Below are 115,343 nucleotides of genomic sequence, written 5' to 3'. Positions count from 1 at the left end.
GTTGCCGATATGCTTGGAATCTCCCAATCCTATATTTCGCGATTGGAAAAAAGGATTATTAAAAGGCTAAGAAAAGAATTTAATAAAATGGTGTAAAAAATAAAGCGAGTATAAAGCTTTTGAAATCGTACTTTCTTGTACTTGGATGAAGAGTGTTTTTGATTTTTTTGAAAATACCGCATGCATATTTTTTCCTCCCGCGGAAATACTGTTTTTTGTACAGCACTCCTGTGAGGAGGGAAGAATTTTGTCTCGTAATAAGGTTGAAATCTGCGGTGTGGATACATCGAAATTACCGGTTTTGAAAAATGAAGAAATGAGAAAACTCTTTAAAGAATTGCAAGGTGGCGAGCTTTCAGCAAGAGAAAAACTGGTAAATGGGAATCTTCGACTCGTTTTAAGCGTTATTCAACGCTTTAACAATCGGGGAGAATATGTAGATGATCTATTTCAGGTAGGCTGTATAGGGTTGATGAAATCGATAGATAATTTTGATTTGGGCCAGAATGTAAAGTTTTCAACGTATGCTGTACCAATGATTATTGGAGAAATTAGAAGGTATCTTCGTGATAATAATCCAATACGTGTTTCCCGCTCTTTAAGAGACATTGCTTATAAAGCATTGCAGGTTAAGGAAAAGTTGATAAGCCAGACTCTCCGTGAACCCACAGCTGAAGAAATCGCCAAAGTGTTAGGGTTGCCGCACGAAGAAATTGTTTTCGCGTTAGATGCAATACAAGATCCAGTATCACTTTTCGAACCGATTTATAATGATGGCGGGGACCCGATTTATGTACTCGACCAGTTAAGTGATGAGAAGAATAAAGATAGTACCTGGATTGATGAGATAGCCATAAACGAAGGGATGAGACGGTTGAATGACCGTGAGAAAATGATCCTTCGTAAGCGTTTTTTCCAAGGAAAGACCCAAATGGAGGTAGCCGATGAAATCGGTATTTCACAAGCCCAGGTCTCACGATTGGAAAAAGCGGCAATCAAGCAAATGAATAAAAATATTCAACAGTAAAGCTGAGTACGAGTAAAAGTTGATTGAAGCGGGTAAGAAGAATTTCTTGCCCGCCAATTGGCAAATTACCGTAGCGGCTTTTTTAGTATGTTTAAGGCCATTGAAAGAGTACCTTTATTTCCTGTTTCTTTCATTCTTACGTGAATCATGTCATATACATGAAAGTAGGTTTTTATCTGGAGAAAGATATCATGAGGAGCTGAATGGCGTGACGAGGATTTCCGATTTTCAAATTAAAGATATTGTCAATATAGCTGATGGGAAGAAATTAGGGAATATGACGGATTTAGAAATCAATACGGGGACGGGAAAGATTGAAGCAATCATTGTTTCGAACAGTACTAGATTAATGGGTTTTTTCGGAAGGGAGCAAGATATCGTAATTCCTTGGCAAAAAATTAAAAAAATCGGGGCGGATGTCATCCTTGTTGAACATCAGACGGTATTTCAAACAGAACTGAAAGATGAACGGTTATAAAAGGTACTAGAAGCAAATATATGATACACTAAACTAAAAATAAAGAGGTATGAAGCATGAAAGAACCATTTGTTTTAGTTGATGACCAATATTTGCTTGTTGATAGCTGGAGACAACATAATCTCCAGCTTGTGGCGGGCTTTTCCACGAAAAATGGGGGTGTCAGTTCAGGCTCTTATAAAACATTGAATACCGGATTCCATGTTGGGGATAAGGTGGAAGATGTACAGGAGAATCGCAGAATTCTGGCAGACAAGCTCTCTTTTCCTCTGAATCATTGGGTCGGGGCCGAGCAAACTCATGAAACGAATATCCAGCAAGTGACGACTCTAGATTGTGGGAAAGGCGCTACTGATTATCCTTCAGGATTTAAAGCAACAGATGGGTTTTATACAAAGGATAAAAATGCCCTGTTAACCCTTTGTTATGCAGATTGTGTCCCTTTATACTTTATGGCTCCTGCACATGGAATCGTAGGGGTGGCACATGCTGGATGGAAGGGAACGGTTCATGGTATTGCTCAGAAAATGGTAGAGGCTTGGAAGGGCGAAGGGGTTGAGCCGTCAGAAATTTTTGCAATAATCGGACCCTCCATTTGTCCGAAGTGCTATGTTGTAGATGATAAAGTCATAGATTTAGTGCGAAATTTGCTGGAAGAAAATGACGAGAAGCCCTATAATTTAATTAGTGAAGGACAATATCAACTAGATCTTAAGCAGCTTAATGCAATGATCATGCTGAAATCCGGGATTCTGAAGGACCAGGTTGCTGTGACTTCATTTTGTACAAGCTGTCATGAGGATTTATTTTTTTCACATCGTCGTGATAACGGGAAAACTGGTAGGTTGATGAGCTTTATTGGTTGGAAGGAGGATCTTGAGAAGCAATGAAAGTAGCAGAAAATCTAAAAAACATCGAAGAAAAGATAAATGAAGCCTGTAAGAATAGTGGCAGGCATCGTGAAGATATTAAATTAATCGGCGTTACAAAATATGTTTCCATCGAGAGAGCAAAAGAGGCATTGGAAGCGGGTGTCATTGATTTAGGTGAAAACCGCGATCAAGGCTTATTAGATAAATATGAAGTGTTGAAGGATGTTCCGAACTGGCACTATATCGGCTCCATGCAGACACGTAAAGTTAAGAATGTCATTGACAAAATTACTTATATTCATTCACTAGATCGCATATCTTTGGCGGAAGAGATACAAAAACGTACAAAAGAGCCGATAAACTGTTTAGTGCAAGTTAACGTTTCAGGTGAAGAGTCTAAACATGGGGTGGATCCAGAAGCAACACTTGATTTCATTAAAGAACTAGCCAACTTTGATAAGGTGAAGGTTGCGGGATTGATGACAATGGCACCATTTACAGATGACGAGCAAGTACTCCGAGGTTGCTTCCGTAAATTAAAAAACCTCCAATTGGAAATACAAAAAGCGGAATGGCCTCATGCTCCATGCAAGGAACTGTCCATGGGTATGTCGAATGATTTTATGATTGCCATCGAAGAAGGGTCTACCATGATTCGAATTGGTACTGCACTAGTTGGCGAAGAATTATAAGGAGGTACGTAAAATGTCATTCGTATCAAAATTCAAATCCTATTTCGCGCTGGATGATGAGTATGAATATAAGGAAGAAGTGGTGGAAGAAGAAGAGATGGAACGTAAAGCCGCAAAACCTGCTAAACAGCAGCCACAATCTGCTGCTACAGGAAATAACCCAAATCAAAATGTAGTAAGTTTGCAAAGCGTGCAAAAATCTTCTAAAGTAGTATTATTGGAGCCTCGTGCTTATGCAGAAGCTCAGGATGTCGCTGACCATTTGAAAAACCGTCGTGCAGTCGTTGTGAATCTTCAACGAATTCCACATGATCAAGGAAAGCGGATTATCGACTTTTTAAGCGGAACTGTTTATGCAATCAGTGGGGATATTCAAAAAATTGGTACAGATATATTCTTGTGTACTCCGGATAACGTCGATGTTTCCGGTAATATTACCGGTCTTGAAGTCGATAAGGAGTATGAAGAAGCGAGGTGGTAATGGTAAATGGTTCTATTGCTTAAAGGTTTATATTATTTAGTTGAAATTTATTCAATGGCGTTAATTGTTTACATATTAATGTCGTGGTTCCCTAACGCACGAGAAACATCAATCGGACAATTCCTGGTAAAAATTTGCGAACCCTATTTAGAACCGTTCAGAAAATTCATCCCGCCACTTGGCATGATTGACATTTCACCACTTATAGCCTTGTTGGTTCTTAATTTCGCGAAGAATTATGGGATTTATTACTTGCAAACCCTATTCGTATGATTTGTAGTTCAAATTCGGTCATGCAATAATGGTTCTGCTTGAACCTACACAGCTGGGTGGATTCTTGGCTGTGTAGTAGTAACGAAGGTGTATGGTTATTATCTTACAACCATTCATCCAAATGTAAGGAGCATGTATTCAAACATGAGTATTTATCAACATTTCAGGCCGGAGGAAAAGGAATTCATCGACCAGGCAATGAATTGGATTGACCAGGTTAGAGATTCTTACGCTCCTAAACTTTCTGATTTTCTGGATCCGCGTCAGCAGGAAATCCTAAATTCCCTAATGGGAAGCAACCAGGATGTGTTGCTGAGGTTTAATGGCGGAAGTGAATTCGTTGAACGTAGACGAGCCCTCATTTACCCTGATTACTACTCTCCTGAACCATCTGATTTCAATATCTCCTTATTCGATATCTCCTATCCAAAAAAATTTGTTACACTTGAGCATCGGCAAATACTTGGAACCTTGATGTCACTGGGGGTAAAACGAGAAAAATTTGGTGATATTATAGTGACAGAGGAGCAAATCCAATTAATCGCAGCGGGGGAAATGGATTCATATCTCACAGGAAATCTAGATAAAATAGGCAGTGCTTCCGTAACGATAAAAAGGATTCCGATTGAGGATATCCTTATGGTGAAGGAAAGCTGGGAAGAGCATGTCACTACTGTTAGTTCTTTAAGGCTTGATAGCATACTTTCTGCCGTTTTGAACATTTCCCGACAAAAAGCCCAGACATTGATTTCTTCAGGGAAAACTAAGGTGAATTTCAAGCAAACGGAAAATGTTTCAGAAGAATGCCGTGAAGGAGATACTCTTTCCATAAGAGGTTTTGGCCGCTGTAAAATCACTTCAATAGATGGGAAAACCAAAAAGGATAAGTGGAGAATCTCATTAGGTAGGCAAAAATAAATCAGTAGCTAGCAGGATTCATATATTATTTGTCGAATATAGAGTTTTAATGTAAAAGAGTAGAAATTGTTCTGGAGGTGCCGTAATGCCCTTAACCCCGATAGATATACATAACAAAGAATTCAGTAAAGTATTTCGAGGGTATGATGAAGATGAGGTCAACGAATTCCTTGACCAAGTCATTAAAGACTATGAATTGATTCTAAGAGAAAAGAAAGAAATGGAAGAGAAACTGAACGAAACATTTGATCGTTTAGGCCATTTCACGACTATTGAGGGCACGCTTAATAAGTCCATCATTGTCGCGCAGGAAGCGGCAGAGGAATTAAAGCGAAATGCCCAAAAAGAAGCCAAATTGATTATCAAGGAAGCAGAGAAGAATGCCGACCGGATTGTCAACGAATCGCTTGTGAAAGCAAGAAAAATAGCGATGGATATAGAAGATTTGAAAAAGCAATCGAAGGTATTCCGAACACGTTTTAAAATGCTTGTCGGAGCACAGCTTGATTTGTTGGATAATGATGACTGGGATCATCTACTTGAATATGAAGTGGATGCATCTGAAATAGAGTTAAATGACAGTATAAAAGAAGAAAATTAAACGTTTCCTTGACTTCAAGCACTTTTTTCGCATATAATTTTTTAACAATACTATTATGATGACATTAGACGATGACAGGGACAGTAAATTCCTCATATTCTTATTTGCAGCGAGCCGGGGATGGTGTAAGCCCGGTATGGGAGAAGGAATGGAACATCACCCTTGAGTTCTGAATTGAACCTGCGTATGCAGTAAGTAAACGATGCGTTTCATTCACGTTACGAATGCTCGAGAGGAAAGGGTTCAACGTTTATTGACTCTTTCTAACCAGGGTGGTACCGCGGGAAGCAAAGCTTTCTCGTCCCTTTTTCAGGGATGAGAAGGCTTTTTATTTTGCCTGGATAACGGGTCATCGAATCTTAATGAAGTCATGTAGATGGATGGAGGAATTTTATTATGGAATATAAAGATACTTTATTAATGCCTAAAACAGAATTTCCAATGCGGGGAAACCTACCGAAACGTGAGCCTGAAATTCAGGATAAGTGGAAAGAAATGGACATCTATAAAAAAGTGCAAGAACATACAGAAGGACGTCCTTTGTTCATCTTGCATGATGGCCCTCCATATGCAAATGGTGATATCCATATGGGTCACGCGTTGAATAAAGTTTTAAAGGATTTCATTGTCCGATTTAAATCCATGAGCGGGTATCATGCACCATACGTACCAGGTTGGGATACACACGGACTACCAATTGAAACGGCTTTGACTAAAAAAGGCGTGAATCGTAAAGAAATGAGCGTTGCCGAATTCAGAAAGCTATGTGAAGAATATGCATACGTACAAATCAACAATCAACGTGAGCAGTTCAAACGGATCGGGGTTCGCGGCGATTGGGATAATCCTTATATCACATTAAAACCTGAATATGAAGCACAGCAAATCAAGGTTTTCGGTGAAATGGCGAAAAAAGGCTATATCTATAAAGGGAAAAAACCTGTTTACTGGTCCCCTTCAAGTGAGTCAGCTCTTGCTGAAGCTGAGATCGAATACCAAGATAAACGTTCTGCCTCCATTTATGTTGCTTTTGAAGTGACAGATGGTAAAGGTGTCATTGATGAAGGTGTAAAAATCATCATTTGGACGACAACTCCTTGGACGATTCCAGCCAACCTTGGAATCTCGCTACATCCACAATTAAACTATGTGGTCGTGGCCGTTGATAATGAAAAATATTTAGTGGCAGAAGCCCTATTGGATTCTGTTAAAGAAACGCTTGGATGGGAAAACCCGACTATCGTGAAAACGGTAAAAGGTAGTGAGCTGGATCGTGCTGTTGCGAAACATCCGTTATATGATCGTGAATCACTAGTGATGTTAGGGGAGCATGTAACTACTGAAGCGGGAACTGGTTGTGTTCATACTGCTCCAGGTCACGGGGAAGATGACTTTATCATCGGTCAGAAATATGGCTTGGATGTACTTTGCCCGGTAGATGAAAAAGGTGTCATGACGGAAGAAGCAGGAGAATTTGCTGGATTATTCTATGATAAAGCAAATAAAGCCATTTCCGAAAAATTAACTGAAGTGGGAGCATTATTGAATCTGACGTTCATCACACATTCCTTCCCACATGACTGGCGGACGAAGAAACCGACGATCTTCCGTGCAACTGCACAGTGGTTCGCTTCCATCAAGGACTTCCGCGAGGACCTACTAAAGGCGGTTGAAGAGACGAAATGGGTGCCGGCATGGGGTGAAACACGCCTATTCAATATGGTCCGTGACCGAGGAGATTGGTGTATCTCCCGTCAACGTGCATGGGGCGTTCCAATTCCTGTATTTTATGCAGAAAATGGCGAGCCAATCATCACTGATGAAACAATCAACCATATTTCAGAATTATTCCGTGAGCACGGTTCAAATATCTGGTTTGAACAAGATGCAAAAGATCTTTTACCAGAAGGCTTTACACATGAGGGAAGCCCTAACGGTATCTTCACGAAAGAAACGGATATCATGGATGTGTGGTTCGACTCAGGTTCTTCCCATCAAGCGGTTCTTGAGGAGAGAGAAGATCTTCAACGTCCTGCAGACCTATATCTTGAAGGTTCCGACCAATACCGCGGCTGGTTCAATTCATCGCTATCAACGGGTGTAGCCGTTACAGGTAAAGCGCCATATAAAGGCGTACTTAGCCACGGTTTCGCACTAGACGGTGAAGGCCGTAAGATGAGTAAATCCATTGGTAACGTGGTCCTTCCATCTAAAGTCATGAACCAGCTAGGTGCTGATATTTTACGTCTATGGGTCGCTTCTGTCGATTACCAATCTGACGTACGTGTTTCAGATCCAATCTTAAAACAAGTTTCTGAAGTATATCGTAAAATCCGTAATACGTTCCGCTTCCTATTAGGTAACTTGGATGGCTTTAATCCAGAAACGGATAAAGTGGCGGTAGAAGATTTGCGTGAAGTCGATCAATATATGTTGGTTAGATTGAATAAGCTGATCACTCAATCAAAACAAGGCTATGAAAATTATGAATTTGCTACTATTTATAATATGGTCAACAATTTCTGTACGCAGGATTTAAGTTCATTCTATCTTGATTATGCGAAAGACATTCTGTATTGTGAAGCACCAAACGGTAAAGATCGTTTAGCTATCCAAACGGTTCTTTATGAGTCATTAATCAGCTTAACGAAATTAGTGTCACCGATTCTTTCTCATACAGCGGATGAAGTATGGACGTTCATTCCGGGTGTAACGGAAGAGAGTGTGCAGTTGACATTGATGCCTGAAGAAATTTCAGTGGATAATGCACAAGCAATCGAGGAAAAATGGACGGCATTCATGCATGTTCGTGATAATGTCCTGAAAGCATTGGAAGAAGCACGTAACCAAAAAGTAATCGGGAAATCTTTGAACGCGAAAGTGACCGTGTATGTAAATGAAGAGACAAAGAACCTTCTTGATAGCATCGAAGAGAGCTTTGAACAGCTATTCATCGTTTCCGAATTTGATATCGCTGGCGATGTGGCCAGTGCTCCATCAGAAGCTGTGAAACTTGAGGAAATGGCGATCCTGGTAACAAAAGCAGATGGCGAAACGTGTGAACGTTGTTGGAATGTTTCAAAAGATGTAGGTCAAGTCGAAGAACATCCGACACTTTGCCCACGTTGTGCAACTGTCGTGAAAGAGCATTATACAATTCAGTAATCTTAGGAGGGGGCTGTCTAATAAGTCCCTAAAATAAGACAGGTGGAGAAAAAAGAAACGTTTTCTCCACCTGTTTTTCTATTTTTATAATGTTTCATTGAATATTTTCATAAAAAAGGGGTTGTCCAAAAATCCTATAAAATAAAGTCAGAAATTCAGACTCAATTCAAACTAAAGATAGAATAACAATTAAAGAAAAAACTTGCCAGCGGCAACTAATGCTCCTACTTGAGCAGCTACTTTTAAGAAATCGACAAAAAAACCATTCCAACCTACTCCTTTTTTTACTGATTTTTCTATTGCATCTAACTGTTTTTGAATCAATTCTAACTTATATAATATGGTCTCTTTTTGAATTGTTAGAGATATAATTTCTTTATCTTTTTCATCTATTCTTTTTTCTAATTTAACTATATTTTTATTTAATTCTTCTAAATTACTCATGATCTTTCACTTCTCTTAAACCCCACAAGGCTAAGAGAGATATCGCAAAATAAACTCCTACGCCTGTACTTAGAGGCTGCTTTGATAAAATAAATCCTGCTGCCATTGTTCCGTATAAAAATGTTGCAAACATCAAAGCTACCTTATGAATAAAAGATTTTTCCCATAATAATCCTAATAAATGAAACAGTAAACTTAATAAAAAAACACTTATCCATTGATTTTGATTACCGACTTTTTGAAACGTATAGAACAGTTCTGGACGGTCTTGAAATAATCTTTCATTTAGGAAAAGAACTATTGACCACCAAGCTGTAATTACGATTAAAAAAAAATCGATATAACGTTTATTGTTGTGCATAAAACTCCTCTTTTCAAATATTTTCTCCTTATAATTTATGTATTAATGACGAAGCTTGTCACACCTTTTTTAAAACTCTATGTTATATTCTGATGAGAAGTATAAAAGGTAAATCTATAAACTATTGTTTTAGTTTATAGGAGCTAAAAGGAAAAAAAGGTCAGATTTAATTAATGGCCTTGTATGTAAAGAAAGGGCTGTCTCATAAGTGCTATTTCTAGTAAATAACTAAAGAGGTAGAAATATCATAAAATCAATATTTCTGCCTCTCTCTATTTATTCAATTTCGACTTAATTCCGCCTTTTGGGACAGTCCCTTCTTTAAAATGGACAGAAGTCGAAATCCGCATTCGGCATGGATAAGGACGAGGGGAATTTACTGGAGCCACGGAAAAGTTGGCCTTTTACTTTTCGTATTAGTCATTATTTCTAGTTTATGCTACAATTCAAAAGTGAAGATTTGATTAGTTTGGGGGAAAAATTGTGTTTTATTACCTAATTGCCCTTTTGGTCATAGCTTTCGATCAGCTGACAAAATGGATGATTGTGAAAAAAATGGAGTACGGAGAAAGCATTGAAATTATTGAAAACCTTCTATATATTACCTCGCATCGTAACCGTGGGGCAGCATGGGGAATTCTACAAGGTCAAATGTGGTTTTTCTACATCATCACCATCGCTGTCATTATTGGAGTTGTCTACTATATACAGAAAATGGCGAAAACAAGCCGTTTACTTGGAGTTTCCCTAGGGCTTATGCTCGGTGGGGCGATAGGAAACTTCATTGACCGTATAGTTCGCCATGAAGTAGTCGACTTTGTCCATACCTATATTTTCAGCTATAGTTTCCCGGTATTTAATATTGCCGATGCCGCGCTTTCAATCGGTGTCGTGCTGCTCGTGATTCATATGTTTTTGGAAGAAAAAAATGCTAAGGAGAAAGATAATGGATAAAAAGCTATACAGCATCGATGAAACACTAAAAGGTACAAGGATTGACAAGGCTCTGTCGACTTTAAATGAGGAATGGTCACGCACTCAAGTCGCGCAATGGATCAAAGATGATCATGTTTTGGTAAATGGGACCGCCATTAAATCAAATTATAAATGTAGCATAGGAGACGAAATCGAAGTCATGATTCCAGAACTTGTGGAATTGGATGCAGTCGCCGAAGAAATGAATCTGGATATCTATTACGAAGATGAAGACGTGCTAGTTGTCAATAAACCGAGTGGAATGGTAGTTCACCCAGCACCGGGACATGTAACGGGTACTCTTGTTAATGGATTGATGGCCCACTGTAAGGACCTTTCTGGGATCAATGGCGTTATGCGACCGGGAATCGTCCATCGTATCGATAAGGATACATCAGGTTTATTGATGGTTGCAAAAAATGACATGGCCCACGAAAAACTTGTTCAGCAATTAGTCGATAAAACGGTAACCCGCAAGTATCAAGCGGTGGTCCATGGTGTGATTCCCCATGATTTCGGAACAGTTGATGCTCCGATAGGCCGGGATAAAAAAGATCGCCAAAGCATGACGGTGACGGATTCCAATTCTAAAACCGCGGTTACCCATTTCCGCGTGGTTGAACGTTTCACTGCCTTTACATTAGTGGAGTGTCAACTTGAAACAGGAAGGACCCACCAAATTCGTGTCCATATGAAATATATTGGCTTCCCCCTTGCAGGAGATCCTAAGTATGGTCCTAAAAAGACGTTGAAATTAGATGGACAAGCGCTTCACGCAGGTCTTCTTGGTTTCATTCATCCACGGACGAATGAGTATATGGAATTTGAAGCGCCAGCCCCTGAAGAATTCACGGAGCTTATCGAACAATTACGCAGAAGTAGTAATTGACAAGACAAGCTTTATGTGATAGTATGATACTAACTTAATGAGAACCTTTAACACAGTCCAGAGAGACTGAGAAGGAAACGGATAGTAAAAGGGTGGTTTGTACCCTTTTGCTGCAAAAATCCCCACACCTTCTTGGTGTGGGGATTTTTTGTTGAAGGAGAGCTCACAGTTCAAAAGAAATTGAGGCGGTCCACATGAATGAGAAAGCAATAGTGCTCGATGAAAAGGCCATCAGCAGGGCCTTGACTAGAATTGCCCATGAGATTATTGAAAAAAATAAAGGAATTGAGGATTGTATCTTAGTCGGGATTCGTACTCGGGGTATCTTCTTGGCTGACCGACTTGCCAAGCGAATCGGTCAAATTGAAAGTAAAGAAATTCAGTTAGGTGAATTAGATATAACGCTTTATCGTGATGATTTATCGACGAAGACGAACGATGGCGAACCTGTTGTAAAAGGATCCGATATTCCGGTTCCGATTACGGATAAGAAAATTATCTTAGTGGATGATGTTCTCTTCACAGGAAGAACCGTTAGGGCGGCAATGGACGCATTGGTGGATATGGGAAGACCTTCGCAAATTCAATTGGCTGTCTTAGTGGATAGAGGTCATAGGGAACTTCCGATTCGTGCGGATTACGTCGGGAAGAATATTCCCACATCTCAATCCGAGAAGGTTACGGTCACTTTGACGGAAGTGGACGATCTCGATCAGGTCACCATATTAGAGAAATGAAAAACGATAATAAAATATTGCCCTTTTAAAACGGTCCAGAGAGGCCGGCAAAGGGAGTGAATCGGGACGGGACCTCTAATCCTATATTGGATAGATTATGCCCTCCCGCGAAACCCTCTTTGTTTATACTGCAAAGAGGGTTTCTTTGTATCTTAGAAGCAATGTTCATAGGGGGAAAAGGAAAATGGAAGACGGAAGAAAAGACATCATCCTCGATGTAGAAGACGTACCAAGATTTGGCCAATGGATTACATTAAGTATCCAGCACCTGTTTGCGATGTTTGGCTCCACTGTGTTAGTGCCATTCCTAGTCGGTCTAAGCCCAGCAGTTGCATTGGTTTCCAGTGGCTTAGGAACATTATCATACTTATTTATTACGAGAGGTCGAATACCTGCTTTTCTTGGTTCATCGTTCGCTTTTATAGCTCCAATTATTGCGGCCAAGTCACTTGGTGGGCCGGAAGCAGCAATGATCGGTTGTTTTGCAGCAGGCTTCATATATGGAATAGTGGCATTGGTCATCCATAAAGTCGGGTTACGCTGGCTGATGGTTATATTGCCTCCGGTCGTTGTCGGGCCCGTTATCATAGTAATTGGCCTGAGTCTTGCCGGAACAGCGGTAGACATGGCTATGTACGATCCACAACATAATTACAGCGTAACCTATATCATCATAGCGCTCATCACTTTAGCCGCTACGATAGTCTGTAACATTTTCTTTAAAGGATTCCTAAACTTAATTCCTATATTGATGGGAATTATAGTCGGTTACGTCTGCTCGGCATTAGCGGGAATTATCGATTATAGACCGATTGAATCAGCAAAATGGTGGGAAATGCCGGAATTCATGATACCCGGCATAACCTATACGCCAACTTTTTCTTGGGAAGTCATCGCCATCATGGTACCAGTCGCCATTGTCACCCTTTCTGAACATATCGGGCACCAGATGGTATTAAGTAAAGTGGTCGGCAGAAACTTTTTGGAAAAGCCGGGTTTGCACCGATCCATCCTGGGTGACGGGGCAGGCATCATGATTGGTTCCCTAATCGGGGGACCACCACTTACGTCATATGGTGAGAATATCGGGGTGTTGACGATGACGAAGGCATTTAGTGTCTACATCATCGGTGGTGCAGCGTTGACAGCTATGATCTTCGGCTTCAATGGGAAAATTTCAGCGGTAATCGGTTCAATACCCACGGCCGTCATGGGCGGAATTTCAATCCTTCTCTTTGGTATCATCGCTTCAAGCGGGTTAAGAATGTTGATAGATAATCAAGTGAATTTTGATAAAAAACGTAATCTGATGATTGCGTCGGTCATCTTAGTAATAGGGATTGGCGGTGCATTCGTACAACTCTCGGAAAATGTTTCTCTATCCGGAATGGCGCTCTCAGCGATAGTCGGGATTGTTCTTAACCTAGTCTTACCGGACAGAGAAAAAGTGACCGGAGACATTTTTGTAAAATAAAAGAATAATAGATTCTAAGTCACCTTTTAAAAGAAGTCCAGAGAGACTTAAAAGGGTGTTGCTATAAAGACGGAGGGGAAAGCCAGGGTAGGTTTTTACCCAAGCCCTCTAAAGTCTTTATGACTTACACCCTGTCCTTAAATGGCGGGGTTTTTTTTACCCCCCGAATCACAAAAAAAGTTGTGAAGGGAGCAGGTATGATGAAAAGGTTATTGAGGATGAATGAGTTATCTATAGCTGAAATTGAAACAATTTTACATGAGGCAGAAGGATTTGCCACCGGAACGAACTGGATGCCCCTGCAGCAGACCATGGTCGCCAACCTTTTCTTTGAACCAAGTACACGAACGAAATCAAGCTTCGAAATGGCAGAAAGAAAATTAGGTCTTGAGGTCATTCCTTTTGAGCCGGGAACATCATCCGTATTAAAAGGAGAAACCTTATATGACACTGTCAAAACCTTCGAATCGATAGGAGTCAATGCCCTAATCATCCGTCATGAACAAGACAACTACTTTGATGAATTGAAAGACAAACTACATATCCCCATTATCAATGCCGGGGATGGTTGTGGAAATCACCCGACACAGTCGTTGCTTGATATATTGACCATAAAACAGGAGTTTAATAGTTTTAAAGGTCTGAAAATTGCGATTATTGGAGATGTGAGGCACAGTCGCGTGGCGAAATCAAATGCAGAGGCGCTGACTCGTCTCGGTGCAGAAGTTATATATTCAGGTCCCCCTGAATGGTTCGACAGAAACAGCAGTTTCGCAAAATACGAAGACATCAATCAAGCATTCTCTACTTCTGATGTGGTCATGTTATTAAGAATTCAGCATGAAAGGCATAACGATAAATACGATGTGGATAAGGGAGATTATCTGGAAAGGTTCGGATTGACCAAAGCACGTGAAAGAGCGATGAAGCCAAGTGCCATCATCCTGCATCCTGCACCTATTAACCGCGGGGTGGAAATTGATAGTGATTTAGTTGAATGCAGTCGCTCAAGAATTTTTAAACAAATGCAAAATGGCGTTTTCATCAGGATGGCCGTGCTTAAAAATGTACTTGAAAAAAATAAAGGAGGAATGACTCATGAAAACTGTCATCAAAAATGGAGTATTGCTAGATAATCAAAATCAATCCAAGAAAGCAGATATAGAAATAGAGGGAAGGTTCATCACGAAAATAGGGGAGAACCTGCCGACGGAAGGTAGTGAAGTAATAGATGCTGATGGGCTGCTTGTTACAGCAGGATTCATAGATCTCCATGTACATTTACGTGAGCCGGGGGGAGAACATAAAGAAACCATTGAAACGGGAACCTTGGCGGCGGCCAGAGGTGGCTTTACGACGGTAGCGGCCATGCCCAATACAAGACCTGTACCAGACACTATGGAGCACCTTGAGGCGTTGAATAAAAAAATTGAAGAAACGGCACATGTTCGCGTGTTACCCTATGCTTCGATCACGATTAGAGAAGCTGGCAAGGAGCTGACTGATTTTTCAGCACTTAAGAAGACAGGGGCATTCGCTTTTACAGATGACGGTGTTGGCATTCAAGATGCAGGGATGATGCTTGAGGCGATGAAGCGGGCAGCCGCCAATGATATGGCTGTGGTCGCCCATTGCGAAGATAATACCTTAATCAATAAAGGCTCCGTTCATGAGGGCAGATTTTCCAAAGAAAATGGGATTAATGGAATTCCTTCAGTATGCGAAGCTGTACAGATTGCTCGTGACATCTTGCTTGCGGAAGCGGCAGGCTGCCATTACCACGTTTGCCATATCTCAACGAAAGAATCGGTGAGAACCGTAAGAGATGCCAAACGTGCCGGTATCCAAGTCACTGCGGAAGTGACACCGCATCATCTATTACTCTCAGAAGATGATATTCCAGGGCTTGATACGAATTATAAAATGAACCCTCCATTAAGGGGACGCGAAGATCGCGATGCTTTGATTGAAGGCCTGCTAGACGGAACCATTGATTTCATCGCAACAGACCATGCCCCACATTCGGCCGAGGAAAAGGCACAAATGATGGAACTTGCTCCGTTTGGAATTGTGGGTCTAGAAACGGCCTTCCCACTGCTTTATACGGAATTGGTCCAAAAAGAAGTGATCACCTTGAAACAGTTGCTCGATTTCCTGACCGTCAAACCAGCCGAAAGCTTCTCGCTTCCATACGGCCAGCTAAAAGAAGGCGGATTGGCAGATATCACGTTACTCGACTTGGATGCAGTACAGGCAATCAATAAAGATGAGTTCTTTTCAAAAGGGAAAAATACACCCTTCAATGAAAAGAAATGCTATGGCTGGCCGGTTATGACTTTTGCAGAAGGAAAGGTAGTTTGGGAGAAAGGACGTGTTCAGCAATGAAAAGACAGCTTATTTTAGAAGACGGTACAGTTTTCATTGGAGAAGCATTCGGGGGAGAGGTGGAGAAAATCGGGGAAGTCGTTTTTAACACGGGGATGACAGGTTATCAAGAAATTTTATCCGATCCATCTTACTGCGGTCAAATTGTAACTTTGACCTATCCACTAATTGGGAACTATGGTATCAACCGGGATGATTTTGAATCAATTAATCCAGCCATTGCCGGATTCGTCGTGAAGGAAACTGCAGACTTTCCTTCTAACTGGCGCAATCGATTATCACTTGATGACTATTTGAAAATGAAGAATATACCTGGAATTTCTGGAATCGATACGAGAAAGCTGACAAGGATCATCAGAAAAACCGGTGCTCTTAAAGGGGCACTCTGCAATTTGAATAAAAGGGTCGACGAGGTTGTAACCCAGCTTAAAGCAACGGTCCTCCCGACCAATCAAGTAAAACAGGTATCTACTAAAACGGCTTATTCAAGTCCAGGTAGGGGACCACGAGTGGTACTAGTCGACTACGGAATGAAGCATGGTATTTTACGAGAGTTGACGAATCGTGGATGTGATGTCGTGGTCGTTCCTTATAATGTCACGGCAGAGGAAGTCATGCACTATCATCCGGATGGGGTGATGCTGTCCAATGGACCAGGAGACCCCAAAAGTGTTCGGAAAACGTTAGAAATGATTCGTATAATCCAACAAGAAGTCCCACTATTCGGTATATGCCTTGGACATCAGCTATTCGCGCTTGCAAACGGAGCAGATACAGACAAACTAAAATTCGGTCATCGCGGATCCAATCATCCAGTAAAGGATCTTCGTACGGGAAAAGTATCCATTACTTCCCAAAATCACGGTTACACAGTCGAAATGAATTCAATCGAAAATACCGATCTTACCGTGACACATACTGCCTTGAATGATGATACCATCGAAGGTTTACGCCATAAACATTACCCGGCCTTTACGGTCCAGTACCATCCGGAGGCATCACCAGGACCGGAAGACGCCAATTATCTTTTCGATGAATTTTTACGGAACATTGAAGTTGCCACTACGAAGGGGGAAGAAAAATGCCTAAACGCCGGGATATAAAAAGCATCCTAGTTATTGGTTCAGGTCCAATCGTCATCGGTCAGGCCGCTGAATTTGATTATGCCGGGACACAAGCATGCATCGCATTAAAAGAAGAGGGCTACCGAGTAATTCTAATCAACTCCAATCCTGCGACAATCATGACCGACAGTGAAATGGCGGATGCGGTTTATATAGAACCCATCACGCTGGAATTTGTCAGCAAAATCATCCGTAAAGAGCGTCCTGATGCCTTGCTTCCGACTTTGGGGGGGCAAACGGGATTGAATATGGCTGTTGAACTGGCTAACTCCGGAGTCTTGGATGAATGCGACGTCCAAATCCTGGGTACGAAACTTTCAGCCATCCAACAAGCGGAGGACCGAGAGTTGTTCAGGACATTAATGAATGAACTTGATGAGCCGGTTCCTGATAGCGACATTATTCATAATTTGGAAGAGGCTTATGCATTCGTGGAACGAGTGGGCTATCCAGTCATCGTGCGCCCCGCTTTCACACTAGGTGGAACAGGAGGCGGAATTTGTGAGGACGAGGAACAGTTGATCGAGATTGTTGAAGGCGGCTTGAAAAGCAGCCCGGTCCATCAGTGCCTGCTTGAGAAGAGCATTGCCGGTTTTAAGGAAGTGGAATATGAAGTAATGCGAGATTCCAATGACAATGCAATTGTCGTTTGTAATATGGAGAATTTTGATCCGGTCGGTGTACATACAGGTGATTCAATTGTTGCGGCACCAAGCCAAACGCTAAGTGACCGAGAGTACCAAATGCTTAGGAATACTTCGTTGAAAATCATCCGTGCCTTGAAAATTGAAGGTGGGTGTAATGTCCAGCTGGCTCTGGATCCGCATAGCTACCGTTACTATGTCATAGAAGTAAACCCAAGGGTCAGCCGTTCGTCTGCACTTGCTTCAAAAGCGACAGGCTACCCAATCGCCAAACTTGCGGCTAAAATTGCGGTAGGTTTAACACTTGACGAAATGATGAACCCGGTCACAGGAAAAACATATGCCAGTTTCGAACCGGCGCTAGATTATGTGGTCACGAAAATCCCACGCTGGCCATTCGATAAATTTGAAAGTGCCAATCGCAGGCTCGGCACGCAAATGAAGGCAACCGGAGAAGTCATGGCCATTGGCCGAACATTCGAGGAATCGATACTTAAAGCTGTTCGTTCCCTTGAAGCCGGTCTATATCACCTCGAGTTGAGTGAGAATTTCACTGATGAAATAATTGAAAAAAGAATCCGGAAAGCGGGAGATGAACGGTTATTCTATATCGGTGAGGCATTAAGAAGAGGAAAAACGATTGAAACCATTCACGAATGGAGCCGAATCGATTTATTCTTCCTTCATAAACTGAAGAAAATCATCGACTTTGAACAAGAGTTACGTACTCATATTTATGACACGGAAGTTTTGCAAAGGGCTAAAGAGCTTGGCTTTTCCGACAAAACCATTGCGGAAATCTGGGAAGTCTCTGAAATCAATGTTTATGAATACCGGAAACAAAATGGAATCATACCGGTCTATAAAATGGTGGATACGTGTGCCGCAGAATTCGAATCGGAAACACCGTATTTTTACGGAACATATGAAGAGGAAAACGAGTCGGTGGTTACGGCTAAGAAGAGCGTCATCGTGCTTGGGTCAGGTCCGATCCGTATTGGTCAAGGTGTGGAATTCGACTATGCGACCGTGCATTCCGTCTGGGCCATCAAAGAAGCGGGCTATGAAGCAATCATCATCAATAATAATCCGGAAACGGTATCAACGGATTTCAGTATATCCGATAAACTTTACTTCGAGCCATTGACGCTTGAAGATGTGATGCATGTCATTGATTTGGAGAAACCTGAAGGGGTCATCGTCCAATTTGGTGGCCAGACCGCCATCAATCTTGCAAAAGGACTGGTTGAACGAGGCGTGAAAATCCTCGGTACTTCTCTAGAAGACCTGGATCGTGCGGAAAATCGAAATAAGTTCGAATATGCCCTCCAAGAAATGGGCATTCCGCAGCCGAAAGGGAAAACGGCCACGTCCGTTGAAGAAGCGATTATTATAGCTGAGGATATCGGGTATCCCGTTTTAGTAAGGCCTTCCTATGTACTCGGAGGAAGAGCGATGGAAATTGTCTATAAACAAGAAGAATTATTGTATTACATGAAAAATGCGGTAAAAATCAATCCGGAACACCCGGTACTGATTGATCGGTATCTAACGGGTAAAGAAGTGGAGGTCGACGGAATTTCCGATGGCAAGACCGTGGTCATACCTGGAATCATGGAACACATCGAACGGGCGGGCGTTCACTCGGGCGATTCGATTGCCGTCTATCCGCCTCAAAGCCTAACGGAAAAACAAAAGCAAGTGATCATAGATTACACGACCAGATTGGCAAAAGGCTTGAATATCATCGGTCTGCTAAATATCCAATACGTTATCAGTAATGACGAAGTGTATGTCATTGAAGTGAATCCACGATCAAGCCGTACAGTTCCATTCTTAAGCAAAATTACGAATGTGCCGATGGCGAATTTGGCCACTAAGGTGATCTTAGGGCAATCGCTTGAAACTCAAGGATACCAGCCTGGAATAGTTCCCGAAAAAAGGGGGGTTTATGTAAAAGTGCCTGTCTTCTCATTTGCTAAACTAAGAGGAGTGGATATCTCACTCGGGCCAGAGATGAAGTCGACGGGTGAAGTAATGGGGAAAGACAGCACGCTAGAAAAGGCCTTATACAAGGGACTTGTTGCCTGTGGTTTCACAATCCAAAGTCACGGAACGGTCTTGCTAACGATAGCGGATAAAGATAAGCAGGAAGCACTTCAGTTGGCTAGACGCTTTCATAACATCGGCTTCAAGCTAATTGCCACAAGTGGAACGGCAACAATGCTAGGAGGTTCCGGCATTCCAACGGATGTCGTAGGAAAAATCGGTGAAGAGGGCAGAAACCTTTTGGATGTCATCCGTCACGGGGAAGCTCAGTTTGTCATCAACACATTGACGAAAGGAAAGCAGCCGGAACGGGATGGGTTCAGGATCCGACGTGAATCGGTTGAAAATGGAGTTACCTGCTTGACATCATTGGATACAGCAGAAGCCATTTTAAGAGTGATCGAATCCATGACATTCTCAACGGAAGCCATGGGAAAGGCGAAAAAAAGTCGTGAGGTGAGCTATACATGATCAAGAAGGAAACAATGAAGGTGTTGGCACATAAAGAACTGGCTCCATTGATATTTGAGCTGACCTTACAAGGTGAGTTAGTTTCTGAAATGAAGCAACCGGGCCAATTTGTCCAAATTAAAACGACGGAAGGTACCGAGCCGTTGCTAAGACGCCCGATTTCGATTTCTTCTTATAACCATACTGAAAATCAGTTCACGATGATTTATCGGGCTGAAGGGAAAGGAACCATGTTATTGTCTCAGCGTAAGGAGACGGAAGGAGTCGATATTCTCGGTCCACTTGGTAATGGCTTTCCGGTTCATGAAGCGAAAGCGGGAGAGACCGCATTGCTGGTCGGTGGCGGAATAGGTGTCCCGCCCCTGTTCCAACTCTCGAAAATGCTGGGTATGAGAGGAGTCAGGGTCATTCATGTACTTGGTTTCCAAACGAAGGCTGCCGTTTTTTACGAAGAAGAGTTTAGGGGATTAGGAGATACATATATTGCAACGATGGATGGATCATACGGGACAAAAGGATTCGTTACGACGGTCATCGAGAAGCTGGGTGCCAAATTTGAAACGGTCTTTTCCTGCGGGCCAACACCGATGTTGAAGGCGTTGGAAGCGGGGTATGGCGACAAGAAGCTTTATCTATCGCTAGAGGAAAGGATGGGTTGTGGCATCGGTGCTTGTTTTGCATGCGTATGTCACACTGCAGACGATCCGGAAGGCTTTAGTTATAAGAAGGTATGCAGTGACGGACCCGTATTTCGTGCAGGAGAGGTGGTACTATGAGCAGATTATCGGTGGAATTACCCGGTTTACACTTAAAAAATCCGGTCATGCCAGCTTCAGGCTGTTTTGGATTCGGGCGTGAATACAGCCAGTTCTTTGATTTGGATATATTGGGAGCCATCATGATTAAAGCGACAACACCCGAGCCTCGTTTTGGCAACCCGACACCGCGTGTCGCCGAAACTTCTTCCGGCATGTTGAATGCAATCGGATTGCAAAATCCGGGTCTAGATAAAGTCATTCATGATGAATTGGCGTGGCTCAGTAAATATGATGTGCCAATCATCGCCAACGTTGCCGGATCCCATATAGCTGATTATGTAGATGTTGCCCGGGACATCAGCAAGGCAGAGAATGTAGCGGCACTCGAATTGAATATCTCCTGTCCGAATGTAAAAGAAGGTGGCATCGCTTTTGGTACGGTTCCCGAAGTTGCAAAGGAAGTAACCAAGGCAGTCAAGGAGGTTTCCTCGGTCCCGGTTTATGTGAAGCTTTCTCCCAATGTCAGCGATATTGTGGCCATGGCCAAAGCGGTTGAAGAAGGCGGAGCCGATGGACTGACAATGATCAATACGTTAGTTGGCATGCGCTTGGATTTAAAAACGGGTCAGCCAATCCTTTCAAACAAGACTGGTGGGCTGTCTGGCCCTGCCATTAAACCGGTAGCACTTAGGATGATTTATGAAGTGAGCCAACAAGTTTCGATTCCAATCATTGGTATGGGCGGAATCAATTGTGCGGAGGATGTCATTGAATTTTTCCACGCGGGTGCGAGCGCAGTTGCGGTGGGAACAGCAAACTTCGTTGATCCGTTTATTTGCCCGACGATTATTGAAGATTTGCCAAGATTGTTGGATGAGTTGGGATTTGAACATATAACTCAATGTACCGGAAGGAGCTGGAAGAAAAGTGAAGAAATCGTTAATCATCGCGCTTGATTTTCCTGACCTGGATGAAACGAAGCGGTTTTTAAAACATTTTCAATCTGAGAAACTAGCAGTTAAAGTCGGAATGGAGCTGTTTTATCAGAATGGGCCAACCATCATTTCATATGTAAAAGAACATGGGCATGATATTTTTCTAGACTTGAAGCTTCATGATATCCCTAATACGGTCAAAATGGCAATGAGGGGGCTTGCTACATTGAATGTGGAGATGGTGAATGTCCATGCGGCCGGCGGAAGCAGAATGATGGAAGCGGCGCTTGAAGGGCTGGATAGTGGAACGGCTTCCGGAAAAAAGCGTCCGTTATGCATCGGGGTGACACAACTGACAAGTACCTCGCAGAAACAGATGAACCTGGAACAAAACATTCCCGGAACGCTTGAGGATTCAGTGCTACACTACGCAAAGCTTACCCACGATGCCGGTCTTGACGGAGTTGTCTGCTCTACCCATGAAGTGATGAGCATCCATGGACGCATTAGCGACCAATTTATGACGGTCACACCCGGCATTCGTAATGCAGGTGGACAAATGCATGATCAACATAGAATAGCCACGCCTGAACAGGCAAGGATCATAGGGTCAGATGCAATCGTGGTAGGAAGATCAATCACATCAGCAAAAGATCCATTACAAGCGTATATAGACGTGAAAGCAGCCTGGGAGGGAATACGATGTTAAACCAATTAATTGCAGAACATCTTTTAGAAATAAAAGCGGTGTTCCTACAGCCTAATGATCCATTCACGTGGGCCTCTGGAATTAAGTCACCCATTTATTGCGATAATCGTTTGACCCTTTCCTATCCAGTAGTTCGTAACGAAATCGCAGAAGGATTGAAAGAATTGATCCAACAGAATTTCCCGGATGCCGAGCTGATCGCTGGAACTGCAACAGCTGGAATACCGCATGCAGCCTGGGTGAGTGATAAATTGGAGACACCGATGTGTTATGTCCGTTCGAAAGCGAAGGAACATGGTAAGGGCAATCAAATTGAGGGTCGTGCTTTGCCAGGTCAAAAAGTGGTAGTCGTTGAGGATTTGATATCAACAGGCGGTAGCGTCATAACGGCAGTCGACGCTCTTAGAAAAGCAGGATGTGATGTCCTTGGGGTGGTTTCGATCTTTACCTACGAATTAGAAAAGGGTAAAGCAAAGTTTGCTGAAAAAGGAATCACGAACTTTTCCTTAAGTGATTATTCAACATTGATAAAAGTGGCTAACGAAAAAGGCTACATTACTGTGGCAGAACTGGAAAAGTTAAAAAAGTGGCGTGAAAATCCAGAAAATTCCGCATGGATTTCGGCATGAATCGAGCTAACGGGTAGATGTAAAATAGGTATGCTTACAGCACTTCGTATTCCCTAAAGAGTTCGGGGTGTTGTTTTAACTTTTTTTGTGCCGTACCAGCATGACACATTAACTTTATCCTTTAAGCTTTGGCTATGGTGGAAGTAAAAGGAGGGTGATCAGGTGTCGTATTAATTTTAAAAAGCACACCACTAATACTAGCGGTGTCCCAAAGGTTATTTCATGTGGAAACATTCTATTTTTCACTTTTTTAAGGAAGTCTTTTAATATACTATTAAATTACCATTTCCAACTATAAGCAATAGTTTTTACTTCTTTCGCTTTTCCTTTGACGGTAGCTGGAAGTTCTGGATAGTTCAGTTCAAATCCAGTTTTTCCACCGGCATTCAACCCAATATCCAATGAACCATTTAATACGCCTAACAAATTCCCCTCTTCGTCATATAAACCAGATGCCAAACGAATGTCATCCGCTTTTTCATCTCCATCATTTATAGCATTCCCTGTGACAGAATAAGGGTTATCTGAAAAATCACCTCTCAAAGCGTTCACCTTAACATTTTCCGTTTTTAAATAGACTGGTTCCTCATCTGTTGTATCGAAATCTATATTAGAATAGGCTTTATTGAGCAATTTAGGGTCTTTCACAGATTCTAAAATAGTGGATTCACCAATATACGCCGTTTCACCTGGCATAATTACCTCAGGTGTAGCCGTTATCATACTAGCTGTACCAAGGACACTTCCGTCTTCCCCTTCAAAATTAATTTGGATATCCCTCAACGAAGCAGGGGCATTCCCGGTATTTTTCACTTCAGCAGAATAGTTCACCCATACAGAATCTATAGAATCTTTCCAAGCACCAAATGTTTCTTGTATTATTTCTACTTTAGCTTCCTTTTTATCTTTTTGCTCAGCTTTTGTGTTGGTAGCAGAACCGTTTTCTGTTGAAACAGTTTGTTCCTCACCTGAACATGCGGTCAAAAGTAAAACCACCATCAAAATACTCATACTCCATATTTTTTTCATTAAAATAATTCCTCCCTTTTACGACAGAAACTATATTACCATAGTTTTTATGGATTTAGTTGAAAATATCAAACCTTCAGTGCTTTACAAATGATTGGTTCTAGAATGGTAGATCTTTGAATAGGTATTTCTTGCGTGTTTATTCCCGAAATATGTATTTACTTTCTCACTTTACTATTCAACAATACTTTCGACCTGGTGGCATCCAAGGCATTTTTATGAGAACAAATGGGTTTCTTCTCTATACAATTACTATCAGCATATCCTTCACTTTTCCGCTATCAATAGACAATACTTCATCAAAATAAAAACTGCATGCCAATTGTTAGATCATGTGTCTAACATTTGGCTGCAGTTCACAGGGTGCTGTTTTATTAATCCTTAACGCTTTACGGTTTCTTCCTTTAAAGAAATGACCGTATCGGCGTCCGGAGTGATATAAACGGTTTGTTGCTGTTCATAGATGACAAAACCTGGTTTCGAGCCATTCGGCTTCTTCACGTGACGAACTTGGGTGAAATCGACAGGCACCGAACTTGATTGCTTGGCTTTACTGAAAAATGCAGCTAAAACGGCCGCTTCTTTTATTGTTTTTTCACTTGGAGATTCATTCCGGATCACGACATGTGAGCCAGGAATATCCTTCGTATGAAGCCAAATTTCATCGCGACGGGCAAATTTATTCGTAAGGTAGTCATTTTGCTTATTATTTTTCCCGACAAATATGAGATCTCCATCACTACTGTAATAAGTCTCAAGCTGCGGTTTGGCATTGGCAGGTTTTTTCATGCCCTTTTTCTTTTTCTGACGGATGTACCCTTCTTCTTGAAGTTCTTCGCGTATTTCCTCGATATCTTTCGGTGAGGCAGACTGGAGTTGCTGATGCAAGGCTTCAAAGTAAGCCAATTCCAGTTGGGCTTTTTCGATTTGCTCTTGGACGACCACCACTGCATTTTTGGACTTTTGATACTTTGAAAAGTACTTCTGTGCATTATCAGACGGGTTTTTTAATGGATTAAGCGGGATAACGACAGTCTCTTGATCTTCATTGTAATAATTGATGACCTCGATTTCCTTCATGCCTTTTTTCATTTGATATAAGTTGGCTGTTAGCAATTCACCGAACAGTTGGTATTGTTCCCCACGTTCCGTTTCCTTTAGCGTACGTTCCAATTTGCCGATTTTTTTGGCGTTTTTTTCTATTTCATTCGTAATGAAGCGTTCTATATCTTGGCCCTTTTGCTTGACGCGGTCTCGCTCGGCTTTCCCGAAGTAAAATCGGTCAAGCATCTCGCTCAAGGATGGGAATGACCTTTCTTTACCCGTCAAATGCTTCAGGGAAAGCATATAAAAAACTTCTTTACTGCCATCTTGTTTAATGGTCGGGACATACTCACGATTTGCAATCTCTTTTATGAGGCTCGAAAAAGCAGGTGGGAGGGTCGAACTGTTGGCCAAACCAGCACGGTAAACAGCCTCTTTAGCTGCTAAAGGCGAAACCCCTGAGAAATGGGCTACTAGCTGACGGTCAAGCTTACCAGCGTTAAAGTCCAGCGATTTCCTTATATCATTTTCAGTGGCGTCAAAAGGATTTTGTTTTTCTTGTTCAGGTGGCAGAATGTATTCCTGGCCGGGTAAAATTGCCCGGTGGCTGTTCACTGCGTGTGAAACATGTTTGATGCTGTCTAAAATCATATTCCGCTCTTTATCAACCAAGATGATATTGCTATGGCGACCCATGATTTCGATGATCAGCTGTTTCTGGGAGATATCGCCCAGTTCATTTCTGCCTTTCACTTCGAGGATGATCATCCGATCTAGCTCATGTTGATAGATGTCCTCGATTGTATATCCTTCCAGGTGTTTCCTGAGCAACATGCAGAACATCGGTGCCTCTTTCGGATTTTCATAGCTTTCCTCTGACAGCTGTACCCTAGAATAGCTTGGGTGTGCGGAAAGAAGTAGTTTCTGATTTTTACCTCCGGCGCGAACCACCAGTATGATTTCGTTTTTATAGGGCTGATGCACTTTATTGATGCGTCCGCCTTTTAATAAAGAAGCGATTTCTTCCGTTATCGCTTTCGTGAATAATCCATCGAATGACATTCATTTTACTTCCTTTACATAAGATTTTCTATAGTGCTTTTTCCATTTAAAGAGTCGTTGAAAGATGGTGCCCTCAAAGACTAGAAAAAACAATTGAATGAACCTACTCTGGACATCTCTTACATCCATCAGCAGGACGGATAATCTGTTTGTGCGATTTCACATTAATTATAGCATTTTTTTGGACGAGTCTGAATAATCATGGAAGAAGAGCAGGTTGTTTTATGTAGTTTAGTATGCAGGCGGAAGTGGTTGAGCAGAGCTAAGCGCCTGTTTTGAACATGTATACAGGGGCCTATTTCATTCTATTCAAAGGGATGTGTGATACTCGATGGAATTCAAGGAAATGAATAAGCAAGAAATGGAGAAGGCGCTTCAAACGAATGTCAATGAAGGCTTGAAGGAAAAGGTAGTACAGGACAGGCTGAACAAACAAGGATTCAATGAACTGAAAGCGGCGGAAAAGCAATCTGCCATCCTTTTGTTTTTCGCACAGTTTAAAGATTTCATGGTCATTGTCTTGCTTGCAGCAACCTTAATCTCGGGTATCTTGGGGGAATATATCGATGCGATTGCCATTATTGCCATTGTTTTTTTAAATGGAGTACTTGGTTTCTTTCAAGAACGGAAAGCTGAAAAATCTCTGGATGCTTTAAAGGAAATGACAGCTCCACAGGTCCAGGTGTTAAGGAGCGGGCAATGGCTTAAGATCCCTTCAAGGGAAGTGGTAGTTGGAGATATTTTGAAATTTGCAAGCGGAGATCGAATAGGAGCAGATTTACGAATTGTCGACCATTCGAGTCTTGAAATTGAAGAATCTGCCCTAACTGGTGAGTCCATTCCTGCTGTTAAATGCTCTGATCCATTGATGGGAGAGGCAGAGGGAATCGGAGATCAGGAAAATATGGCATTCATGGGAACGATGGTCACAAGGGGGAATGGCATAGGAATTGTTGTGGCTACTGGCATGAACACGGCAATGGGGAAGATAGCCGACCTTCTTCAGACAGCGGAAACCAAAGAAACGCCACTGCAACGAAGATTGGAACAATTGGGTAAAATCCTGATTATTACAGCGTTGATCTTAACAGGCGTTGTCGTATTGACGGGAGTCCTGCAAGGTCATGATCTTTATACCATGTTTTTAGCGGGTGTTTCCTTGGCAGTTGCGGCGATTCCGGAGGGCCTTCCGGCCATTGTGACTGTAGCCCTGTCATTGGGCGTTCAACGGATGATCAAACAGAAAGCGATTGTAAGGAAGCTACCTGCAGTTGAAACGCTTGGTTGCGCCACTGTGATCTGTTCCGATAAAACGGGGACATTAACCCAAAATAAAATGACAGTGACGAAAATTTGGAGTGGTGGAAGAACCTGGGATGTGAGCGGAACAGGTTATCACCCTATTGGGGAGTTTTCTTCAGGAGGAGTTACGGTTGCCCCGAAAAATGAGAAGGCTCTACTCCAAATGATGACATTTGGGCTTCTTTGCAACAAAGCTGAAGTAAACGAAAGAGGAAATGAATATGTCCTTGACGGAGATCCGACTGAAGGAGCGATGGTAATTGCTGCGATGAAGGCAGGATTGACTAGAGAGCATTTGTCAAACCAGTTCACGATTGTGAAGGAATTTCCATTTGACTCTGAAAGGAAAATGATGAGTGTTGTAGTCAAGGATGATAAAGAAAACCATTTTGTCGTAGTAAAAGGAGCACCGGATGTATTGATTGCCCAGTGTGATACGATTTTAGTGGATGGTAGAACGGATCAGCTGAATCGGGAACATAACGAACGGGTGCAACAGGAAATGAATGAACTTGCATCAAGCGCGCTCCGAATGATTGCCGTGGGATACAAACCACTTTCAAAGGGAACGATTTTGTTTCATGAAACAGAGGCGGAACGGAATTTGACCTTCATGGGTCTTCAGGGCATGATTGATCCTCCGCGTCCTGAAGTGAAACAAGCAGTCAAGGAATGCCGAGATGCAGGTATTAAAACGGTCATGATTACGGGTGATCATGTTACAACAGCCAAGGCAATCGCAAAAGATTTGGGTATATTAAGAGGGAAAGATCTTGTGCTCGAAGGTCGTCAATTATCGACGATGGAAGTTGATGAACTGGAAGGAATTGTCGAAGGGGTGTCAGTATTCGCCCGTGTTTCGCCGGAACATAAGTTAAAAATTGTAAAGGCATTACAAAACAAAGGACATGTCGTTGCGATGACAGGTGATGGTGTTAATGACGCTCCAGCAATCAAATCAGCCGACATCGGTATATCGATGGGAATCACGGGTACGGACGTTGCTAAGGAAGCTTCATCATTAATTTTGGTTGATGACAATTTTGCCACGATCAAATCGGCAATTAAAGAAGGACGGAACATCTATGAGAACATCAGAAAGTTTATACGGTATTTGTTGGCATCCAATGTTGGGGAAATTTTAGTCATGTTTTTTGCGATGCTGTGTGCCCTGCCTTTACCGTTGATTCCCATACAAATCCTTTTTGTCAACTTGGTTACGGATGGACTCCCCGCGATGGCCTTGGGGCTTGATGCTCCTGAAGAAGATGTGATGAAGAGGAATCCTAGAAGTGCGAACGAAGGTGTTTTTGGAAGAGGTCTTGGTTGGAAGATCATTTCGCGTGGATTTTTAATCGGGATATCGACCCTGATTGCCTTTTACGTGGTATACCGAGCGAATCCGGATAATCTTCCTTATGCACAGACTATCGCATTTGCGACACTCGTTCTTGCTCAGTTAATCCATGTTTTCGACTGTAGAAGTGAAAAATCTATCTTTTCGAGAAATCCGTTCGGTAATTTATATTTAGTGGGGGCTGTGTTGTCATCATTGCTGTTGATGCTTGCTGTGATGTATGTTCAGCCGTTGCAGGAAATCTTTCACACCGTCCCGATATCAGGCAGGGATTGGTTATTAGTGGTAGGAATGGCTTCCATCCCAACTTTTTTACTAGCGGGAACCTTTTTAGCAAGAAAAGCAAAATGAAATATGATATAATCTTTTAGGTGATAGAGTCTTTCTCTATTACCTTTTTATTTTTAGAACCTTTTATTTATAAACAGATGCATACCGTGCAAGTGCTGATATAGATTGAATGAACATGCCAAGTTACACATTATGTTTTGAATGGAAGTGGAGACATGGTTACCAGTATGACGGGCTATGGAAGAGGAGAAGCACAAAACGAAAAGGTCAAGGTCTTTGCCGAAATCAAGACGGTGAACCATCGTTTCTGCGAATATACGATTCGTATGCCGCGCCAACTGTTGGTTCTGGAAGAAAAAGTGAAGAAAATAGCGAACGAATACATAAGACGAGGACGAGTGGAAATCTTCATAACGGTTGAAGGGGAAAGCTTAGTCTCCAAGAATGTCAAAATTGATTGGAATCTTGCTGACCAATATGTAAGGTTGATGGATGACGTGAAGGGAAAATATAACCTGGAAAGTTCCATTACGTTGCAAGACGTGATCCAGCTTGAATCAATTTTCTTGACGGAAGAAGTACCGACTGTACCTATCGATTTGGAAAGTTTGCTGATGGAGTCCATAAAGGGTGCCCTGGAAAACTTAAAGGATATGCGTGTCCAGGAAGGTCAGGAACTTGCCCATGATCTGCAAAATCAGCTAAATAAGCTTGCAGCAATCACATTAGAAGTTAAGAAATATGCACCTTCTGTAGTGGAACAATACAAGTCCCGTTTGGTCGCAAAGCTTTCCGAGTTGACTGATGGAATGATTGAGGATAGCCGTATTGTAACGGAAGCGGCCATATTTGCTGATAAATGTGATATAAATGAAGAGTTGACTAGACTCGAGAGCCATGTGCAACAATTTTCAGGTACACTTTCAAATGGCGAACCGATTGGAAGGAAATTAGACTTCCTCGTTCAAGAGATGAACAGAGAAGTTAATACGATTGGTTCAAAAGCGAATGATTCTACCATTACGAAAGAAGTGGTTGAAATGAAAAGCCTACTTGAAAAATTAAAGGAACAGGTTCAAAATATCGAATAGTCGGTTTATGATTACCCTGTCAAGGTGACAATAGAATATGAATGGGGGACAAAAATGTCAATTAAGCTCATTAATATTGGTTTTGGTAATATCGTTTCCGCAAACCGGATCGTATCCATTGTAAGTCCTGAATCTGCTCCAATAAAAAGGATTATCCAGGATGCCCGTGATCGCGGATCGTTAATAGATGCTACTTACGGCAGAAGAACAAGGGCCGTTATTATAACAGACAGCGATCATGTCATCTTATCAGCCGTTCAACCGGAAACGGTTGCAGCAAGGCTTCAAGATCGAGATGACAGCGTAGAAGAGGGGTAACTGAAAGATTATGAGAGAAAAAGGTTTATTAATTGTTTTGTCCGGCCCATCAGGTGTTGGTAAGGGTACCGTAAGAAAGGCGATCTTTTCACAACCGGGTACGTCATTTGAATATTCCATTTCGATGACGACGCGACTTCCACGTCAAGGCGAAGTGGATGGTGTAGACTATTTCTTTAAAAAACGTGAGGATTTCGAAGCGTTGATTGAAGAAGGAAAGCTCCTTGAATATGCGGAGTTCGTCGGTAATTATTATGGAACGCCTGTAGATTATGTCCGGGAAACGATTGATTCCGGAAAAGATGTTTTTCTTGAAATTGAAGTACAAGGAGCTAAGCAGGTTCGAGAGAAGTTTCCTGAAGGATTATTCATTTTCCTTGCACCACCAAGTTTGTCTGAACTTGAAAGCCGGATTGTAACCCGTGGTACCGAGACGGAGGAAGCCATCAAAGGACGAATGAAAGTGGCTAAAGAGGAAATAGAACTTATGGATCTATATGATTATGTCGTTGAAAATGACCATGTGGATGCTGCTTGTGCTAGAATTAATGCCATTGTGATTGCCGAACATTGTCGTCGGGAAAGAGTTGCTGTTCTTTATAAAAAAATGTTGGAGGCGGAATAAACTATGTTATATCCATCTATTGATTCCCTATTACTTAAAATCGATTCAAAATACTCACTTGTATCAGTGGCTGCTAAGCGTGCCAGAGAAATGCAAATTAAAGATAACTGCATGATCGCTAAACCGGTTTCTCACAAATCAGTCGGCCGTGCCCTAGAAGAAATCTATTCTGGTAAATTATCATATGATCTTTCTTCTGAAGTAAAATAATTGAACACATATGCTTGACCTATCGGGCCTGACACCCTAACAGCAAACAGGATGCGTTACTTTTGGAATTTGCTTCCTTCCTGCGGCCAAGGTGTCAGGCCTGTTTGTTTTGATTTTTAAATCATTGGTGCATAAAATCAAACGATTATTTTATCAGTTGATATGACAGACTTTTTCTAGTTCTTGCGCATATAGAATGAAATTCCAACTGTGAACCTTCATAATTAGTTAAAAATAGATTGTATAGTTAGGGGAGATTCGCATGCTTATTGATAAAAAGGTTCTACTTTGTGTCACTGGCGGAATAGCTGTATATAAGGCTGCAGCCCTGACCAGTAAACTGACACAGGCAGGTGCTCACGTTAAGGTGATCATGAGCGCCTCGGCTCGTCAATTCGTGACGCCACTTACCTTTCAGGCACTTTCTAGACATGATGTATATACCGATACATTTGATGAAAAAGATTCCTCGGTGATTGCTCACATTGACCTTGCGGATTGGGCGGATATCGTCTTGGTTGCTCCTGCTACAGCCAATGTCATTGGGAAGGTCGCTAATGGAATCGCTGATGATATGATTACGACCACACTACTTGCTACAGAAGCGCCTGTATGGGTTGCCCCGGCCATGAATGTCCATATGTATGCTCATCCAGCTGTGCAAAGGAATATGGAAACGCTACGTACGTTTGGCTATCAATTCATCGAGCCAGGAGAAGGATATTTGGCTTGCGGCTATGTAGGGAAGGGACGACTGGAGGAACCGGAAACGATAGTTGAACATCTTCAAGATTATTTTGGTGAATTTGGCCTGAAGCCACTTAAGGGAAAGAAATTTTTGATTACGGCAGGGCCTACTCGAGAAGCAATCGATCCGGTCCGTTTTGTGACGAACCATTCCAGTGGGAAGATGGGATATGCCATTGCTGAGCAGGCAGTTGAGCAAGGGGCCGAGGTGACGTTGGTTACAGGACCTGTGAACCTTACGCCCCCTTCAAAGGCGAAGGTCATTCCAGTGGAGTCAGCAGCAGATATGTATGAAGCGGTTTTTGAGCAATTTGAATCCAGTGATGTTGTGATCATGACTGCTGCGGTAGCGGACTATAAACCTAAAATTTATCATGAACAAAAAATGAAAAAGCAACCTGGAGAAAATGTGATTGAATTTGAACGGACTAGGGACATACTTATGGATTTGGGTAAGAATAAGACACATCAGCTTTTGGTTGGGTTTGCCGCGGAAACGAATAATGTCGAAGAGTACGCAAAAGGGAAATTGGTGAAGAAGAATGCGGATATGATCGTGGCCAACAATGTTACGGTTTCAGGTGCCGGCTTTGGGACGGATACAAATATCGTCACGATTTTTAATAAGGATGGACGTACTATCGAACTTCCAAAAATGAGTAAAGCGGATATTGCCAAAAGCATTTTGGCAGAAGTATCTTGCATGCAAAAGGATTGATGTATTATGGATATTGCATCCGTCATAGTGGATGTACCTGCCAAACAAACGGATCGGGAGTTTGACTATCGCATTCCAAAGAAATGGATTGAGGTAATTAAACCTGGCATGCGCGTCATCGTTCCATTTGGTCCCAGGATGGTGCAGGGATTCGTAACGGGTTTGAAAGATAAAAGTGAGTTTGCCAAACTCCGCCATATTAAGGAACCGATGGATTTAGAGCCAGTTTTGAATGATGAATTACTCAAGCTTGGTGACTGGTTGACGAAAGAGGCCATGTGTTTCAAAATTTCAGCGTTGCAAGCGATGCTTCCGGCAGCAATGAAAGCGAAATATGAAAAAGTCATCAATATCGTAGACGGGAAAAAGGCCCAGCTCGCTACATTGGTACAAGCCCTTTTCGGTAAGGATGACTCGCTATCATGGAAAGATGTGATAGAAGGGGAGCATGCTTCCCTATTTCAAAAAGAGTTGCAAAAAGGAAATTTGGAGTTAGTATATTTTGTGAAAAACCGCCTCAATAAAAAGACCGTGCGGGTCATAAAACCGCTGCTTTCTTCAATGGAATTGACAGAAATGGCTTCAAATCTGTCTGGGAATGCAAGAAAACAGCAGGAACTGATTCAATATTTCATTGAACATCCAGATCCAGTTCCGCTGAAGGAGCTCTTGGAATTGGTTAACACTTCAAGCGGAACAGTTAAGTCCCTTGTTTCAAAGGGAGCGTTAATGGAGCTTGATCAGGAAGTGTATCGAGATCCATATGAAAACCGTATTTTTGAAAAATCCAATCCCTTTACGTTATCTCATGAACAGGCAGTAGCGTTAAAACCCATTCAGGAGAAAATTAAACATGATGAACATGACGTTTTCCTTTTATATGGTGTGACCGGAAGTGGAAAGACAGAAGTTTATTTACAGGCCATCGCTTCGGTTATGGAAAAAGGAAAGGAAGCCATCATGCTGGTTCCTGAAATTTCCCTGACGCCTCAAACGGTGAAGAGGTTTAAGGAACGGTTTGGCGAGCAGGTTGCGGTCATGCATAGTGGCTTGTCCGTCGGAGAAAAATATGATGAATGGCGGAAAATTCACCGTAAAGAAGTTAAAGTAGTGGTAGGGGCACGGTCTGCCGTGTTTGCTCCTTTTGAAAACTTGGGAATCGTCATTATTGACGAGGAGCATGAGGCGAGTTATAAACAAGAAGAAAATCCACGCTATCATGCAAGAGATGTTGCAATCGAACGGGCTAAATCCTATCATTGTCCGGTCATCCTCGGAAGCGCCACCCCTACTCTGGAATCTTTTGCCCGTGCCAAGAAAAACGTCTATCAGTTATTGACTCTCAGTCAGCGGATGAATAAACATGCCATGCCTGCAGTCGATATCGTGGATATGAGGGAAGAACTAAGGTCTGGAAACCGTTCGATGTTTTCCGAACTTCTATTTACGAAGCTGCAAGATCGGCTTGAAAAGGGACAGCAGACAGTCTTAATGCTAAATAAACGTGGTCATTCCTCATTCGTCATGTGCCGTAGCTGTGGATTGGTCATCAACTGTCCGAATTGTGACATTTCCCTCACCTACCATCGCTTTAATGATATAATGAAATGCCATTATTGCGGATTTGAGGAAGGAATGCCTTCCGTTTGTCCGGAGTGCGAGAGCGACCATATCCGATTCTTCGGAACAGGAACGCAGAAGGTGGAAGAAGAGCTTGCAAAAATTCTCCCTGATGCCAAAGTAATCCGGATGGATGTCGATACGACGAGCAGAAAAGGGTCGCATGAGCGGTTGCTTAATGCATTCGGGGAAGGAAAGGCAGACATATTGCTTGGCACCCAAATGATTGCCAAAGGGCTTGATTTCCCCAATATTACGTTGGTTGGCGTGCTTTCAGCCGATACGATGTTGCATCTGCCTGATTTCCGTTCTTCGGAAAAGACATTCCAATTATTGACCCAAGTTAGTGGAAGGGCTGGGCGTCACAAACTTCCTGGCGAAGTGGTGATTCAGACCTATACACCTGAGCATTACAGCATTGAGCTTTCCGCTTTGCAGGATTACGATGCTTTTTTCGAGAGGGAGATGTATATCCGGAGGCAAGCCCATTACCCTCCTTATTTTTATGTAGTCCTCGTTACGGTTTCACATGAGGATCTGATGAAAACGGTGAGTGTGACAGATAAGATTACGAATTATCTGAGTTCCCGCTTGCACAAGGATTCTATCGTACTTGGCCCGGTGGCTTCTCCAATAAGTCGAATCAACAATAGATATCGCTATCAATGTCTGATAAAATACAAACGAGAGCCGGAGCTTTATCATCATTTGCGTACCCTTTTGGAGCATTATCAAAAGGAAACGGCCCAAAATCACCTGCAGATTTCAATTGATCTAAATCCGCAGATTATGATGTAGATTTTATGATACCGCGAGCTGTTCAAGCTTGCGTTTTTATATAGTAAGTTTCGTTTTCCATATTAGGAGGGTAATTTTCACTTTGGCTATTTTACCGATTGTCATGTTTCCAGAAAAAATTTTAAAACAAAAATGCGATAAAATAACAAGTTTTGATAAAAAATTGGCAAAGCTGTTGAATAACATGTATGAAACGATGGTTGAAGCAGATGGTGTTGGTCTTGCTGCCCCTCAAGTCGGTGTGAAAAAGCAAGTCGCCGTCGTTGAAATAGAGGAAGGATCAGGTGCTATTGAATTGATCAATCCGGAAGTGCTGGAAGCGGAAGGCGAACAGACAGGCGTTGAGGGTTGCTTGAGTTTTCCGGACATTTATGGAGAAGTCTCACGTCCATACCGTGTCAAAGTACGTGCACAGGACAGAAAAGGGAACTTCTTCGAAATAGAAGCGGAAGATTTCCTGGCGAGGGCCATTCAGCACGAAATGGATCATTTGCAAGGTGTGTTATTTACAAGTAAGGTTTCCCGCTATATAACGGAGGAAGAGTTAGAAAGGTTTGAAGAAAAATGACAAAAATAATTTTTATGGGGACACCGGACTTTTCAGTACCGGTGCTTAAACGGATCATTGACGAGGGGTATGAAGTAATGGCGGTCGTCACTCAGCCAGATCGTCCGGTTGGCAGAAAAAGAGTATTGACGCCCCCGCCTGTTAAAGTCGAAGCGATTAGACAGGGAATTCCCGTGTATCAACCTGAAAAGATTCGCGAAAAGGAAGAACTGGAAAAAATCATCCGTTTAAATCCTGACTTAGTGGTGACGGCGGCTTTCGGACAGATTCTGCCTAATGAATTATTGGAAGCCCCTAAATTCGGTTGTATTAATGTACATGCCTCTTTGCTTCCTGAGCTACGTGGTGGAGCGCCAATTCATTACTCGATCTTACAAGGAAAAGAAAAGACTGGAATTACCATCATGTATATGGCTGAAAAATTGGATGCCGGGGATATTTTAACGCAGGCAGAATTAATCATTGAAGAAGAGGATAATGTTGGTACGCTTCATGATAAATTAAGCAAGGTAGGTGCGGATTTATTAGCTGAAACATTGCCGAAGCTTTTAAATGGTGAGCTGACCGCAATTAAACAAGACGAAGAAAAAGCTTCTTTTGCCCCCAACATTAAGCGGTCAGAGGAAAAAATCGACTGGTCAAAAACGGGAGAAGCCATCTATAATCATGTGCGCGGCTTGAATCCATGGCCTGTTGCCTATACACTCTTAAACGGGTCTGTCCTGAAAATCTGGCAGACAAAGAAAACCAAAGGTAACGTTCAAGCAGATCCAGGAACGATAATTGAAGTGCTTGATGAAGGTATGGTTGTGGCGACTGGTAATGAAACAGCGGTCCTTATCACTGAGCTACAGCCTTCAGGGAAGAAAAAAATGCCTGCCAAAGATTATTTGCTTGGTGCGGGATCTTTCATTAAAGCAGGAATGAAGTTAGGAGAAACTAATGACACAAACTAAAAAGGGAGTACGTGATATTGCTCTCGACATCTTGGAATCTGTAGAGAAAAATCAATCCTATAGTAACCTGTTACTTAACAATTTGATTAAAAAGCACCAATTATCAGCAGTGGACAGTGGATTACTGACGGAAATCAGCTACGGTACGATCCAGCGGAAGATGACACTGGATTACTATCTGCAGCCTTATATAAAAAATCCTAAAAAAACGCAAAGCTGGGTCATAAACCTTCTTAGGCTTTCCGTTTACCAAATGGTTTATTTAGATAAAGTCCCAGATCATGCGATTATTTTTGAAGCCGTCGAGATTTCGAAAAAACGAGGCCATAAAGGTACGCAGTCGATGGTCAATGGCGTACTTAGAAACATTCAAAGAAATGGTGTCGCATCTTTTGATGGTATCAAGGATGAACGTGAGCGCCTTTCAATCGAAGTAAGTCACCCATCATGGCTGATTAACCGATGGGTAGAACAATATGGTTTCGAGAAAACAAAAGAAATGTGTGAAATTAACTTAACGGCTCCTTTGCAGACGGGAAGGGTCAACCTTAAACAGATTACCCGTAATGAATTAATCAGCATTTTGACTGAAGAAGGCTACGATGTGGAAGCAAGTGAATTTATCCCGGAATCCATTATCAGCTATAGGGGAAACCTTGCTCATTCAGAAAGTTATAAATTAGGGTATCTATCGATTCAGGACGAAAGCTCGATGCTAGTCGCCCATGCGTTGGGTGCACATGACAATGATTCGGTCCTTGATTGTTGTGCAGCTCCAGGAGGCAAATCGATGCATATCGCTGAAGGGTTAACGACTGGCCAAGTTTATGCACTGGATCTTCATGAACATAAGGTCAAGCTTATAAGAGAACAGGCTGAGCGACTAAAATTAAGGAACAATATTAAAACGCTGGTCCTTGATAGTAGGAATGTACAGGAGCACTTCAATAAAGAAGGGTTCGATCGAATTCTAATTGATGCCCCTTGTTCTGGGTTAGGTGTTATGCGCCGGAAGCCTGATGTGAAGTATACTAAAACAAATAATGATATAATGAAACTTTCAAACATACAGAAACAATTATTGGAAGCAGCCGCTCCGCTCTTAAAACAAGGCGGGCAGTTAGTATATAGTACATGCACGGTGGATAAAGAAGAAAATGACAACGTAGCAGCGGCATTTTTGGAAAAGCATCCTGAATTCGAAATGGATGCAACCTTGTCTGACAGAATGCCCGAGAGCGTTCAAGCATTTGTCGAAGGTCATACTTTGCAAGTGTTCCCGCAATATTTTAGCAGTGACGGTTTCTTTATTGCGAGTTTTAGAAAGAAGGTGCTGTAATGGCAGAGATTACGAAATCATCAAGAGTGAGAAAAGACACAACACCAGAAAAACCATCGATTTATTCGTTGGAGCTACACCAAATAAAAGAGTGGCTGGTCGAGAACGGTGAGAAGGCCTTCCGTGCAGATCAAGTTTATGATTGGCTTTACAAAAAACGTGTTTCAAGTTTTGAAGGTATGTCTAACCTATCTAAGACATTGCGCGACAAATTGGAAGATCAGTTCAATTTCACGACATTAAAAACATTGATCCAGCAAACCTCTAATGATGGAACGATGAAGTTCTTATTTGAATTGCAAGATGGTTACTCAATTGAAACTGTATTGATGCGCCATGAATATGGTAATTCCATTTGTGTTACGACGCAGGTAGGTTGTAGGATTGGTTGCACATTCTGTGCTTCTACGCTTGGTGGTTTAAAACGTAATCTTGAATCAGGGGAGATTGTTGCCCAGGTCGTCAAGGTACAACAAGCACTTGATGAAGTGGAGGAACGTGTCAGCTCTGTCGTAATCATGGGAATCGGTGAACCTTTCGATAACTATGATAATATGATGTCTTTCCTGAAGAATATCAATCATGAAAAAGGATTGAATATTGGGGCTCGTCATATTACCGTTTCAACTAGCGGGATCATTCCTAAGATTTATAAATTTGCGGAAGAAAGCATGCAAATCAATTTTGCTGTATCACTTCATGCACCGAACACAGAGTTAAGAAGTAAATTAATGCCAATCAATAAGGCTTATAAGCTACCTGACTTGATTGAAGCCATTAAATATTACACGGAGAAAACCGGCCGACGTGTAAGCTTTGAATATGGTCTATTTGGAGGCGAAAATGATTCAGTAGAGCATGCTCAAGAATTGGCCGATTTAATTGAAGACATCAAGTGCCATGTCAATTTAATTCCGGTTAACTATGTACCGGAGCGCAACTATGTACGTACACCTCGGGATAAGATCTTTGAATTTGAAAAAACATTGAAAAAGCGTGGCATTAATGTAACAATTCGAAGAGAACAAGGCAGTGACATTGACGCAGCCTGTGGCCAACTTCGGGCTAAGGAGCGCAAAGAAGAGACGAGGTGACCCTATGAGGGCAATATTCAAAACAGACCGTGGGAAAGTCCGTCAGCATAATGAAGATAATGGCGGAATTTTTATGAATCCGGAAGGCGTTCGCCTTGCCATCGTTGCAGATGGCATGGGCGGCCACCGTGCCGGGGATGTAGCGAGTGGGATGACGATTGACCTTTTGAAAAAACGATGGGAAGAATCAACCGGTATCGAAACGGCAAATGATGCCGAGGAGTGGTTGAGAAGGCATATCCTCATAGTTAATCAATTGCTTTTTGAACATGCCGAAGCGAACATAGAATGCAAGGGCATGGGCACAACGATTGTTGCGGCGATATGCACAGATAAATTTTCTACCATTGCTAACATCGGGGACAGCCGGTGTTATTTGTGTAACGAAAGCGGATTCAAGCAGGTCACGGAAGACCACTCGCTTGTTAATGAGTTGGTCCGATCAGGTCAGATTACAAAGGAAGATGCCGAGCATCATCCACGAAAAAATGTTTTATTGCGGGCTTTGGGTACCGAATTACAAGTGGAGATGGATATCACGACGATCATTTTCGAAGAGCAAGATATGCTATTGCTTTGTTCGGACGGATTGACGAATAAAGTAAGTGAATCAGAACTCGAAGATATGGTTAACAATGGACAATCACTTGAAGATAAGGCACAATCGTTAATAGAAATGGCCAATAATTATGGTGGAGAAGATAATATCACCCTAGTGCTTGTTCAATTTATCGATGAAAGCGAAAGCAGGTGAACTCAATGTTGATTGGTAGAAGAATCAACGGCCGTTATAAACTGATCGAAATGGTCGGTGGCGGCGGTATGGCTAATGTTTACCTTGCAAGAGATATGATTTTGGACCGTGATGTTGCATTGAAGATCCTGCGGATGGATTTTAATAATGACGATGAATTCATCAAACGTTTTAATCGGGAAGCACAATCAGCAACAAGTCTCGCCCATCCGAATATTGTCAGTATTTATGATGTCGGAGAAGAAAATGATATTTACTATATCGTCATGGAATATGTGGACGGGTTTACATTAAAGCAATACATACAAAAATACTATCCCATTCCGGTTGAAAAAGCTTTAGATATCATGAAACAAATTACGGCTGCCATTTCCCATGCCCATCATAATGGCATCATCCACAGGGACATCAAACCACAGAATATCTTGATAGATAATGAAGGTACCGTCAAAATCACCGATTTCGGTATTGCCTTGGCTCTAAGTGCAACGAATATTACCCAGACGAATGCCGTATTAGGTACTGTTCACTACTTGTCTCCGGAGCAGGCAAGAGGTGGAATGGCCAATAAGAAATCAGATATATACTCACTCGGTATCGTCATGTTTGAAATCTTAACGGGTAGACTGCCGTTTTCCGGTGAATCTGCGGTCTCGATTGCTTTAAAGCACCTACAATCGGAAACACCATCGCCAAAGCGCTGGAATCCTGAAATACCACAAAGCGTCGAAAATATAATCTTAAAAGCTACGGCAAAGGATTCGTATTATCGTTACGAAAGCGTCGATGCAATGGAAGATGATATTCAAACATCGCTTAATCCAGAGCGCTTGAATGAATTGCCTTTTGCTATTCCGGAAGACCATGATGCAACAAAAGCCATTCCCATCATCACGAATGATCAGCTTTCAAGTATTGATGAGACCATCATTAGAGGACCGGAAAAAATCACAAACGCTGTTGAAGAAGATGAACCAATTGGTGATCCCGAAACAGTGACTAAGGTTAAAAAGAAACAGAAAAAACAAAAAACGAAACCGAAACAAAAAAACAAAAGGCGCATGAAATGGCCGGTGATTTTAGTTACAGTCTTTTTGGCTTTAGCATTGGTTGCTATCTTATCCATTACAGTCTTTCCTTCTATGCTTGGCACTAAAGAAGTGACCGTCCCTGATTTAAAAGGGAAGGAGCACGATGATGCCATTTCTACCTTGACTAAATTGGGATTCGAGGTTGGGAATACGATTGAGATTAATGATGAAGAAGTCGAAAAGGGTCTTATCATCAAAACAAACCCTAAGGAAGGTAAGACGGTTAAAGAAGGTGCCAAGATCATTCTCTATCAAAGCTTGGGTAAAGAAACGATTACATTGTCTGATTATGAAGGAAGAAATTTTAAAGATATCGAGGAAATGCTCAATAAGATGGGGTTCAAGGATATCCCTATAACCGAAGAATTTGATGACAGCGAGCCGGGGACGATCATTGACCAAGATCCTTCGGAAGGCTTCGAGGTCATACCTTCGGAGACGGAGCTCGAGCTCAAGGTCAGTAAGGGTGCCGATCGACTAACCTTAAAGAATCTGACTGGATTCAATGAGACGGCCCTAAATGATTACTCCAATGAAAGCGGCTTAAAAATCGCCGTGGAAAAAGAGGTGTATTCAGAATCGGTCGCTGAGGGTCTTGTTATTTCGCAGTCACCTGAACCGACCACTAAAGTCGATAAGGGAAGTACGGTAAGCGTGGTACTTTCAAAAGGGAAAGAAGAAATCCCACCTAAGACGGTTACTGAGGAATTCACGATTGAATATGATTCGGTAGAGCCAGGTAAGCCACAGCAAGTCCAAATTTTCATTGAAGACATCAATAATAGCATGACCGAGCCCTACGATACTTTTGCACTCTTGGAAAATCAAAAACAAGAGTTGAAATTATTAGTATCAAAAGATAAGAAAGCCGGATATAAAGTCATGCGCGACGGTCAGGTCATTAAAGAGAAAACCGTCTCTTATCCGGACTGATTTTAATTAATTTAGGAGTGTGGCTATGCCCGAAGGAAAAATTATTAAAGCCTTAAGCGGCTTTTATTATGTTTTAGATGGAGAAGAAGTATACCAATGCCGAGGCCGAGGCGTTTTTCGGAAAAATAAGGTGACGCCCCTTGTTGGCGATTATGTTGCATTTGAGGCAGAAAATAAAACGGACGGGACGGTCACGGAGGTCAAGCCAAGAAAGAATGAATTGATTCGTCCACCCATATCGAATGTCGATCAGGCCATTCTTGTTTTTTCTGCCGTCGAACCGGATTTCAGCCCAGCCTTGCTGGACAGATTCCTTGTGCTCATAGAAGACAATGAAATCGAGCCCATCATTGTCGTGACGAAGATGGACTTGGTGCCCTCCGATAAAAAAGAGGGATTGTCTCAATATATCAAGGACTACCGGAAGTTAGGCTATTCTGTGTTAGAAACCTCTTCCATAACCACAGGAGGAGTCGATCAGCTTGTTCCTTTTATAGAAGGGAAAACGAGTGTGTTTGCCGGTCAGTCGGGAGTGGGGAAATCCTCGTTGCTGAATGCAATCAACCCGAGTTTGGCTCTTAAGACAGACGACATTTCTTCTCATTTAGGACGCGGAAAGCATACTACACGTCATGTGGAATTGATTCATATGGGCACTGGACTTGTCGCGGATACGCCTGGATTCAGTTCACTCGAGTTCATGGACATGGATGCGGAACGCTTATCGTATTGTTTCCCTGAAATGCATAAGCTTGGTGAGGAATGCAAGTTCAGAGCCTGTCTACATGACAAGGAACCGAAGTGCGCTGTGAAAGAAGCGGTGGAAACGGGAGAAATTCCACGTTACAGGTATGAACATTATATGCAGTTTTTAGAGGAAATTAGAGATAGAAAGCCGAGGTATTAGCATGGTTAAAATTGCACCATCCATATTATCAGCTGACTTTGCAAAACTGGGAGAAGAAATCCTGGATGTCGAGAGAGGTGGAGCCGATTATATCCATGTAGACGTCATGGACGGCCACTTTGTACCTAATATTACAATCGGGTCATTGATTGTCGATGCGATTAGACCAGTGACAAATCTGCCTCTAGACGTTCATTTGATGATTGAACGCCCAGATGACTATATTGAAGCGTTTGCCAAAGCAGGGGCAGACTATATCACTGTTCATGTAGAAGCTTGCAAGCACCTACATCGCACGATTCAATTGATAAAGTCCTTTGGTATAAAAGCGGGGGTGGTCCTCAATCCGGCTACTCCAGCTTCGGTAATTGCTCCAATCATTGAAGATATAGATATGGTTTTATTGATGACTGTCAATCCGGGTTTTGGAGGGCAAAAGTTCATCGCTTCTGTACTGCCGAAAATTTCTGAAGTCAAGGCGATGGCTGATTTGTACCACCCCAATCTTGAAATTGAAATAGATGGCGGGGTAAATGAAGAAACAGCTAAACTTTGTATTGAAAGAGGAGCTACAGTTCTTGTAGCCGGGTCGGCCATCTATAATCAAGAAGATCGCCAGGCAGCGATTCAAAGGATTCGTGGAAACTTATAAGAGAAATGAGCCGACAAGATTGTATCCATACGTCTTGATCGGCTTTTTTTACACAATTAAGTAATAAAATAGTTAAGAATAGGGTGGTAGATATGATAATAAGCATTATGGCTGGAGGTCCGAAGGAATTGTGGCCCAATTTAACTGCTTATAGAGAGAGGACTGATATATGGATTGGTGTCGATAGAGGTGTATGGTCTCTGCTTGAAAATGACATCGTTCCTCAGTGTGGTTTTGGAGATTTCGATTCCGTTTCTGAAGATGAATGGACCAAGATTCAAAAAAAAATGGAACGAATTAAACTCTATCCCCCTGAGAAAGATGAAACCGATTTAGAAATTGCTTTTAACTGGGCAGTGGAGCAAAAGCCTAGTGAAATTCATATTCTCGGTGCCACCGGTGGTAGATTGGACCACTTTCTCGGCAATATCCAATTGCTGCAGAAAGATAGCATCCTCCCGCTCCATAAGGACATAGATATGTACATAGTCGATCGACAGAACTCCTTAACCGTGAAGACACCTGGATCCTATTCTTTCGTTAAGGACGAAGATAAGAAGTATATATCACTGCTTCCGGTAACGTCTGAAATCACAGGCATTACACTTCTAGGGTTTAAATATCCACTTGTCGAGGCAAGGCTTGAATTGGGCTCTACACTCTGCGTTAGCAATGAACTAATTTCTGATTCTGGGAATGTTTCATTTAAGGAAGGCATATTAATGGTGATAAGAAGCAGAGATTAAAATTCATGCTTAGAGCAGATTCGGATATACTTTTCCATCCTATATCCGCTTAAAGCTTATGTTGTAATAGAAAAGTTCCACTTCATCTTAATTTGTGGGATGTAAAGAGGAGGGGCATTATGAAATTTTATACAATTAAATTGCCAAAAGTTCTGGGTAGTTTGGTAAGGGCCATGCTCGGGGCGTTTAAAAAAGGCTGATAAAACACGTTTACGATGACACCTCTTTATATGGAGGTGTTATTTTTTGGTTGTGCTGGGGAATAATAAGAAGGAATAGGATGGGTTTGGCAGGCTTTTAATGGGAGATGATCTTTCCAAGAGAATCAGGTTAACGAATCATAACCCATTATAAAAGCGGGAGCCATTCAAATAAAAAGGCATCCTAAGAGGATGCCGTAACATTATACGCGTTCTACTTTGCCCGATTTAAGAGCTCTTGCAGAAACGTATACACGTTTAGGTTTACCGTCAACTAAAATACGTACTTTTTGAAGGTTAGCGCCGAATGTACGCTTGCTAGCGTTCATTGCGTGAGAGCGGCTGTTACCAGAACGGGTTTTTCTTCCAGTGATTACACATTTACGTGCCATGTCAAATTCCCTCCTAACTACAACAAGCTTAAGTTTACGAAGTTGTCTTAAGTCTTTGTGAAATACTTTAATAATTTATCACACCTACCGTGAGAATGCAATACTTCAGTTAATTACTTTCAAGAAAAAAACCTTGACATACCTTCTTGAAAATTGAATTATATAAGAACCGTACCACATTTACTTTTAAAACAATAGACATTATAGTAGAATGTCTTTAGTTGAGTTAGTTTTGGGAGGGAAAAAGAAAATGTCTATTGAACTACAAACAAAATATGGACAAATTGATATCTCTAATGATGTAATCGCTACTGTAGCAGGTGGTGCTGCCATTGATTGCTACGGAATAATAGGAATGGCTTCCAAAAAACAATTTAAAGACGGTATTGCCGAAATACTAAGGAAAGAAAACTTTACTAAGGGTGTAATCGTCCGACAAGATGAAGAAGAAGTTCATATCGATATGTATATTATCGTTAGTTATGGAACGAAAATCTCGGAAGTTGCACATAATGTGCAATCAAAAGTAAAATACACACTGGACAAAACTGTCGGATTAGCTGTTGATTCTGTAAACATTTTTGTACAGGGAGTTCGTGTAACGAACCCTTAAGTATAGGAGGAACGTTTTGTGTCAATTACAAGTTTAAATGGAAAGCGCTTTGCAGAAATGATCATCCAGGGAGCTAATCACTTAGCAGCTAACGCCCAATTGGTCGATGCCTTGAACGTTTTCCCGGTTCCAGATGGAGATACCGGAACAAACATGAATTTATCTATGACTTCAGGAGCTAAAGAAGTTCAAAAAAATGTACAAGATCATATAGGAAAAGTGGGTACTTCCCTTTCAAGAGGTCTTTTGATGGGAGCTCGAGGTAACTCTGGCGTAATTCTTTCTCAGCTTTTCCGTGGTTTTGCAAAATCCATTGAGAATAAAGCGGAAATCAATAGTGAGGAATTCGCCCATGCTTTTGAAGCTGGTGTACAAACAGCTTATAAAGCCGTTATGAAACCTGTTGAAGGAACTATTCTAACAGTTGCGAAGGATGCAGCAAAGCAAGCGGTTTCATCGGCAGCCAGACACCAGGATCTAATTCAGGTGATGGAGGAAATCGTCATTGAGGCTAATGCATCTTTAAAGCGGACACCTGATTTGCTTCCTGTTTTAAAAGAAGTCGGTGTCGTCGATAGCGGTGGACAAGGATTAGTTTTCGTGTATGAAGGATTCCTGGCGGAAATGAAAGGTGAAGCCCTACCGGTGCGGTCGGCAAATGGCCCAAGTATGGATGATATGGTTAGCGCTGAACATCACATTAACGTACAGGGACATATTAACTCGGAAGATATCGTGTATGGTTATTGCACGGAATTCATGGTTCGATTGGAAAATGATAAGCCATTAGCCCAATCGTTTGATGAAGAGAAATTCCGCAATGATTTAAGTGAATACGGAGATTCATTATTAGTCATCTCTGATGATGAAGTGGTTAAAGTACATATACACTCTGAACAGCCTGGTAACTGTCTTAATTATGGCCAGAAGTATGGTAGCTTAATCAAGTTGAAAATCGATAATATGCGTGAACAGCATACCGCTATAGTCGGTGAAACAACAACGCCACTTCAAACAAAACCAAAAACTAAAGAAAAATACGGTATCGTTTCTGTTGCAATGGGTTCAGGGATTAGTGAGCTTTTCAAAAGCATCGGTGCAAAATCAGTCATTGAAGGCGGACAAACGATGAATCCAAGCACTGAAGACATCGTAAAAGCAGTCGAAGAGGCACATGCAGAAAATGTAATCATTCTGCCAAATAATAAAAATATTATCATGGCGGCTAACCAAGCTGCTGATGTGCTTGGAGATAATGTGATTGTGGTTCCTGCTAAAACGGTACCACAAGGAATGTCTGCTTTGCTTGCCTTCAATCCTTCGTTGGATGTTACCGAGAACCAAAAGGTGATGACTGAGGCCCTTTCACATGTTAAAACGGGTCAAGTCACTTATGCTGTAAGGAATACAAGCATCGATGGCCTTACAATCGAGAAGGGTGACTTCATGGGAATTGATGAAGGCACCATCAAAGTGAAAAATAAAGACAAGGCTCAGGCTGCAAAGGATCTTTTATCTAAAATGATTGATGAAGATTCTGAAATCCTGACCATTCTTTACGGTGAAGATGCCACTCCGGAAGAAGTGGAGCAGCTTGTGGCATTTTGTGAAGAAACTTTTGAAGATGTCGAAGTAGAAGTTCATGATGGTAAACAACCATTATATGCTTTCATTTTTTCAATCGAATAATTAAACAGTCATATAGGCAGGGTTCATTTTTTCGATGTACTTGCCGTTTAACTGGTCACAATATAGAAAGATAGATAAACAGCAATAAACTGCATAGGTCATTAGGCTATGCAGTTTATTTTTGCGGAATAAAGGTATAAACACTAATTAGGAGCTATGACTGATTAGTAGATAACATCTAGTGTTTTTCTTTAGGTCTTTGAAGTTCAGCGCGTAAGGAAGGAGGAATAAGAACATGAAATACAGGAGTGTATTTGATATCATCGGTCCGGTCATGATAGGACCTTCAAGCTCTCATACGGCTGGCGCTGCTAGAATTGGCAGAGTGGCAAGGAATCTATTCAACAAAGAACCGAAATGGGCCCGCATTTCTTTTTATGGGTCTTTCGCCAAAACTCATAAAGGGCATGGGACGGATGTAGCCATTGTAGGGGGCCTGCTGGATTTCGATACTTTTGATGAGAGAATCAAAGAATCACTTGATATAGCCCATAAAAAGAATATGGACATTACATTTCAGGAAGAAGAGGCCGTTCCGGAACATCCGAATACTGTGAAAATAACGGTGGGCGATGATGTAGATGAGCTGGAACTGGTTGGCATATCGATTGGCGGGGGCAAGATTGAAATCGTTGAATTGAATGAATTCAAATTACGGCTCTCGGGTCATAATCCTGCCATACTTGTCGTACATGATGATCGTTTTGGAGCTATTGCCAATGTTTCAAACGTTTTGGCAAAGCACCAAATCAATATTGGCCAGATGGAAGTTTCCCGAAAAGAAAAAGGGAAGATGGCACTTATGACCATTGAAGTGGATGTTAATTTGGATGAGGAAGTCATCGATGAAATTTCGAAATTGCCCCATATCACCAAGGTCGCAAGGATTGTTGATTGAGTTGGAATGAGGCAACCGTTTTCATTAAGGAGGGAAAGAGGACATGTTTCGAAATGTAGCAGAACTAGTAGAAATGGCAGAAGCAAAGCAGGAGAAAATATCGACCCTCATGATCGAACAGGAAATGGAGGTGTCGGGGAAAAGCCGTGATCAAATCATCCATCAAATGGGGGTAAACCTTGACGTCATGGAACAGGCCGTTGAAAAGGGTCTTCAAGGAGTACGTTCCGTTTCCGGATTGACTGGTGGGGACGCAGTTCTTCTTCAGAATTATATCAAAACGGGAAATTCTTTGTCTGGAGAGCTATTGTTGGATGCGGTGAGTAAAGCCGTAGCCACCAATGAAGTGAATGCAGCGATGGGGACGATTTGTGCTACACCTACTGCGGGATCTGCGGGAGTTGTCCCAGGCACCCTTTTCGCTTTGCAAAATAAATTAAAGCCGAATCGCGAACAAAAAATCGCATTCCTGTTCACTGCAGGAGCCTTTGGATTTGTTGTCGCTAATAATGCTTCAATTTCTGGGGCCGCAGGCGGTTGCCAAGCGGAAGTCGGTTCAGCATCAGGAATGGCAGCGGCAGCAATCGTTGAAATGGCAGGTGGAACGCCATCACAAAGTGCCCACGCCATGGCAATTACATTAAAGAACATGCTGGGTCTTGTGTGTGATCCGGTCGCTGGGCTCGTAGAAGTGCCATGTGTGAAACGGAATGCCATGGGGGCAGCAAATGCCATGGTTGCAGCTGATATGGCTTTGGCGGGGATAACAAGCCGAATTCCATGTGACGAAGTCATCGATGCAATGTATAGAATTGGACAGACGATGCCGTCGGCCTTAAGAGAAACTGCACAAGGAGGATTAGCGGCCACACCGACTGGACGGAAGTTGGAAGCAAAGATCTTTGGCATGCCGTTAAGTAACAAGTGAGTAACGCCCTACTGGAACCAATTACCGCAGTTAAGGGCATTGGGGGAGAGACAGCTGCTGCATTGCAGGAAATGGAGATCCATACCGTCAATGATCTTCTTGAGCATCTTCCCTATCGCTATGAAGACTATCGGCTGAGGGACTTAGAAACAGTTGAGCATGAGGAGAGGGTTACTGTTGAAGGAAAAATCCATACAGTACCGACCTTGAGCTACTTTGGAAAGAAAAAATCCAGGTTGACAATCAAATTGCTGACCGGGAGATATTTAATCACGGTGATATTTTTCAATCAGCCTTATTTGAAATCAAAACTTACAATCGGTGAGACGGTAACAGTCACTGGTAAATGGGACCGTCACCGTCAAACAATCACAGGATCTGAGTGCCATGTGGGAGATCACAGCAGAGAGAAAGAGTTCGAACCCGTATATTCCATTAAGGGGAGCATTACGGTAAAAGGAATGCGCCGTCATATCACCAATGGATTTTTTCAATATGGAAATTTAATTGAAGAGAATTTGCCACCCCAGCTGCTGAAAACATACAAATTGATGCCGCGTAAAGATGCGCTTCGCATGATGCACTTCCCTTCATCGGCCGCTGATGTCAAGCAAGCCCGTCGACGTTTTGTATATGAAGAGTTCTTGTTATTTCAGCTGAAGATGCAGGCACTACGGAAAATCCAGCGGGAACAGTCTAGAGGGACTGGCCAGGAATTTAATAGGGACCAAGTAAATGGGTTTATTGATACACTTCCATTTCCACTAACAGATGCACAAAACAGGGTCGTAGAGGAAATTCTAAACGATATGACCTCCTCTTACCGCATGAACAGGCTTCTGCAGGGAGATGTAGGGTCAGGAAAAACGGTAGTGGCCGCGATATGTTTATATGCAACGATTTCGGCCGGTTTCCAGGGAGCGCTTATGGTCCCTACTGAAATTCTTGCTGAGCAGCATACTCAATCATTAACAGCCATGTTGGAACCAGTCGGGGTAAAGGTTGCTTTACTGACTTCTTCGGTAAAAGGTAAGAAGCGGAGAGAATTATTGGAGAAGTTGGAAACAGGGGAACTTGATCTGTTGATAGGAACCCATGCATTGATTCAGGATGAAGTGAACTTTAGGAACCTCGGACTCGTCATAACGGATGAACAACATCGGTTCGGTGTCGAACAACGCCGTATCCTCCGTGAAAAGGGAGGGAATCCGGATGTACTGTTCATGACGGCAACACCGATTCCTCGTACACTTGCCATTACGGTGTTCGGGGAGATGGACGTTTCGACGATTGATGAAATGCCGGCCGGACGTAAAGCTATAGAAACGTATTGGGCAAAGCATCAGATGCTTGACCGAATTCTCGTTTTTGTGGAAAAGGAACTTCAAAAAGGCAGACAAGCATATGTCATCTGTCCCTTAATCGAGGAATCGGAAAAGCTTGATTCTCTACAAAATGTCCTTGATGTCCATGGTATGCTGACACAATACTTTGCAAACCGATATAAAGTGGGGCTCATGCATGGGCGTTTGCCTGCGGATGAGAAAGATGAAGTGATGCAACAGTTCAGTTCCAATGAAGCGCAAATCCTTGTATCCACCACAGTTGTGGAAGTTGGAGTGAATGTGCCCAACGCCACGGTAATGGTGATTTATGACGCAGAACGTTTTGGTCTCTCCCAACTTCATCAATTACGGGGCCGAGTAGGGAGGGGAAGCAATCAGTCTTTTTGCATTCTTCTGGCCGATCCGAAAACGGAAGTCGGCAAAGAGAGGATGAAGATCATGACAGAGACAAATGATGGGTTTGTCCTTTCAGAGAAAGATTTGGAGCTTCGAGGTCCAGGGGACTTTTTTGGTAAAAAACAAAGCGGGCTTCCCGAGTTTAAAGTGGCCGACATGGTTCATGATTACCGGACGCTGGAAGTTGCAAGGGAAGATGCCGCAAAATTAATAGCCTCACAGAGTTTTTGGCATGCACCGGAATACGCACCGCTTCGGAAGCACTTGGAAGGGACGGGCGTATTGACAGGAGAAAAGCTTGACTGATAGTTGAATGAAAAAGTAAAACAGATTGTGAGAATTTCCACAAAATCTTGCAATCTGTTTTTAAAATATATATACTACTATTAGTACCTAGTCATAATACTACGGATGGTGACCTTCAATGCGAAGAAACAAGAAGGAACGCCAGCAATTATTAATCGAAACGATTAAACAGAATCCTTTTGTAACGGATGAGGAGCTGGCTGAAAAATACTCGGTGAGCGTCCAGACAATCAGACTCGATCGACTTGAATTATCTATACCGGAGCTTCGTGAACGCATTAAAAATGTAGCCGAAAAGAAATTCAGCGACGAGATCAGGGCATTGCCATTGGATGAAATCATCGGAGAAGTAATTGATCTGAACTTAGATGAGAATGCAATTTCTATTCTAGATATAAAAAAAGAGCACGTCTTTAAGCGCAATGGAATAGCAAGGGGACATCACCTTTTTGCCCAAGCGAATTCATTGGCGGTGGCGGTCATAAATGACGAACTGGCATTAACGACTAAAGCTTCCATTCTATTTTCTCGTTCTGTTAAGGAAAATGAAAGAGTGGTAGCCAAAGCAAAAGTTCAAGAGGTGGAGCACAATGCCGACCGTTCTGTAGTGGAAGTTAGAAGCTACGTAGGAAATGAGATGGTATTTAAAGGCGAATTCGAAATGTATCGCTCTTAACTTGCTTAGAAAAGGATGAACGTACATGAAAATAACGTTAGACGCAATGGGTGGGGACAACGCACCGAAGGCTCAGGTATTAGGAGCCATGAAAGCTGTCGAGGCCTTTTCCGATGTGGAAATCACTTTAATCGGGAATGAAACTGAAATCAGCTCTTACCTAACGAAGAATGAACGAATTAAGGTCATACATACGGAAGAAAAAATATTGAGTACCGACGAACCTGTCCGTGCAGTTCGCCGGAAGAAAAATGCATCAATGGTATTGGCAGCCCGGCAAGTGGCCGATGGAGAAGCTGATGCTTGCATTTCTTCAGGGAATACAGGTGCATTGATGGCGGCGGGTTTGTTCGTTGTCGGCAGGATAGAAGGAATTGAACGTCCAGCATTATCACCTACCTTACCGACAATAGATGGTAAAGGTTTTGTGTTTCTTGATGTTGGCGCGAATGCCGAAGCAAAACCCGAACACCTGCTTCAATTTGCAATAATGGGGTCCGTTTATGCTCAAAAGGTGCGAGGTATCGAAAAGCCACGTGTTGGCCTACTGAATATCGGAACTGAAGAGAAAAAAGGGAATGAATTGACGAAGCAAGCCTTCACCCTTCTTCAGGAGTCGACGGACATCAACTTCATCGGGAATGTTGAAGCAAGGGATCTTCTAAATGGACCGGCAGATGTTGTCGTAACGGACGGGTTTACTGGGAATATGGTGTTGAAAACGCTTGAAGGAACGGCGCTGAGTGTTTTTAGCATGTTAAAAACGGCGCTGATGAGCAATATGAAGAGCAAGATTGCAGCAGCACTCGTGAAACCAGAATTAAAAACGATTAAAAATCAAATGGATTATTCGGAATATGGTGGGGCTGGATTATTCGGTTTGAAGGCACCAGTCATCAAGGCGCATGGATCTTCCGATGCGAATGCTATTTACAACGCAATTCGTCAGACTAGGGATATGGTTAGCCATGATGTCATTCCGACGATTGCAAAAACGATAGAGAAAGTCCAATAAATAAAAAGATAGGGGAGTTTGGGATGGGTAAGGTTGCTTTTGTTTTTCCAGGACAAGGATCGCAGACTGTAGGAATGGGTCGAGACCTATTTGAAGAAAATGAGCAAGCACAGCAAATTTTTCATACCTCGGATGAAAAACTGGGTTTTGCACTTTCTGAGCTTATATTTAATGGTTCACAGCAAGAATTAACAGTAACCTATAATGCACAACCTGCACTGTTGACAACAAGCTATGCCTTGTTCAATGCTTTGGAAGAAGCGGGCATCAAGCCCGATTACACCGCAGGACATAGTTTAGGGGAATATACGGCCTTGGTGGCGTCAGGTGCTATTTCTTTCGAAGATGCTGTCTATACTGTTAGAAAGCGTGGCCAATTCATGGAGGCCGCTGTACCAAATGGCCAAGGATCGATGGCTGCCATATTAGGTATGGACCGCACGGCACTTGCTCTTGTAACGGATGCTGTTTCTGATGCAGGAGAATCCGTTCAATTGGCTAACATTAATTGTCCAGGACAAATTGTCATCTCCGGAACGGCAGAAGGTGTCAAGCAGGCCAGTGCAAAAGCAAAGGAAGCTGGAGCGAAGCGAGCCCTTCCTCTTGAAGTAAGCGGGCCTTTTCATTCTGAATTAATGAAACCGGCAGCTGAACAGTTACAAAAGGTACTTGATGAAGTCAGTTTCCAACAAGCACCTATTCCGGTGATTTCTAACGTAACGGCAGAACCTATCATTGACCCAACACAAATTAAAGAAAAATTAATTGAACAGCTGTATTCTCCAGTACTTTGGGAAGACAGTGTCAAAAAGCTACTTGAATTAGGTGTGGACACGTTCATTGAAGTGGGACCAGGCAAGGTGCTAGGTGGGTTGATTAAAAAAATCGATCGTACCGTCAACATTTACTCAGTGTCCAATACAGAAACCCTAATTAAAACGGTTGAAGCATTGAAGGGGGCTCAAGCATGATCCTAGAAGGCAAAAAAGCACTAGTAACTGGAGCTTCCCGCGGTATCGGCAGGGAAGTGGCTTTGGAACTTGCACGTCAGGGGGCGGATGTAGCCGTCAACTATGCGGGAAGTGAAGCAAAAGCCAATGAAGTGGTCGAGGAAATCAAAGCAATTGGTCGAAAAGCATTTGCAGTCCAATGCGATGTATCTGATAGTGAATCAGTTACAAGCATGATCAAAGAGGTCATGGAGCAATTTGGGCGAGTGGATATCTTAGTTAATAATGCTGGAATTACCCGTGATAATCTATTGATGCGGATGAAAGAAGAAGAATGGGATTCAGTCATCAATACGAACTTAAAAGGTGTATATCTTTGCACGAAAGCAGTCACAAGGCAAATGATGAAGCAGCGTAGCGGTAAAATCATCAATATGGCTTCCATCGTCGGCGTAATGGGAAATGCAGGCCAGGCAAATTATGTAGCGGCCAAGGCGGGCGTAATCGGGTTGACTAAATCTACTGCCAAGGAGCTTGCTTCAAGAGGGATCATGGTCAATGCAATTGCTCCAGGTTTCATTTCCACTGATATGACAGAAGAACTGACAGAAGATGTGCAAAAGGCGATGCTTTCGCAAATTCCATTAGCCCGCTTCGGTAATCCGAAGGATATTGCTTCAGTTGCAACCTTCCTCGCTTCTGAGGCAAGTAGTTATATGACAGGACAAACCCTTCATGTTGACGGCGGTATGGTGATGTAAGTTTTGGTTTGATTTTTTTGAAATATAATTTATAATGTCTTGAGGGGAGGTGAACACATTGGCAGATGTATTAGAAAGAGTAACAAAAATCGTTGTAGATCGTTTGAACGTTGAAGAATCAGAAGTAAAGCTTGAAGCTTCATTCAAAGAAGATCTTGGTGCCGATTCCCTAGATGTTGTCGAACTAGTTATGGAGTTTGAAGATGAATTCGATATGGAAATTTCGGACGATGACGCTGAAAAAATCGCCACAGTGGGTGATGCTGTGAATTACATAAAAAGCACTATGTAATGTTAAAGTCTTTTGATTAAAAGCTCCGTTTTTAAACGGGGCTTTCTCTTGTAATAAAAGGAGTTTGGAACTCGACAGGCATAAATGATTGCGTGTAGGTCCGATTAAATTTTCAACTGTCCAGCTGCATCGCGGCTGCTAGTTTTCTTTAGGCGGATTATACTGTATGATGGTACATAGGAAAGCTTGACAGGAATTCCTGCCAGGTTTCTTTTTATATTGAGGAAAAATATGCTTTTGAACCGTAGTGGAGGTTTTTTTGTGATGCGTAGGAACGTAAATAATCGTAAACCATCAATCAAGGATAACAAATTTAAAGAGTTACAGGATAAACTGGGTTTTCATTTTCAAGATGAAAATTTATTGAAAAAAGCTTTTACACATTCATCTTATGTGAATGAGCATCGCCGCAAGCCTTATGAAGATAATGAAAGGCTTGAATTCTTAGGGGACGCAGTACTTGAACTGACAATCTCAAAATATTTGTATCTAAAATATCCCATGATGAGTGAAGGGGAGCTTACGAAATTAAGGGCAGCCATTGTCTGTGAGCCATCACTGGTCGATTTTGCCAACAGCCTCTCCTATGGAGAATATGTCCTGCTTGGTAAAGGGGAAGAAATGACAGGCGGAAGAGAACGCCCTGCCATGCTTGCAGATGTTTTTGAAGCCTATATCGGTGCCCTATATCTCGATCAAGGGTTAGAGCCAGTTGTTCAGTTTTTGAAAAATGTCGTGTTTCCTAAGATAGACGAGGGTGCTTTTTCTCATGTGATGGATTACAAGAGCCAGCTTCAAGAGCTCATCCAGCGGGATGCAATCGGGGTTCTGCAATATAAAATACTGCAAGAAAAAGGACCTGCCCATAATCGTGAGTTCGTTTCTACGGTCTCATTGAATGGGGAAGACCTTGGTACCGGCCTGGGAAAATCAAAAAAAGAGGCGGAACAGCATGCCGCCGAGCACGCATTGGCCGTTTTGAAAGAAAAAAACTCAACAAGATAGTTGAACAGTAGAGGGGGAAAGGTCATGTTCCTCAAACGCTTGGACGTTGTAGGATTCAAATCTTTCGCAGATAAAATTTCGATTGAATTTGTACCTGGTGTCACGGCAGTGGTTGGACCCAACGGCAGCGGTAAAAGCAATGTTACCGATGCAGTCCGTTGGGTTCTTGGAGAGCAATCAGCAAAATCGCTGCGTGGAGCAAAGATGGAAGATATCATCTTCTCAGGAAGTGACACAAGAAAGGCCTTGAATTTTGCAGAGGTTTCCTTGACTTTGGATAATGAGACAAACACGCTCCCAATCGACTTTCATGAAGTTAGTGTCACAAGAAGGGTATATCGATCGGGTGAAAGTGAATTCTTCATTAATAATCAAGGATGCCGCCTGAAAGATATTGTCGAGTTATTTATGGATTCTGGCCTTGGTCGTGAAGCGTTTTCCATCATCAGTCAAGGGAAAGTGGAAGAGATTCTAAGCAGTAAGGCGGAAGAAAGACGCGTCATCTTTGAAGAGGCCGCCGGTGTGTTAAAGTATAAAACAAGAAAAAGAAAAGCGGAATCAAAACTGACGGAAACACAAGATAACCTTAACCGGATTTACGACATTCTTCATGAATTAGAAGGTCAAGTGGAACCTTTGAAGATTCAATCTTCTCTTGCCAAAGAATACCTGGATAAAAAAGAGGAACTTGAAAAAATCGAAGTAGCCTTAACCGTTTTTGAAATTGAAGAACTTCATACCAAATGGGAAAGCCTTTCCCAAGAACTAGAGAAACATAATGAGATGGAGCAGCAATTGGCTGGACGGCTTCATGAGCGCGAAGCCCATCTTAAAGAGGTTCGGGGAAGCATTGCGGCACTCGAAACATCGATTAATGAGCTTCAGGGTGTGCTTTTGAATGCCAGTGAAGAACTAGAGAAGCTCGAAGGCCGTAAAGAAGTATTGAAAGAGCGGAAAAAAAATGCTGCCCAAAATAAAGCTCAGCTTGAAAAGGCGATTATAGAGGGTACGGAAGCCGTTGAACGTCTTTCTTTACAAAAAGAAAGGGAAACGGTAATTCTTGACGGATTGAATTCCGAAGTAAAAGGGCTTCAAGAACTCCTGCATGAAAAACAAAAAAGCTTGGGCCTGTTCAACACCGACATAGAAGCGTTGATAGAAGTGAAGAAAAGTGACTATATCGAGTGGTTGAATAAGCAAGCTGCCGCCAAAAATGAAAAGCAATATCTTCTGCAACAGCTTACACAGCAGGAAAATAAAAATTCCAAACTGGATCATGAAAATGAAAAATTCCTAACGGAAAGAACGGAAATTACCGCTAAGAAACTCGAATATTCACAGCGAATGGAAAATTTGAGCCAGCAGCTTGAAGACCATGTCACTTCTTTCCGGAATCAACAGAACAAGTTAAATACAGCAAAAGATACGTATCAAAAACAAGAAACAACCCTTTATAAGGCCTATCAATTCCTCCAACAAGCTAAATCTCGCAAAGAACTGCTCGAAGAGATGGAAGAGGATTATGCAGGCTTTTTTCAAGGTGTTAAAGAAGTCTTAAAAGCAAAAGGAACGTTAAGAGGCATTGAAGGCGCAGTTGCAGAATTGATCAAGGTCCCAAAGGAATATGAAACGGCGATTGAAACGGCACTAGGCGGAGCGATGCAGCATGTGGTCGTAGAGAGAGAAGAACATGCCCGTGAGGCCATTTCCTTCTTGAAGAAAAACCGTTATGGACGTGCGACATTCCTGCCTTTATCGGTCATCAAAGGAAGAGAGATTTCTTCAACGCAGTTATCGATGCTGAAGAACCATCCTGCTTTTGTCGGTACAGGTTCCTCGTTGATTCAATATGAGGAGAGACATGCTTCCATCGCAGCAAACTTGCTAGGCACCGTCATTATCACCAAGGATTTAAAGGGAGCCAACGAGCTTGCTAAAATGGTACAGCACCGTTTCCGCTTTGTAACCCTTGAGGGGGATGTCGTCAATCCAGGTGGTTCGATGACAGGTGGAACGATTAAACAAAAGTCTACATCATTGCTTTCCCGGAAAACGGAGCTTGAAGAATTACATGAGAAGCTTGCCGGTATGGAAGCAAAAACGAATCAACTCGAAAAACAGGTCAAGCAACTTAAAGTGGATGTCGGTGTTCAGGAGCAAACACTTGAACAAACGAGAAAAACAGGTGAAATGCTTCGCTTACAGGAGCAATCATTAAAAGGTGAACTTCGTGAAGTGGAGCTTCAGGAAAGAAATGTGAATGACCGCCTGCACCTTTATGACTTGGATAAGAACTCCTACTTAGAAGAACAACAGCAAAAGAAAGCAAGGCTTGCCGAATTGGAAGAGCTTTTGAAAACCTGTAACTTGGAAATCGAAGAGCTCGATCGCCTGATAGCTGAAATGACAGAACAAAAACAATCTCAGCAATCATCAAAAGAAAGTCTTGCCGAAGAAACAAGTGAGTTGAGAGTTACTTTGGCCTCAAAGCGCGGCCAGCTACAAAATCAAAAAGAAAAAATGGAGCGGCTTGAAGCAGACTTGGCAAAAGAAACAAGCAACCTGAATGAAAATAAGGATGACTTGGGACTTTTGACAAATGAAATGACGGACAGTTCGAGTGGGGAAGAAACGCTAGAAGACATGGCCCAACAAAAATTGCTTGATAAGAATGGAGCCATAGAGGAAATTTCCGTCAAAAAACAGGAAAAGACCGAAATGCAGACTCAACTTGAAACGCTCGAAATAGCTTTGAAAGAGGAAAATCGTCTTTATAAAGGCGTTGTTGAAGTGATCAAGGATGAAGAAGTCAAATTGACCCGTCTTGATGTGGCCTTGGAAAACCGTCTGGATCATTTGCGTGAAGAGTACACGTTATCGTATGAAGGCGCTAAAGAAAAATATCCGTTGGTGATGCCTTTAGATGAAGCTCAGAAAAAAGTAAAACTCATTAAGCTTGCTATTGAGGAATTGGGTACCGTTAACTTAGGTGCAATTGATGAGTATGCTCGGGTTGCTGAACGGTATGAGTTCCTTCTTGGACAAAAGGAAGACCTTCAGCAGGCGAAGGATACCCTATTCCAGGTTATAGATGAGATGGACGATGAAATGAAACGGCGCTTTTCGGAAACATTTTATGCGATTCGTGAGCAGTTCGAACAAGTCTTTAAATCACTGTTCGGTGGTGGAAGGGCAGAGTTGAAGCTGACTGATCCCGATGATTTATTGAATACGGGAGTGGATATCATTGCACAGCCTCCGGGGAAAAAGTTACAGAACTTGAGTCTGTTGTCCGGTGGAGAACGAGCATTGACTGCAATCGCCCTTCTATTCTCCATTTTAAAGGTCCGGCCGGTACCTTTCTGTATACTAGATGAAGTTGAGGCAGCGCTTGATGAAGCGAATGTAGTCCGTTTTAGCCAATTTTTAAGGAAGTTCAGTCAAGAGACACAGTTTATCGTGATCACCCATCGTAAAGGCACGATGGAGGAGGCAGATGTCCTCTATGGCATTACGATGCAGGAATCAGGTGTTTCCAAACTTGTTTCCGTGCGTATGGAAGAATCAGAGAATCTTGTTCAAATATAAATCCATGAATTAGAGGAAGTGGGATAATGAGTTTCTTCAAGAAGCTAAAAGAAAAGTTCACAACACAAGAAGAAAAAGAACCAGCTGTAGAAACAAAAGCAAAAGCAGAAGAAGTTGAAAAAAAAGTAACATCCGAAATATCAATTGGGGAAAAATTCAAGCAAGGTTTAACGAAGACGAGGAATTCCTTTACTGGAAGAGTAAATGAACTTGTTGCCCGTTATCGGAAAGTGGATGAAGACTTTTTCGAAGAACTTGAGGAGATTCTTATCCAGGCTGATGTGGGATTTGATACGGTTATGGAATTAATCGACCAATTAAAAATGGAAGTGAAACTGCGTAACATCTCTGATACGAGAGAAGTGCAGTCAGTCATTTCCGAAAAATTGGTCGATATTTACCAAGGTGATGAAGAAGGTATGTCCAGCTTGAACATTCAGCAGGACGGCCTGACAGTCATTCTTTTTGTTGGCGTGAACGGTGTAGGGAAAACGACGACAATCGGTAAACTTGCCCATAAGTTTAAGGGAGAAGGCAAATCCGTAGTATTGGCGGCTGGTGATACTTTCCGTGCCGGAGCAATCGAGCAACTTGAGGTTTGGGGTGAACGTGTCGGCGTCAGTGTCATCAAACAAGGAGAAGGATCCGATCCAGCTGCGGTTATGTTCGATGCCGTTCAAGCCGCCAAGGCACGAAAAGCAGATATCCTGATTTGTGATACAGCAGGACGTCTGCAAAATAAAGTGAATTTGATGAAAGAACTGGAAAAGGTGAAGCGAGTCATTGAACGTGAAGTGCCTGGCGCACCGCATGAAGTACTACTTGCTCTTGATGCCACAACGGGTCAAAATGCACTTATCCAAGCGAAAACGTTCAAGGAAGCGACCGATGTAACCGGAATCGTCTTAACGAAGCTTGATGGCACCGCAAAAGGCGGGATTGTCATAGCCATCCGGAATGAGCTCTCCATTCCTGTTAAATTTGTCGGACTTGGTGAAAAGATGGATGATCTTCAAGAATTCGATGCTGAAAAATATGTATATGGACTCTTTGCCGATATTATCGAAAAAGAAGAAGTATAAAGTAATTAGTCGTAGCCGGAAGGGATATTCCCTTCCGGTTTTTTTTGAGTTTTAATTAACTTTTTTTATATTTTTTGTATACTTTTACCGAATGGAATCGTCTATTAGGAGTAAAGAAAAAAGGAGGAGTCATATTGTTCAGAAAAATAAAGGGAGTTGCAGCTTGTTTATTATTTTTTGCCTTATTTTTTCCTATCCATACAATTCAAGCAAAAGCAGCAGACCCGGATATAAAAATCTCGTTTGAAACAGGGTTTGATGGATATATAGCTCGCTATAAGGCTATGCCGATGACCGTGCATATTGAAAATAAGGGTGAGGCTTTTAGCGGAACCCTTATTTTTCAATTCAAATCCGATTATGAATTTGGAGGTTCGCAAATCCTTAAAGTGGAATTGCCAAAGGAAAGTAAGAAGACCTATTCCCTTTCACTTCCTGGGTATTCAGATGAAAATTATAGTTATAATGGGACGGCAATGACAAAGACGATTTATCTCTATGAGGGAGATTTGAAGAATGGTAAAGAAGTAGCCTATTCAGGTCCGAAGGTATTGACACCTAAATTCTTTGATGAAAGCAAGGCCCTGATTGGAGTATTAAGTGAAAAGTACGACCGTTTGACTGAATTAAGAATCTTACCATCACTTCAAGCCACGCTGATTGAATTAAAAAAAGAAGAATTGCCAAAACAATCAATGGGTTATGAAATGTTCGATTATTTAATCGTTGATGAATTTGCCATTGCCGCCTTGAATGAGGCCCAGCAGAAAGCGTTGGAGAGTTGGGTCCAGTCTGGTGGCGTTTTAATCTCCGGGGCTTCTCCGAATGGCGCTCAATCATATGGATTCCTTTATAATCTTCTACCAATGAAGATGGATAAAGAAATCAAGATGGATTCATCTTTTCTTACAGAAAAGAAGAAGGACCGCCCTTCCTTTGAACAATTGCCTGGTTTTATCGGTGAGGTAGAGAAGGGGGCAGAGATCATTGCCAAAAGCGGGGAATCACCGGCCGTTGTCAAAAAGCAATATGGAAACGGAATGATTATCCAAACAGCCTTTTCACTAGGGGACGAGCCGCTCGCCTCTTGGGAGGGCTATGGCCCCTGGTTTGAAGCGATGATAAATAAGGTGGAGTTGAATGCATTTTCCACCACGAGAGAATTCATGGGTGGAGCAAGATGGGATATGAACGAGCCCAATAGTTACTTTGATGATACGACTCTATCCGTCACTCAATTTTTATTGCTGCTGATTGTCTATATTGTGATCATTGTACCCATCTTATTTTTGGTCCTGAAGAAAATGGACAAAAGGGAGCATGCCTGGTGGGTCATTCCTTCAATTGCTTGTATTACGACGGTTTTGACTTTCGCCGTCGGAGCGAAAGACCGTCTAGCCAAGCCACAACTCAATCAATTGGGAATCTATCAAGTTGAGGATAATCAAATTGTCGGCATTCAATCGAATGTCCTTTTATCCAATAAAGGCGGCGATTACAACCTTTCATTCCCGAAGAATGAGTTGGTTGCAATGCCAATGACTCAGGAGGGTGGAGGTGACAGTCTGAAACGGGCTCCAATGCTTGAAGAAAAGGCAACTGATACGGTATTGACCTTTCCAAATGTCGAATATTGGTCTACCAGATCATTCATAGGTAAGGTCCATAAGGAAAATACAGGTCAATTCAAGACTGATTTGACGGTTGAAAATAAGACCTTGACCGGTACGATCCAAAATGAGACTCCATATGACTTTAAGGAATTGATGATCATGTCCGGTAATGAAAAAATCAATCTAGGAACTTTGAAGAAGGGGGAACGGGTCAAGGTAAATGAAAAGGTAAAGACTGATTTCTTGTTTAAACCTTATGGAACGACTTCATCATCATGGAATAATGGAACTACGAGAAAAAAAATCGATCTCGAAAAAATGCGTAGGGAACAGCTTCTTTATCTAACAGAATCTTATTTCTTAAAAGGATTGACAAAGTCGGACCCGGTAATCGGAGGGATAACCGACGATGAAATCGTCGATGTTACACTGCCAAAGAATCCGAAAGAGAATATAGATAATCTAATTTTCCAAACCTTTAACGCGAAAACCATTTTTGCTGGAGAAGTGACATTGACAAAAGAAATGTTCAAGAGCTCAGTGAATGTACTTCGAGGTTCTGTTGGGGAAGAAGAAGGATTTGGAACATACTGGTTCGACAAGGGAGAATACGAATATATCAGTTCCATTCCGCAACTCATGAAGGACAAAACCTTCAAAACGGAAGAAATGACGATAAAGTTCAATAAACAAAATGTTAAGTATGAACTTTATAATTTTTCCACGGGTAGGTATGAACCGATAGCTGATGAAGAACGGGAAATCACCTTCAAAGGGCGTAAGGACATCTTTGACCATATATCAAAAGAAGGGGACATCCACATAAAGGTCATTAAGGATAATGATGATGAGCCAAGTATAAAAGGGCCGCAAATAAATGTGAAGGGAGTAGTGGAGAAATGATAGAAATTTTACAGTTAACGAAGCAGTACGGCACTTTCACTGCATTAGACCACTTAGATTTGCAAATAGACAAAGGAACCGTGTTCGGCTTCGTCGGCCAAAATGGTGCTGGGAAGTCCACAACTTTTTCCATTTTGGCAACCCTGCTTGCCCCCACCTCGGGTACAGCTTATATCAATGGCTACAATATATCAAAGGAGCCTAAGCAAGTCCGTAGCCAAATTGGTTATATGCCCGACTTTTTCGGTGTATACGATCAACTGAAGGCCGAAGAGTACCTGGATTTTTACGGAGCGAGTTATGGCATACCACTGTCGGAACGGAGTAAGTTGATACCACAGTTGCTCGAGCTCGTGAATTTATCGGATAAAAAGGATTCCTATGTGGACCTTTTATCCAGGGGGATGAAGCAGCGGCTTTGCCTTGCAAGGAGCCTGATCCATGACCCCGAAGTACTTATCTTGGATGAACCAGCTTCGGGTCTCGATCCAAGGGCTCGTGTCGAAATGCGCGAGATATTGAAGGAACTGAAGTATATGGGGAAAACGATTTTGATTTCGTCCCATATTTTACCCGAACTTGCTGAAATGTGTGACGTACTGGGGATTATCGATCAGGGAAAATTGAAGGCGCAAGGGACGGTTGCAGAAATCCAACATAAGCTGCAGGGGGAAAAAAGCCTGATCATAAAGGTTCGTGAAGATATCGAGCGATCCATCGCTTTTTTAGAAGATATTCCGGATATTACCCAGATCAATACCCATGTGGATGAAAAAACGATTCAGTTTTTATTCAAAGGAGATGCTGAGTCTCAACAACACCTGCTTAAGTCCTGTATGATGCAGGATTTACCGATTGTTTCTTTTTCGGAAATCGAGACGGATCTTGAGGATGTGTTCATGGAAATCACGAAAGGGGTTGAACTGTCATGAAGAGCTGGCTGATGAATCCTGTTTTGAATAAAGAGTTTAAGCTGCGCTTTCGGTCATTTAAAAGTTTTTTAGGTGTATTATGCTATGTCCTTGCCATTGGGGCCATCATTATCGGAATGATTTACATTCAGTCGCTTAATAGTATGGGAGGGCGTATTGATCCGGACGCAAGCCGCGGCATATTCATTTTTCTATCTGTTATCCAACTGGCCTTGATCTTATTCATTACACCTGGGCTGACGGCAGGAGTCATCTCGAGTGAGAGGGAGCGTCAGACATTGAATATTTTATTGACCACTTCCCAGAGTTCGGCAGGAATCATTTTTGGAAAATTAATTTCATCCATTTCATACTTGTTATTGTTGGTGGTGGCCAGTTTACCGCTGTATAGCATCGTCTTTTTATTCGGAGGAATTTCCCCTGTTCAGCTTTTGATAGTGCTAGGTTTCAATGTCTTTACCGTCATTGTATATGGGAGTATCGGAGTGCTTTTCTCAACTCTCGTGCGTAAAACCATTGCGGCGATGGTCACTACCTATGGAATCACATTGTTTTTAGTGGGCGGTACTGCTCTGTTGACTTTGCTATTAGCCACCATGGCAGTAGGAAACCAAGGAAACGTGACGGCACCGACGACTAACCCGTTACCTTACTTAGCGGCTATGCTAAATACCCCGATTGTATTGATCGGTTTTCTCGAACCGACATACTCTGAGGAAATCCAGAGGGTATCGGGGATTGATTTTCCGCTTTGGGCGTCCCATCTTATTTGTTACACACTACTATTTATCGGATCCGTTTTCCTTAGTGTTAAAAAGTTAAGGGTCGGGATGAAGACGAAACGATGAATAAGGAACATATCGAGGCCGAAATCCAGTTTCTCAAGTTGATTAAGCCCATTCAGCGGCAACTTATTACCCAACATGTGATGAGGGAGGGGCAGCTTTTGCTCCTTGCTGTATCTGCATGGACGATTTTGATTTTTTTTATGGCGCGTATAGTAGTCATTCCTTTTGTTTTTCGATATTTTTTCATTGGAATTATCTGTTTGATAGCTTTTATTGTTTATAGAATCATTAAAAGAAAGCCAGGTAACAAGACGGCTGTTTTGCTGTTTAACCAGTTTGTTCCAGATGACAGGGTCGTGACGGGATTTGCTTTTCTAGGGGAGACCGACGAGCTTAAATCCCTTCAGCTTAAGGACGCTATTCACCATATGAAGATCCATCAAGAGGAGGCACTCAGGCAAAAGAAAAAATGGGTGCAACCGAAATTGTTGACTCTTGCTCTTTGTTTAACGGCAGGAGGGGTTCTTTTAGCGATTTTTCCAAATCAGAAAATGGATCAAGCCCGACAGGCAGAAAAAGAAATGAAAATTGTTGAGGAAGTAGAAAAAGAGCTTGAGGATAAAGCGAAGGAAATGAAGGACCCGGCTGTAGAAAAGACATTAAAAGAGGTGAAAGAGAAAGTTACACGAGAGAAAGAAGCAGAGAAGGCCCTGGAGGCGTTGGCCAAACAATCTAGTGAACTACAATTAAAAGAAATGAAAGAAAGGGAAAAGCAAAAGCTACTCGAAACGTGGCAGGACGAGACAAAAAAGGCCGGCCTAACAGAGCTGTCCAAGGCACTTGAACAAAAAAACATGCCAATGATTGAAAAGGAACTGAAAAAATTAAATGAAATGTGGGAACAGCTTTCTGAAGAGAAGAAACGGGCACTAGAGAGCTACACAGAACAGGAAAATCAATTAAGTGAAGAACAACTGGACTCATTGATGAAGCAGTTGGGAGAAGCAATGGAATCGGGAGAACTTGCCAAGCAGTTAGCTACTGCCAATCAAGCCGTTCGTCAGGCGGGTACTCAGCTCCAGAATAAACTGAGTCAAAATGGAACCCCTTCTTCTCAAATAGCTTTTTCTAACAGCAATGGGTCACAGGGCAACCAGGCCGCCAATCAGCCCTTAGGCCAGCCTTCGGGTACAGCTAATTCACAGCCTAACGGCAATGCAGGGAACAATCCTGGAAGTCAACAAGGCCAAGGTCAAGGTCAAGGCCAAGGTCAAGGCCAAGGTCAAGGCCAAGGCCAAGGCCAAGGTCAAGGTCAAGGTCAAGGTCAAGGTCAAGGCCAAGGTCAAGGTCAAGGCCAAGGAGGAAAAGGAGGCACGGCAGGTGGTACTGGGCAGGGTTCGCGGGAAATGCTGACGATCCCTGAAAAGACCGATGGGAAGCAGAACACTGAAACCGATAACGGGAAGCTTGGTGAGGGAAGTGGCGAACAAGAGGAATCGGAAGGTCCGGTATTGAGGGGAAGCCTCCGTAATTATGAAGAGGTCTATCAGCAGTATGAGGAATCCTATCGCCAAAGTACCAATCGACTTAGGTTGCCATCTGATTTGAATGATATTGTCAAGGATTATTTTAACAAGCTAGATCCGGAAAGGTAGTGGGGAAATGACAGAAAAAGAACAGCAATTTACTGAAGCAGCGACAATGATAGAGAGAGTGAAAAGCGAGATATCTCGCTTTATCGTTGGCCAAGAAGAAGTGATTGATCAGGTTTTATGGAGCATTTTTGCAGGTGGGCATGTATTGCTTGAAGGGTTACCTGGGCTAGGAAAGACGATGCTCGTTCGGACGATTTCGGAATGCATGGACTTACGGTTTTCTAGAATCCAATTTACACCAGATTTAATGCCCTCCGATATTACGGGAACCATGCTACTGCAACCGGGAGAGGACGGAAAGCAGCAGTTTATCTTCCATGAGGGGCCGCTCTTTTCGAATATCGTCTTGGCGGATGAAATCAACCGGGCGACGCCAAAGACGCAAAGTTCGCTTTTAGAGGCAATGGGGGAGAAAACTGTGACGGTCATGGGCGAGACGAAACAGCTTGATCAGCCGTTCTTTGTGCTTGCGACCCAGAATCCCATAGATATGGAGGGGACGTATCCTTTGCCTGAAGCTCAGATGGACCGATTTATCTGTAAAATTCATGTCCGTTATCCATCAAAGCAGGAATTAAAGCAGATTGTCCTTCGAACAACAGGCAAGGACACCATTTTTATTGAAAAAGCCGCTTCCATTGAAGATGTTTTGTTTTTACAGCAACTAGTGAAAGAGGTGCTTATTTCTGATGAGATGCTGGATTACGCGGTTTCTATTATATCGAGTACCCATCCAGATGGTGAGGAATCACCGGAACTTGTCCGGAAATATGTCCAATTTGGAAGCGGACCACGTGGGTTGCAAAGCTTGATCAAGATGGCAAAGGCAAGGGCCTTATTTGCAGGACGTTATCATGTTTCTGCCGGCGATTTGAAGCAGACTGCCTATCCTGTGTTAAGGCATCGGATTTTATTGAACTTTGAAGCGGAAGCAAGTGGGGTCATGTCTGATTCCATCATTGCCGAAGTTGTCGAGTCCGCGTACAAATTAGGAAAAGGAACCCTCGTGTGATGGTATCTTATGCTTTCTTAGAAAGACTGCAAAAAAAAAGGTTGCGTGTGAAAACGAGGAAACGAGGGATGCATAAAGGTTCGAGACGGTCCAATGCTTTTGGTTCCTCGCTGGAGTTTTCCGATTTTCGGGCCTATCAACCGGGAGATGATGTTCGGCAAATTGATTGGAATGTATTTGGCCGCACCGAGAAGCATTATATTAAAAGATTTCTCGATGAACAGGAGCTCTCCGTGGCCATCTATTTGGATATGACCTCTTCGATGCGTGCTCTTCCGGAAAAATGGGAACAAGCACGAAAGCTTGCTGCTTCGTTGAGCTTTGTCGTTCTTGCCGGTGAAGACCGTTTGTCTTTTATCCCGGTCGGTACCCATGCCCATCCTATTCGACGTAAAGGGGCGGTTCACCGTAAAGGGGTTTTTCGAGAGATCGTTGGATTAGAAGATACGGAGAAAAGCGGGGATTTTTATGAGCAGCTTCGTAAAGTGATGGTGAGGAATCAGCAGCTCGCCATCATCATATCGGATGGTCTTGAGCCAATTGAAAATGTGGAAGCTACTCTAAGAAAGCTGCGCTCTGCCAGGCAAGAAATTTGGTATATACAACTGCTGGCAAAAGAAGAACTTCAGCCGGTGTATGATGGGGACTTGAAATTAGTGGATAGTGAAAAGGAAACAGCAATTAATGTCAGCCTCAATCCGACGCTTATCGGAAACTATCAAAAACGCCTTGCCCAGCATAACGAGCAGCTTGAAGCTGTCTGTAGAAGGTTTGGCAGCCACTATATGCTTGTAAATGCTGATACTGATATCCAAACGATTTTGTTTAACGAATTTCCACGCCATGGGCTAATGAATTGAGGTGAAAATATGCATATTTCCAATCCACTCTTCTTTCTATTGAGCTTTTTTATCGCTGCTGTCATTTTGTTTTATTTTTTCAGGAAGCAGTATGAAACAACAACGATTTCGTCCAATTTATTATGGGAGCAGGTGCTGAATGAATGGCAGGCTTCTCCTTGGCTTCATAAATTACAGCATAACCTATTATTCTGGCTTCAGTTGCTGGTACTTCTCCTTCTTATGTTTGCGTTGGTCCAACCCTTTTGGTTTCAAAAAGGGATTCCGGGCGACCATCTAATCCTAATTATCGATACTTCGGCTTCGATGAGTGCAAAAGAAGGGGAACTCACCCGTTTTGAAAAAGCCAAGCAAGAAGTGGTGGAGATGCTTAAGATGGTAGATGATCAAGAAGTGACAATCATCAGTGCCGGTCAAAAGCCTGTGCTACTTGCCAATCACGAGACAAATCGGGCTGAGTTACAAAAGCAAGCAAAAGAACTGGAACTATCATACAGTCACGAGAATATTGATAAGGCCCTGAAATTGGCGGACTCTCTATCTATGGGAAAAGAGACGGTCATTCATCTATACTCCGATTCAGTTGTAGAGACAGACCTTAGCGGGTTATCGGAAGACATTCCGGTTGATGTACATAATTTCAGTAGTCTAACTCACAATCTCTCTTTGCTTTCTTTTGGTACGGCAAGTACGGAAGGAGGCATCACGGGGGTGGCGGTCATTGAAAATCAAACGAAGCAGAATGAAACGGTTGAATTCCAAGTAGCGAATGGACAAGACGTTCTCTTCACAAAAAAAATAATCGTGAAATCGAATAGCGAGGAAATCATCGATATACCGGTTCTGAAAGAGAAACCTTATTACACGGCCACCATCAACGTAAATGATGACTATTCCGCTGACAATGAAATGACAGCCATCCAAACGGCGGTATATGAAAAAGTCTATGCAGTGGGGGATGTGAATCCATTTTTGATTAATGGACTTGAAACAATCGGTCTTGATATCATCCAACTGGAGGATAAAGAAAAGGTCGGGAAGGATGGAATCGTGATGGCTGAAGGGGTGAAATTAGAGGAACTTGGCTCCTATCCACTTCTTTTTGTGAATGAAACGGAGAAGGGTAAGCAGAAACTGACTGAAAAGCCTAAAGGCACCGGTGACCCTCTCCTGGACTACGTAGAGATGGAAAATGTTTATATTGAATCGGCTTCCATCCCAGTCAACAAACAGTGGGATTATGTGCTTGCTAGCGAGGATTCTCCGCTCATTCAAAAAGGTACACATCAAGGACAGCCTATCATTGCCTTGAACTTTTCCGTGGCGGATACTGATTGGCCGTTGCAGCCCGGGTTCCCCATCTTTTTATATAACTCGTATCAATGGCTGACTCAACAAACGAATTTTCTAGGTTACTATCAGCCTGGTGAGGAAAAGTGGTTGAACCTTGGGGTAGAAACGGAAAATTTGGCTATATTCACTGAGTCCGGAAAGAATCTTTATTCCGTCGATTTACAAAAAGAAGGCTTCCGGGCACCAAGTAAGCCTGGTACATACGAAGCGATAGCGGGAGAACAGGTATTTTCCTTTTCTGTGTTACTTGATGACAGGGAAAAGGTAATTGTTTCAGCCCCATCGTTCAGGATGAATATGAAATCATCAGAGTTGAAAGAAGAGGGAAGCGATACAAAACAGGATATCTTATGGTACTGGCTGGCTTGTTTGGCACTTCTGCTATTGATGGCCGAATGGGAGGTATATCGACGTGGGCATTGATGTTACTTATCCACTGCTCTTTTTATTGCTCCTTCCCTGTGCAGTCCTTATTTATTTGTATGTGCTAAAATCACGTAATCAAACGAATCGTGTGGAGACGGTGGTTGTCGCAGTGCTGAGGTCATGTGTTTTTTCCCTCATAGTATTTGCACTGACCGTTCCGCAATTATTACTGCCTGTCAAAGGGTCGACCGTTGTTTTCTTAGTTGATCGTTCTGCTAGTGTCAAAGATTCGGGCACAAAAACGCTCGCTTGGATTGAGAAAAGTATGGAAGCAATGGGGAGAGATGATTCGTTTGCAGTAGCCACCTTTGGGGGCAGTGCCATTGCTGAGCAAGCGTTGACGACTAAACATACACCGATAAGCCAGTTTAGCGGTGAATTGGAAGATGATGCAAGCCGATTGGATTCAGGCATCCAATTCGCTTCCTCGCTCATTCCGAGCTATTCAAGCGGGAGAATTGTCCTTTTTTCTGATGGGAACGAAACGGCCGGTAGTAGTGTGGAAGAGGCTAAATTACTAAAAAATAACAACGTTGAGCTTGATGTCGTCCCGTTGTCCGAATTGGCTGGCGAAGATGTTGCCCTGAAGAATGTCACGCTTCCCCCGTCTATTTACCAAGGCGAAAAAACAGAGATAGCATTGGAAGTCTATAGCAATACAGCTAAAAAAGCGGCTGTCCGCATTTCACTGAATGATCGGGAAATCATCAAGAAGACAGTGGATGTAAAGGAAGGGACCAATTTATTTTCCTTTTCACATACCGCGGAACAAACTGGTCTGCAAGTATATAAGGCTGAAATCATCGCTGAAAAAGATACATTTACGGAAAATAACCAATTACAGGCAATCACGAATGTAAAAGGCACGCCAAAAGTATTAATTGTCGAGGGGGAGCCAACAGGACGACTTGAAAATATCTTGGACGGAGGCGGGCTAATTGTCGAGTCCACCATCCCGGAAAAATTGCCGACTACTTTATCAGGTTTTTTACAATATCAATCGATTGTGTTTAATAATGTTCCAGCCACCTCCGTTTCGGAAAACCAGATGAAAATGATAGAGCAGTCGGTCAAGGAATTCGGCAATGGGTTCGTGATGACAGGCGGAGAAAATAGTTTTGGGCTTGGCGGATATTTCAAGACTCCGATCGAGGATCTACTTCCGGTAGATATGGACATCAAAGGAAAAAAAGAGATGCCTTCCCTTGGATTGATGATTGTTCTCGATCGATCAGGCAGTATGGATGGAAACAAGCTTTCATTGGCAAAGGAAGCGGCTGCCCGCTCCGTTGAGCTTTTGCGCGAGAAAGATACTTTCGGGTTCATTGCCTTTGATGATCGACCATGGGAGATCATCGAAGCCGGGCCGCTAAAGGATAAAGAAAAAGTGGTGGAGAAAATTCGCACACTGTCTTCGGGTGGCGGTACGGAAATCTACAGTTCACTTGAAATGGCTTACGAAAAGTTGATGGATGCAAAGTTACAGCGGAAGCATATTATTTTGTTGACTGATGGCCAGTCAAACACTTCGAATAATTATGAAGATTTAATTGAAGAAGGAAAGGGAAAGAACATAACCCTTTCGACGGTATCAATTGGAAGTGATGCCGATAAGAACCTACTTGAAGAATTGGCTGGTTTCGGAACGGGACGCTATTACGATGTTACGGATGCTTCCGTGATTCCCAGTATTTTATCGAGAGAAACCGTCATGGCGAGCCGGACCTATATTGAAGATAGCCCGTTTTATCCTTCCATCAAGGATAAAACGGATTGGAACACATTGTTCAAAGATGGTGTACCTAAGATGAATGCATACATTGCGACAACTGCGAAGCAGCGTGCATTGTCGTCTCTGATCAGCGAAAAAGAAGACCCAGTCCTTGCCGAGTGGCAATATGGAATGGGGACGACGGCAGCTTTCACCTCAGACATTAGCGGTAAATGGTCGGGCGAGTGGCCCGTTTGGGATAGGTGGGGCACATTTCTCAATCAATTGATCACAAACACATTGCCTAAATTCGAAAGTGAGCCATATATGCTCACACAGGATAATAGTGGCGAGGAAACGGTCATTAAGCTTGAATCGTCCACACAAAATCACTTGCCTGTATCGGTGAACGTACTATCGGAAAAGGGCGAGAAGATCGATGTCAATACAAAGCTCATCGCGCCGGGGAAACATGAAGTCATCATGCCAAAACAATCAGGGATGTATTTTCTCAGTGTAGAACAAAACACCAACGATGGAGGAACGAACCTATATCAGACAGGATTCACTGTGCCCTATTCAGATGAATACTTGCAGCAAGGCCTAAATAAAAAGCTTATTAAGGATTTATTGGCTGTTTCGGGAGGCCAGGAACTGAAGGAGGAATCTGAGGCATTCCGCAAGATGCAAACCATGGCAAGGCAAGAGCAAAGCATCAGCTCTTGGTTGCTGTTAGCTGCCTTCTTGCTTTTATTCTGTGAAATAGCAGTTCGAAGGTTTGGGTGGCACAGAGTCTCGCGCGGATTCGCAGGCATTAGGAAAGAATCAGAAAACATATCATATAAACAGGAAAAAAGGACCAAGAAAAGGAAGAAGTCAAAGCAAATCGTTTTAAAAGAAGAGGAGCCGAAACATATAAAAATCGAGCCCAAAGGGTCAGCGCCAACTCGAAATCCTAAGAATGAACCTGTAAATAAATTGTCCCAATCAGAGCGCGAAGAGCAGATGAAGCGCCTGATTGAAGCGAGAAAACGAAAAAAGTAATGATTTTTAACAAGGTGGTAAGGAGTTTAACTTGACATGAAATATCGGACACTATACAATATAAACTTGTAAAGGGTTTTCACTTAACAGCAGGGAGGCTTGCTAATATGCTTGAAAAGACAACGCGGATTAATTATTTGTATGACTTTTACCAATCGTTGTTAACAGAAAAGCAGCAGAGCTATATGGCCCTCTACTATCTGGATGATTACTCTCTTGGAGAGATTGCCAATGAATACGAAGTCAGTAGGCAGGCAGTCTATGATAATATAAAAAGAACAGAAGCAATGCTCGAAGAATATGAAGCGAAGCTATTGTTATTTCAAAAATTTCAAGAGCGTAACCAATGGATTGCAAATGTGAAGGAACTTTTAGAGAAGGAATCCTTTTCTAAAGAGAAGTTACTTGACGCAATTACAGCGCTTGAGAAGTTGGATTAGGAGGCGGCAATATGGCATTTGAAGGATTGGCCGACCGACTGCAGAACACGATGCAAAAGATCCGTGGTAAAGGAAAGGTCAACGAAGCAGACGTTAAAGAAATGATGCGTGAAGTTCGTTTGGCCCTGCTTGAAGCGGACGTTAACTTTAAAGTCGTGAAGGAATTTGTGAAGCGTGTAAGTGAGCGTTCGGTAGGCCAGGAAGTGCTAAAAAGCTTAACCCCCGGTCAACAGGTAATTAAAGTAGTAAAGGAAGAATTGACTCAGCTGATGGGCGGCGAACAGAGTAAGATCGCCGTTGCCACTAAACCGCCGACCGTCATTATGATGGTAGGTCTTCAAGGGGCAGGTAAAACGACGACCACCGGAAAGCTGGCCAATCTTCTTAGAAAAAAATACAACCGCAAGCCATTGCTCGTTGCGGCTGATATTTACCGTCCGGCGGCGATTAAGCAGCTTGAAACACTTGGCAAACAATTAAGCATGCCTGTTTTTTCCCTAGGCGATCAGGTCAGTCCTGTAGAAATTGCCAAACAGGCGATTGAAAAAGCGAAGGAAGAACATCATGATTATGTGTTGATTGATACCGCAGGTCGCCTCCATGTTGATGAAAATCTAATGGGCGAACTGAAAGATATCAAAGAATTGACCAAACCGGATGAGATCTTCCTGGTTGTCGATGCGATGACAGGTCAGGACGCTGTCAATGTGGCCCAAAGCTTCAACGAACAGCTTGGACTAACTGGAGTCGTATTAACAAAACTAGATGGAGATACCCGTGGTGGTGCGGCACTTTCTATTCGTTCCGTTACGAACACGCCGATTAAATTCGTCGGTATGGGTGAAAAACTGGATGCACTTGAAGCGTTCCATCCAGAAAGAATGGCTTCAAGAATCCTCGGCATGGGTGATGTATTGACCCTTATCGAAAAAGCACAGGCCAATGTTGATGAAGAAAAGGCGAAAGAATTAGAGAAAAAGATGCGTACCGCTACCTTTACTTTTGATGATTTCCTCGAACAGCTTGGTCAAGTGCGCAATATGGGACCGCTTGATGATATTTTGAAGATGATTCCTGGTGCGAATAAAATGAAAGGGATGGATAACCTTCAGATCGATGAGAAACAAATTGGTCATGTTGAGGCTATCATCCGTTCAATGACGACGCTAGAGAAAGAACATCCAGAAACCATGAATGCATCCCGCAAGAAACGGATTGCTAAAGGTAGTGGAAGATCGATTCAAGAAGTGAACCGTCTACTGAAGCAATTTGAAGAAATGAAAAAAATGATGAAACAAGTTACAAGTATGCAAAAAGGAAAGAAAAAGGGATTTAAATTCCCGTTCATGTAAGTTTTTTTCAAGGGGAATGAGCATAAAAATAGGCTAAAATCGCCTATTTAAACACTTTTTTTGCCTGTTAAGAAAAAAACCTTTACAAACATACAAGACATTTGATATTATACTATCTTGTGTGAAACTATTCGGAGGTGCTTATTTAAAATGGCAGTAAAAATTCGCTTAAAACGTATGGGAGCAAAAAAATCTCCTTTCTATCGTATTGTAGTTGCAGATTCTCGTTCACCACGTGACGGACGTTACATTGAAGTAGTGGGAACTTATAACCCGGTGACTCAACCAGCTAAAGTTGACATCAATGAAGAGCTTGCTCTTAAATGGTTACAAGATGGAGCTAAACCATCTGATACAGTTCGTAACTTATTCTCAACTCAAGGCATCATGGAAAAATTCCATGTTGCAAAAAACAGCAAGTAATCGACGCTAGTTGATGAAATCTTTAATTGAAACGATTGTTTCTGCACTTGTGGATCATCCGGAAGAAGTTATTGTGACTTTGAAGGAAGAATCCGATCGGGTTGTATATGTCCTCTCCGTTCATAAGGAGGACATGGGCAAGGTCATCGGTAAACAAGGGCGTGTAGCTAAGGCGATTCGAACTGTGGTATATGCAGCAGGATCTTCACAGCAGAAGAAAATCTATTTGGAGATTTCCGAATAAGGAGGGCTAACCCCCTCCTTTTTTTGTACTTCAAGAAAGGTAAATCCCGGGTCTGTTCGCTATCTAATTGAATCGGGATTTAATTTCACTCTTTTGGAACACATCTTTTACCATTTTACGTTATACTTAAGAGAATGACCCTCATGTTTTCAAAAGGTTACCCTATCATACATATTTTTTGACTCAAATAAGAAATCATAGATAATAGGAGGTGCTGGAATGAAAATTCTCCAAAATGTAATCGTTAACCAAGTATTAACGGAATCCAGCAAGAATCAGCTCCTCGATAAGTACAAATCAAAACGACTACAACTTCAAAAAGAGAGTGAACAGCTTCGTTTTGAATTGAAAAAACTTGAAAAAACCCGTAACCTTCAGCCCGCAAGTCTCCGTGCCCACTTTGAAAAAGAAATTAACCAAAGGCAGGAAAAAATCAAACTGCTAGAATTTCAAATGGAACAGTTGGAGATCCTTCCTATTGGAAGCGAACTGAAGGAGCGGGAAGTCCAAAGCATCATAGATGTAGAAATCGGGGCAGATTGGGACGATCTTATGACAACGAAGACAATCGTCATTAAAGATGGAATCGTCTCGGAAATTCGTTAGAGGTGAAAGAATGGAAAACTGGTTTAATGTAGGTAAAATCGTCAACACACATGGTCTTCTAGGCGAAGTCCGTGTTATTTCATCGACAGATTTCCCTGAAAAACGGTACAAAGTTGGCAATACGTTGTATTTGTTCATGGAAACAGAGAAAAAACCATTGCCGCTTACAATCAGGTCACACCGTACCCATAAAAACTTTAATCTGTTGACATTTGAAAACTACTACAATGTCGGTCAGGTTGAAGCTTTCAAAAACGGGATCCTAAAAATTAAGGAATCACAGCTAGGCAAACTGGATGAAGGAGAATTCTTCTTCCACGAAATTATTGGCTGTAAGGTTTTCACGGATGAAGAAGAGGAAATCGGCGAAATCGTGGAGGTACTGACTCCAGGTGCAAACGATGTTTGGGTCATTAAAAGACCGGTAGGCAAAGATGTCCTTATACCGTATATCGATCAAATCGTAAAAGAAGTCGACATCTCCGCTAAAAAGGTTATCATCACACCTATGGAAGGACTTTTGGACTGATGAAAATCGATGTACTGTCGCTTTTCCCAGAAATGTTTGAAGGAGTACTTGGTTCGTCGATTTTAAAAAAGGCAGCAGAAAAGCAAGCTGTCAGCTACCGGGTGACCAATTTCCGGGATTACTCCGATAATAAGCATTCAACGGTCGACGATTACCCATATGGTGGCGGTGCAGGAATGGTGTTGAAGGCACAGCCCATTTTTGACGCTGTAGAAGCCATTAGGGGTCAGAGTGACCTAAAACCTAGGGTCGTACTTCTTTGCCCTCAGGGAGAGCGTTATACGCAGAAAAAAGCGGAAGAGCTTGCAAAGGAAGAGCATCTCATATTCGTTTGTGGTCATTATGAAGGATATGATGAACGCATTAGGGAGCATATTGTCACGGATGAGATATCAATTGGCGATTATGTGCTTACAGGTGGAGAATTGGGGGCCATGGTCATAATAGATAGCGTTGTCCGTTTGTTACCGGGCGTACTAGGAAATGTCGATTCCCCGATTCTCGATTCATATTCTTCTGGTTTATTAGAGCATCCCCATTACACTAGACCTGCAGATTTTCGGGGCATGAAAGTTCCGGATCCGCTCATTTCCGGAAATCATAAAAAGATAGATGAATGGCGGATGAAAGAGTCACTACGGAGAACATGGCAGAGACGACCCGATTTGCTTGAAAGCTATGAACTCTCGGAACTTGAAAAAAAATTACTTTCAGAGATTCAAAAAGAAGAATGATCTCTATTGCATCCCAGTATATAGTATGGTAGGATAGACCTTGTGACTTGGGCAAAAGTCCGGTCTTATATCGATGTTCCGCTGCAAAACAAATTAGTATTTGCAAGAGCGTCCAGGAGGAGTTGGAATTCATGCAAAATATTATTAACGAAATTACAAAAGAACAACTTCGCTCAGATCTTCCATCATTCAGACCTGGTGACACAGTACGTGTACACGTTAAGGTTATTGAAGGAACACGCGAACGTATTCAGTTGTTTGAAGGCGTTGTAATCAAACGTCGTGGCGGCGGAGTTAGTGAAACTTTCACAGTACGTAAGATTTCTTACGGCGTTGGAGTAGAACGAGCTTTCCCTCTTCACACACCAAAAATTGCAAAATTAGAAGTTATCCGTCACGGTAAAGTACGTCGTGCGAAACTTTATTACCTACGCGAACTTCGTGGTAAAAAAGCACGTATTAAAGAAATTCGTCGTTAATTCTTCGAATATCTCTATGCGGGTTTACCATGATCCACATAAGGTGCAAAACCAAAAAAGGAGCCTGTTTAACAGGCTCCTTTTTTGTAATTGAATGAGTAATATCATTCCCAAAAAGAAGTGAAAAGGACTTTAAACCAGCTCGCTATAGCGTCCGTAACATGTTAAAATGATTGATGATATGCTTTTCTAAAAGGGTGGTAAGGATGGCGAAAAAGAAAAATGAATTGTGGGAATGGACGAAGGCAGCCCTTATCGCGGTGATTTCAGTAATGCTTATTCGTTATTTCCTTTTGGCCCCAATCTATGTGGATGGCTTTTCCATGATGCCGACCTTAAAGGATACAGAGCGCATGCTCGTAAATAAATTCTCTTATTCAGTTGGTGAACCAAAAAGATTCGACATTATTGTCTTTAAAGCTCCGGAAGGCAAGGATTATGTAAAACGGGTCATCGGTCTGCCTGGTGAGAAGGTGGAATATAAAGATGATATACTTTACGTGGATGGAAAAGCTTATGATGAACCATATTTGGAAGAATATAAAAAGCAATTGATCGACGGAGGGCCGTTGACTGAACCTTTTACATTAAGTGATATCATTGAACAAGAAACAGTGCCAGAAGGCCACTTATTTGTTTTGGGGGATAATCGTCGCTTCAGCAAGGACAGCCGTCATATCGGTGTTGTATCGTACCGAGAAGTATTAGGAAAAACTAAATTAGTTTATTGGCCAATCAAAGACTTTAGATTGGTGGAATAGTAGGAAGGTGGATTCCATTGACAATACAGTGGTTCCCTGGCCATATGGCCAAAGCGAGACGGGAAGTAACAGAAAAATTAAAACTAGTCGACATCATATTTGAACTTGTGGATGCACGGATTCCAGCATCTTCAAGGAATCCCATGATAGACGAAATCATACAGCATAAACCAAGGCTCATCTTATTGAATAAAGCTGATATGGCCGATCCGGCTAAAACCAATCAGTGGTTGGAATATTATAAATCACAAGGTAAAACAGCCATTGCCATTAACTCACAGGCAGGAAACGGCTTGCACCAGATTACAACGACTTCTAAGATTCTTTTGAAAGAGAAGTATGATCGGATGGAATCGAGAGGAATTAAGCCACGTGCGATTCGGGCGATGATTGTCGGAATTCCGAACGTGGGGAAATCTACGCTGATCAATCGGCTTGCCAGGAAGAACATTGCCAAAACAGGTAACACACCTGGTGTCACGAAAGCTCAACAATGGATAAAATTTGGTAAGGAACTGGAACTCTTAGATACACCGGGGATTCTTTGGCCTAAATTTGAGGATCAGGAAGTCGGTTTGAGACTTGCCTTAACAGGAGCCATCAAAGATACCATTTTAAACTTACACGAAGTTTCCCTCTACGGTCTTCGTTTCTTGGAAAAAGAATACCCAGATCGCTTGAAATCACGGTATAATCTTGATGTGATTCCGCAAGAAACGCTGGAACTTTTCGACGCAGTTGGCAAATTCAGAGGCTGCATAGCTTCCGGAGGCTATATTGATTACGATAAGACGGCGGAACTAGTGGTACGAGAGATTCGTTCGGAAAAGATGGGTCCCCTCACATTTGAGCTTCCGTCGGAAACTGAACAAGAGGAAAGCACTCCTGAATAATTCCTGTCACGGAACTAAATTCAAAGACGCAGGCCGGCTACTATTTGATTGGCTAGGCTTATGCAACAGAATAAATACGGAGCTGATCTATAGACATCAGTAGGTGGATTTAACCTACTGATGTCTCTTTTCCGCTCCGTATTTTTGATTGAACTATAGAAATGCAGCGTCCCTGCCGATACTTATAATGATGGGTGATAAATGATGAAAACAGCCATGAAAATTAATGAAATTTCTACAAGATTAAAAACCATAAGCAATCCGGAAGATCCCTTTTTACAAGAATGCCGGGAGGATACACGCAAGGGAGTTGCCGATTTACTCAATAAGTGGAACAAGTCCTATGAAAAAGCGAGGCAGGTCAGGAATACCTTTTTAAAAATGTCTGAGTTTGAGAGAGAGCTTCGTAAACAAGGGTTTACAATCCTTGCAGGTATTGATGAAGTAGGGAGAGGTCCTTTGGCAGGACCGGTAGTGACAAGTGCGGTGATTTTACCGGAGACATTTTATCTGCCAGGGCTGAATGATTCCAAGAAAATTTCGGAATCCAAAAGGGAGCTATTTTATGAGGCCATTTATAAAGAAGCGATATCCGTTGGTGTAGGCATCGTACATAGCGATGAAATTGACGAAATAAATATCTATCAGGCTACGAAAAAGGCCATGATGGCAGCAGTGAACAATCTTTCGGAATTGCCGGATCATTTACTGATCGATGCGATGGAATTAGATATGCCCATCCCCCAGCTTTCGTTAATAAAAGGAGACGCCAGAAGCATCACTATATCAGCGGCCTCTATCGTCGCTAAAGTGACACGTGACCGAATGATGATGGAATATGGTGTAAAGTACCCGGAGTATGGATTTGAGAAGCATATGGGCTATGGTACGAGCCAACACCTAGAAGCTCTTGAGAAGCACGGACTTACACCTTGGCATAGAAGAAGTTTTGCACCTGTAAAGGCAATTGCAGCAAGAAAATAAGGATCAAAGGAGGATGATGGGGATGCAATCTATCATAAATAGTCAGTCTGTGTCCACACCTGTCGAGATACAGGGAAGCACTAGCTTGAAAAGCGGGCAAATACTTTTTGGGAAAGTGAATAAGATCTTTCCCAACCAAACAGCTGAAGTGCAGATTGGCCAACAAAAAATGATTGCGCACCTAGACGTCCCGCTGAAGGTAGGAGAAAGATATTGGCTTCAAGTACAGCCAAATGAGGGGCAGCCTGTATTGAAAGTACTCGATTCCCCAAATGTAAACCTTTCGAATGCCAAGGGAGCGGCAGCCCAACTCCTAATCCATCTGGGTGTTCAGTCAGAACCAGCGTCTGCAAAGCTTGCAGAGTTTTTACTGAGGAATCAATTCCCTGTTACCAAAGAGATCTTCTCATCAGCTTTGCAATGGGTAAAAGCTGCAGAGACAACCGAAACAGGGCTTTCCATCATTAAAACAATGTTTACGCAGCAGTTACCTTTTGTTAAGGATGTATTTTTTGCATTGGCTGAGCAAGCAAAAAATGAACCTTTCCATAAGCTACTAAGTGGCCTACAACAGCAAATAATGGCGAACGGAACTGACACAAAGACGGTAGCGCAGCTAAGAGGGGTGTTGGAGTCCTTCCATATTACAAAGCAAAACCAATTGCAACAAACTGGTTTGCAAAGACTTACCGAGATTTGGCTTGATTCCAAATCGACTCCAGATATGAAATTGGGAGCTTTTTCCCTGCTCCAAAAGACTGGATTCGTTCCAAAAGGGTTAAGCGAAGCGGAGTTTTTGAAAAGGACAGTGGCTGAATCGGTGATGATGCCTGAAACCTTGAAGTCCCCAACGGCAAATAAACTACAACAAGGGCTACAATTACTTGCAAATGCAGCCAATGGAACGCCTGAAGAATCAGGGAAAGTAGAATCTAGCCTCTCAAAGTTATGGGGTGGGGCGGATATGGCAATGCCTACATCTTCCGTTTCAAAAGACGATATACTGCAAAAAGGCATTGAACGTGCTTTTGGGGTAGTCTCATCTGATGTGAAACCACGGCTCCTCACTATGCTTCAAACGACTGGAAGTCAAAAGGCTAATGGAGAAATGGAGCGGATTTCAGATACACTACAACTAGGGATGCAACAAATGGTCCAGAAAAAGCCAGTGTTCACAGAAGAAATTATCCATCTTACTTCCCGTTTGCTTGAACGTGCTTTTGCAGAAGTGAGTGTCAGTGGTAAGGTGACTGCGGTCAATCCTGAAGTGGATGAACTATTGATTCAATTAAATAAGAATATAGGGCAGGATGTTGAGACGAAGGGAAAAGTGGGGGATTTTCTACTTCAGGCTTTCAAGCAAACCCAAGTAACCTCTCAAACTAGTAACCCGGAGAAAATTGTGCTATCTCATTTGATGGATGAAGGTTTTCAATTAAATGATTTTACAGATGGTCCCGCTGTGGCTCAACAACTGAAAGAGTGGACGAAGATGCTGGGTCTTCAATTGGAGCATGTTCTCGCCAATCTGTCCGGAGACGGATCGAAAGCATTAACTGAGGATTTGGAGACACTCAAGCCTTTACTTCTTAAACTGTTGAATGAACAGCATCCGACAGCTGTTAAGGACATGGCTGAACAAGTTTTGAATCGGCTCACGGCTCAACAGGTTCTTTCGCAGGATAACGGCCCCGTTCAAAATCTACTATTCACACTTCCTCTCAATTTGGGATCTTCCCAAACGGATTTAACGATGCAATGGAGTGGTAGAAAAACAAAGGATGGCAAGATCGACCCTGATTACTGTAGAATCCTATTTTATTTAGAGTTAGAGACTCTTGATGAAACCGTCATCGATATGCAGATCCAAAACCGGGTCATCAAAGTGACAGTCATCAATGAGCAGAATGAAATGATTGAAGCGGCAGCGAGCAATTATCTGGACGTTTTGAAAAATAAATTGCAAGGAATGAATTACAAATTATCTGGTGTTTTGTTTCAGAATACGACGCGTGGAGAAAATGTGGGTTCGAAGCAGAATTCCATCCCTTTCTCAGGGACAGGAACCTATAGTGGAGTGGATATGCGGATATGAAAAAGGAAAAGCGGAAAGAAGCGATTGCCTTAAAGTATGATGCGAAGTCTTCGCAGGCACCTGTCGTTTTGGCCAAGGGGAAAGGTAAAACGGCGGATAATATCCTGGCAAAGGCCGAGGAGCTGAATATTCCCGTTCAGACGGACGAAACCTTAACAGAGCTTTTAGGTCAGCTAGATATTAATCAGACAATTCCTGAGGAATTATATGGGGCGGTTGCAGAAGTATTTGCATTTGTTTACAAATTAGATCGTGATGCGAAAAATAAATGATAACTTTTTTGTTGGGGTGTGCATGAATCAGTCGAAATATGATGAAAACTATAAAAACTAGTAAAAAAAATTATTATATTAAAAACATACTAAACTCATGATAAAAGGATGGAGCCGACGCTTTGTGCTTTTATTTTTTTTGTCTTAAAAGATAAATAAACGATACTTTTTATTTTAAAAAATCTTAGAGAAAGGCTTTAAATAAGAATATTCTCCCAAAAATTAGTAATATGATATAGGAAAATCCGAGTATGAAAAGTAGAATGTACAACCTGTCATCTTCCATATAATAGGTTGTTATTTAAGTATATTGTAATAATTATTTTTGGTGCTCAGTAAAGAAAATTATGCATGAATAAGAATTTTGTTGTAATATGGTAGAGAAAACACGCACCAAATTTCAGTTTCGTTTTTTAGTAGATAAGGAGGATGGGAAATGAATATCCATGAGTATCAGGGGAAAGAGATTTTGAGACAATACGGGGTATCTGTTCCAAATGGCCGAGTTGCCTTTACTGTTGATGAAGCAGTTGAAGCGGCGAAGGAGTTAGGTACAGATGTTGTTGTCGTCAAAGCTCAAATCCATGCGGGTGGCCGCGGAAAAGCCGGCGGAGTTAAGGTTGCGAAGAATCTTGATGAAGCGCGTACATATGCAAAAGAGATTCTTGGTAAAACGTTGGTGACCCATCAAACAGGGCCTGCGGGTAAAGAAGTGAAGCGTTTACTTATAGAAGAAGGCTGCGATATCACCAAGGAATATTACATTGGGCTGGTCTTGGACCGTGCAACGAACAGTGTAGTATTGATGGCTTCCGAAGAAGGTGGAACGGAAATCGAAGAAGTGGCTGAGAAAACTCCCGAGAAAATCTTCAAGGAAGTAATTGACCCTGTGGTCGGTTTAACGGGTTTCCAGGCACGTAGAATCGCTTTCAACATTAATATTCCAGCTCCATTAATAAATAAAGCATCTAAATTGATGATCAACCTATATACAGCTTTCGTAGAAAAAGATTGTTCGATTGCCGAAATCAATCCGTTAGTCGTGACGGGGGATGGCAATGTTATGGCCTTGGATGCTAAATTGAATTTTGATGACAATGCAATATACCGTCAGAAAGATATTTCAGAGTACCGTGATCTGGATGAAGAAGATGCTAAGGAAATTGAAGCATCAAAACATGGTCTTAGTTACATATCGCTTGACGGAAATATAGGCTGTATGGTTAATGGTGCCGGGCTTGCTATGGCAACGATGGACATCATCAAACACTATATGGGCGACCCGGCCAACTTCCTTGATGTCGGAGGCGGTGCTACAGAGGAGAAAGTGAAAGAGGCTTTCAAAATCATCCTGTCCGATGAAAAAGTAAAAGGCATCTTTGTCAATATCTTCGGGGGAATCATGAAATGTGACATCATCGCGACAGGCGTCGTAGCTGCTGCAAAAGAGCTAGGCCTGGATGTACCACTCGTTGTCCGCTTAGAAGGTACGAATGTCGATTTAGGGAAAAAGATTTTGAAAGAGTCCGGTTTAAATATCACCGCTGCTGAATCCATGGCAGACGGAGCGCAAAAAATAGTATCACTTGTAGGATAATAGGCAGGGGGGAACATTATGAGCGTTTATATTAATAAAGATACGAAAGTGATCGTTCAGGGAATCACTGGTTCAACAGCGTTATTCCATACAAAACAAATGTTAGAATACGGTACGAAAATCGTTGCAGGGGTCACTCCAGGTAAAGGTGGAACAGAAGCGGAAGGGGTACCTGTATATAATACAGTTTCCGAAGCTGTCACTGAAACAGGAGCAAATGCATCGGTCATCTATGTGCCGGCGCCATTTGCAGCAGATGCGATTCTAGAAGCGGTGGACGCGGAGATTGATCTTGTCATCTGTATTACAGAGCACATTCCTGTCATGGATATGGTTAAGGTCAAAAAATATATGCAAGGCAAGAAAACACGTTTAATTGGACCTAACTGTCCAGGTGTGATTAGCCCAGATGAGTGTAAAATTGGGATTATGCCAGGTTATATTCATAAAAAAGGTCATATAGGCGTTGTTTCTCGTTCTGGTACATTGACTTATGAAGCCGTTCATCAATTATCAGAAGAAGGCATCGGACAATCATCTGCAGTCGGCATTGGTGGGGATCCTGTCAATGGTACTGATTTCATTGATGTACTTAAAGAGTTCAATGAAGATCCAGAAACCCATGCAGTAATCATGATTGGGGAAATCGGTGGCACAGCAGAAGAAGAGGCGGCCATTTGGGTGAAGGAAAATATGACGAAACCGGTTGTTGGGTTCATTGGTGGGCGTACGGCTCCAGCTGGTAAACGCATGGGACATGCCGGTGCGATTATTTCTGGAGGCAAGGGAACAGCTGATGAAAAAATCCGCGTCATGAATGAATGTGGCATTAAAGTTGCAGAAACACCTTCGGTCATGGGCGAAACCTTGATTTCGGTCTTAAAAGAAAAAGGTATGTACGAACCATGTAAAACTCATTAATAAAAGATGGACCGACCTGATTTTGGTCGGTCTTATTTCATTCATCTACAATAGTTCTTCGAAAGATAGCAATGACCTCGTTTGACAAGCAATACAACTATCCCTCAATTTAATAAATCCTCAAAAGGAGTGTTTCCATAGTGAACAAAAATGAAAAATTAATACATCTCCATCATTGCCGCGGTGCAGGCTGGAAAACGATCAAAATGATTACGACAGTCGATCCATCTCTCACCTCCCTTTTTAAAATGACATACGCTGAATGGAAAGAAATCCTCCCCATCCCCTCCAATAAGATTCAATTCTTTCTCGAAGATTTGCATTCACACGATACGAGTGAAAAGTTAAAACAATATGACAATAATCAAATCCAATGTATGACGATTTTTGATGAAGACTATCCATATATGCTAAAACAAATATTCAATCCCCCTTGGGTGCTTTATTTAAAAGGTAATAAACAGCTTTTAGCGAAGAGGAATACGATAGGTGTCGTCGGTACACGAAATCCAACCTCGTATGGACTGGAGGCCTTAAAAACGGTTTTAACACCCCTTACAAGGAAAGAATTTGTGATTATTAGCGGGGTGGCATCTGGAATTGATGCAATTGCCCATAAGATTACGTTGAATGAAGGCGGACATACGATAGGTGTTTTAGGTGGGGGATTGATGCAGATTTACCCAAAAACAAACATTCCCCTAGCAAGAGTAATCATTGAAAAGGGTCTACTACTCTCGGAAACTCCTCCGATGAGAAGATCAGAACCCTGGATGTTCCCGCTCCGGAATCGAATCATCAGTGGTTTATCACAGGGGATTTTCGTTGTAGAAGCAAAAGAAAGAAGCGGTTCTCTCATTACGGCACAAGCTGCACTTGAACAAGGAAGAGATGTATTTGCGCTTCCGGGGAATATAACCAGTCCTGAATCAACCGGAACGAACCAATTAATTCAAGATGGAGCTAAATTAATTTTGACATCCGTCGACATTGAGGAAGAATATTAAAACAATATAATATAGAAGATATACGGTGAAGTGTCCATTTTTTAGGTGAAAAAAGGGCTTTTTTAGATGAATAGGATAAAATATTAGACAAAAAGGTTGAAAATATTGTAAAACTGTTATAAGTTTTGCAACAGGCACCTCTTGTCAAAATACCTAATTTCAAATGAAACTGCAGGATTTGAAAAACAAAGAGGTGTTGACAAATGATTTTTGAATGATTAATAATAGTGAAGATTTATATTACCTCTTGAGGAGGATTTATTGGATGTCAGATTACTTAGTGATTGTGGAATCGCCCGCAAAGGCAAAAACGATAGAGCGATACTTAGGAAAGAAATATAAAGTTAAAGCTTCCATGGGACATGTACGCGACCTACCTAAAAGTCAAACGGGTGTCGATGTTGAACATGGCTATGAACCTAAATATATAACTATCCGAGGCAAAGGCCCGGTTTTAAAAGAACTGAAAACAGCAGCAAAAAAAGCGAAGAAAATCTATCTCGCAGCTGACCCCGACAGAGAAGGTGAAGCGATTGCCTGGCATTTAGCGCATAGCCTCGATGTCGACATTAATTCGGATTGCCGCGTCGTATTCAATGAGATTACGAAGGAAGCAATCAAAGAATCATTTAAATCACCAAGACCGATTAATATGAAATTGGTGGATGCACAGCAGGCGAGAAGGATATTGGATCGTTTGGTCGGATACAATATTTCCCCTCTTTTGTGGAAGAAAGTCAAAAAAGGATTGAGTGCCGGACGGGTTCAATCAGTTGCTGTCCGAATGATCATCGATCGTGAGAAAGAGATCAAAGACTTCGTTCCTGAAGAGTATTGGACAATCAAGGCTGATTTTGTAAAAGGAAAAGAACAGTTTGAAGGTTCTTTTTTCAGCCTGGCAGGTGAACGGACTGAGTTGAAAAACGAAGAAGACGTGAAGAAGGTCCTGGATTCCTTGAGCGGTGGTGAATTTACAATCGGTACCGTGACGAAAAAGGAAAGAAGACGTAATCCAGCTGCACCATTCACAACTTCTTCCCTACAACAGGAAGCTGCACGTAAACTGAATTTCAGGGCCAAGAAAACGATGATGCTCGCGCAGCAGCTTTACGAAGGAATTGAGCTAGGAAAAGAAGGAACAGTCGGTCTGATTACTTATATGAGAACGGATTCAACCCGGATTTCCGATGTGGCTAAACTTGAGGCTCAAACATTCATCTCAAAAAGTTACGGTGAAGATTACGTCCAGATTGAACAGCGCAAAGAGAAAAAGCAGACAAATGCCCAGGATGCCCATGAAGCTGTTAGGCCGACTAGCACCTTGCGGGAACCAAGTTTAGTGAAAGAATTTTTATCGAGAGACCAATTCCGTTTATATAAATTAATTTGGGAACGTTTCGTTTCAAGCCAAATGTCTTCTGCAGTCATGGATACAATGAGTATCGACTTGCATAATGGCGATGTGATATTCAGGGCAAATGGATCAAAAGTTAAATTTCCAGGTTTCATGAAGGTATATGTTGAAGGAACGGATGATTCGGTGGAGGAAAAGGAGAATACCCTTCCTGATGTGAAAAAAGGCGATCAATTCTTTTCAAAAGATGTTGAGCCTAAGCAGCATTTTACGCAACCACCACCACGCTATACGGAGGCACGCCTCGTCAAAACTCTAGAAGAATTAGGTATAGGTCGGCCATCCACATATGCCCCTACTCTAGATACTATACAAAAAAGGGGTTATGTTACGCTTGATAACAAACGTTTTATCCCGACCGAACTTGGTGAAATAGTCCTTGAGCTAATTCGAGAATTCTTCCCGTATATCCTGGATGCCGAATTCACAGCCAAGATGGAACAGGAATTTGATGGTGTTGAGGCTGGAAGTGTCGAATGGGCTAATGTTATTGATGATTTCTACAAAGATTTTGCTGTAGATTTGGCCAAGGCTGAAGCCGAGATGGAAAAAATTGAAATTAAAGATGAACCTGCTGGAGAAGATTGTGAAGAATGCGGTCATGGAATGGTCTTCAAAATGGGGAGATACGGAAAATTCATGGCATGCAGCAATTTCCCAGACTGTCGTAACACGAAGCCAATCGTCAAAGAGATTGGCGTGAAATGTCCAAAATGTAAAGAAGGAAACATCATTGAGCGGAAAAGTAAAAAACGCCGCCTGTTTTATGGATGTGATACGTACCCAGGGTGTGACTTTATTTCATGGGATAAGCCATTACCAAGAAGCTGTCCGAAATGTGAAGGAACGCTTGTTGAGAAAAAACTCAAAAAAGGCGTACAAGTACAATGTATGGACTGTGATTTCAAAGAAGTACCTCAAGCTTAAGGGAAGGTGGGCGATTATGCTCACCTTTTTCATGTTCTATTTACTATGTAAGAAGCGAGTTTCTTCATATTTAGTTAGGTATGATATCATGATAAATGAGAAGATTTAATTCACAGAATATATTGGTAAAGTCATGAAACTTTTTTATTTCGGTCAAGTGTTGTAAAATTCAGTGGACAAGTGTATTCATTTAAAGTTATAATTCCTCTTTGTGTCCACTAGCTTTTTTAAAAGAGTCTAACTTTATGGATCTATACAAGGAAACATGAACTTACAGAATGGTCATCAGCAGGAATGAACAATACGGGGTATACATATAAGCACATCGTTAAAATGAAAATTTTATAAAAATATTTTTAATGATAAATCTTCCTGTTTTATCATATCTATACATGGAGGTTCGAAACATGAAAGAAGCAAAAGTAAGTGTAATTGGTGCTGGGCTAGCAGGCAGTGAAGCAGCTTGGCAATTAGCTAAAAGAGGAATAAAAGTTGATTTGTACGAAATGCGTCCGGTTAAGCAAACGCCTGCACACCATACCGATAAATTCGCTGAACTTGTTTGTTCCAATTCACTTCGGGCAAATACGTTAACAAATGCTGTAGGTGTTTTAAAAGAAGAAATGCGTATATTGGATTCTGTAATTATATCCGCAGCAGACGCTTGTGCTGTTCCTGCTGGTGGAGCATTAGCCGTCGATCGACATGAATTTGCGAGTCTTGTAACGGATAGGGTGAAAAACCATCCGAATGTGACAGTCATCAATGAAGAAGTGACAGAAATTCCAGAAGGTCCGACAATTATCGCTACAGGCCCATTAACAAGCCAAGCTTTATCAGACAGCCTAAAGCAAATAATGGAAGAAGAATATTTGTATTTCTATGATGCGGCAGCTCCAATTCTTGAAAAAGAAAGCATCAATATGGATAAAGTTTATTTGAAGTCCCGTTATGACAAAGGGGAAGCGGCTTACCTGAATTGTCCAATGACCGAAGAAGAATTTGATCGTTTTTATGAAGCATTGATTTCTGCAGAAACGGTTCCGCTTAAGGAATTCGAAAAAGAAATCTTTTTTGAAGGATGTATGCCTATAGAAGTGATGGCATCACGTGGGAAGAAGACGATGTTATTCGGACCATTGAAGCCAGTTGGTTTGGAAGATCCAAAAACAGGAAAACGACCATTTGCTGTAGTCCAATTACGTCAAGATGATGCAGCAGGAACGCTATATAACATTGTTGGTTTTCAGACGCATCTAAAATGGGGCCCTCAAAAAGAGGTACTTCAACTGATTCCGGGATTGGAAAATGCCGAAATTGTGCGTTATGGCGTCATGCACCGCAATACGTTCATAAACTCGCCTAATGTGCTAAAGCCAACATATCAATTCAAAAACCGAGATGACTTATTCTTTGCAGGTCAGATGACGGGTGTAGAGGGGTATGTAGAGTCTGCCGCTTCAGGTTTGGTTGCCGGTATCAATGCAGCGAGAATGGTTCAAGAGATGGAGCCAATCGTTTTTCCTGCTGAAACCACAATGGGCAGCATGGCACGGTATATCACGTCAACTAACGGGAAGAGCTTTCAACCCATGAATGCCAACTTCGGTCTCCTTCCAGATTTGGGAGTTAGAATCAAGTCGAAAAAGGAACGATATGAGGCACATGCTAATCGCGCTTTAGACACAATTCAGAACTTTGTGAAAAGTTTGTAAAATTATTTGCCTGCTGTTTTAAAGTATGATACTATTTATAAGCCTTTGCGAGGTGTTTCTATGATCAATCAAAATAAGGCGTTATCTTCTTTCATTGAATATCTACAAATAGAAAAAAATAGTTCACACTACACGATTGAAAATTACAAGCGGGATATTCATGAATTTTTCTTATTCCTGAACGAACAACGGATTGCCGATGTCGCGTCAGTCGAATATATAGATGTCCGGTTATATTTGACGAATTTATATGAGAAAAAACTTTCCAAGCGTACTGTGGCAAGAAAAACATCTTGTTTGCGGAGTTTTTATAAATTTCTATTAAGGGAAGCAGAAGTCAAGGATAATCCCTTTTCTCTTGCATCTTTACCTAAAAAGGAGCAAAGATTGCCTCGCTTTCTTTATGAGGAAGAAGTCAATCAGCTTTTTTCTTCTTTAAAAAAAGATACCCCGATTGGAATAAGAAATGTTGCACTGCTGGAATTACTGTATGCTACAGGCATTCGCGTAAGTGAGTGCTGTGAAATCAAAATGCAGGATATCGATCTCTCTCTTGGAACCGTACTGATTCATGGAAAAGGGAAAAAAGATCGATATGTTCCGGTGGGGAGTTATGCTCAGGAAGCGATAGATTTATACATACGTACAGCCAGGATGGAAATGACATCGTCTGACGCTAAGACGCATGCTTATTTATTTGTTAACTTTCGCGGAGAACCTCTTACACCAAGGGGAGTCCGTTATATATTAAATGAATTGATTAAAAAATCGGCCGCTGATGGAGATCTGCACCCACATATGCTGAGGCATTCATTTGCCACTCATCTCTTAAATAATGGGGCAGATATACGTACGGTTCAGGAACTGCTTGGACATTCAAAAATTTCATCTACGCAAGTGTATACGCATGTAACAAAGGACCAATTAAAAAAAGTCTACAATGCATCACATCCGCGAGCTTAAAAGTTGAAAGGAGACACTTTATGACTACGATATTTGCAGTGCATCATAAAGGTGAATGTGCCATGTCCGGTGATGGGCAGGTTACTTTAGGGAATTCAGTAGTGATGAAACATACGGCAAGAAAAGTGAGGAAAATCTTTAATGGTAATGTCCTGGCAGGGTTTGCAGGGTCCGTTGCGGATGCCTTCACTCTTTTTGAAATGTTCGAAGCAAAGCTAGAGGAGTACAATGGGAATCTCCAACGTGCTGCAGTTGAAATGGCAAAGCAATGGCGGAGTGATAATGTGCTAAGAAAGCTGGAAGCGATGCTAATCGTCATGAATAAAAAAGACTTGCTTCTCGTTTCCGGTACAGGTGAAGTCATCGAGCCGGACGACGGAATTCTGGCCATAGGTTCAGGTGGGAATTATGCACTGGCTGCCGGAAGGGCTTTAAAGCGTTTTTCTAGCGAAAACTTAACGGCAAAGGATATCGCCCAATCATCTTTACAAATTGCAGCGGAAATTTGTGTATTTACAAATACGAATATAATCGTGGAAGAGTTGTAAGGAGGAGCGCACTATGTCAAAAAAAACTAATTTAACACCGAGGCAAATTGTTGAGAAACTGGATCAATATATTGTAGGACAGAGTGAGGCCAAACGAGCAGTAGCAGTAGCATTGCGAAATAGGTACCGCCGTTCTTTATTATCAGAACAACTTCGCGATGAAGTCGTTCCGAAAAACATATTAATGATTGGACCGACGGGTGTTGGGAAAACAGAAATTGCTCGGAGAATGGCTAAATTGGTTGGTGCTCCTTTTGTGAAAGTAGAAGCAACGAAATTTACGGAAGTTGGTTATGTTGGCCGCGATGTAGAATCGATGGTGCGTGATTTGGTGGAAACTTCCGTCCGCCTCGTAAAGGAAGAAAAGATGGTAAGTGTCAGAGAACGGGCAGAGGAAAATGCTAATCGCCGTTTAATTGATTTACTGGTACCATCCAATAAAAAACAGAGTAATTTTAAAAATCCTCTCGAAGCGTTTTTCGGAGGTGGGACCAATCAGTCTGACCAGGATTCGAATGATAATTCCGAGGATTTAAGCCTGCAGCAAAAAAGAAAGCTTGTGGCGAGTCAATTGGCTAAGGGCGAGTTAGAGAATGAAATGATCACGGTTGAAGTGGAAGAGCAGGCGGCATCCATGTTTGACATGCTACAAGGTTCGGGAATGGAACAAATGGGGATGAATATGCAGGACGCATTGGGAAGCTTGATGCCCAAGAAAAATAAAAAGCGTAAATTGAAAGTAAGCGAAGCAAGAGTGGTCTTGACCAATGAGGAAGCTGCTAAATTGATTGACATGGATGAAGTGACATCGGACGCTGTATATGGTGCCGAGCAAAACGGCATTATCTTCATCGATGAAATTGATAAGATTGCTAGCAAGCAGTCTGGAAGCTCTTCAGCGGATGTTTCAAGAGAAGGTGTACAGCGGGATATCTTGCCAATTGTTGAAGGGTCGACAGTTGTCACAAAATATGGTTCAGTTAAAACCGATCATGTACTCTTCATTGCTGCAGGTGCTTTCCATACGGCTAAACCATCAGATCTTATTCCTGAACTGCAGGGACGCTTTCCAATCCGTGTAGAATTAAACAAATTGACCGTCGAAGACTTTGTGAAAATTTTACACGAGCCGGATAATGCACTTTTAAAACAATACGTAGCATTATTAGAAACAGAAGGTATAGAAATTGAATTTTCTGACGAAGCTGTTAGTAAGATAGCGGAAGTGGCTTTCGAGGTAAACCAAAACACAGATAATATTGGGGCAAGGCGTCTTCATACAATCCTTGAGCGTCTTCTGGAGGACTTATCTTTTGAAGCCCCTGACATTACAATGGAAAAGATCACGATCACGCCTCAATATGTGGAAGATAAGCTGGGCTCTATAGCCCGTAATAAAGACTTAAGCCAGTTTATCCTATAGAATGAACCAACGGCAAGAATCATTGCCTAAGCAAACAACATCAAATTACGGAAATACAACTTCATAGTCAATTGTGAACCATGGTATTTTTAGGAGGAACAAGTCAGATGAATTTATTAGCAAAAACAAGAAAAATTAATGCAATGCTCCAAAAAGCAGCAGGTAAAGCAGTTAATTTTAAAGAAATGGCAGAAAGTTTAAGCGAAGTTATCGAAGCAAATGTATTCGTCGTTAGCCGTCGTGGAAAATTACTTGGAATCGCAGTAAGTCAACAAATTGAAAACGAACGTATGTATAAAATGTTAGAAGATAAGCAATTTCCTGAAGTATATACAAAGAACTTATTCAACATTCAAGAAACATCTTCTAACCTTGATATTGAAAGCGAATATACAGCTTTCCCTATTGAGAATAAAGAGCTGTTTTCAAATGGTTTAACAACTATTGTCCCAATCATGGGTGGAGGGGAACGTTTAGGAACATTGATTCTTGCTCGTTTACAAGATAAGTTCCATGATGATGACCTAATCCTTGCTGAATATGGTGCTACAGTGGTTGGAATGGAAATCCTACGTGAAAAATCAGAAGAGATCGAAGAAGAAGCACGTAGTAAAGCGGTCGTACAAATGGCCATTTCTTCACTATCATACAGTGAATTAGAAGCTATTGAACACATTTTTGAAGAGCTTAAAGGGAACGAAGGGTTGCTTGTCGCTTCGAAAATTGCCGATCGTGTCGGTATCACACGTTCAGTTATCGTAAACGCGCTTAGAAAATTAGAAAGTGCAGGAGTTATTGAATCACGTTCTTTAGGTATGAAAGGCACGTACATCAAAGTGTTGAACGATAAATTCCTTAATGAATTAGAAAAACTTAAAAATAGCTAAAAATCTCTAAAAGATAAGGTTATTACAGACAAAAAGGGTACGGAATTTAATTCCGTACCCTTTTTGTCTGTCGATTTGTCTCATGAATGAATATTTCCGCACTCCATCTCTATGAACTTTGTTAAGGAAGGTGAACAGCATAAAGTCCACATCTTATCCCAATAGAAATCATGCTTTGCTGTAATGGTCGTAGGAACGTATAATACTCTACTTTTTTATTAGCACTTTATTTTGACTAATGTAGGCGTATTGTTCTATGTAGATCCAAAAGAAGTATTCATGAGCAGGAAAAATGCTTACCAAGGAAACTACGTTTAGAATCCTAGTTTATAAACCAAATGTAGTAGTAACAAGAACATATAGGCAGGGTAAAAAGAGAAAAAAATTACCATTCAGGGTAATTTGAATCAATTTTTGATAGGTGAAATGAGGATAAAGAAGTGTTTATTCAAAATTCAGTTAACTTATCCTTATATAGGGTAATTATACTGTTATAACTATCTGGATAGTAAATAAAAGATATATTTCTAAAAAATAGAATGAAGTTTATGGGAAATTGATACAATATATCCATTGATATAATTTGGAATTTTTAAGAGTATTATTATGGAGAAAGAAGTCGAATTTAAGGGATATATTATAAAATTTCTGAAAAATAGATAAATATTGAATATAGAAATATGGCAAAGTTTGAAAAAGAGAATCATGAAAACTCTTTGAAATAAGGTGTAAAACTACGTACTGTTAAAAATTACCTTGAATTTTTTGTAGATAATTAGTTCTAAAGTATCAGGTACATTAGTTTGTTATTCTGTATGATAAGCATGTGATATTCAGAAAAAAATGGATAAATTAATAAAAAAATGTAATACCACGTCACAAATGACTAGTAATTTAGTTAACAACCATCTAAATATGAGCAAAATGTGACATTATTCGACTATAATAGGTCTAAAGTCTATATATTGAATGTAGACATCGTTCTTATGTTTCTTTAAAATTAAGGATATTAGACAATGGGTTTATTTATCACATAAGTTATTATTTTCATGGGGGAGAAAGAGGGGAGCGATAACGTGGAATTATTTTCAAATACTTTTCAGTCACTGGAAAACGCTCTGAATTATTCTAGTATGAAACAAAAGGTTACTTCGCAAAATATAGCAAATTCAGATACGCCAAATTACAAAGCGAAAGATGTCTCCAAGACAAAGTCCTTTCACTCAGAACTTGATACAGCCATCCAATCATATCGTACTGACGAAAGGCATTTTAGCTTTAAATCAGGCGGAAAGTCGACTTCCTCCATTGTTACGCAGCAAAATGTGAATTATAACAGTAACGGTAACAGTGTGGATATAGATAAAGAGATGACGGACCTGGCTACGAATCAAATTTATTATAATGCTGTAACCGATAGACTTTCAGGTAAATTCCAGTCGTTGGAATCTGTCATAAGGGGTGGTAAGTAATGGGGATTTTTCAAAGTATTAATACGACGGGTTCAGCTTTAACTGCCCAGAGGCTTCGAATGGATGTTATTTCTGCTAATATGGCCAATGCCGATACGACTAGAGCAGAGTTCGATGCGGATACGGGGGAATGGAAGCCTTATTCAAGGAAATCAGTTGTTTTGCAAAATAAGGAAGGCAGCTTTGCAAGTTTTCTAGATGCAGCGACCGGGAAAACGAGCGGCACGGGTGACGGGGTAAAAGTATCTGGAATCGTGAAAGATCAAACTCCTTTTGAGTTGGATTACAATCCAGATCATCCAGATGCGAATGAAGAGGGTTACGTAGAGATGCCAAACGTGGATCCTCTTAGAGAAATGGTAGATTTAATGAGTGCCACTAGGTCATATGAAGCTAATGTCACTGTCTTAAACGCATCAAAAGGAATGATGATGAAAGCATTGGAAATCGGTAAATAATATTTGAATGGAGTGTGCATTTATGGAGGGGATTTCTCTTTCGAGTGTGACTAATACAGGGAACGTATGGAAAAGTGAACAAAGTAAGACAAGTACACCATACGAAGCACAGCAAGATTTTGCGTCCGTATTAAAAGAATCTATGAATAAAGTTAATGAAGCCCAGGTAGAATCGGACAACCTCACATCGAAGTTAGCCAATGGAGAAGATGTTGAGCTTCATACAGTGATGATTGCTTCGAAAAAAGCCAGTCTTACGATGCAGGCTACATTAGAGGTTCGGAATAAAGTGGTCGAAGCCTACCAGGAAATGATGAGAATGAGTATTTAACATTCATTTTAAAACCTCATATATAGAGAGAAAAAGTGGCTAGGAGGATAAAGTGCCTCCTTTCATAAATTCATAGACTGACCGGGGGATTTAAATGAATGATGCACTAGTGAATTTTAAAAATAAAATAACTGGTTATTGGAGTACACGAACTAAAAAGCAAAAAACAATCATGATTGGTTCAACGGCACTAGTCATCATTATCATCATGGTTGTCTCATTTTTAACATCCCGAACTACACTAGTTCCCTTATATTCAAACCTGAAACCATCTGAAACGGGAAGCATTAAAGAGAATTTAGACAGTCAGGGAATAAAAAATGAAATTGCGGACAACGGAACCACAATCAAAGTTCCACAAGAAAGTGTCGATACGCTAAAAGTGAAACTAGCTGCGGATGGAATACCGGAGTCTGGTAGTATTGATTACTCATTCTTTAGTCAGAATGCAAAAATGGGAATGACTGAAAATCAATTTAATGTTATTAAATTGGATACGATGCAAACGGAATTATCCAATTTAATAAAGAAAATCGATGGGGTTGAGGATGCAAGCGTCATGATCACGCTTCCTGACAAAGGGGTCTTTGTCAGTGAATCAGCCGGTGAGGCTTCCGCTTCCATCGTTTTGAATACGAAACCGAACTATAAATTTGAAGAGAGTCAAGTTAACTCCCTTTACCATCTTGTCTCAAAGAGTGTTCCCAACCTTCCTACAGATAATATCGTCATCATGAACCAAGATTTTGAGTATTATGACCTAAAAAAGGAAAAATCATCATTTGGTTCCGCTTTTGAATCTCAAAATGAGATAAAAAAAGAAATTGAACGCGATATACAACGACAAGTGCAGAACATGCTAGGGACAATAATGGGCAGAGATAAAGTGGCTGTTTCCGTTACGACAGATATTGATTTCACTCAAGAAAATCGTGAAGAAAATTTGGTAGAACCCGTCGATGAAGAAAATATGGCGGGAATCGAAATTTCAGCCCAAAGAATCAATGAAACATATAGCGGGGACGCGGCTGCAAATGGGGGTATTCCACAAAGTGAGGACTCAGCAGATTCGTTAGGTTCCAGTTATGTTGAAGGCACCACAGGTTCGGGTGATTATGAAAAATCAGATGAAACAATAAATAGTGAAGTGAACCGAATCAAGAAGGAAATTGTCGAAAGTCCATATAAAGTAAAGGATCTAGGAATTCAAGTCATGGTAGAGCCGCCTACTGCCGACGATCCAAACTCTTTATCTCAACAGAGCGTGGATGATATCACACAAATCTTAAGCACAATTATAAGAACGACCATTGATAAAAAAACGGAGGGAGAAGAGCTAACGGACGATGAATTAAATCAGAAGATTGCGATATCCGTTCAACCGTTTAATGGAAAAGTGAAGCTTTCAGAAGAAGAGGCTGCTTCTGCCTTACCAATATGGGTTTACATTATTGGGGGAGTATTGTTACTAATCATAATCATTCTATTAGTGTTATTCTTCCGTTCAAGACGTCAACGGGATTTGGAAGAGGAATATTACGAGGAAGTGGAAGAAGAGCTAGAATTAGAAGTTCCGAATCTTAACAATGAGAAAGATACGGAAGCCACTTTAAAAAGGAAGCAACTCGAGAAATTGGCTAAAGAAAAGCCGGATGAATTTGCAAAACTATTAAGAAGCTGGATAGCAGAAGATTAGGAGGCCATAAACGTGACAGATAGAAAGAAAAAGGGTGGATTGACAGGTAAGCAAAAAGCAGCGATCCTCCTTATTTCCTTAGGCCCGGATGTTTCTGCATCTGTATATAAGCATCTTTCAGAAGAAGAAATTGAGAGGCTGACTCTTGAGATTTCAGGGGTACGAAGCGTTGATACACACGACAAGGAAGAGATTTTAGAAGAATTCCACAATATTGCTTTAGCGCAAGATTATATTTCACAAGGTGGAATAGGATACGCGAAACAGGTTCTAGAAAAGGCTTTAGGGACTGATCAGGCTGCTGCCATTATCAACCGTTTAACATCGTCCTTGCAAGTTCGTCCTTTCGACTTTGCTCGTAAAGCAGATCCGGGCCAAATTTTAAACTTTATTCAAAATGAGCATCCTCAAACGATTGCACTGATTTTATCCTATCTAGATCCGACTCAGGCAGGCCAAATTTTGTCTGAACTGCCGCAAGAAGTACAGGCAGATATTGCAAGAAGGATCGCTTTAATGGATAGCACTTCGCCAGAAATCATTAATGAAGTGGAACAGATTTTAGAAAGAAAGCTATCAGCAACCGTTACGCAGGACTATACACAAACGGGTGGAGTCGAAGCTGTTGTGGATGTATTGAATGGTGTGGATCGTGCAACGGAAAGAACCATCTTGGATGCACTTGAGATACAAGATCCTGAACTTGCAGAAGAAATCAAGAAAAGGATGTTTGTCTTTGAAGATATCGTTACTCTTGATGGTAGAGCCATTCAACGCGTGGTTCGGGAATCTGATAATGAAGATCTTAAACTTGCACTTAAAGTGGCAAGTGAAGAAGTGAAAGATATCGTATTCCGTAATATGTCTAAACGAATGGTCGAAACCTTCCAGGAAGAAATGGAATATATGGGACCTGTTCGACTACGTGACGTAGAAGAAGCACAATCAAGAATCGTTGCTGTAATTCGCCGCCTTGAAGAAACTGGTGAGATTGTAATCGCCCGCGGCGGAGGGGATGATATTATTGTCTAGAATTATAAAGTCCCATCAGGCAAAGCAAGAAGAAAGCAAGAAAATTGCGATTAAAATCCGCCAGTTCGACATTCACGACACAGAAAATGATGACGGGCAAATCAACAACCATTACCAGCCTGATGAATCTCTTTATCAAACCAAACAAGAAGCGGATGCCATATTAATAGAAGCAAAGCGACAAGCTGAAGCGATGGTCGAAGAAATTCAACAAGCAAGGGATTATTGGGAGCAACAAGAAAAAAAACTGTACATCGAACAAGCGCAAAAAGAGGGGTACCAGCAGGGAATTGAAGATGGGATTCAAAAAGGTTATAACGAAATTGCAGGGGATATCGCTTTCGCAAAAGAAGTGATTGAGGCATCCAAAAATGATTATCAGCAACATCTTGAATCTTCGGAATCGGTCATTCTTGATTTAGCCTTAACAGTGGCAAAAAAAATCATTGGACTTCAATTGGAAAATGAGGAAGAAACTTTCTTGTCTCTCGTTAAGGGGGCAATTAAAGAGGCCAGGGATTACCGGGAAGTACAGATTCACATTCACCCGGCACGATACCCATCCATTCTTTCCCATAAGGAAGAACTGATTTCAATCTTTCCAAAAGATACGGAATTATATATCTATCCTGATGATGAATTGGAAGAAAGTAGCTGTATCATAGAATCGGAGAATGGAAGAATCGATGCAAGCGTCGATAGCCAACTACAAGAGATAAAGGTGAAACTAACCGAATTGCTGGAAGGGGAATAAAAATGAAAGCGAGAGACCTCATACCCTTTATTGATGAAGTCGATACATTTAAACATTATGGACGAGTCAAGCGTGTCGTAGGGTTAATGATAGAATCTCAAGGACCTGAAAGTTCTGTAGGCGACGTCTGTTATATCTATACTGGTGTTCGAAAAAAGAAAAAACCGATATTGGCTGAAGTCGTCGGTTTTCGCGACGAAATGGTCATTTTAATGCCCTTTACAGCTGTAAGTGATATTGCACCAGGGTGCATTGTCGAAGGAAGTGGGCGTAGCCTTGAAATAAAAGTTGGAAGCGGATTGATTGGCAAGGTTGTCGATCCACTCGGATATCCCATCGACCAATCTCTGCTTCCAAAGGGACTGGCTACCGTACCAGTCGATCAAGATCCTCCAAATCCCATGGAACGGCCGCCCATTGACGAACCAATTGATGTGGGCGTCAGGGTGATTGATAGTTTACTAACAGTTGGGAAAGGACAGCGTGTCGGCATTTTTGCCGGGAGTGGTGTAGGAAAAAGTACCTTGCTCGGTATGGTTGCTAGGAATACGACAGCTGACTTAAATGTGATTGGGCTTGTGGGAGAACGTGGCCGAGAGGTTCGGGAATTTATTGAGAAAGATCTCGGCCCAGAAGGATTAGCTCGTTCCATCGTTGTGGTTGCAACTTCCGATCAACCAGCTTTGATGCGGATTAAAGGAGCGATGACAGCTACTGCCATTGCAGAATATTTCCGTGACAAAGGGTTGAATGTCATGTTGATGATGGACTCTGTTACCAGGGTGGCGATGGCTCAACGAGAAATCGGACTGGCTGTAGGTGAGCCCCCTACGACAAAAGGATATACGCCATCGGTATTTGCGATCCTACCAAGACTATTAGAAAGAACAGGAACGAATCAGCAAGGTTCTATCACCGCCTTTTATACGGTCCTTGTGGATGGGGACGATATGAATGAGCCGATTGCCGACGCAGTACGGGGAATCTTGGATGGACATTTCATCTTAGACCGGAGTTTAGCCAATAAAGGACAGTTTCCCGCACTCAATGTACTAAAGAGCATCAGCCGTGTCATGAATAACATCGTTGGGGAAAGACATAAAAAGTCGGCGGAAGAATTACGGGCGAACTTATCAACCTATATGGAGTCGGAAGATTTAATCAATATAGGAGCTTATAAAAGAGGTTCTTCGAAGGAAATAGATAATTCCATAAAGCGCTACCCGGAAATCATTTCATTTTTGAAGCAGGGTACCCATGAAAAGGCGCCTAAAGACCGGAGTATAGGAAGCCTCGTAGATTTGATGGAAAGAGGTGAGTAGCTATGATTTATCAATATAAATTCGAAAAGATCCTTACTATAAAAGAAAAAGAAAAAAGTGATGCCCTGGCTAAATACAATGCTGCTCTTAAAACGTTCGAAGAAGTGGCCGGTAAATTATATAAATATTTAAAGAAAAAAGAGGATTTGCTTGCATTTCAACAGGAAAAGCTTAGAAACGGTTTGTCCATTCAAGAAATTCGGCACCATCAATTGTTTATGGACAACCTCGAAAAGCTCATAAGCATTAGCCAGGAGGAAGTCATTGAAGCTCGATATAAAATGAATGTACTGCAAGATGTATTGATGGAGAGAAATATTGAGGTCAAGAAGTACGAGAAAATGAAAGAAAATGATTTTCTTAAATTCTTGGATATCATGAAGGAAGCCGAGAATAAACAAATGGATGAAGTATCTATCAGGCAATTTTTAAGCAAAGGGCGTTAGGTGATAGAATGCGTAAAAAAGGTGAACCGACTGAAATGGATGAATTTGAAGAAAATAAAATAAGTAAATTTCAATGGTTTCTTGTCATCTTTATTCCTTTAATTTTTGCGGTAACTGTGGCGTTGATCGTTTTCACTGTTGCTGGCGTTAATGTCATGGGAAAAGCTAAGGAAATTTCCGGGAAAATTCCTTTCACTGAACTATTTCAAAAAGATGATGAAAAAGAAAAACCATCGCAAGAGATCGGTAAGGATTCGAAAAGATTGGCAAAATTAGAAACTGAAATAAAGAGTAAGGAAAAAGAGATAGAGAAGCTTGAAACCATAATTGATACCCGTGACAAGGCTGTCGAAAAGGCTGAAGTAGAAAAACAACAGCTACAAACACAATTGAATCAGCTAAAAGAAAGCCAGGATGAAAGTAAACGGGCATTCAAGGATATTATCCGCACATATGAAACGATGGCTCCCAAAAAATCAGCGCCAATCATTACAGCGATGAATGATGAAGATGCCGTGAAAATCTTGGCAAGTATGAAAGCTGATACATTAGCGAAGGTATTGGAGCAGATGTCTACGGCAGATGCTGCCAGGTTAACGAAGAAACTAACAGAACAAAGTACGTAAGACAGATGAAAGGGGGTGATTTCAAAAGTGAATTCAGCCATTAATTCAATGCTAGCGTTGACATCGGTTACTCCAAAATTACAAACCAATCAAAGCCAAGGGACAAATGCCCAATTCGGATCCGCTCTTCAATCGGCTTTAACTTTGGAAACAAATTCATCCAAGGTTATGGATGCAGAATCACTTACTCTTTCCGATGAGAAACTCTCCACTCTTAAGGATTTGGTGGATTTCTTGAAGCAAACCAGCTTAAGTGATTTGGAAGAAGGAGTAGCGGAGGAAGATTCGTTAATAAATGATTCGTCAAGTTCAGGAGCATTACTTTTACAGTTATTGAAAGGTCTTACCAGTGATGACGAAACAGGTCTTGAGGGATTTTTTAATAGTATCGAAGAACTCGATTTAGAACAAGATCATGAAGAGGAGATCGCACTCGATTCTCAAAGTCTTCTCGGTGCGAATGTCATGGAACTATACACAATCCTAAAACAGGTTGCATCTTTGAACGAAGAAGAGTGGCATGAGCTCCCGTTAGATGGGACGGCAAACCTTTTAAAACTGGTGAAAATACAGGAACTTCTATCAGAGAATAAAGATATGACACAGGATGAGGCATCCCTTCAGAAGCAAGTGAAAAACGTGCTTGAAGGAATAACCGGAAAGCTTGAAAAGTGGATGTCTAATGAGCAACAGAAACAAAACGGGGACCTTGATTTTTCAGTTCTTATGGACAAAGGACAGAATAAATCTCTCGAAACGGTGAGAAATGCATTTTCTAGAATGGAAGAGGCTGATAAAAAAGGTTTGGGGTTACCATTTCAAATTGTAAAGCCAGCTCAGTTTAAGTTCACTCTCAGTAATGATGGACAGGCGGATGGACCCGCGATTCTAAATACAGAGGGCAATACCGATTTTAATCCAAATGTTCCCGGTCAAATGAGTAAAATAGAGCAATTAGTTTTGACAGCTTCCAAAGGTGGACAGACTGTCAGTCAAGAAGAATTCGTCAAGCAATTTGAATCTATCTTGAACAAATCTAATTTCTCCGGAGCTAATGGTGTCAACAAGCTATTAATCAGATTGAATCCTGAACATCTAGGGTCGCTCAGAATAGAGTTGATTCAAAAAGATGGCATGATGACAGCGAGGATCTTGGCCACTACAGCACAAGCAAAGGATATGCTGGACAATCAGGTTCAAGGCTTAAAGCACGCTTTTAGCGTTCAGAACATCCAAATTGAAAAAATTGAAATAGCACAAACCTTAAACTCTTTCAACTCAGAGAAATTCAACCAGAAAGAGTCAGAGGGTCAAAGTAGACAGCAACAAGAAAGTAAGCAAGAAAGCAATGAAGAATCGGATAGTGAATTTACAGGTACTTTTGCGGAAGCTCTGTTAAATATGGAAGTGTAGGTGAAGAAATGACAACCATTGACACATCATTAATGTTATCAAACTATCAAACCGAAACAAGAAAAACGGGTGACGCATTAGGGAAAGATGATTTCCTGAAACTATTGCTTACCCAGTTGCAAAACCAAGATCCTTCAAGCCCGATGGACAACTCAGAGTTTATTGCTCAAATGGCCACTTTTTCATCATTAGAACAGATGGTGAATATCGGGACCAAAATGGACCAATTGATAGGAGCCAATCAACAAACTAGCTTGATGAATTATAACTCCTTTGTTGGTAAAGAAGTGACTTGGCATAAACTCGATGAGGGCGATGAAAACCTTGCTATTGAGGAAGGGACAGGAATTGTGGATTCTATTCAATTTAAGGGAGACAAAGTTTATTTCCTTTTAGAAGATGGAACGAAACTAGAACCGGCGAATATTTCAGCCATGAAGCAGACTGGAACAGGATCAAACAGCCTGACGACGGCAAGCGAACTGATTGGTAAGAAGGTCAGTTGGAATGATGAAACAAACGGGGAACAGTCGGCCATCGTCACTTCAGTATCGATGAATAATGGTAAGTTGCAAATCGAAGTGAATGATGAAACCGGCACAAAATTAACTAGAGAGCAATTGATCAAAATAGCTGGCGCTTAAGGAGCGGACGAATGAATAAACTAGGCTTTCAAGTGAATTCCGCTCAAGCGACACCACTGATGAAATCACCCTTGAGACAAAGGCAAGCGACCCAGCAAGGATTTCAACAGCATTTTCAAACAGCTGTAACGACCGTCGAGAAAATGACAATCAGTAAACATGCCCAAATGCGGATAGATCAAAGAAAAATAGAAATAAACCCGCAAATGTGGAGCCGAATTGCCGATAAAGCAAATGAGGCCAAAAAAATGGGGGTGACCGAGTCGCTCATCATCACAGATAATGCGGCGCTCGTGGTCAGCACAAAAAATAACAAAGTCATTACAGTCATGGACCGAGATGAAGCAACGTCTCAAATTTTCACGAACATCAATGGAACCATATTGTTGGATTAATGGGCCGGCCCTAGTATAGGAAGCCTTGACTGTGGAATGACAGAAGCAGTCGCTAAAATGAAAGGGGAACGTTTAATATGCTTCGTTCAATGTACTCAGGAATCAGTGGGTTGAAAAACTTACAAACGAAATTAGATGTCATCGGGAATAATGTCGCCAATGTAAATACGTATGGTTTTAAGAAAAGCCGGGTTACTTTCAGTGATACGATGAACCAAACAATATCCGGAGCTAGTGCGGCAACAGAAAATAGGGGCGGAACCAACTCTAAACAAGTTGGTTTAGGTTCAACCATCGCGACAATAGACACGATCCATAGTCAATCAAGCTTGCAAACTACTGGACGTGATCTTGACTTGGCTGTTTCTGGTGATGGTTATTTCGTCGTCAAGCAAGGAGATGCCTTATCATATACACGTGCCGGAAACTTCTATTTAGATGACAATGGTACGCTCGTAAACTCAAGCGGGTCAAAAGTACAAGCTTACAAAGTTGATGCAAATGGAAAATTATCGAAAACTATCAATGATGTGGCAGTAAATGTAAATGCAGTTTTACCAGCTATTTCCACGACTAAAGTGACTGTTAGTGAAAATCTGGCTGCAGATGCTATTATTGGTTCTGTATTTAGTCAGCAGATAAAAGTCATTGATGCCAATGGAGAAGAACAAGCAAAAACTGTTTATTTCAAGAAGTCAGGAACAGATACTTGGCAGGCTTACTTTGATTTGGATCCAACTGATAATAATACTGTCCCTCCATTCACTACTCTTACTTTTAATGCAGGAGTTGGTACATTAAACAATTCAACTTCTAATTCAACTAATAGCTTGAATTTTGATTTCACATCACTCACTCAAGTTAAAGGAACAACTACCGCCCTCGTTAATCCGGATGGTAATAAAGAAGGGAAACTAGAAAGCTTTAACTTTGGAGCATCAGGTGAAATTAACGGGATATACTCAAATGGGAAAATCGTAACATTAGGTCAGTTAGCCATTGCAAAGTTCTCGAATGCTTCTGGTTTAACTAAATCAGGAGGTAGCACATTCCAAGAGTCGATTAACTCAGGAACCGCGAACATTGGTGTAGCTGGGGATGGCCGCGGAACGCTTGCATCCGGGTCACTGGAAATGTCCAATGTCGATTTATCCGAAGAGTTCACGGAGATGATTGTTGCTCAGCGTGGTTTCCAATCTAATTCACGTATCATCACCACGTCTGATGAAATTCTGCAAGAACTGGTTAACTTAAAACGATAGGTTAAGGGAGGGAGGAGCCAGGTGCTGATTTGCTCTGGCTCCTACATATTATTATTAAAGTCACGAGGCTGAATGGCAAAAACTTTCATATCAATGCATTGTACATAGATACGGTCGAGTCGTTGCCGGATACGACCATCACTTTTACAAATGGCAAGAAAATTGTGGTGCTCGAGAAGGAAGAGGAAATGATTCAAGCCATCATTCAATTTTATCGTACGGTGAATGTTCTCGGATTTCACAAAGATGGGGAGGAAAGAGTATGAAAAAAAAGCTATTGACGATTATTCTAATTATGTTGGTGGCGATTACCCTAGTTGGCGTCATAGCGGTCGTGGTTGTTACGAAGTTATCTGAACCCGCATCTACTGAGGGCAAGCCAAGCATAGATGAGATTGTCGAATCTTCTGTTGAAATTCCTGAGATCACAACGAATCTAGCTGGCAATGATTATATTAAAATTTCATTTATGGTCCAGACAGATAATAAAAAGGCTAAGGAAGAGCTAGAAAAAAGGAACTTTCAGGTGAAAAACATCATCATTACCGAATTGTCCGAAATGAAAGCCCAGGAGTTAACAGGTAAAAAGGGCAAGGAAAAACTTCAGAATACGTTAAAAACTAAAATTAATGAATTAATGGAAGAAGGAAAAGTTGAAAAGGTTTATATAACCTCCTCGATTCTTCAATAAGAACACCCTGACTTCATTAAATTAAGAAGGGGAAGTTTTGGAGGTGAATACAAATGTCTGGGGAAATATTATCTCAAAATGAAATTGATGCATTACTCTCAGCCATTTCTACTGGAGAAATGGATGCAGACGATTTAAAGAAAGAAGAAATAGAAAAAAGGGTGAAAGTGTACGACTTCAAAAGGGCGCTTCGGTTCTCAAAAGACCAAATCAGGAGCTTAACAAGGATCCATGATAATTTTGCACGTCTCTTGACAACATATTTTTCAGCACAGCTAAGGACCTATGTTCAAATATCTGTTGCTTCGGCTGATCAAATCCCATATGAAGAGTTTATACGGTCGATACCAAAAATGACAATTTTGAATGTGTTCGAGGTCCCCCCGTTGGATGGCCGAATCATACTTGAGGTCAATCCAAATATTGCGTATTCCATGATGGATCGTGTTTTGGGTGGTAGGGGTGTCAGTGCCAATAAAGTCGATAGTCTAACGGAAATTGAAACGAAAATCATGTCGAATCTCTTTGAGAAAGCTTTTGAAAATTTACAAGAGGCATGGGAAACGATTGTCGAAATCGAACCCGTGATGACGGAATTCGAAGTGAATCCTCAATTTTTACAGCTAGTTTCACCCAATGATACAGTTGTCGTCATTTCGCTGAATACCCAAATAGGTGAAACAAGCGGGATGATCAATATATGTATACCGCACGTCGTATTAGAACCGATTATACCGAAGTTATCTGCTCACTACTGGATGGAAACTTCCCAAAAAGAAAGACTGCCTGAAGAAATCAAGGTTTTGGAAACGCGTATTAGGAATTCAGACCTGCCGATTATATCCGAGCTTGGAACCACTGATATTACCATTCAGGATTTTCTGTTACTCGATGTAGGCGATGTTATCGATTTAAATCAGGCAATCGATGAACCTTTACTAATTAAAGTTGGAGGAATTCCAAAATATAGTGGACAACCAGGCAAGATAGGTAAAAAACACGCCATCCAGATTCTTGATATTTTGAAAGGGGGAGACGAAGATGGTAAGTGATGAAATGCTTTCACAAGACGAAATAGATGCCCTCTTAAAAGGAACAGAAGATATAGAAGAAGGGGGGAGCTCAATTTCGATTGACGATTATTTATCAGCAATGGAACTGGATGCATTAGGTGAAATTGGTAATATCTCTTTCGGAAGTTCAGCTACGGCATTATCCACCTTATTGAATCAAAAGGTGGATATCACGACCCCAACCGTTACCATAATTGAAAAGGGTAAGATAGCGGAGGAGTTTCCACAGCCGTATGTGGCCATACAAGTAAGGTACACTGAGGGCTTTTCGGGAATCAATATGTTGGTCATCAAGCAAAGTGATGCAGCAATCATCGCTGATTTAATGCTTGGTGGTGATGGATTGAGTCCTTCAGATATGTTAGGGGAAATCCAATTAAGTGCAGTCCAGGAAGCGATGAATCAAATGATGGGCTCCGCTGCGACTTCCATGTCAACCATTTTCAGCAAAAAGGTTGATATTTCACCGCCAAGTGTCGATTTACTCAATTTCTTGAACGGTGAGGGCGAAGATGCAATCCCGAACGAAGATTTATTTGCAAAGATATCATTCCGTTTGCGAGTAGGTGATTTGATTGATTCAAGTATTATGCAGTTATTGCCCTTAGAGTTTGCAAAAGGATTGGTCGATGAATTATTGAATGGGGCAGGTGAAAGTGAACCTGCCGAACTACAAAAGGAAATGGAACAGGTGGCTAATAGTCAACCACAGAGTATTCCTACACAAGAGATGGCTCAATCACAGAATCCCATTTCAAATCAGCCGACCCAAGATCCATTTGGACAAGCTCCTTATCAGGAGCAACAGACGTATCAGATGCCAAATGAACCGCAGCATTTTGGCGCACCAACCGTAACCAACGGAAAACCCGTAAATGTACAACCAGCTAGTTTCACAAGTTTTCAGCCTTACCAGCTTCAAGAATCGGAAACGAAGAATCTTAGCATGCTGATGGACATTCCTCTTCAAGTAACAGTAGAGCTTGGAAGGACCAAACGTTCAGTCAAGGAAATCCTGGAATTGTCATCCGGTTCAATCATCGAATTGGATAAACTGGCCGGGGAACCTGTTGATATACTTGTAAACAGCCGGTTAATCGCCAAAGGTGAAGTTGTTGTCATTGATGAAAACTTTGGTGTTCGAGTTACAGATATTATGAGTCAGAGCGACCGATTAAAAAAAATTAGATAAATTTGGGGGAAGAAAAAATGGCAAATAGAATTTTAATTGTAGACGATGCAGCATTTATGAGAATGATGATCAAGGATATCCTTTCTAAAAATGGTTTTGAGATTGTTGGGGAAGCAGCAGACGGCGCCCAAGCCGTTGAAAAATATAAAGAAACGCACCCGGATCTTGTAACGATGGATATCACCATGCCAGAAATGGATGGGATTACTGCATTAAAGGAAATTAAAAAGGTGAACCCTCAAGCTAAGGTCATCATGTGCTCCGCAATGGGACAACAAGCAATGGTCATCGACGCAATTCAAGCGGGAGCTAAAGATTTCATTGTTAAACCTTTCCAGGCAGATCGTGTATTGGAAGCCATAAATAAAGCACTAAGCTAACTAAGAGGGTGTCTTCATATTGTTTGCTTTTAAAAAGTGGCTTCAAGTCTCACTAGTGCTCACCTTGTTTTTTGGCGGGGCCATTCAGGCCAGTGCCGAAAATCTGGATGACACAGTAAAGAATTTTTATGAGCCAGTAAATTCAAAAACGGATAAAACCGATAAATCAAAAGACTCTCAATCTAGCAATTCCCCATCTACCGATCAAGCAACAAATCCTGAAAAAGTGGGGATAACGGTTTGGGAATTCCTTAGAATGATTCTCGCTACCATATTTGTAGTTGCGCTTCTCTATATCGTATTGAGGTTTGTAGGAAAGAAAGGTAAAACGTATCAAAAAGCTAATTCGGTAGAGAATTTGGGAGGAACGAGCCTCGGGGCAAATCGATCTGTTCAACTTGTGAAGGTTGGCGGAAGAATTTTAGTTGTAGGTGTTGGCGAAAACATCCAACTGTTAAAGGAAATAGATGACCCGAAAGAATATGAACGGTTGATAGAAGATTACAATGAAAAAATGGACCAGATGATCCAACCAAGAGACCTTATGGCAAAGCTGAAAAGTAAATGGTCGAAAAAAAATGAAACCGAGACTACTAATTTTTCCTCTGAGTTCAAGAGTCAGCTCGATAAAATGTCTAAAAGCAGGAAGAAGCTGTTGAACGAGCTTGATAGGAAAGGAAGAGACAAAGAATGAATGAGTTCATGGAGTTTTTTAACAACAGTGATCCCTCTAGTGTCTCTACTTCCGTCAAGTTAGTCCTTCTTTTAACGGTTCTATCACTTGCACCGAGCATACTGATTTTAATGACATGTTTTACGAGAATCATCATTGTACTCAGTTTTGTCAGGACGGCACTAGCGACGCAGCAAATGCCGCCGAACCAGGTACTGGTCGGATTGGCCCTTTTCATGACTTTTTTCATCATGGCTCCCACTTTCCAGGAAGTGAATGAGAAAGCACTAACTCCTTTATTTAATGAAGAAATCGATTTAGAAGAGGCGTATGAACAAGCAGCGATGCCATTTAAGGAGTTTATGAGTGCTCATACGAGGCAGAAAGATCTGGCTTTATTTCTAGACTATGCCAAGGTCAAACAGCCTGAAACGATACAGGATGTCCCATTGACTGCCTTTGTACCAGCATTTGCAATCAGTGAGATTAAAACGGCTTTTCAGATAGGATTCATGATTTTCATCCCTTTTCTAGTGATTGATATGGTCGTTGCAAGTGTCCTGATGTCCATGGGGATGATGATGTTACCGCCGGTCATGATTTCCCTTCCATTCAAGATCCTTCTCTTCATTCTTGTTGATGGTTGGTATTTAGTAGTGAAGTCGTTATTACAGAGTTTTTAAGCAGGTGAGAAAAGATGAGTGCAGATTATGTTATTGATGTAGCCGAAAAAGGTATTTATATGGTGTTGATTATAGCTGGACCGCTGATGGTGATCGCTCTTGTCGTCGGTTTGTTGGTAAGTATCTTTCAGGCCACAACCCAGATTCAGGAGCAGACATTGGCCTTCGTTCCAAAAATAGTGGCAGTTCTATTGGCCCTTATTTTACTCGCTCCATGGATGCTTAGCCATCTATTATCCTATGCCAATGATATATTCGGTAATTTGAATCGATTTGTAGGTTAGAGTATGGATGAAATATTCCCTTACTTTCCTGCATTTCTATTAATGGTGGTTAGAGTCACAACCTTTTTCGTGGCCATGCCAATTTTTTCGTATCGGTCTATCCCAATACAACATAGAGTTGGGTTGGGAGTTTTCCTGGCTTGGATTATGTACTATACCATCGATGCACCGGTTCTGGCTTTGGATGTCACCTTTTATTTATTGATCATAAAGGAAGCGCTCGTAGGACTTTTCATCGGGTTTGCAGCTTATATGATATTATCCGCAGTCCAGATTGCCGGTGGGTTGATCGATTTTCAACTGGGATTTTCGATAGCGAATGTTATTGACCCTCAAACAGGAGCTCAAAGTCCCTTGATGGGACAATATTTATATACGATTGCCTTATTGTTTCTTCTAAGTACAAATGGTCATCATTTGCTATTGGATGGGATTTTCTATAGCTATCAATTCATCCCAATTGACCAGTTATACGTGCCATTCGGCGATCAATCAATAATAGAGTACTTAGCCAAAGCATTCAGTAAAGCATTTATGATTGCTTTTCAAATGGCCATCCCGGTAGTGGGAAGCATATTTTTAGTGGACGTCACGCTCGGCATCCTAGCAAGGACGGTTCCTCAACTAAACGTATTTGTTGTCGGTATACCTGTGAAAATCATCGTGGGTTTATCCGTAGTTATCATTGTCATGGGAATGATGATGACGGTCGTGACACAACTATTTAATTTCATTCTCCTGACGATGCGTCAGTTAATGCAGCTGATCGGGGGCTTATGAAAATGGAATGGATACATCTGGATTTACAGTTTTTCGCCGGTGAAAAAACCGAAAAGGCGACCCCGAAAAAACGTCAGGATTCAAAGAAAAAAGGACAAGTTGCCAAAAGTCAGGATGTTAATACAGCAATTAATCTGATTACAGTATTTTCGGTTCTGCTTATGATGGGACCGTTCATGTACAATCATTTGTTTACCCTTGTTAGGAAATACCTACAGGACTTCACGATTACCGACTTTAGTGAAGAAAACATGCAAGTTATCTTGATTGAGATCCTTATGGAGATGGGACTTATTTTAGGTCCTGTTTTTGTGGCAGCGGTGGTAGCTGGGGTGTTAGCCAACGTAATGCAGGTTGGTTTTATGTTTTCTACGGAATCGATTCAGTTCAAGCTTGAAAAATTGGACCCCATTAAAGGATTTAAGCGGATTTTTTCCATGAGAGCCATTGTTGAGTTATTGAAATCCATACTTAAGATATCATTTGTTGGTTTTGTTGCTTTTTATGTACTCTGGAACCGTATGGAAGAGATTATGATTTTATCACAGATATCTGTGGCAGATGCAATGGCAACATTGGCGGATATTACGATTAAAGTAGGCTATTATGCCGCCGTGGCTTTATTGTTCATTGCACTATTGGACTATATGTATCAAAAATATGACTTTGAAAAAAATATCCGCATGTCTAAGCAGGATATTAAGGATGAATATAAAAATTCTGAAGGCGATCCGCTCATTAAATCAAAGATTAAGCAAAAGCAACGCCAGATGGCTGCTCAGCGAATGATGCAGGAAGTGCCGAATGCGGACGTCGTCATTACAAACCCGACGCATTTTGCCATTGCTTTAAAATATGATGAAAATAAAGCGGAAGCTCCTTTTGTCGTGGCAAAGGGTGTAGACTTCGTTGCTCAGAAGATTAAATATATCGCAAAAGAAAACGATGTCGTCATGGTGGAAAATCGACCGTTGGCAAGATCATTATATGATCTTGCCGACGTTGGGCAGGCGATACCGGAAGAATTTTTTAAGGCAGTCGCAGAAATACTGGCCTTTGTTTATAAAACGAAAGGCAAGCTTTAAAAGGTAGATTGTTACCTGTTAGTTAGGAGAGAAAAACATGCGAGCAAGAGATTTAGTTGTCATATCAAGTGTCATCATGATTGTTGCCATGCTGGTCATTCCATTACCGACTTGGCTGTTAAGTATTTTACTTCTTTTAAATATATCTCTTGCGCTGTTAGTTCTATTGACTACGATGAATATGAAAGAGCCACTTGAGTTCTCTATCTTTCCATCCCTGCTCTTATTATTAACATTATTCAGGCTCGGATTGAATGTGTCCACGACTCGCGCCATTCTGACTTATGGGGATGCTGGTGGTGTAGTGGAAACCTTTGGCTCTTTTGTGGTCGGAGGGAATGTGCTTGTAGGGTTAGTAGTGTTTATCATCTTGGTTATTATCAACTTTATTGTCATCACGAAAGGTTCCGAAAGGGTATCGGAAGTAGCAGCAAGATTCACGCTGGATGCGATGCCTGGGAAACAGATGGCGATTGATGCTGATTTAAATGCTGGAATGATTTCCGAAGGCGAAGCACGTACAAGACGTGAAAAAATCAGCAACGAGGCTGATTTTTATGGATCCATGGACGGGGCGAGCAAGTTTGTAAAAGGTGATGCCATCGCCGGAATCATCATCGTCATCATCAACTTGATTTTTGGGATGATTATCGGTGTCATGCAACTGGACATGAGCTTTGGTGAGTCAGCTATCCATTTCTCCATGTTATCGGTGGGCGATGGAATTGTCAGTCAAGTTCCGGCATTACTGATTTCAACTGCAACAGGGATTGTCGTGACACGTGCAGCCTCGAATGGTAATTTAGGGGCGGATATCGTTGGGCAGTTATTCCAATTTCCTAAAATGCTGTACTTGACAGCAGCAACGATATTCCTATTGGGAATATTCACTCCGATTTCGGATGTATTCACGATACCGATTGCAGCTTTATTGGTATTGGGAGGGTATGTCATTTCCAAAACACCACAGCCTGATGAAAATGAAATTCAGGAAATGGAAGAAGTACTGGAAACGGACGAGATGAAAAGTCCTGAAAGCGTCGTAAACCTATTGAGTGTCGATCCTATCGAATTTGAGTTTGGTTACGGACTTATTCCTCTGGCCGATACGAATCAGGGAGGAGACCTTCTCGATAGGGTGGTGATGATCCGTAGGCAGCTTGCGATTGAAATGGGGCTCATCATCCCGGTCGTCAGGATTCGGGATAATATCCAATTGAACCCTAATGAGTATCGTTTGAAAATCAAGGGTAATGAAATTGCTAATGGAGAATTGCTTTTGAATCACTATTTAGCCATGAGTCCAGGCATAGAAGACGATACAATAGAAGGAATTGATACGGTTGAACCTTCATTTGGGCTACCGGCAAAATGGATTACGGAAGACATGAAAGAACATGCCGAGATGATGGGCTATACCGTGGTCGATCCTCCGAGCGTGGTATCCACGCATTTAACGGAAGTCATCAAAGCTAATGCTCATGAACTTTTGGGCAGGCAGGAGACGAAACAATTAATTGATCATCTTAGAGAAACGTCGCCAATTCTTGTCGAGGAAGTCACTCCTAATCCATTGTCGATAGGGGATGTCCAAAAGGTATTGGCAAAGCTATTGAAAGAAAAAATTTCGATAAGGAACTTACCAATCATATTTGAAACACTTGCAGATTACGGTAAGTTATCTACAGATACGGATTTGCTTACTGAATACGTACGCCAGAATTTAGCGAGACAAATTACAAATTCCTTTATCTCAGGAGAAAATCAGATAAAAGTCATTACTCTATCGGGAAAAGTGGAGAAGGCGATTGCAGATGCGGTACAACAAACTGAACATGGTAACTTTTTGTCGCTCGATCCTACCATATCACAATCGATACTGGAGGCAATCGCTGCTAAATTGGAAGAGCTGACGTTAATGGATCATCAACCGATCTTGCTTTGCTCTCCGGCTGTGCGGATGTATGCTCGGCAATTGACAGAACGTTATTTTCCTAATGTACCGATACTTTCTTACAATGAACTTGAATCGAATATAGAAGTACAAAGTGTAGGGGTGGTGAATATTGATTGAGGGTAAAAAAATATATGGCGCCTTCCATGTCTGAAGCCATGAAGCAAATACGGGAAGAATTAGGCAATGATGCGGTTATCTTAAGCTCGAAAGCGGTATATACCGGTGGTTTTCTAGGTTTATTCAAGAAAAGGAATATAGAAGTCATGGCAGCCATCGATCCGGTATCACAGCCCACTCAACCCGTAACTAAACAAAAAGAGAAGAAGCTGCCTACTAAAACGATACTTGAGAACTCGGTAGCAGATATCCGTGAGCCGTCTGTACCAAAACAAGTCAACCGGGCAGAGGATGAGCTCTTAAAAGAAATTGAAGGATTAAAAGGGATGATACGAAACATACAAATTCCTTCTGTTACCCATTATCCGGATAAATTACAACAGATTTATGAGTATCTCACCGAACAGGAAGTGGAAACGGTAATCCGTTCGCAAATCATGAATGAGTTGCTTGATAAATGGTTTGCTACTAAAGAGGAAACCACTGATCAAGAAATTAGAAGCTGGTTAGAAGCATCTTTGCGTAAACTAATAGAGCAAGTGCCAAACGGCCAGCCTGGTCTGCAAAAGAAATATATTAATATTGT

General features: G+C 41.7%; 112 protein-coding genes and 1 other annotated feature (2 of these 113 only partly in view). Of the genes, 107 read left to right on the top strand and 5 right to left on the bottom strand.

The features are described 5' to 3' along the window. The 10 genes from sigE to ileS form a co-directional block, all read left to right on the top strand. A protein-coding gene (sigE, locus tag ACQKL5_RS05185) for an RNA polymerase sporulation sigma factor SigE (protein ID WP_427606939.1) crosses the window boundary here: on the top strand, positions 1–96 show its final stretch. 624 nt of this gene lie to the left of the window's left edge; 96 of the gene's 720 nt are visible here — the last part of the coding sequence; its start codon lies beyond the left edge, outside the window; its stop codon occupies positions 94–96. Positions 97–145: 49 nt separating this feature from the next. Further along, on the top strand, positions 146–1,027 hold the full coding sequence (gene sigG / locus ACQKL5_RS05180; protein WP_427606938.1) for an RNA polymerase sporulation sigma factor SigG: 882 nt from the start codon (positions 146–148) through the stop codon (positions 1,025–1,027). 19 nt (positions 1,028–1,046) lie between these two features. Next, a complete protein-coding gene (locus ACQKL5_RS05175) occupies positions 1,047–1,505 on the top strand; it encodes a YlmC/YmxH family sporulation protein (protein WP_427606937.1) in 459 nt (152 codons plus the stop codon). A gap of 56 nt (positions 1,506–1,561) precedes the next feature. Then, positions 1,562–2,395: a peptidoglycan editing factor PgeF gene (pgeF, locus tag ACQKL5_RS05170; protein WP_427606936.1), complete on the top strand. Its 834-nt coding sequence runs from the start codon at positions 1,562–1,564 to the stop codon at positions 2,393–2,395. Beyond that, positions 2,392–3,069: a YggS family pyridoxal phosphate-dependent enzyme gene (locus ACQKL5_RS05165; protein WP_427606935.1), complete on the top strand. Its 678-nt coding sequence runs from the start codon at positions 2,392–2,394 to the stop codon at positions 3,067–3,069. Before pgeF ends, ACQKL5_RS05165 begins: the two co-directional genes overlap by 4 nt. Positions 3,070–3,082: 13 nt before the next feature. Beyond that, complete coding sequence (locus tag ACQKL5_RS05160) at positions 3,083–3,550, top strand: cell division protein SepF (protein ID WP_427606934.1); 468 nt, start codon at positions 3,083–3,085, stop codon at positions 3,548–3,550. Positions 3,551–3,556: 6 nt separating this feature from the next. After that, entirely contained in the window at positions 3,557–3,823 is a 267-nt protein-coding gene (locus ACQKL5_RS05155; RefSeq protein ID WP_427606933.1) for a YggT family protein, read from the top strand. A gap of 144 nt (positions 3,824–3,967) precedes the next feature. Next, complete coding sequence (locus ACQKL5_RS05150) at positions 3,968–4,741, top strand: RNA-binding protein (protein ID WP_427606932.1); 774 nt, start codon at positions 3,968–3,970, stop codon at positions 4,739–4,741. Between the two features lie 85 nt (positions 4,742–4,826). Further along, positions 4,827–5,342: a DivIVA domain-containing protein gene (locus tag ACQKL5_RS05145; RefSeq protein ID WP_427606931.1), complete on the top strand. Its 516-nt coding sequence runs from the start codon at positions 4,827–4,829 to the stop codon at positions 5,340–5,342. Positions 5,343–5,404: 62 nt separating this feature from the next. Beyond that, positions 5,405–5,651 (top strand) — a binding site (T-box leader). Between the two features lie 87 nt (positions 5,652–5,738). Beyond that, positions 5,739–8,507, top strand: a complete 2,769-nt coding sequence (gene ileS, locus ACQKL5_RS05140; protein ID WP_427606930.1) for an isoleucine--tRNA ligase — start codon at positions 5,739–5,741, stop codon at positions 8,505–8,507. 189 nt (positions 8,508–8,696) lie between these two features. On the opposite strand, the gene ACQKL5_RS05135 is transcribed toward ileS, so the two are convergent. Both ACQKL5_RS05135 and ACQKL5_RS05130 read right to left on the bottom strand, forming a co-directional pair. Then, positions 8,697–8,951 carry a hypothetical protein gene (locus tag ACQKL5_RS05135; protein WP_427606929.1) on the bottom strand — a complete coding sequence of 85 codons (255 nt, stop codon included), beginning with the start codon at positions 8,949–8,951 and terminating at the stop codon, positions 8,697–8,699. Beyond that, on the bottom strand, positions 8,944–9,312 hold the full coding sequence (locus tag ACQKL5_RS05130; RefSeq protein ID WP_427606928.1) for a hypothetical protein: 369 nt from the start codon (positions 9,310–9,312) through the stop codon (positions 8,944–8,946). Before ACQKL5_RS05130 ends, ACQKL5_RS05135 begins: the two co-directional genes overlap by 8 nt. 483 nt (positions 9,313–9,795) lie before the next feature. Here ACQKL5_RS05130 and lspA point away from each other — a divergent pair, with 483 nt between their 5' ends. From lspA to pyrE, 12 genes are all read left to right on the top strand, one after another. Then, a complete protein-coding gene (lspA, locus tag ACQKL5_RS05125; RefSeq protein ID WP_427606927.1) occupies positions 9,796–10,266 on the top strand; it encodes a signal peptidase II in 471 nt (156 codons plus the stop codon). Next, a complete protein-coding gene (locus tag ACQKL5_RS05120; protein ID WP_427606926.1) occupies positions 10,259–11,176 on the top strand; it encodes an RluA family pseudouridine synthase in 918 nt (305 codons plus the stop codon). Before lspA ends, ACQKL5_RS05120 begins: the two co-directional genes overlap by 8 nt. Positions 11,177–11,370: 194 nt before the next feature. Further along, complete coding sequence (gene pyrR / locus ACQKL5_RS05115) at positions 11,371–11,913, top strand: bifunctional pyr operon transcriptional regulator/uracil phosphoribosyltransferase PyrR (protein ID WP_427606925.1); 543 nt, start codon at positions 11,371–11,373, stop codon at positions 11,911–11,913. A 184-nt stretch (positions 11,914–12,097) separates the two neighbouring features. After that, complete coding sequence (locus tag ACQKL5_RS05110; RefSeq protein WP_427606924.1) at positions 12,098–13,387, top strand: solute carrier family 23 protein; 1,290 nt, start codon at positions 12,098–12,100, stop codon at positions 13,385–13,387. A gap of 200 nt (positions 13,388–13,587) precedes the next feature. After that, complete coding sequence (locus tag ACQKL5_RS05105) at positions 13,588–14,523, top strand: aspartate carbamoyltransferase catalytic subunit (protein ID WP_427606923.1); 936 nt, start codon at positions 13,588–13,590, stop codon at positions 14,521–14,523. After that, positions 14,486–15,772, top strand: coding sequence for a dihydroorotase (locus tag ACQKL5_RS05100; RefSeq protein WP_427606922.1), 1,287 nt, complete (start codon positions 14,486–14,488; stop codon positions 15,770–15,772). Before ACQKL5_RS05105 ends, ACQKL5_RS05100 begins: the two co-directional genes overlap by 38 nt. Further along, entirely contained in the window at positions 15,769–16,875 is a 1,107-nt protein-coding gene (locus ACQKL5_RS05095; protein WP_427606921.1) for a carbamoyl phosphate synthase small subunit, read from the top strand. Before ACQKL5_RS05100 ends, ACQKL5_RS05095 begins: the two co-directional genes overlap by 4 nt. Beyond that, positions 16,854–20,060, top strand: a complete 3,207-nt coding sequence (carB, locus tag ACQKL5_RS05090; protein ID WP_427606920.1) for a carbamoyl-phosphate synthase large subunit — start codon at positions 16,854–16,856, stop codon at positions 20,058–20,060. The genes ACQKL5_RS05095 and carB overlap by 22 nt, the downstream gene beginning before the upstream one ends. Beyond that, positions 20,060–20,836, top strand: a complete 777-nt coding sequence (locus tag ACQKL5_RS05085) for a dihydroorotate dehydrogenase electron transfer subunit (RefSeq protein ID WP_427606997.1) — start codon at positions 20,060–20,062, stop codon at positions 20,834–20,836. Before carB ends, ACQKL5_RS05085 begins: the two co-directional genes overlap by 1 nt. Then, on the top strand, positions 20,833–21,774 hold the full coding sequence (locus tag ACQKL5_RS05080; RefSeq protein ID WP_427606919.1) for a dihydroorotate dehydrogenase: 942 nt from the start codon (positions 20,833–20,835) through the stop codon (positions 21,772–21,774). The genes ACQKL5_RS05085 and ACQKL5_RS05080 overlap by 4 nt, the downstream gene beginning before the upstream one ends. Further along, positions 21,746–22,462: an orotidine-5'-phosphate decarboxylase gene (gene pyrF, locus ACQKL5_RS05075; protein ID WP_427606918.1), complete on the top strand. Its 717-nt coding sequence runs from the start codon at positions 21,746–21,748 to the stop codon at positions 22,460–22,462. The genes ACQKL5_RS05080 and pyrF overlap by 29 nt, the downstream gene beginning before the upstream one ends. Then, complete coding sequence (pyrE, locus tag ACQKL5_RS05070; protein ID WP_427606917.1) at positions 22,456–23,091, top strand: orotate phosphoribosyltransferase; 636 nt, start codon at positions 22,456–22,458, stop codon at positions 23,089–23,091. The genes pyrF and pyrE overlap by 7 nt, the downstream gene beginning before the upstream one ends. A gap of 279 nt (positions 23,092–23,370) precedes the next feature. On the opposite strand, the gene ACQKL5_RS05065 is transcribed toward pyrE, so the two are convergent. Then, on the bottom strand, positions 23,371–24,120 hold the full coding sequence (locus ACQKL5_RS05065; RefSeq protein ID WP_427606916.1) for a hypothetical protein: 750 nt from the start codon (positions 24,118–24,120) through the stop codon (positions 23,371–23,373). A 381-nt stretch (positions 24,121–24,501) separates the two neighbouring features. Continuing rightward, a complete protein-coding gene (locus ACQKL5_RS05060; RefSeq protein ID WP_427606915.1) occupies positions 24,502–26,226 on the bottom strand; it encodes an Rqc2 family fibronectin-binding protein in 1,725 nt (574 codons plus the stop codon). Positions 26,227–26,557: 331 nt separating this feature from the next. On the opposite strand from ACQKL5_RS05060, the gene ACQKL5_RS05055 reads away from it, so the two are divergent. From ACQKL5_RS05055 to spoVM, 17 genes are all read left to right on the top strand, one after another. Then, positions 26,558–29,236 (top strand): calcium-translocating P-type ATPase, SERCA-type, encoded by a 2,679-nt coding sequence (locus ACQKL5_RS05055; protein ID WP_427606914.1) that lies wholly within the window; start codon positions 26,558–26,560, stop codon positions 29,234–29,236. Between the two features lie 155 nt (positions 29,237–29,391). Beyond that, complete coding sequence (locus ACQKL5_RS05050) at positions 29,392–30,267, top strand: YicC/YloC family endoribonuclease (protein WP_427606913.1); 876 nt, start codon at positions 29,392–29,394, stop codon at positions 30,265–30,267. 54 nt (positions 30,268–30,321) lie between these two features. After that, the gene (gene remA, locus ACQKL5_RS05045; protein WP_034313813.1) at positions 30,322–30,585 is read left to right on the top strand and encodes an extracellular matrix/biofilm regulator RemA; all 264 of its coding nucleotides are present in this window, start codon (positions 30,322–30,324) and stop codon (positions 30,583–30,585) included. A gap of 10 nt (positions 30,586–30,595) precedes the next feature. After that, complete coding sequence (gmk, locus tag ACQKL5_RS05040; protein ID WP_427606912.1) at positions 30,596–31,210, top strand: guanylate kinase; 615 nt, start codon at positions 30,596–30,598, stop codon at positions 31,208–31,210. A gap of 3 nt (positions 31,211–31,213) precedes the next feature. Further along, on the top strand, positions 31,214–31,420 hold the full coding sequence (gene rpoZ / locus ACQKL5_RS05035; RefSeq protein WP_427606911.1) for a DNA-directed RNA polymerase subunit omega: 207 nt from the start codon (positions 31,214–31,216) through the stop codon (positions 31,418–31,420). 262 nt (positions 31,421–31,682) lie between these two features. Continuing rightward, positions 31,683–32,885, top strand: coding sequence for a bifunctional phosphopantothenoylcysteine decarboxylase/phosphopantothenate--cysteine ligase CoaBC (gene coaBC, locus ACQKL5_RS05030; RefSeq protein WP_427606910.1), 1,203 nt, complete (start codon positions 31,683–31,685; stop codon positions 32,883–32,885). Between the two features lie 6 nt (positions 32,886–32,891). Then, positions 32,892–35,303 carry a primosomal protein N' gene (gene priA, locus ACQKL5_RS05025; RefSeq protein WP_427606909.1) on the top strand — a complete coding sequence of 804 codons (2,412 nt, stop codon included), beginning with the start codon at positions 32,892–32,894 and terminating at the stop codon, positions 35,301–35,303. A gap of 82 nt (positions 35,304–35,385) precedes the next feature. Beyond that, positions 35,386–35,871: a peptide deformylase gene (def, locus tag ACQKL5_RS05020; RefSeq protein ID WP_427606908.1), complete on the top strand. Its 486-nt coding sequence runs from the start codon at positions 35,386–35,388 to the stop codon at positions 35,869–35,871. Continuing rightward, positions 35,868–36,827 (top strand): methionyl-tRNA formyltransferase, encoded by a 960-nt coding sequence (gene fmt, locus ACQKL5_RS05015; RefSeq protein ID WP_427606907.1) that lies wholly within the window; start codon positions 35,868–35,870, stop codon positions 36,825–36,827. The genes def and fmt overlap by 4 nt, the downstream gene beginning before the upstream one ends. Beyond that, a complete protein-coding gene (gene rsmB / locus ACQKL5_RS05010) occupies positions 36,814–38,166 on the top strand; it encodes a 16S rRNA (cytosine(967)-C(5))-methyltransferase RsmB (RefSeq protein WP_427606906.1) in 1,353 nt (450 codons plus the stop codon). The genes fmt and rsmB overlap by 14 nt, the downstream gene beginning before the upstream one ends. Then, positions 38,166–39,260 (top strand): 23S rRNA (adenine(2503)-C(2))-methyltransferase RlmN, encoded by a 1,095-nt coding sequence (gene rlmN, locus ACQKL5_RS05005; protein ID WP_427606905.1) that lies wholly within the window; start codon positions 38,166–38,168, stop codon positions 39,258–39,260. The genes rsmB and rlmN overlap by 1 nt, the downstream gene beginning before the upstream one ends. A gap of 4 nt (positions 39,261–39,264) precedes the next feature. Beyond that, positions 39,265–40,014: a Stp1/IreP family PP2C-type Ser/Thr phosphatase gene (locus tag ACQKL5_RS05000; RefSeq protein WP_427606904.1), complete on the top strand. Its 750-nt coding sequence runs from the start codon at positions 39,265–39,267 to the stop codon at positions 40,012–40,014. A gap of 5 nt (positions 40,015–40,019) precedes the next feature. Further along, positions 40,020–42,038 (top strand): Stk1 family PASTA domain-containing Ser/Thr kinase, encoded by a 2,019-nt coding sequence (gene pknB, locus ACQKL5_RS04995; RefSeq protein WP_427606903.1) that lies wholly within the window; start codon positions 40,020–40,022, stop codon positions 42,036–42,038. 25 nt (positions 42,039–42,063) lie between these two features. Next, a complete protein-coding gene (rsgA, locus tag ACQKL5_RS04990; RefSeq protein WP_427606902.1) occupies positions 42,064–42,945 on the top strand; it encodes a ribosome small subunit-dependent GTPase A in 882 nt (293 codons plus the stop codon). A gap of 1 nt (position 42,946) precedes the next feature. Continuing rightward, positions 42,947–43,597 (top strand): ribulose-phosphate 3-epimerase, encoded by a 651-nt coding sequence (rpe, locus tag ACQKL5_RS04985; RefSeq protein WP_427606901.1) that lies wholly within the window; start codon positions 42,947–42,949, stop codon positions 43,595–43,597. A gap of 92 nt (positions 43,598–43,689) precedes the next feature. After that, entirely contained in the window at positions 43,690–44,343 is a 654-nt protein-coding gene (locus tag ACQKL5_RS04980) for a thiamine diphosphokinase (protein ID WP_427606900.1), read from the top strand. A 119-nt stretch (positions 44,344–44,462) separates the two neighbouring features. Beyond that, positions 44,463–44,543: a stage V sporulation protein SpoVM gene (gene spoVM, locus ACQKL5_RS04975; protein ID WP_034313769.1), complete on the top strand. Its 81-nt coding sequence runs from the start codon at positions 44,463–44,465 to the stop codon at positions 44,541–44,543. Between the two features lie 203 nt (positions 44,544–44,746). Here the strand turns inward: spoVM and rpmB are convergent, their stop codons facing one another. Beyond that, positions 44,747–44,935, bottom strand: a complete 189-nt coding sequence (gene rpmB / locus ACQKL5_RS04970) for a 50S ribosomal protein L28 (protein ID WP_402868250.1) — start codon at positions 44,933–44,935, stop codon at positions 44,747–44,749. A 250-nt stretch (positions 44,936–45,185) separates the two neighbouring features. On the opposite strand from rpmB, the gene ACQKL5_RS04965 reads away from it, so the two are divergent. The 68 genes from ACQKL5_RS04965 to flhF form a co-directional block, all read left to right on the top strand. Continuing rightward, positions 45,186–45,548, top strand: a complete 363-nt coding sequence (locus ACQKL5_RS04965; protein ID WP_402868253.1) for an Asp23/Gls24 family envelope stress response protein — start codon at positions 45,186–45,188, stop codon at positions 45,546–45,548. Positions 45,549–45,566: 18 nt separating this feature from the next. Next, entirely contained in the window at positions 45,567–47,237 is a 1,671-nt protein-coding gene (locus tag ACQKL5_RS04960; RefSeq protein WP_427606899.1) for a DAK2 domain-containing protein, read from the top strand. Positions 47,238–47,472: 235 nt separating this feature from the next. Beyond that, positions 47,473–48,135, top strand: coding sequence for an L-serine ammonia-lyase, iron-sulfur-dependent subunit beta (gene sdaAB / locus ACQKL5_RS04955; RefSeq protein WP_427606898.1), 663 nt, complete (start codon positions 47,473–47,475; stop codon positions 48,133–48,135). A 43-nt stretch (positions 48,136–48,178) separates the two neighbouring features. After that, positions 48,179–49,063 (top strand): L-serine ammonia-lyase, iron-sulfur-dependent, subunit alpha, encoded by an 885-nt coding sequence (sdaAA, locus tag ACQKL5_RS04950; protein ID WP_427606897.1) that lies wholly within the window; start codon positions 48,179–48,181, stop codon positions 49,061–49,063. Next, positions 49,060–51,111 (top strand): ATP-dependent DNA helicase RecG, encoded by a 2,052-nt coding sequence (gene recG, locus ACQKL5_RS04945; protein WP_427606896.1) that lies wholly within the window; start codon positions 49,060–49,062, stop codon positions 51,109–51,111. Before sdaAA ends, recG begins: the two co-directional genes overlap by 4 nt. 118 nt (positions 51,112–51,229) lie before the next feature. Then, positions 51,230–51,787, top strand: coding sequence for a transcription factor FapR (fapR, locus tag ACQKL5_RS04940; protein WP_427606895.1), 558 nt, complete (start codon positions 51,230–51,232; stop codon positions 51,785–51,787). 25 nt (positions 51,788–51,812) lie between these two features. Further along, the gene (gene plsX / locus ACQKL5_RS04935) at positions 51,813–52,802 is read left to right on the top strand and encodes a phosphate acyltransferase PlsX (protein ID WP_427606894.1); all 990 of its coding nucleotides are present in this window, start codon (positions 51,813–51,815) and stop codon (positions 52,800–52,802) included. A 23-nt stretch (positions 52,803–52,825) separates the two neighbouring features. Continuing rightward, positions 52,826–53,773, top strand: a complete 948-nt coding sequence (fabD, locus tag ACQKL5_RS04930; protein ID WP_427606893.1) for an ACP S-malonyltransferase — start codon at positions 52,826–52,828, stop codon at positions 53,771–53,773. Further along, positions 53,770–54,513, top strand: a complete 744-nt coding sequence (gene fabG, locus ACQKL5_RS04925; RefSeq protein ID WP_427606892.1) for a 3-oxoacyl-[acyl-carrier-protein] reductase — start codon at positions 53,770–53,772, stop codon at positions 54,511–54,513. The genes fabD and fabG overlap by 4 nt, the downstream gene beginning before the upstream one ends. A gap of 58 nt (positions 54,514–54,571) precedes the next feature. Beyond that, positions 54,572–54,805, top strand: coding sequence for an acyl carrier protein (locus ACQKL5_RS04920; RefSeq protein WP_053345291.1), 234 nt, complete (start codon positions 54,572–54,574; stop codon positions 54,803–54,805). Positions 54,806–55,069: 264 nt separating this feature from the next. Further along, the gene (gene rnc, locus ACQKL5_RS04915) at positions 55,070–55,810 is read left to right on the top strand and encodes a ribonuclease III (RefSeq protein WP_427606891.1); all 741 of its coding nucleotides are present in this window, start codon (positions 55,070–55,072) and stop codon (positions 55,808–55,810) included. 24 nt (positions 55,811–55,834) lie between these two features. Beyond that, positions 55,835–59,398 carry a chromosome segregation protein SMC gene (gene smc, locus ACQKL5_RS04910; RefSeq protein ID WP_427606890.1) on the top strand — a complete coding sequence of 1,188 codons (3,564 nt, stop codon included), beginning with the start codon at positions 55,835–55,837 and terminating at the stop codon, positions 59,396–59,398. A gap of 26 nt (positions 59,399–59,424) precedes the next feature. Continuing rightward, positions 59,425–60,480: a signal recognition particle-docking protein FtsY gene (gene ftsY / locus ACQKL5_RS04905; protein ID WP_427606889.1), complete on the top strand. Its 1,056-nt coding sequence runs from the start codon at positions 59,425–59,427 to the stop codon at positions 60,478–60,480. Between the two features lie 134 nt (positions 60,481–60,614). Continuing rightward, on the top strand, positions 60,615–62,996 hold the full coding sequence (locus ACQKL5_RS04900) for a hypothetical protein (RefSeq protein WP_427606888.1): 2,382 nt from the start codon (positions 60,615–60,617) through the stop codon (positions 62,994–62,996). Continuing rightward, positions 62,993–63,928 (top strand): ATP-binding cassette domain-containing protein, encoded by a 936-nt coding sequence (locus tag ACQKL5_RS04895; RefSeq protein ID WP_427606887.1) that lies wholly within the window; start codon positions 62,993–62,995, stop codon positions 63,926–63,928. The genes ACQKL5_RS04900 and ACQKL5_RS04895 overlap by 4 nt, the downstream gene beginning before the upstream one ends. Then, a complete protein-coding gene (locus ACQKL5_RS04890; RefSeq protein ID WP_427606886.1) occupies positions 63,925–64,776 on the top strand; it encodes an ABC transporter permease in 852 nt (283 codons plus the stop codon). The genes ACQKL5_RS04895 and ACQKL5_RS04890 overlap by 4 nt, the downstream gene beginning before the upstream one ends. Further along, entirely contained in the window at positions 64,773–66,371 is a 1,599-nt protein-coding gene (locus tag ACQKL5_RS04885) for a hypothetical protein (RefSeq protein ID WP_427606885.1), read from the top strand. The genes ACQKL5_RS04890 and ACQKL5_RS04885 overlap by 4 nt, the downstream gene beginning before the upstream one ends. 7 nt (positions 66,372–66,378) lie before the next feature. Beyond that, positions 66,379–67,383 (top strand): AAA family ATPase, encoded by a 1,005-nt coding sequence (locus ACQKL5_RS04880; RefSeq protein ID WP_427606884.1) that lies wholly within the window; start codon positions 66,379–66,381, stop codon positions 67,381–67,383. Positions 67,384–67,451: 68 nt separating this feature from the next. Then, positions 67,452–68,243, top strand: coding sequence for a DUF58 domain-containing protein (locus ACQKL5_RS04875; RefSeq protein WP_427606883.1), 792 nt, complete (start codon positions 67,452–67,454; stop codon positions 68,241–68,243). A 9-nt stretch (positions 68,244–68,252) separates the two neighbouring features. After that, the gene (locus ACQKL5_RS04870; protein WP_427606882.1) at positions 68,253–70,019 is read left to right on the top strand and encodes a vWA domain-containing protein; all 1,767 of its coding nucleotides are present in this window, start codon (positions 68,253–68,255) and stop codon (positions 70,017–70,019) included. After that, positions 70,009–72,777: a VWA domain-containing protein gene (locus ACQKL5_RS04865; RefSeq protein ID WP_427606881.1), complete on the top strand. Its 2,769-nt coding sequence runs from the start codon at positions 70,009–70,011 to the stop codon at positions 72,775–72,777. Before ACQKL5_RS04870 ends, ACQKL5_RS04865 begins: the two co-directional genes overlap by 11 nt. Before the next feature lie 107 nt (positions 72,778–72,884). Beyond that, entirely contained in the window at positions 72,885–73,217 is a 333-nt protein-coding gene (locus ACQKL5_RS04860; RefSeq protein ID WP_402967804.1) for a putative DNA-binding protein, read from the top strand. Positions 73,218–73,228: 11 nt separating this feature from the next. Next, positions 73,229–74,569, top strand: a complete 1,341-nt coding sequence (gene ffh / locus ACQKL5_RS04855; RefSeq protein WP_402967807.1) for a signal recognition particle protein — start codon at positions 73,229–73,231, stop codon at positions 74,567–74,569. Between the two features lie 150 nt (positions 74,570–74,719). Further along, the gene (gene rpsP / locus ACQKL5_RS04850) at positions 74,720–74,992 is read left to right on the top strand and encodes a 30S ribosomal protein S16 (protein WP_053345299.1); all 273 of its coding nucleotides are present in this window, start codon (positions 74,720–74,722) and stop codon (positions 74,990–74,992) included. Between the two features lie 13 nt (positions 74,993–75,005). Then, positions 75,006–75,236, top strand: coding sequence for a KH domain-containing protein (locus tag ACQKL5_RS04845; RefSeq protein ID WP_427606880.1), 231 nt, complete (start codon positions 75,006–75,008; stop codon positions 75,234–75,236). A gap of 219 nt (positions 75,237–75,455) precedes the next feature. Continuing rightward, positions 75,456–75,842 carry a YlqD family protein gene (locus tag ACQKL5_RS04840; protein ID WP_427606879.1) on the top strand — a complete coding sequence of 129 codons (387 nt, stop codon included), beginning with the start codon at positions 75,456–75,458 and terminating at the stop codon, positions 75,840–75,842. A 10-nt stretch (positions 75,843–75,852) separates the two neighbouring features. Then, positions 75,853–76,371 carry a ribosome maturation factor RimM gene (gene rimM / locus ACQKL5_RS04835; RefSeq protein ID WP_427606878.1) on the top strand — a complete coding sequence of 173 codons (519 nt, stop codon included), beginning with the start codon at positions 75,853–75,855 and terminating at the stop codon, positions 76,369–76,371. Then, a complete protein-coding gene (gene trmD / locus ACQKL5_RS04830) occupies positions 76,371–77,105 on the top strand; it encodes a tRNA (guanosine(37)-N1)-methyltransferase TrmD (protein WP_427606877.1) in 735 nt (244 codons plus the stop codon). Before rimM ends, trmD begins: the two co-directional genes overlap by 1 nt. Before the next feature lie 131 nt (positions 77,106–77,236). Then, on the top strand, positions 77,237–77,584 hold the full coding sequence (gene rplS / locus ACQKL5_RS04825) for a 50S ribosomal protein L19 (protein ID WP_427606876.1): 348 nt from the start codon (positions 77,237–77,239) through the stop codon (positions 77,582–77,584). Positions 77,585–77,790: 206 nt separating this feature from the next. Then, positions 77,791–78,345 carry a signal peptidase I gene (gene lepB, locus ACQKL5_RS04820; RefSeq protein ID WP_427606875.1) on the top strand — a complete coding sequence of 185 codons (555 nt, stop codon included), beginning with the start codon at positions 77,791–77,793 and terminating at the stop codon, positions 78,343–78,345. A 17-nt stretch (positions 78,346–78,362) separates the two neighbouring features. Further along, positions 78,363–79,238 carry a ribosome biogenesis GTPase YlqF gene (gene ylqF, locus ACQKL5_RS04815; RefSeq protein ID WP_427606874.1) on the top strand — a complete coding sequence of 292 codons (876 nt, stop codon included), beginning with the start codon at positions 78,363–78,365 and terminating at the stop codon, positions 79,236–79,238. A gap of 216 nt (positions 79,239–79,454) precedes the next feature. Further along, on the top strand, positions 79,455–80,222 hold the full coding sequence (locus ACQKL5_RS04810) for a ribonuclease HII (RefSeq protein ID WP_427606996.1): 768 nt from the start codon (positions 79,455–79,457) through the stop codon (positions 80,220–80,222). A 22-nt stretch (positions 80,223–80,244) separates the two neighbouring features. Then, positions 80,245–82,317 (top strand): hypothetical protein, encoded by a 2,073-nt coding sequence (locus ACQKL5_RS04805; RefSeq protein WP_427606873.1) that lies wholly within the window; start codon positions 80,245–80,247, stop codon positions 82,315–82,317. Continuing rightward, complete coding sequence (locus tag ACQKL5_RS04800; protein ID WP_427606872.1) at positions 82,314–82,589, top strand: EscU/YscU/HrcU family type III secretion system export apparatus switch protein; 276 nt, start codon at positions 82,314–82,316, stop codon at positions 82,587–82,589. Before ACQKL5_RS04805 ends, ACQKL5_RS04800 begins: the two co-directional genes overlap by 4 nt. Before the next feature lie 436 nt (positions 82,590–83,025). Further along, entirely contained in the window at positions 83,026–84,186 is a 1,161-nt protein-coding gene (gene sucC / locus ACQKL5_RS04795) for an ADP-forming succinate--CoA ligase subunit beta (protein ID WP_427606871.1), read from the top strand. A gap of 18 nt (positions 84,187–84,204) precedes the next feature. Continuing rightward, positions 84,205–85,107, top strand: coding sequence for a succinate--CoA ligase subunit alpha (gene sucD / locus ACQKL5_RS04790; protein WP_427606870.1), 903 nt, complete (start codon positions 84,205–84,207; stop codon positions 85,105–85,107). 137 nt (positions 85,108–85,244) lie between these two features. Next, complete coding sequence (gene dprA, locus ACQKL5_RS04785; RefSeq protein ID WP_427606994.1) at positions 85,245–86,114, top strand: DNA-processing protein DprA; 870 nt, start codon at positions 85,245–85,247, stop codon at positions 86,112–86,114. Positions 86,115–86,379: 265 nt separating this feature from the next. Next, complete coding sequence (topA, locus tag ACQKL5_RS04780; protein WP_427606869.1) at positions 86,380–88,455, top strand: type I DNA topoisomerase; 2,076 nt, start codon at positions 86,380–86,382, stop codon at positions 88,453–88,455. Between the two features lie 392 nt (positions 88,456–88,847). Further along, a complete protein-coding gene (gene trmFO, locus ACQKL5_RS04775; protein ID WP_427606868.1) occupies positions 88,848–90,170 on the top strand; it encodes an FADH(2)-oxidizing methylenetetrahydrofolate--tRNA-(uracil(54)-C(5))-methyltransferase TrmFO in 1,323 nt (440 codons plus the stop codon). Positions 90,171–90,230: 60 nt separating this feature from the next. Then, the gene (gene xerC / locus ACQKL5_RS04770) at positions 90,231–91,133 is read left to right on the top strand and encodes a tyrosine recombinase XerC (protein ID WP_427606867.1); all 903 of its coding nucleotides are present in this window, start codon (positions 90,231–90,233) and stop codon (positions 91,131–91,133) included. A gap of 20 nt (positions 91,134–91,153) precedes the next feature. Continuing rightward, positions 91,154–91,681: an HslVU peptidase proteolytic subunit gene (gene hslV, locus ACQKL5_RS04765; RefSeq protein WP_427606866.1), complete on the top strand. Its 528-nt coding sequence runs from the start codon at positions 91,154–91,156 to the stop codon at positions 91,679–91,681. Between the two features lie 13 nt (positions 91,682–91,694). Further along, on the top strand, positions 91,695–93,104 hold the full coding sequence (hslU, locus tag ACQKL5_RS04760) for an HslU--HslV peptidase ATPase subunit (RefSeq protein WP_427606865.1): 1,410 nt from the start codon (positions 91,695–91,697) through the stop codon (positions 93,102–93,104). Between the two features lie 107 nt (positions 93,105–93,211). Continuing rightward, a complete protein-coding gene (gene codY, locus ACQKL5_RS04755) occupies positions 93,212–93,991 on the top strand; it encodes a GTP-sensing pleiotropic transcriptional regulator CodY (protein ID WP_427606864.1) in 780 nt (259 codons plus the stop codon). Between the two features lie 1,076 nt (positions 93,992–95,067). After that, the gene (flgB, locus tag ACQKL5_RS04750; RefSeq protein WP_427606863.1) at positions 95,068–95,463 is read left to right on the top strand and encodes a flagellar basal body rod protein FlgB; all 396 of its coding nucleotides are present in this window, start codon (positions 95,068–95,070) and stop codon (positions 95,461–95,463) included. Further along, positions 95,463–95,921, top strand: coding sequence for a flagellar basal body rod protein FlgC (gene flgC, locus ACQKL5_RS04745; protein WP_427606862.1), 459 nt, complete (start codon positions 95,463–95,465; stop codon positions 95,919–95,921). Before flgB ends, flgC begins: the two co-directional genes overlap by 1 nt. A 22-nt stretch (positions 95,922–95,943) precedes the next feature. Then, complete coding sequence (fliE, locus tag ACQKL5_RS04740) at positions 95,944–96,252, top strand: flagellar hook-basal body complex protein FliE (protein ID WP_427606861.1); 309 nt, start codon at positions 95,944–95,946, stop codon at positions 96,250–96,252. A gap of 94 nt (positions 96,253–96,346) precedes the next feature. Continuing rightward, complete coding sequence (gene fliF, locus ACQKL5_RS04735) at positions 96,347–97,948, top strand: flagellar basal-body MS-ring/collar protein FliF (protein WP_427606860.1); 1,602 nt, start codon at positions 96,347–96,349, stop codon at positions 97,946–97,948. Between the two features lie 12 nt (positions 97,949–97,960). Beyond that, positions 97,961–98,980 (top strand): flagellar motor switch protein FliG, encoded by a 1,020-nt coding sequence (gene fliG / locus ACQKL5_RS04730; protein ID WP_427606859.1) that lies wholly within the window; start codon positions 97,961–97,963, stop codon positions 98,978–98,980. Beyond that, a complete protein-coding gene (gene fliH / locus ACQKL5_RS04725; protein ID WP_427606858.1) occupies positions 98,973–99,734 on the top strand; it encodes a flagellar assembly protein FliH in 762 nt (253 codons plus the stop codon). Before fliG ends, fliH begins: the two co-directional genes overlap by 8 nt. Before the next feature lie 2 nt (positions 99,735–99,736). Next, entirely contained in the window at positions 99,737–101,056 is a 1,320-nt protein-coding gene (gene fliI, locus ACQKL5_RS04720; RefSeq protein WP_427606857.1) for a flagellar protein export ATPase FliI, read from the top strand. A gap of 2 nt (positions 101,057–101,058) precedes the next feature. Then, complete coding sequence (gene fliJ / locus ACQKL5_RS04715; RefSeq protein WP_427606856.1) at positions 101,059–101,502, top strand: flagellar export protein FliJ; 444 nt, start codon at positions 101,059–101,061, stop codon at positions 101,500–101,502. 8 nt (positions 101,503–101,510) lie between these two features. After that, positions 101,511–102,128, top strand: coding sequence for a MotE family protein (locus tag ACQKL5_RS04710; RefSeq protein ID WP_427606855.1), 618 nt, complete (start codon positions 101,511–101,513; stop codon positions 102,126–102,128). A gap of 27 nt (positions 102,129–102,155) precedes the next feature. Continuing rightward, a complete protein-coding gene (locus tag ACQKL5_RS04705; protein WP_427606854.1) occupies positions 102,156–103,541 on the top strand; it encodes a flagellar hook-length control protein FliK in 1,386 nt (461 codons plus the stop codon). Between the two features lie 8 nt (positions 103,542–103,549). Further along, positions 103,550–104,185: a flagellar hook assembly protein FlgD gene (gene flgD / locus ACQKL5_RS04700; protein WP_427606853.1), complete on the top strand. Its 636-nt coding sequence runs from the start codon at positions 103,550–103,552 to the stop codon at positions 104,183–104,185. A gap of 11 nt (positions 104,186–104,196) precedes the next feature. Next, positions 104,197–104,580 (top strand): TIGR02530 family flagellar biosynthesis protein, encoded by a 384-nt coding sequence (locus tag ACQKL5_RS04695; RefSeq protein ID WP_427606852.1) that lies wholly within the window; start codon positions 104,197–104,199, stop codon positions 104,578–104,580. A 77-nt stretch (positions 104,581–104,657) separates the two neighbouring features. Then, positions 104,658–105,842: a flagellar hook protein FlgE gene (locus ACQKL5_RS04690; RefSeq protein WP_427606851.1), complete on the top strand. Its 1,185-nt coding sequence runs from the start codon at positions 104,658–104,660 to the stop codon at positions 105,840–105,842. A gap of 50 nt (positions 105,843–105,892) precedes the next feature. After that, positions 105,893–106,108, top strand: coding sequence for a flagellar FlbD family protein (locus ACQKL5_RS04685; protein WP_427606992.1), 216 nt, complete (start codon positions 105,893–105,895; stop codon positions 106,106–106,108). Beyond that, entirely contained in the window at positions 106,105–106,533 is a 429-nt protein-coding gene (gene fliL, locus ACQKL5_RS04680; protein ID WP_427606850.1) for a flagellar basal body-associated protein FliL, read from the top strand. The genes ACQKL5_RS04685 and fliL overlap by 4 nt, the downstream gene beginning before the upstream one ends. 53 nt (positions 106,534–106,586) lie before the next feature. Continuing rightward, on the top strand, positions 106,587–107,585 hold the full coding sequence (gene fliM / locus ACQKL5_RS04675) for a flagellar motor switch protein FliM (protein WP_427606849.1): 999 nt from the start codon (positions 106,587–106,589) through the stop codon (positions 107,583–107,585). Further along, positions 107,575–108,798 (top strand): flagellar motor switch phosphatase FliY, encoded by a 1,224-nt coding sequence (fliY, locus tag ACQKL5_RS04670; protein WP_427606848.1) that lies wholly within the window; start codon positions 107,575–107,577, stop codon positions 108,796–108,798. Before fliM ends, fliY begins: the two co-directional genes overlap by 11 nt. A gap of 17 nt (positions 108,799–108,815) precedes the next feature. After that, positions 108,816–109,178, top strand: a complete 363-nt coding sequence (locus ACQKL5_RS04665; protein ID WP_063231856.1) for a response regulator — start codon at positions 108,816–108,818, stop codon at positions 109,176–109,178. 19 nt (positions 109,179–109,197) lie between these two features. Beyond that, the gene (locus ACQKL5_RS04660) at positions 109,198–109,872 is read left to right on the top strand and encodes a flagellar biosynthetic protein FliO (protein ID WP_427606847.1); all 675 of its coding nucleotides are present in this window, start codon (positions 109,198–109,200) and stop codon (positions 109,870–109,872) included. Continuing rightward, positions 109,869–110,534, top strand: coding sequence for a flagellar type III secretion system pore protein FliP (gene fliP / locus ACQKL5_RS04655; RefSeq protein WP_427606846.1), 666 nt, complete (start codon positions 109,869–109,871; stop codon positions 110,532–110,534). Before ACQKL5_RS04660 ends, fliP begins: the two co-directional genes overlap by 4 nt. Positions 110,535–110,548: 14 nt before the next feature. Further along, positions 110,549–110,818 (top strand): flagellar biosynthesis protein FliQ, encoded by a 270-nt coding sequence (fliQ, locus tag ACQKL5_RS04650; protein WP_402967920.1) that lies wholly within the window; start codon positions 110,549–110,551, stop codon positions 110,816–110,818. 3 nt (positions 110,819–110,821) lie between these two features. After that, complete coding sequence (gene fliR / locus ACQKL5_RS04645; protein WP_427606845.1) at positions 110,822–111,598, top strand: flagellar biosynthetic protein FliR; 777 nt, start codon at positions 110,822–110,824, stop codon at positions 111,596–111,598. Positions 111,599–111,600: 2 nt separating this feature from the next. Then, positions 111,601–112,683, top strand: a complete 1,083-nt coding sequence (gene flhB / locus ACQKL5_RS04640; RefSeq protein WP_427606844.1) for a flagellar biosynthesis protein FlhB — start codon at positions 111,601–111,603, stop codon at positions 112,681–112,683. 37 nt (positions 112,684–112,720) lie between these two features. Beyond that, positions 112,721–114,757 (top strand): flagellar biosynthesis protein FlhA, encoded by a 2,037-nt coding sequence (flhA, locus tag ACQKL5_RS04635; RefSeq protein ID WP_427606843.1) that lies wholly within the window; start codon positions 112,721–112,723, stop codon positions 114,755–114,757. Next, a protein-coding gene (gene flhF, locus ACQKL5_RS04630; RefSeq protein ID WP_427606842.1) for a flagellar biosynthesis protein FlhF crosses the window boundary here: on the top strand, positions 114,754–115,343 show its 5' portion. Its footprint extends 583 nt past the window's final position; 590 of the gene's 1,173 nt are visible here — the first part of the coding sequence; the start codon lies at positions 114,754–114,756; the stop codon falls past the right edge of the window. The genes flhA and flhF overlap by 4 nt, the downstream gene beginning before the upstream one ends.

Origin of the sequence: Peribacillus sp. NPDC097675, assembly GCF_050277655.1 — a bacterium.
GTDB lineage: Bacteria > Bacillota > Bacilli > Bacillales > DSM-1321 > Peribacillus.
Note: the sequence above shows the minus strand (reverse complement) of the source record. Positions and strands in the feature narration are given on the sequence as shown.

Excerpts from the sequence above, each read along its gene's own strand:
- coaBC (WP_427606910.1), top strand. The coding sequence starts at position 31,683 with ATGCTTATTGATAAAAAGGTTCTACTTTGTGTCACTGGCGGAATAGCT.
- fliL (WP_427606850.1), top strand. The coding sequence starts at position 106,105 with ATGAAAAAAAAGCTATTGACGATTATTCTAATTATGTTGGTGGCGATT.
- pyrR (WP_427606925.1), top strand. The coding sequence starts at position 11,371 with ATGAATGAGAAAGCAATAGTGCTCGATGAAAAGGCCATCAGCAGGGCC.
- ACQKL5_RS04805 (WP_427606873.1), top strand. The coding sequence starts at position 80,245 with ATGCAATCTATCATAAATAGTCAGTCTGTGTCCACACCTGTCGAGATA.
- ACQKL5_RS05000 (WP_427606904.1), top strand. The coding sequence starts at position 39,265 with ATGAGGGCAATATTCAAAACAGACCGTGGGAAAGTCCGTCAGCATAAT.
- flgD (WP_427606853.1), top strand. The coding sequence starts at position 103,550 with ATGACAACCATTGACACATCATTAATGTTATCAAACTATCAAACCGAA.
- rlmN (WP_427606905.1), top strand. The coding sequence starts at position 38,166 with ATGGCAGAGATTACGAAATCATCAAGAGTGAGAAAAGACACAACACCA.
- hslV (WP_427606866.1), top strand. The coding sequence starts at position 91,154 with ATGACTACGATATTTGCAGTGCATCATAAAGGTGAATGTGCCATGTCC.
- ACQKL5_RS05105 (WP_427606923.1), top strand. The coding sequence starts at position 13,588 with ATGAAAAGGTTATTGAGGATGAATGAGTTATCTATAGCTGAAATTGAA.
- trmD (WP_427606877.1), top strand. The coding sequence starts at position 76,371 with ATGAAAATCGATGTACTGTCGCTTTTCCCAGAAATGTTTGAAGGAGTA.
- trmFO (WP_427606868.1), top strand. The coding sequence starts at position 88,848 with ATGGAGGTTCGAAACATGAAAGAAGCAAAAGTAAGTGTAATTGGTGCT.
- ACQKL5_RS04875 (WP_427606883.1), top strand. The coding sequence starts at position 67,452 with ATGCATAAAGGTTCGAGACGGTCCAATGCTTTTGGTTCCTCGCTGGAG.
- flhB (WP_427606844.1), top strand. The coding sequence starts at position 111,601 with ATGGAATGGATACATCTGGATTTACAGTTTTTCGCCGGTGAAAAAACC.
- ACQKL5_RS05130 (WP_427606928.1), bottom strand. The coding sequence starts at position 9,312 with ATGCACAACAATAAACGTTATATCGATTTTTTTTTAATCGTAATTACA.
- hslU (WP_427606865.1), top strand. The coding sequence starts at position 91,695 with ATGTCAAAAAAAACTAATTTAACACCGAGGCAAATTGTTGAGAAACTG.
- rpoZ (WP_427606911.1), top strand. The coding sequence starts at position 31,214 with ATGTTATATCCATCTATTGATTCCCTATTACTTAAAATCGATTCAAAA.
- ACQKL5_RS04860 (WP_402967804.1), top strand. The coding sequence starts at position 72,885 with ATGCTTGAAAAGACAACGCGGATTAATTATTTGTATGACTTTTACCAA.
- ACQKL5_RS04665 (WP_063231856.1), top strand. The coding sequence starts at position 108,816 with ATGGCAAATAGAATTTTAATTGTAGACGATGCAGCATTTATGAGAATG.
- rpmB (WP_402868250.1), bottom strand. The coding sequence starts at position 44,935 with ATGGCACGTAAATGTGTAATCACTGGAAGAAAAACCCGTTCTGGTAAC.
- pgeF (WP_427606936.1), top strand. The coding sequence starts at position 1,562 with ATGAAAGAACCATTTGTTTTAGTTGATGACCAATATTTGCTTGTTGAT.
- ACQKL5_RS04890 (WP_427606886.1), top strand. The coding sequence starts at position 63,925 with ATGAAGAGCTGGCTGATGAATCCTGTTTTGAATAAAGAGTTTAAGCTG.
- fliY (WP_427606848.1), top strand. The coding sequence starts at position 107,575 with ATGGTAAGTGATGAAATGCTTTCACAAGACGAAATAGATGCCCTCTTA.
- xerC (WP_427606867.1), top strand. The coding sequence starts at position 90,231 with ATGATCAATCAAAATAAGGCGTTATCTTCTTTCATTGAATATCTACAA.
- remA (WP_034313813.1), top strand. The coding sequence starts at position 30,322 with ATGTCAATTAAGCTCATTAATATTGGTTTTGGTAATATCGTTTCCGCA.
- ACQKL5_RS04885 (WP_427606885.1), top strand. The coding sequence starts at position 64,773 with ATGAATAAGGAACATATCGAGGCCGAAATCCAGTTTCTCAAGTTGATT.
- ACQKL5_RS04880 (WP_427606884.1), top strand. The coding sequence starts at position 66,379 with ATGACAGAAAAAGAACAGCAATTTACTGAAGCAGCGACAATGATAGAG.
- ACQKL5_RS04870 (WP_427606882.1), top strand. The coding sequence starts at position 68,253 with ATGCATATTTCCAATCCACTCTTCTTTCTATTGAGCTTTTTTATCGCT.
- ACQKL5_RS05165 (WP_427606935.1), top strand. The coding sequence starts at position 2,392 with ATGAAAGTAGCAGAAAATCTAAAAAACATCGAAGAAAAGATAAATGAA.
- ACQKL5_RS04690 (WP_427606851.1), top strand. The coding sequence starts at position 104,658 with ATGCTTCGTTCAATGTACTCAGGAATCAGTGGGTTGAAAAACTTACAA.
- ACQKL5_RS05065 (WP_427606916.1), bottom strand. The coding sequence starts at position 24,120 with ATGAAAAAAATATGGAGTATGAGTATTTTGATGGTGGTTTTACTTTTG.
- fliQ (WP_402967920.1), top strand. The coding sequence starts at position 110,549 with ATGAGTGCAGATTATGTTATTGATGTAGCCGAAAAAGGTATTTATATG.
- ACQKL5_RS05160 (WP_427606934.1), top strand. The coding sequence starts at position 3,083 with ATGTCATTCGTATCAAAATTCAAATCCTATTTCGCGCTGGATGATGAG.
- fliF (WP_427606860.1), top strand. The coding sequence starts at position 96,347 with ATGAATGATGCACTAGTGAATTTTAAAAATAAAATAACTGGTTATTGG.
- pknB (WP_427606903.1), top strand. The coding sequence starts at position 40,020 with ATGTTGATTGGTAGAAGAATCAACGGCCGTTATAAACTGATCGAAATG.
- ACQKL5_RS04800 (WP_427606872.1), top strand. The coding sequence starts at position 82,314 with ATGAAAAAGGAAAAGCGGAAAGAAGCGATTGCCTTAAAGTATGATGCG.
- ACQKL5_RS05150 (WP_427606932.1), top strand. The coding sequence starts at position 3,968 with ATGAGTATTTATCAACATTTCAGGCCGGAGGAAAAGGAATTCATCGAC.
- ACQKL5_RS05145 (WP_427606931.1), top strand. The coding sequence starts at position 4,827 with ATGCCCTTAACCCCGATAGATATACATAACAAAGAATTCAGTAAAGTA.
- ACQKL5_RS04840 (WP_427606879.1), top strand. The coding sequence starts at position 75,456 with ATGAAAATTCTCCAAAATGTAATCGTTAACCAAGTATTAACGGAATCC.
- fliJ (WP_427606856.1), top strand. The coding sequence starts at position 101,059 with ATGATTTATCAATATAAATTCGAAAAGATCCTTACTATAAAAGAAAAA.
- sigG (WP_427606938.1), top strand. The coding sequence starts at position 146 with ATGAAGAGTGTTTTTGATTTTTTTGAAAATACCGCATGCATATTTTTT.
- ACQKL5_RS05120 (WP_427606926.1), top strand. The coding sequence starts at position 10,259 with ATGGATAAAAAGCTATACAGCATCGATGAAACACTAAAAGGTACAAGG.
- rpe (WP_427606901.1), top strand. The coding sequence starts at position 42,947 with ATGGTTAAAATTGCACCATCCATATTATCAGCTGACTTTGCAAAACTG.
- ACQKL5_RS04965 (WP_402868253.1), top strand. The coding sequence starts at position 45,186 with ATGTCTATTGAACTACAAACAAAATATGGACAAATTGATATCTCTAAT.
- ftsY (WP_427606889.1), top strand. The coding sequence starts at position 59,425 with ATGAGTTTCTTCAAGAAGCTAAAAGAAAAGTTCACAACACAAGAAGAA.
- fapR (WP_427606895.1), top strand. The coding sequence starts at position 51,230 with ATGCGAAGAAACAAGAAGGAACGCCAGCAATTATTAATCGAAACGATT.
- ACQKL5_RS04895 (WP_427606887.1), top strand. The coding sequence starts at position 62,993 with ATGATAGAAATTTTACAGTTAACGAAGCAGTACGGCACTTTCACTGCA.
- topA (WP_427606869.1), top strand. The coding sequence starts at position 86,380 with ATGTCAGATTACTTAGTGATTGTGGAATCGCCCGCAAAGGCAAAAACG.
- flhA (WP_427606843.1), top strand. The coding sequence starts at position 112,721 with ATGCGAGCAAGAGATTTAGTTGTCATATCAAGTGTCATCATGATTGTT.
- sucC (WP_427606871.1), top strand. The coding sequence starts at position 83,026 with ATGAATATCCATGAGTATCAGGGGAAAGAGATTTTGAGACAATACGGG.
- sdaAA (WP_427606897.1), top strand. The coding sequence starts at position 48,179 with ATGTTTCGAAATGTAGCAGAACTAGTAGAAATGGCAGAAGCAAAGCAG.
- ACQKL5_RS05050 (WP_427606913.1), top strand. The coding sequence starts at position 29,392 with ATGGTTACCAGTATGACGGGCTATGGAAGAGGAGAAGCACAAAACGAA.
- carB (WP_427606920.1), top strand. The coding sequence starts at position 16,854 with ATGCCTAAACGCCGGGATATAAAAAGCATCCTAGTTATTGGTTCAGGT.
- ACQKL5_RS05100 (WP_427606922.1), top strand. The coding sequence starts at position 14,486 with ATGAAAACTGTCATCAAAAATGGAGTATTGCTAGATAATCAAAATCAA.
- rsmB (WP_427606906.1), top strand. The coding sequence starts at position 36,814 with ATGACACAAACTAAAAAGGGAGTACGTGATATTGCTCTCGACATCTTG.
- fabD (WP_427606893.1), top strand. The coding sequence starts at position 52,826 with ATGGGTAAGGTTGCTTTTGTTTTTCCAGGACAAGGATCGCAGACTGTA.
- ACQKL5_RS05095 (WP_427606921.1), top strand. The coding sequence starts at position 15,769 with ATGAAAAGACAGCTTATTTTAGAAGACGGTACAGTTTTCATTGGAGAA.
- sucD (WP_427606870.1), top strand. The coding sequence starts at position 84,205 with ATGAGCGTTTATATTAATAAAGATACGAAAGTGATCGTTCAGGGAATC.
- rsgA (WP_427606902.1), top strand. The coding sequence starts at position 42,064 with ATGCCCGAAGGAAAAATTATTAAAGCCTTAAGCGGCTTTTATTATGTT.
- fliE (WP_427606861.1), top strand. The coding sequence starts at position 95,944 with ATGGAGGGGATTTCTCTTTCGAGTGTGACTAATACAGGGAACGTATGG.
- ACQKL5_RS05060 (WP_427606915.1), bottom strand. The coding sequence starts at position 26,226 with ATGTCATTCGATGGATTATTCACGAAAGCGATAACGGAAGAAATCGCT.
- rplS (WP_427606876.1), top strand. The coding sequence starts at position 77,237 with ATGCAAAATATTATTAACGAAATTACAAAAGAACAACTTCGCTCAGAT.
- rnc (WP_427606891.1), top strand. The coding sequence starts at position 55,070 with ATGCGTAGGAACGTAAATAATCGTAAACCATCAATCAAGGATAACAAA.
- fmt (WP_427606907.1), top strand. The coding sequence starts at position 35,868 with ATGACAAAAATAATTTTTATGGGGACACCGGACTTTTCAGTACCGGTG.
- plsX (WP_427606894.1), top strand. The coding sequence starts at position 51,813 with ATGAAAATAACGTTAGACGCAATGGGTGGGGACAACGCACCGAAGGCT.
- ACQKL5_RS04845 (WP_427606880.1), top strand. The coding sequence starts at position 75,006 with ATGAAATCTTTAATTGAAACGATTGTTTCTGCACTTGTGGATCATCCG.
- ACQKL5_RS04695 (WP_427606852.1), top strand. The coding sequence starts at position 104,197 with ATGAATAAACTAGGCTTTCAAGTGAATTCCGCTCAAGCGACACCACTG.
- pyrE (WP_427606917.1), top strand. The coding sequence starts at position 22,456 with ATGTTAAACCAATTAATTGCAGAACATCTTTTAGAAATAAAAGCGGTG.
- ACQKL5_RS04980 (WP_427606900.1), top strand. The coding sequence starts at position 43,690 with ATGATAATAAGCATTATGGCTGGAGGTCCGAAGGAATTGTGGCCCAAT.
- lepB (WP_427606875.1), top strand. The coding sequence starts at position 77,791 with ATGGCGAAAAAGAAAAATGAATTGTGGGAATGGACGAAGGCAGCCCTT.
- flgC (WP_427606862.1), top strand. The coding sequence starts at position 95,463 with ATGGGGATTTTTCAAAGTATTAATACGACGGGTTCAGCTTTAACTGCC.
- spoVM (WP_034313769.1), top strand. The coding sequence starts at position 44,463 with ATGAAATTTTATACAATTAAATTGCCAAAAGTTCTGGGTAGTTTGGTA.
- ACQKL5_RS05110 (WP_427606924.1), top strand. The coding sequence starts at position 12,098 with ATGGAAGACGGAAGAAAAGACATCATCCTCGATGTAGAAGACGTACCA.
- codY (WP_427606864.1), top strand. The coding sequence starts at position 93,212 with ATGAATTTATTAGCAAAAACAAGAAAAATTAATGCAATGCTCCAAAAA.
- ileS (WP_427606930.1), top strand. The coding sequence starts at position 5,739 with ATGGAATATAAAGATACTTTATTAATGCCTAAAACAGAATTTCCAATG.
- fabG (WP_427606892.1), top strand. The coding sequence starts at position 53,770 with ATGATCCTAGAAGGCAAAAAAGCACTAGTAACTGGAGCTTCCCGCGGT.
- priA (WP_427606909.1), top strand. The coding sequence starts at position 32,892 with ATGGATATTGCATCCGTCATAGTGGATGTACCTGCCAAACAAACGGAT.
- ACQKL5_RS04810 (WP_427606996.1), top strand. The coding sequence starts at position 79,455 with ATGAAAATTAATGAAATTTCTACAAGATTAAAAACCATAAGCAATCCG.
- fliM (WP_427606849.1), top strand. The coding sequence starts at position 106,587 with ATGTCTGGGGAAATATTATCTCAAAATGAAATTGATGCATTACTCTCA.
- gmk (WP_427606912.1), top strand. The coding sequence starts at position 30,596 with ATGAGAGAAAAAGGTTTATTAATTGTTTTGTCCGGCCCATCAGGTGTT.
- ACQKL5_RS05080 (WP_427606919.1), top strand. The coding sequence starts at position 20,833 with ATGAGCAGATTATCGGTGGAATTACCCGGTTTACACTTAAAAAATCCG.
- rimM (WP_427606878.1), top strand. The coding sequence starts at position 75,853 with ATGGAAAACTGGTTTAATGTAGGTAAAATCGTCAACACACATGGTCTT.
- sdaAB (WP_427606898.1), top strand. The coding sequence starts at position 47,473 with ATGAAATACAGGAGTGTATTTGATATCATCGGTCCGGTCATGATAGGA.
- rpsP (WP_053345299.1), top strand. The coding sequence starts at position 74,720 with ATGGCAGTAAAAATTCGCTTAAAACGTATGGGAGCAAAAAAATCTCCT.
- ACQKL5_RS05055 (WP_427606914.1), top strand. The coding sequence starts at position 26,558 with ATGGAATTCAAGGAAATGAATAAGCAAGAAATGGAGAAGGCGCTTCAA.
- ffh (WP_402967807.1), top strand. The coding sequence starts at position 73,229 with ATGGCATTTGAAGGATTGGCCGACCGACTGCAGAACACGATGCAAAAG.
- ACQKL5_RS04710 (WP_427606855.1), top strand. The coding sequence starts at position 101,511 with ATGCGTAAAAAAGGTGAACCGACTGAAATGGATGAATTTGAAGAAAAT.
- ACQKL5_RS05135 (WP_427606929.1), bottom strand. The coding sequence starts at position 8,951 with ATGAGTAATTTAGAAGAATTAAATAAAAATATAGTTAAATTAGAAAAA.
- ACQKL5_RS05155 (WP_427606933.1), top strand. The coding sequence starts at position 3,557 with ATGGTTCTATTGCTTAAAGGTTTATATTATTTAGTTGAAATTTATTCA.
- fliR (WP_427606845.1), top strand. The coding sequence starts at position 110,822 with ATGGATGAAATATTCCCTTACTTTCCTGCATTTCTATTAATGGTGGTT.
- fliI (WP_427606857.1), top strand. The coding sequence starts at position 99,737 with ATGAAAGCGAGAGACCTCATACCCTTTATTGATGAAGTCGATACATTT.
- fliP (WP_427606846.1), top strand. The coding sequence starts at position 109,869 with ATGAATGAGTTCATGGAGTTTTTTAACAACAGTGATCCCTCTAGTGTC.
- smc (WP_427606890.1), top strand. The coding sequence starts at position 55,835 with ATGTTCCTCAAACGCTTGGACGTTGTAGGATTCAAATCTTTCGCAGAT.